General features: G+C 36.8%; 111 protein-coding genes, 1 CRISPR repeat array, 1 riboswitch and 3 other annotated features (2 of these 116 running past the window's edge). Of the genes, 86 read left to right on the top strand and 25 right to left on the bottom strand.

The window, feature by feature from the left end:
• The 8 genes from BN1225_RS05485 to BN1225_RS05450 form a co-directional block, all read left to right on the top strand.
• Window positions 1-216 carry the 3' end of a WG repeat-containing protein gene (locus BN1225_RS05485; RefSeq protein ID WP_041138789.1) on the top strand. 2,022 nt of this gene lie to the left of the window's left edge, so 216 of the gene's 2,238 nt are visible here — the last part of the coding sequence; its start codon lies beyond the left edge, outside the window; it ends in the stop codon at window positions 214-216.
• The gene (locus tag BN1225_RS14050; protein WP_052466369.1) at window positions 213-2,048 is read left to right on the top strand and encodes a serine hydrolase domain-containing protein; all 1,836 of its coding nucleotides are present in this window, start codon (window positions 213-215) and stop codon (window positions 2,046-2,048) included. Before BN1225_RS05485 ends, BN1225_RS14050 begins: the two co-directional genes overlap by 4 nt.
• On the top strand, window positions 2,041-2,496 hold the full coding sequence (locus tag BN1225_RS05475) for a VanZ family protein (protein ID WP_147585186.1): 456 nt from the start codon (window positions 2,041-2,043) through the stop codon (window positions 2,494-2,496). The genes BN1225_RS14050 and BN1225_RS05475 overlap by 8 nt, the downstream gene beginning before the upstream one ends.
• 72 nt (window positions 2,497-2,568) lie before the next feature.
• Window positions 2,569-3,048 carry a hypothetical protein gene (locus BN1225_RS05470; protein WP_187117535.1) on the top strand — a complete coding sequence of 160 codons (480 nt, stop codon included), beginning with the start codon at window positions 2,569-2,571 and terminating at the stop codon, window positions 3,046-3,048.
• A 71-nt stretch (window positions 3,049-3,119) separates the two neighbouring features.
• Window positions 3,120-3,311: a binding site (T-box leader), on the top strand.
• A 35-nt stretch (window positions 3,312-3,346) separates the two neighbouring features.
• A complete protein-coding gene (locus BN1225_RS05465) occupies window positions 3,347-3,883 on the top strand; it encodes a GNAT family N-acetyltransferase (RefSeq protein ID WP_041138787.1) in 537 nt (178 codons plus the stop codon).
• Entirely contained in the window at window positions 3,876-5,783 is a 1,908-nt protein-coding gene (gene thrS / locus BN1225_RS05460; RefSeq protein WP_147585184.1) for a threonine--tRNA ligase, read from the top strand. The genes BN1225_RS05465 and thrS overlap by 8 nt, the downstream gene beginning before the upstream one ends.
• Window positions 5,784-5,941: 158 nt before the next feature.
• On the top strand, window positions 5,942-7,300 hold the full coding sequence (locus tag BN1225_RS05455) for a PTS sugar transporter subunit IIC (protein ID WP_041138786.1): 1,359 nt from the start codon (window positions 5,942-5,944) through the stop codon (window positions 7,298-7,300).
• Between the two features lie 149 nt (window positions 7,301-7,449).
• Window positions 7,450-8,679 (top strand): aminopeptidase, encoded by a 1,230-nt coding sequence (locus BN1225_RS05450; protein ID WP_041138785.1) that lies wholly within the window; start codon window positions 7,450-7,452, stop codon window positions 8,677-8,679.
• A 275-nt stretch (window positions 8,680-8,954) separates the two neighbouring features.
• On the opposite strand, the gene BN1225_RS05445 is transcribed toward BN1225_RS05450, so the two are convergent.
• Entirely contained in the window at window positions 8,955-9,137 is a 183-nt protein-coding gene (locus BN1225_RS05445) for a hypothetical protein (RefSeq protein ID WP_041138784.1), read from the bottom strand.
• A gap of 220 nt (window positions 9,138-9,357) precedes the next feature.
• Here BN1225_RS05445 and BN1225_RS05440 point away from each other — a divergent pair, with 220 nt between their 5' ends.
• The 7 genes from BN1225_RS05440 (at window position 9,358) to BN1225_RS14740 (ending at window position 13,012) form a co-directional block, all read left to right on the top strand.
• A complete protein-coding gene (locus BN1225_RS05440; RefSeq protein WP_041138783.1) occupies window positions 9,358-10,131 on the top strand; it encodes an HAD-IIB family hydrolase in 774 nt (257 codons plus the stop codon).
• Window positions 10,132-10,141: 10 nt separating this feature from the next.
• Window positions 10,142-10,843, top strand: a complete 702-nt coding sequence (locus tag BN1225_RS05435; protein ID WP_041138782.1) for a DUF554 domain-containing protein — start codon at window positions 10,142-10,144, stop codon at window positions 10,841-10,843.
• Between the two features lie 87 nt (window positions 10,844-10,930).
• Window positions 10,931-11,248: a PadR family transcriptional regulator gene (locus tag BN1225_RS05430; protein ID WP_041138781.1), complete on the top strand. Its 318-nt coding sequence runs from the start codon at window positions 10,931-10,933 to the stop codon at window positions 11,246-11,248.
• Entirely contained in the window at window positions 11,241-11,846 is a 606-nt protein-coding gene (locus BN1225_RS05425; RefSeq protein WP_052466364.1) for a DUF1700 domain-containing protein, read from the top strand. The genes BN1225_RS05430 and BN1225_RS05425 overlap by 8 nt, the downstream gene beginning before the upstream one ends.
• On the top strand, window positions 11,819-11,974 hold the full coding sequence (locus BN1225_RS14745) for a hypothetical protein (protein ID WP_156133049.1): 156 nt from the start codon (window positions 11,819-11,821) through the stop codon (window positions 11,972-11,974). Before BN1225_RS05425 ends, BN1225_RS14745 begins: the two co-directional genes overlap by 28 nt.
• Window positions 11,975-12,281: 307 nt before the next feature.
• Window positions 12,282-12,773: a helix-turn-helix domain-containing protein gene (locus BN1225_RS05420; protein ID WP_041138780.1), complete on the top strand. Its 492-nt coding sequence runs from the start codon at window positions 12,282-12,284 to the stop codon at window positions 12,771-12,773.
• Window positions 12,773-13,012, top strand: coding sequence for a hypothetical protein (locus tag BN1225_RS14740; RefSeq protein WP_147585182.1), 240 nt, complete (start codon window positions 12,773-12,775; stop codon window positions 13,010-13,012). Before BN1225_RS05420 ends, BN1225_RS14740 begins: the two co-directional genes overlap by 1 nt.
• Before the next feature lie 236 nt (window positions 13,013-13,248).
• Here the strand turns inward: BN1225_RS14740 and BN1225_RS05415 are convergent, their stop codons facing one another.
• The gene (locus BN1225_RS05415; RefSeq protein WP_041138779.1) at window positions 13,249-14,565 is read right to left on the bottom strand and encodes a M18 family aminopeptidase; all 1,317 of its coding nucleotides are present in this window, start codon (window positions 14,563-14,565) and stop codon (window positions 13,249-13,251) included.
• Between the two features lie 134 nt (window positions 14,566-14,699).
• Between BN1225_RS05415 and dapF the strand changes: the two genes are divergently transcribed.
• The 4 genes from dapF (at window position 14,700) to BN1225_RS05395 (ending at window position 18,279) form a co-directional block, all read left to right on the top strand.
• Window positions 14,700-15,527 carry a diaminopimelate epimerase gene (gene dapF, locus BN1225_RS05410; protein ID WP_041138778.1) on the top strand — a complete coding sequence of 276 codons (828 nt, stop codon included), beginning with the start codon at window positions 14,700-14,702 and terminating at the stop codon, window positions 15,525-15,527.
• Between the two features lie 10 nt (window positions 15,528-15,537).
• On the top strand, window positions 15,538-16,245 hold the full coding sequence (gene dapD, locus BN1225_RS05405; RefSeq protein WP_041138777.1) for a 2,3,4,5-tetrahydropyridine-2,6-dicarboxylate N-acetyltransferase: 708 nt from the start codon (window positions 15,538-15,540) through the stop codon (window positions 16,243-16,245).
• A gap of 15 nt (window positions 16,246-16,260) precedes the next feature.
• On the top strand, window positions 16,261-17,382 hold the full coding sequence (locus BN1225_RS05400; RefSeq protein WP_041138776.1) for a M20 metallopeptidase family protein: 1,122 nt from the start codon (window positions 16,261-16,263) through the stop codon (window positions 17,380-17,382).
• Window positions 17,383-17,466: 84 nt separating this feature from the next.
• Window positions 17,467-18,279: a Cof-type HAD-IIB family hydrolase gene (locus BN1225_RS05395; RefSeq protein WP_041138775.1), complete on the top strand. Its 813-nt coding sequence runs from the start codon at window positions 17,467-17,469 to the stop codon at window positions 18,277-18,279.
• A gap of 2 nt (window positions 18,280-18,281) precedes the next feature.
• Here BN1225_RS05395 and bcp read toward each other — a convergent pair whose 3' ends face one another.
• Window positions 18,282-18,743: a thioredoxin-dependent thiol peroxidase gene (gene bcp, locus BN1225_RS05390; protein WP_041138774.1), complete on the bottom strand. Its 462-nt coding sequence runs from the start codon at window positions 18,741-18,743 to the stop codon at window positions 18,282-18,284.
• A 99-nt stretch (window positions 18,744-18,842) separates the two neighbouring features.
• On the opposite strand from bcp, the gene BN1225_RS05385 reads away from it, so the two are divergent.
• The 6 genes from BN1225_RS05385 to BN1225_RS05360 all read left to right on the top strand — a co-directional run bounded on the left by BN1225_RS05385 (window position 18,843) and on the right by BN1225_RS05360 (window position 25,748).
• Window positions 18,843-20,246, top strand: a complete 1,404-nt coding sequence (locus tag BN1225_RS05385; RefSeq protein WP_052466362.1) for a polysaccharide deacetylase family protein — start codon at window positions 18,843-18,845, stop codon at window positions 20,244-20,246.
• Window positions 20,247-20,367: 121 nt separating this feature from the next.
• Window positions 20,368-21,132, top strand: coding sequence for an HAD family hydrolase (locus BN1225_RS05380; RefSeq protein ID WP_041138773.1), 765 nt, complete (start codon window positions 20,368-20,370; stop codon window positions 21,130-21,132).
• Between the two features lie 12 nt (window positions 21,133-21,144).
• Entirely contained in the window at window positions 21,145-22,035 is an 891-nt protein-coding gene (gene metF / locus BN1225_RS05375) for a methylenetetrahydrofolate reductase [NAD(P)H] (RefSeq protein ID WP_041138772.1), read from the top strand.
• Window positions 22,032-22,664: a vitamin B12 dependent-methionine synthase activation domain-containing protein gene (locus tag BN1225_RS05370; protein ID WP_041138771.1), complete on the top strand. Its 633-nt coding sequence runs from the start codon at window positions 22,032-22,034 to the stop codon at window positions 22,662-22,664. The genes metF and BN1225_RS05370 overlap by 4 nt, the downstream gene beginning before the upstream one ends.
• Window positions 22,646-25,003: a homocysteine S-methyltransferase family protein gene (locus BN1225_RS05365; RefSeq protein WP_041138770.1), complete on the top strand. Its 2,358-nt coding sequence runs from the start codon at window positions 22,646-22,648 to the stop codon at window positions 25,001-25,003. Before BN1225_RS05370 ends, BN1225_RS05365 begins: the two co-directional genes overlap by 19 nt.
• A 1-nt stretch (window position 25,004) precedes the next feature.
• Window positions 25,005-25,748 (top strand): hypothetical protein, encoded by a 744-nt coding sequence (locus BN1225_RS05360; RefSeq protein ID WP_041138769.1) that lies wholly within the window; start codon window positions 25,005-25,007, stop codon window positions 25,746-25,748.
• An 18-nt stretch (window positions 25,749-25,766) separates the two neighbouring features.
• Here BN1225_RS05360 and BN1225_RS05355 read toward each other — a convergent pair whose 3' ends face one another.
• Together BN1225_RS05355 and BN1225_RS05350 are read right to left on the bottom strand one after the other, a co-directional pair.
• The gene (locus BN1225_RS05355; RefSeq protein WP_041138768.1) at window positions 25,767-27,212 is read right to left on the bottom strand and encodes a metallophosphoesterase family protein; all 1,446 of its coding nucleotides are present in this window, start codon (window positions 27,210-27,212) and stop codon (window positions 25,767-25,769) included.
• Between the two features lie 228 nt (window positions 27,213-27,440).
• On the bottom strand, window positions 27,441-29,303 hold the full coding sequence (locus tag BN1225_RS05350) for an InlB B-repeat-containing protein (RefSeq protein WP_147585181.1): 1,863 nt from the start codon (window positions 29,301-29,303) through the stop codon (window positions 27,441-27,443).
• A 263-nt stretch (window positions 29,304-29,566) separates the two neighbouring features.
• Between BN1225_RS05350 and BN1225_RS05345 the strand changes: the two genes are divergently transcribed.
• On the top strand, window positions 29,567-31,450 hold the full coding sequence (locus tag BN1225_RS05345) for a sensor histidine kinase (RefSeq protein ID WP_147585180.1): 1,884 nt from the start codon (window positions 29,567-29,569) through the stop codon (window positions 31,448-31,450).
• Between the two features lie 56 nt (window positions 31,451-31,506).
• On the opposite strand, the gene BN1225_RS05340 is transcribed toward BN1225_RS05345, so the two are convergent.
• Both BN1225_RS05340 and BN1225_RS05335 read right to left on the bottom strand, forming a co-directional pair.
• Window positions 31,507-32,226, bottom strand: coding sequence for a LytR/AlgR family response regulator transcription factor (locus BN1225_RS05340; RefSeq protein WP_041138765.1), 720 nt, complete (start codon window positions 32,224-32,226; stop codon window positions 31,507-31,509).
• A 248-nt stretch (window positions 32,227-32,474) separates the two neighbouring features.
• Window positions 32,475-32,798: a hypothetical protein gene (locus tag BN1225_RS05335; RefSeq protein WP_041138764.1), complete on the bottom strand. Its 324-nt coding sequence runs from the start codon at window positions 32,796-32,798 to the stop codon at window positions 32,475-32,477.
• A gap of 128 nt (window positions 32,799-32,926) precedes the next feature.
• Here BN1225_RS05335 and BN1225_RS05330 point away from each other — a divergent pair, with 128 nt between their 5' ends.
• The gene (locus BN1225_RS05330; RefSeq protein WP_041138763.1) at window positions 32,927-34,609 is read left to right on the top strand and encodes a M14 family metallopeptidase; all 1,683 of its coding nucleotides are present in this window, start codon (window positions 32,927-32,929) and stop codon (window positions 34,607-34,609) included.
• Here the strand turns inward: BN1225_RS05330 and BN1225_RS05325 are convergent.
• The 4 genes from BN1225_RS05325 to BN1225_RS05310 form a co-directional block, all read right to left on the bottom strand.
• A complete protein-coding gene (locus BN1225_RS05325; RefSeq protein WP_041138762.1) occupies window positions 34,606-36,660 on the bottom strand; it encodes a transglutaminase-like domain-containing protein in 2,055 nt (684 codons plus the stop codon). The genes BN1225_RS05330 and BN1225_RS05325 overlap by 4 nt on opposite strands.
• Window positions 36,644-37,663, bottom strand: coding sequence for a DUF58 domain-containing protein (locus BN1225_RS05320; RefSeq protein ID WP_041138761.1), 1,020 nt, complete (start codon window positions 37,661-37,663; stop codon window positions 36,644-36,646). The genes BN1225_RS05325 and BN1225_RS05320 overlap by 17 nt, the downstream gene beginning before the upstream one ends.
• A complete protein-coding gene (locus tag BN1225_RS05315; RefSeq protein WP_041138760.1) occupies window positions 37,660-38,592 on the bottom strand; it encodes an AAA family ATPase in 933 nt (310 codons plus the stop codon). Before BN1225_RS05315 ends, BN1225_RS05320 begins: the two co-directional genes overlap by 4 nt.
• A gap of 220 nt (window positions 38,593-38,812) precedes the next feature.
• Entirely contained in the window at window positions 38,813-40,147 is a 1,335-nt protein-coding gene (locus tag BN1225_RS05310) for an RsmB/NOP family class I SAM-dependent RNA methyltransferase (RefSeq protein ID WP_041138759.1), read from the bottom strand.
• 237 nt (window positions 40,148-40,384) lie between these two features.
• On the opposite strand from BN1225_RS05310, the gene infC reads away from it, so the two are divergent.
• Genes infC through rplT form a run of 3 tightly spaced genes read left to right on the top strand, consistent with a single transcriptional unit; the run spans window position 40,385 to window position 41,518 of the window.
• Window positions 40,385-40,936: a translation initiation factor IF-3 gene (gene infC, locus BN1225_RS05305; protein ID WP_041138758.1), complete on the top strand. Its 552-nt coding sequence runs from the start codon at window positions 40,385-40,387 to the stop codon at window positions 40,934-40,936.
• An 18-nt stretch (window positions 40,937-40,954) separates the two neighbouring features.
• Window positions 40,955-41,149 (top strand): 50S ribosomal protein L35, encoded by a 195-nt coding sequence (gene rpmI, locus BN1225_RS05300; RefSeq protein ID WP_041138757.1) that lies wholly within the window; start codon window positions 40,955-40,957, stop codon window positions 41,147-41,149.
• Between the two features lie 15 nt (window positions 41,150-41,164).
• Window positions 41,165-41,518, top strand: a complete 354-nt coding sequence (rplT, locus tag BN1225_RS05295) for a 50S ribosomal protein L20 (protein WP_041138756.1) — start codon at window positions 41,165-41,167, stop codon at window positions 41,516-41,518.
• A 128-nt stretch (window positions 41,519-41,646) separates the two neighbouring features.
• Here rplT and BN1225_RS05290 read toward each other — a convergent pair whose 3' ends face one another.
• From BN1225_RS05290 to tenA, 4 genes are all read right to left on the bottom strand, one after another.
• Window positions 41,647-42,468, bottom strand: a complete 822-nt coding sequence (locus BN1225_RS05290) for a formamidopyrimidine-DNA glycosylase (protein WP_041138755.1) — start codon at window positions 42,466-42,468, stop codon at window positions 41,647-41,649.
• Between the two features lie 105 nt (window positions 42,469-42,573).
• On the bottom strand, window positions 42,574-43,998 hold the full coding sequence (gene thiD, locus BN1225_RS15185; protein WP_041138754.1) for a bifunctional hydroxymethylpyrimidine kinase/phosphomethylpyrimidine kinase: 1,425 nt from the start codon (window positions 43,996-43,998) through the stop codon (window positions 42,574-42,576).
• The gene (thiM, locus tag BN1225_RS05280) at window positions 43,985-44,809 is read right to left on the bottom strand and encodes a hydroxyethylthiazole kinase (protein WP_041138753.1); all 825 of its coding nucleotides are present in this window, start codon (window positions 44,807-44,809) and stop codon (window positions 43,985-43,987) included. Before thiM ends, thiD begins: the two co-directional genes overlap by 14 nt.
• Window positions 44,802-45,473 (bottom strand): thiaminase II, encoded by a 672-nt coding sequence (gene tenA / locus BN1225_RS05275; RefSeq protein ID WP_041138752.1) that lies wholly within the window; start codon window positions 45,471-45,473, stop codon window positions 44,802-44,804. The genes thiM and tenA overlap by 8 nt, the downstream gene beginning before the upstream one ends.
• A 44-nt stretch (window positions 45,474-45,517) precedes the next feature.
• Window positions 45,518-45,626, bottom strand: a riboswitch (TPP riboswitch).
• A gap of 102 nt (window positions 45,627-45,728) precedes the next feature.
• On the opposite strand from tenA, the gene BN1225_RS05270 reads away from it, so the two are divergent.
• On the top strand, window positions 45,729-46,439 hold the full coding sequence (locus tag BN1225_RS05270; RefSeq protein WP_041138751.1) for a DNA alkylation repair protein: 711 nt from the start codon (window positions 45,729-45,731) through the stop codon (window positions 46,437-46,439).
• A gap of 160 nt (window positions 46,440-46,599) precedes the next feature.
• On the opposite strand, the gene BN1225_RS05265 is transcribed toward BN1225_RS05270, so the two are convergent.
• The 3 genes from BN1225_RS05265 to BN1225_RS05255 all read right to left on the bottom strand — a co-directional run bounded on the left by BN1225_RS05265 (window position 46,600) and on the right by BN1225_RS05255 (window position 49,474).
• The gene (locus BN1225_RS05265) at window positions 46,600-48,078 is read right to left on the bottom strand and encodes a glycoside hydrolase family 1 protein (protein WP_147585179.1); all 1,479 of its coding nucleotides are present in this window, start codon (window positions 48,076-48,078) and stop codon (window positions 46,600-46,602) included.
• Window positions 48,079-48,136: 58 nt separating this feature from the next.
• Window positions 48,137-48,886 carry a MurR/RpiR family transcriptional regulator gene (locus tag BN1225_RS05260; RefSeq protein ID WP_041138749.1) on the bottom strand — a complete coding sequence of 250 codons (750 nt, stop codon included), beginning with the start codon at window positions 48,884-48,886 and terminating at the stop codon, window positions 48,137-48,139.
• A 153-nt stretch (window positions 48,887-49,039) separates the two neighbouring features.
• On the bottom strand, window positions 49,040-49,474 hold the full coding sequence (locus BN1225_RS05255; protein WP_041138748.1) for a DUF3887 domain-containing protein: 435 nt from the start codon (window positions 49,472-49,474) through the stop codon (window positions 49,040-49,042).
• 183 nt (window positions 49,475-49,657) lie between these two features.
• On the opposite strand from BN1225_RS05255, the gene BN1225_RS05250 reads away from it, so the two are divergent.
• From BN1225_RS05250 to BN1225_RS05235, 4 genes are all read left to right on the top strand, one after another.
• On the top strand, window positions 49,658-50,731 hold the full coding sequence (locus BN1225_RS05250; protein WP_052466360.1) for a M42 family metallopeptidase: 1,074 nt from the start codon (window positions 49,658-49,660) through the stop codon (window positions 50,729-50,731).
• Between the two features lie 180 nt (window positions 50,732-50,911).
• The gene (locus BN1225_RS05245) at window positions 50,912-52,033 is read left to right on the top strand and encodes a S1C family serine protease (protein ID WP_041138746.1); all 1,122 of its coding nucleotides are present in this window, start codon (window positions 50,912-50,914) and stop codon (window positions 52,031-52,033) included.
• Between the two features lie 53 nt (window positions 52,034-52,086).
• Entirely contained in the window at window positions 52,087-52,899 is an 813-nt protein-coding gene (locus BN1225_RS05240) for a hypothetical protein (protein ID WP_041138745.1), read from the top strand.
• The gene (locus tag BN1225_RS05235; protein ID WP_041138744.1) at window positions 52,896-53,276 is read left to right on the top strand and encodes a hypothetical protein; all 381 of its coding nucleotides are present in this window, start codon (window positions 52,896-52,898) and stop codon (window positions 53,274-53,276) included. Before BN1225_RS05240 ends, BN1225_RS05235 begins: the two co-directional genes overlap by 4 nt.
• A gap of 14 nt (window positions 53,277-53,290) precedes the next feature.
• Here the strand turns inward: BN1225_RS05235 and sspI are convergent, their stop codons facing one another.
• A complete protein-coding gene (gene sspI, locus BN1225_RS05230; protein ID WP_041138743.1) occupies window positions 53,291-53,491 on the bottom strand; it encodes a small acid-soluble spore protein SspI in 201 nt (66 codons plus the stop codon).
• Between the two features lie 54 nt (window positions 53,492-53,545).
• Here sspI and BN1225_RS05225 point away from each other — a divergent pair, with 54 nt between their 5' ends.
• The 7 genes from BN1225_RS05225 to BN1225_RS05195 all read left to right on the top strand — a co-directional run bounded on the left by BN1225_RS05225 (window position 53,546) and on the right by BN1225_RS05195 (window position 61,807).
• A complete protein-coding gene (locus BN1225_RS05225; protein ID WP_041138742.1) occupies window positions 53,546-54,226 on the top strand; it encodes a M48 family metallopeptidase in 681 nt (226 codons plus the stop codon).
• Complete coding sequence (locus BN1225_RS05220) at window positions 54,204-54,932, top strand: TrmH family RNA methyltransferase (RefSeq protein ID WP_041138741.1); 729 nt, start codon at window positions 54,204-54,206, stop codon at window positions 54,930-54,932. The genes BN1225_RS05225 and BN1225_RS05220 overlap by 23 nt, the downstream gene beginning before the upstream one ends.
• 88 nt (window positions 54,933-55,020) lie before the next feature.
• Window positions 55,021-55,225 (top strand) — a binding site (T-box leader).
• Between the two features lie 36 nt (window positions 55,226-55,261).
• Window positions 55,262-56,299: a phenylalanine--tRNA ligase subunit alpha gene (gene pheS / locus BN1225_RS05215; protein WP_041138740.1), complete on the top strand. Its 1,038-nt coding sequence runs from the start codon at window positions 55,262-55,264 to the stop codon at window positions 56,297-56,299.
• Between the two features lies 1 nt (window position 56,300).
• The gene (gene pheT, locus BN1225_RS05210; protein ID WP_041138739.1) at window positions 56,301-58,691 is read left to right on the top strand and encodes a phenylalanine--tRNA ligase subunit beta; all 2,391 of its coding nucleotides are present in this window, start codon (window positions 56,301-56,303) and stop codon (window positions 58,689-58,691) included.
• A 73-nt stretch (window positions 58,692-58,764) separates the two neighbouring features.
• A complete protein-coding gene (locus BN1225_RS05205; RefSeq protein ID WP_041138738.1) occupies window positions 58,765-59,691 on the top strand; it encodes an alpha/beta hydrolase in 927 nt (308 codons plus the stop codon).
• A 178-nt stretch (window positions 59,692-59,869) separates the two neighbouring features.
• Window positions 59,870-61,066 (top strand): ATP-grasp domain-containing protein, encoded by a 1,197-nt coding sequence (locus BN1225_RS05200; protein ID WP_041138737.1) that lies wholly within the window; start codon window positions 59,870-59,872, stop codon window positions 61,064-61,066.
• Complete coding sequence (locus tag BN1225_RS05195; RefSeq protein ID WP_041138736.1) at window positions 61,067-61,807, top strand: esterase family protein; 741 nt, start codon at window positions 61,067-61,069, stop codon at window positions 61,805-61,807.
• A gap of 58 nt (window positions 61,808-61,865) precedes the next feature.
• On the opposite strand, the gene BN1225_RS05190 is transcribed toward BN1225_RS05195, so the two are convergent.
• From BN1225_RS05190 to BN1225_RS05180, 3 genes are all read right to left on the bottom strand, one after another.
• On the bottom strand, window positions 61,866-62,585 hold the full coding sequence (locus tag BN1225_RS05190) for a type 1 glutamine amidotransferase (protein WP_041138735.1): 720 nt from the start codon (window positions 62,583-62,585) through the stop codon (window positions 61,866-61,868).
• Between the two features lie 2 nt (window positions 62,586-62,587).
• Entirely contained in the window at window positions 62,588-63,934 is a 1,347-nt protein-coding gene (locus BN1225_RS05185; protein WP_041138734.1) for a MurT ligase domain-containing protein, read from the bottom strand.
• Between the two features lie 69 nt (window positions 63,935-64,003).
• Entirely contained in the window at window positions 64,004-65,140 is a 1,137-nt protein-coding gene (locus BN1225_RS05180) for a nucleotidyltransferase (protein WP_041138733.1), read from the bottom strand.
• Window positions 65,141-65,579: 439 nt separating this feature from the next.
• Between BN1225_RS05180 and BN1225_RS05175 the strand changes: the two genes are divergently transcribed.
• From BN1225_RS05175 to BN1225_RS05150, 6 genes are all read left to right on the top strand, one after another.
• Window positions 65,580-67,394 (top strand): peptide ABC transporter substrate-binding protein, encoded by a 1,815-nt coding sequence (locus BN1225_RS05175; RefSeq protein ID WP_041138732.1) that lies wholly within the window; start codon window positions 65,580-65,582, stop codon window positions 67,392-67,394.
• A gap of 18 nt (window positions 67,395-67,412) precedes the next feature.
• Window positions 67,413-68,360 (top strand): ABC transporter permease, encoded by a 948-nt coding sequence (locus BN1225_RS05170; RefSeq protein ID WP_041138731.1) that lies wholly within the window; start codon window positions 67,413-67,415, stop codon window positions 68,358-68,360.
• Window positions 68,360-69,286 (top strand): ABC transporter permease, encoded by a 927-nt coding sequence (locus BN1225_RS05165; RefSeq protein ID WP_041138730.1) that lies wholly within the window; start codon window positions 68,360-68,362, stop codon window positions 69,284-69,286. The genes BN1225_RS05170 and BN1225_RS05165 overlap by 1 nt, the downstream gene beginning before the upstream one ends.
• Window positions 69,287-69,297: 11 nt before the next feature.
• Window positions 69,298-70,347, top strand: a complete 1,050-nt coding sequence (locus BN1225_RS05160) for an ABC transporter ATP-binding protein (protein WP_041138729.1) — start codon at window positions 69,298-69,300, stop codon at window positions 70,345-70,347.
• On the top strand, window positions 70,347-71,282 hold the full coding sequence (locus tag BN1225_RS05155) for an ATP-binding cassette domain-containing protein (RefSeq protein ID WP_041138728.1): 936 nt from the start codon (window positions 70,347-70,349) through the stop codon (window positions 71,280-71,282). The genes BN1225_RS05160 and BN1225_RS05155 overlap by 1 nt, the downstream gene beginning before the upstream one ends.
• Before the next feature lie 196 nt (window positions 71,283-71,478).
• Window positions 71,479-73,266, top strand: coding sequence for a peptide ABC transporter substrate-binding protein (locus BN1225_RS05150; protein ID WP_041138727.1), 1,788 nt, complete (start codon window positions 71,479-71,481; stop codon window positions 73,264-73,266).
• Between the two features lie 91 nt (window positions 73,267-73,357).
• On the opposite strand, the gene BN1225_RS05145 is transcribed toward BN1225_RS05150, so the two are convergent.
• Window positions 73,358-73,741: a hypothetical protein gene (locus BN1225_RS05145; RefSeq protein ID WP_041138726.1), complete on the bottom strand. Its 384-nt coding sequence runs from the start codon at window positions 73,739-73,741 to the stop codon at window positions 73,358-73,360.
• Between the two features lie 226 nt (window positions 73,742-73,967).
• Here BN1225_RS05145 and BN1225_RS05140 point away from each other — a divergent pair, with 226 nt between their 5' ends.
• The 19 genes from BN1225_RS05140 (at window position 73,968) to proC (ending at window position 94,625) form a co-directional block, all read left to right on the top strand.
• On the top strand, window positions 73,968-74,489 hold the full coding sequence (locus tag BN1225_RS05140) for a YceD family protein (RefSeq protein WP_082029302.1): 522 nt from the start codon (window positions 73,968-73,970) through the stop codon (window positions 74,487-74,489).
• A gap of 14 nt (window positions 74,490-74,503) precedes the next feature.
• Window positions 74,504-74,671 (top strand): 50S ribosomal protein L32, encoded by a 168-nt coding sequence (gene rpmF / locus BN1225_RS05135; protein ID WP_041138724.1) that lies wholly within the window; start codon window positions 74,504-74,506, stop codon window positions 74,669-74,671.
• A 144-nt stretch (window positions 74,672-74,815) separates the two neighbouring features.
• Window positions 74,816-75,811 carry a dipeptidase gene (locus BN1225_RS05130; RefSeq protein ID WP_041138723.1) on the top strand — a complete coding sequence of 332 codons (996 nt, stop codon included), beginning with the start codon at window positions 74,816-74,818 and terminating at the stop codon, window positions 75,809-75,811.
• Between the two features lie 130 nt (window positions 75,812-75,941).
• Window positions 75,942-76,367 carry a division/cell wall cluster transcriptional repressor MraZ gene (mraZ, locus tag BN1225_RS05125; protein WP_242857695.1) on the top strand — a complete coding sequence of 142 codons (426 nt, stop codon included), beginning with the start codon at window positions 75,942-75,944 and terminating at the stop codon, window positions 76,365-76,367.
• Window positions 76,368-76,378: 11 nt separating this feature from the next.
• Entirely contained in the window at window positions 76,379-77,323 is a 945-nt protein-coding gene (gene rsmH / locus BN1225_RS05120; protein WP_041138721.1) for a 16S rRNA (cytosine(1402)-N(4))-methyltransferase RsmH, read from the top strand.
• The gene (locus BN1225_RS05115; RefSeq protein WP_147585178.1) at window positions 77,307-77,597 is read left to right on the top strand and encodes a hypothetical protein; all 291 of its coding nucleotides are present in this window, start codon (window positions 77,307-77,309) and stop codon (window positions 77,595-77,597) included. The genes rsmH and BN1225_RS05115 overlap by 17 nt, the downstream gene beginning before the upstream one ends.
• A gap of 5 nt (window positions 77,598-77,602) precedes the next feature.
• Entirely contained in the window at window positions 77,603-79,720 is a 2,118-nt protein-coding gene (locus BN1225_RS05110; protein WP_041138719.1) for a penicillin-binding protein, read from the top strand.
• A 361-nt stretch (window positions 79,721-80,081) separates the two neighbouring features.
• Complete coding sequence (locus BN1225_RS05105) at window positions 80,082-81,995, top strand: penicillin-binding transpeptidase domain-containing protein (RefSeq protein WP_041138718.1); 1,914 nt, start codon at window positions 80,082-80,084, stop codon at window positions 81,993-81,995.
• Window positions 81,996-82,234: 239 nt separating this feature from the next.
• Window positions 82,235-83,209 (top strand): phospho-N-acetylmuramoyl-pentapeptide-transferase, encoded by a 975-nt coding sequence (gene mraY, locus BN1225_RS05100; RefSeq protein WP_041138717.1) that lies wholly within the window; start codon window positions 82,235-82,237, stop codon window positions 83,207-83,209.
• A 1-nt stretch (window position 83,210) separates the two neighbouring features.
• The gene (gene murD / locus BN1225_RS05095) at window positions 83,211-84,557 is read left to right on the top strand and encodes a UDP-N-acetylmuramoyl-L-alanine--D-glutamate ligase (RefSeq protein ID WP_041138716.1); all 1,347 of its coding nucleotides are present in this window, start codon (window positions 83,211-83,213) and stop codon (window positions 84,555-84,557) included.
• A 550-nt stretch (window positions 84,558-85,107) separates the two neighbouring features.
• Entirely contained in the window at window positions 85,108-86,301 is a 1,194-nt protein-coding gene (locus tag BN1225_RS05090; protein ID WP_317621628.1) for an ATP-binding protein, read from the top strand.
• Window positions 86,302-86,519: 218 nt separating this feature from the next.
• Window positions 86,520-87,596 (top strand): stage V sporulation protein E, encoded by a 1,077-nt coding sequence (gene spoVE / locus BN1225_RS05085; protein ID WP_041138714.1) that lies wholly within the window; start codon window positions 86,520-86,522, stop codon window positions 87,594-87,596.
• A gap of 33 nt (window positions 87,597-87,629) precedes the next feature.
• The gene (murG, locus tag BN1225_RS05080) at window positions 87,630-88,718 is read left to right on the top strand and encodes an undecaprenyldiphospho-muramoylpentapeptide beta-N-acetylglucosaminyltransferase (protein ID WP_041138713.1); all 1,089 of its coding nucleotides are present in this window, start codon (window positions 87,630-87,632) and stop codon (window positions 88,716-88,718) included.
• 10 nt (window positions 88,719-88,728) lie between these two features.
• On the top strand, window positions 88,729-89,640 hold the full coding sequence (murB, locus tag BN1225_RS05075) for a UDP-N-acetylmuramate dehydrogenase (RefSeq protein WP_041138712.1): 912 nt from the start codon (window positions 88,729-88,731) through the stop codon (window positions 89,638-89,640).
• Window positions 89,641-89,643: 3 nt separating this feature from the next.
• On the top strand, window positions 89,644-90,405 hold the full coding sequence (locus BN1225_RS05070; protein ID WP_041138711.1) for a cell division protein FtsQ/DivIB: 762 nt from the start codon (window positions 89,644-89,646) through the stop codon (window positions 90,403-90,405).
• 33 nt (window positions 90,406-90,438) lie between these two features.
• Window positions 90,439-91,275: a GNAT family N-acetyltransferase gene (locus BN1225_RS05065; protein WP_041138710.1), complete on the top strand. Its 837-nt coding sequence runs from the start codon at window positions 90,439-90,441 to the stop codon at window positions 91,273-91,275.
• 124 nt (window positions 91,276-91,399) lie between these two features.
• Window positions 91,400-92,662: a cell division protein FtsA gene (gene ftsA / locus BN1225_RS05060; RefSeq protein WP_041138709.1), complete on the top strand. Its 1,263-nt coding sequence runs from the start codon at window positions 91,400-91,402 to the stop codon at window positions 92,660-92,662.
• A gap of 14 nt (window positions 92,663-92,676) precedes the next feature.
• Window positions 92,677-93,798, top strand: coding sequence for a cell division protein FtsZ (gene ftsZ, locus BN1225_RS05055; RefSeq protein WP_041138708.1), 1,122 nt, complete (start codon window positions 92,677-92,679; stop codon window positions 93,796-93,798).
• Window positions 93,799-93,848: 50 nt separating this feature from the next.
• On the top strand, window positions 93,849-94,625 hold the full coding sequence (gene proC / locus BN1225_RS05050; RefSeq protein WP_197066538.1) for a pyrroline-5-carboxylate reductase: 777 nt from the start codon (window positions 93,849-93,851) through the stop codon (window positions 94,623-94,625).
• A gap of 63 nt (window positions 94,626-94,688) precedes the next feature.
• Here the strand turns inward: proC and BN1225_RS05045 are convergent, their stop codons facing one another.
• Window positions 94,689-95,054 (bottom strand): MazG nucleotide pyrophosphohydrolase domain-containing protein, encoded by a 366-nt coding sequence (locus tag BN1225_RS05045; RefSeq protein WP_041138706.1) that lies wholly within the window; start codon window positions 95,052-95,054, stop codon window positions 94,689-94,691.
• Between the two features lie 94 nt (window positions 95,055-95,148).
• On the opposite strand from BN1225_RS05045, the gene BN1225_RS05040 reads away from it, so the two are divergent.
• The 11 genes from BN1225_RS05040 (at window position 95,149) to BN1225_RS04990 (ending at window position 104,517) form a co-directional block, all read left to right on the top strand.
• The gene (locus BN1225_RS05040; protein WP_041138705.1) at window positions 95,149-95,889 is read left to right on the top strand and encodes a sigma-E processing peptidase SpoIIGA; all 741 of its coding nucleotides are present in this window, start codon (window positions 95,149-95,151) and stop codon (window positions 95,887-95,889) included.
• Between the two features lie 4 nt (window positions 95,890-95,893).
• Window positions 95,894-96,589, top strand: a complete 696-nt coding sequence (gene sigE / locus BN1225_RS05035) for an RNA polymerase sporulation sigma factor SigE (protein WP_147585177.1) — start codon at window positions 95,894-95,896, stop codon at window positions 96,587-96,589.
• 85 nt (window positions 96,590-96,674) lie between these two features.
• A complete protein-coding gene (locus BN1225_RS05030; RefSeq protein WP_041138703.1) occupies window positions 96,675-97,454 on the top strand; it encodes a sigma-70 family RNA polymerase sigma factor in 780 nt (259 codons plus the stop codon).
• 23 nt (window positions 97,455-97,477) lie between these two features.
• On the top strand, window positions 97,478-97,717 hold the full coding sequence (locus tag BN1225_RS05025; protein WP_041138702.1) for a YlmC/YmxH family sporulation protein: 240 nt from the start codon (window positions 97,478-97,480) through the stop codon (window positions 97,715-97,717).
• Window positions 97,718-97,778: 61 nt separating this feature from the next.
• Window positions 97,779-98,210, top strand: coding sequence for a cell division protein SepF (locus tag BN1225_RS05020; protein ID WP_041138701.1), 432 nt, complete (start codon window positions 97,779-97,781; stop codon window positions 98,208-98,210).
• A 34-nt stretch (window positions 98,211-98,244) separates the two neighbouring features.
• Window positions 98,245-99,009, top strand: coding sequence for a YlmH family RNA-binding protein (locus BN1225_RS05015; protein WP_197066537.1), 765 nt, complete (start codon window positions 98,245-98,247; stop codon window positions 99,007-99,009).
• Between the two features lie 13 nt (window positions 99,010-99,022).
• Window positions 99,023-99,460 carry a DivIVA domain-containing protein gene (locus tag BN1225_RS05010; RefSeq protein WP_041139039.1) on the top strand — a complete coding sequence of 146 codons (438 nt, stop codon included), beginning with the start codon at window positions 99,023-99,025 and terminating at the stop codon, window positions 99,458-99,460.
• Window positions 99,458-99,662 (top strand) — a binding site (T-box leader). (Overlaps the previous gene by 3 nt.)
• Before the next feature lie 33 nt (window positions 99,663-99,695).
• Window positions 99,696-102,449: an isoleucine--tRNA ligase gene (gene ileS / locus BN1225_RS05005; protein WP_041138700.1), complete on the top strand. Its 2,754-nt coding sequence runs from the start codon at window positions 99,696-99,698 to the stop codon at window positions 102,447-102,449.
• Window positions 102,450-102,582: 133 nt separating this feature from the next.
• Window positions 102,583-103,086, top strand: coding sequence for a signal peptidase II (gene lspA, locus BN1225_RS05000; protein WP_041138699.1), 504 nt, complete (start codon window positions 102,583-102,585; stop codon window positions 103,084-103,086).
• A complete protein-coding gene (locus BN1225_RS04995) occupies window positions 103,062-103,982 on the top strand; it encodes an RluA family pseudouridine synthase (protein ID WP_041138698.1) in 921 nt (306 codons plus the stop codon). Before lspA ends, BN1225_RS04995 begins: the two co-directional genes overlap by 25 nt.
• Before the next feature lie 67 nt (window positions 103,983-104,049).
• Window positions 104,050-104,517 carry a deoxycytidylate deaminase gene (locus BN1225_RS04990; RefSeq protein ID WP_041138697.1) on the top strand — a complete coding sequence of 156 codons (468 nt, stop codon included), beginning with the start codon at window positions 104,050-104,052 and terminating at the stop codon, window positions 104,515-104,517.
• A gap of 7 nt (window positions 104,518-104,524) precedes the next feature.
• Here the strand turns inward: BN1225_RS04990 and rnhC are convergent, their stop codons facing one another.
• The gene (rnhC, locus tag BN1225_RS04985; RefSeq protein ID WP_041138696.1) at window positions 104,525-105,424 is read right to left on the bottom strand and encodes a ribonuclease HIII; all 900 of its coding nucleotides are present in this window, start codon (window positions 105,422-105,424) and stop codon (window positions 104,525-104,527) included.
• A gap of 91 nt (window positions 105,425-105,515) precedes the next feature.
• On the opposite strand from rnhC, the gene BN1225_RS04980 reads away from it, so the two are divergent.
• The 8 genes from BN1225_RS04980 to BN1225_RS04945 form a co-directional block, all read left to right on the top strand.
• Window positions 105,516-106,349 carry a CvpA family protein gene (locus BN1225_RS04980; RefSeq protein WP_041138695.1) on the top strand — a complete coding sequence of 278 codons (834 nt, stop codon included), beginning with the start codon at window positions 105,516-105,518 and terminating at the stop codon, window positions 106,347-106,349.
• Window positions 106,350-106,356: 7 nt separating this feature from the next.
• Window positions 106,357-108,675, top strand: coding sequence for an endonuclease MutS2 (locus BN1225_RS04975; RefSeq protein ID WP_041138694.1), 2,319 nt, complete (start codon window positions 106,357-106,359; stop codon window positions 108,673-108,675).
• Between the two features lie 8 nt (window positions 108,676-108,683).
• Window positions 108,684-110,447 (top strand): excinuclease ABC subunit UvrC, encoded by a 1,764-nt coding sequence (uvrC, locus tag BN1225_RS04970; protein ID WP_041138693.1) that lies wholly within the window; start codon window positions 108,684-108,686, stop codon window positions 110,445-110,447.
• A gap of 44 nt (window positions 110,448-110,491) precedes the next feature.
• A complete protein-coding gene (locus BN1225_RS04965; protein WP_041138692.1) occupies window positions 110,492-110,698 on the top strand; it encodes a helix-turn-helix domain-containing protein in 207 nt (68 codons plus the stop codon).
• An 85-nt stretch (window positions 110,699-110,783) separates the two neighbouring features.
• A complete protein-coding gene (locus tag BN1225_RS14935; RefSeq protein WP_052466358.1) occupies window positions 110,784-111,947 on the top strand; it encodes a M15 family metallopeptidase in 1,164 nt (387 codons plus the stop codon).
• A gap of 9 nt (window positions 111,948-111,956) precedes the next feature.
• Window positions 111,957-112,739: a glutamate racemase gene (gene murI / locus BN1225_RS04955; RefSeq protein ID WP_041138691.1), complete on the top strand. Its 783-nt coding sequence runs from the start codon at window positions 111,957-111,959 to the stop codon at window positions 112,737-112,739.
• Window positions 112,740-112,805: 66 nt separating this feature from the next.
• On the top strand, window positions 112,806-113,774 hold the full coding sequence (locus BN1225_RS04950; protein WP_041138690.1) for a GerMN domain-containing protein: 969 nt from the start codon (window positions 112,806-112,808) through the stop codon (window positions 113,772-113,774).
• Window positions 113,775-114,141: 367 nt separating this feature from the next.
• A CRISPR array of direct repeats spans window positions 114,142-114,758; the repeat unit is 30 nt; unit sequence GTTTAATAACAACATAAGATGTATTTAAAT.
• A 183-nt stretch (window positions 114,759-114,941) separates the two neighbouring features.
• On the top strand, window positions 114,942-115,343 hold the 5' end (the start) of the coding sequence (locus BN1225_RS04945; RefSeq protein ID WP_041138689.1) for an alpha-L-fucosidase. The gene runs 885 nt beyond the window's last position; 402 of the gene's 1,287 nt are visible here — the first part of the coding sequence; its start codon is at window positions 114,942-114,944; the stop codon falls past the right edge of the window.

The raw sequence follows: 115,343 nt of genomic DNA, 5'->3' as shown, positions 1-115,343 counted from the left end.
GAGCTTGTTATTCCGATTATCTATGATACATTAACGATCTGTAAGGGACAGCATATTATCGCCGGAGTTGGCTATCGCTATGGCTATATGAACGCAAAAGGGGAACTGTTGACACCTTTCATGTTTCAAACAGCAACGCTGCCTGTGGAACATCTTTTATGTGTATCGTTTCAAAATCAGTTTTATTTAGTAGATGACAGGGGGAAGAAGGAATGAAAGCTTTCATAGAAAAATATTGTCAGGAAAAAGAAATTCAAGCGGTCAGTGTCTGCGTTCATGATCACGATCAGCCGATCTTTTCTTACAGCTATGGGAAAAGGCAAAGTGATCTGCCAGATCAAGTAGATGCCCATACACGTTTTACAATCGGGTCTATTTCTAAATTATTTGTCACTGCTGCATTGTTGCAGCTGGTCGATCAAAATAAGATAGAATTAGATCGTCCGGTATGCGAGTATCTTACTGATTTTATTATGGAAGATTGTCGCTATCGTCAAATCACGGTGCGCATGCTGTTAAATCACAGCAGTGGTTTGTCTTCTACTTCTTTCCGTGGTAAATATACAAATCATTATTATCCGCAGTATATTTCGGATATGTTGGCAATGTACCGTCAGCTTCCCTTAAAAAGTGTTCCGGGAAAGTACAGTGTTTACTGTAATGATGGTTTTGTGTTAGCACAATATCTGGTTGAAACGATAAGTCAGATGTCATTTCGAGACTATTGTCAAACTTACATAGTTACTCCCGCAAAAATGAAAGATACGGAATTTCCGGGAGCTGTTTTAGATGAAACAACCTATGCTCATGCTCCTAATGATTATGATCATGATTTTAATCAAGAGTATGTCAATGGCATTGGGTCCGGTGGGGTATACAGTACAGCCGAGGATCTTTGTTTGTTCATGGATGCTTTAAACAATGGGCAGCTGATCAGCCAAGAAAGCTGGCAAGAAATGTGTCGCGAGCAGTATGTCAATCCTATTAAAACGATATTACTTAATGCCAATGGTTATGGTTTAGGCTTCGACCATGTGGCACTCCCTTATTTTGAAGCCATGGGCTTTCAGGCAGCCGCCAAGGGTGGGGCAACATTCGGTTATATGAGTTATGCTTATCTTTTGCCTAAAAGAAAACTCAGTGTTGCGGTGCTAAGCACTTCTAAGGAATCGGGAGTTACCGCTTTGGCAAAGGAATTGGGGAAGATGTATCTGGAAAAAAATCAGAAAAAGATCATCTTACCGATTCCAAATCAAGCAAAACAGATTGAAGGCATCTATGGTGCCGATAATCGTGTATATCAGATTCAACTTATCAATGGGCAGTTAACTATCGCGTATTATCAACTTGGCAGACTGACTTCACCAATCTGTCTGGATCAAAGAGAAACAGAATATATTTATCAAGGACAACTTTTTGGTTTTGACCACCCTCGTTTTGGGTTTATAGATGAAAATGATGAAACCTATATGTATGTGACTTACTTAGACGGAAATACCGAAGTAAGAAGTGTCATCGGACAAAAAATAAAACCGGAATCAGGAAAGAAAATGTCAATTCCCGGGAAATATTATCTGAAAATGAATGAATACATAGATCAGCGAACATTCTATACACAAGATTTGCAGGTCATTGCCCCAACGATGTTGGAAACATTGGGAGTAGTGCTGTTTCCATTTCCGCTTCGGGTTATAGATGAACAACATGCTGCTTCGTTTATCGAATTGCCGGGTAATTATTCTCGGGAAATGTGTACGCTTGTTGCTTTAGATAAAGACCGCTTCCAATTAGGGCCTTATCGTTATATCAACAGCGATCAGCTTAAAGCGATGCCTAAGTCGTTTGCTTTAATGGATAGTGATACTTGCTGGTTCCGTTATGATCATCGAAATCAGATAAAAAAGCCAAAACATGTTCGCGTGATTGGCATAAAGATCATGGAAAAGGAAGCAAAAGTAAGCTATGACAGTCTGTATTGTGATCACCTCTGCGATATTGACTTTATAGGCTTTATGGGAAAGGCGGGCGATCTCATTGTCTGTGAATAAGAAAAAAATATATTTTCGTTTTGGACTGGTCATGCTATGGATGGTTGTCATATTTATGTTTTCCATGCAGAATGGTGACCAGTCAAGCGGTACCAGTGGTCAGCTGCTGGAAAGAATCGGCGAATGGATTGGGATCGATCTGATTCATTTGCCTATCATGGATACGCTTCAATTTATAGTCCGTAAAAGTGCGCATATGTTTTCTTATTTTGTTTTAGGCATTCTCTCTTATCGAGCGGTCATCTTACTTCAGCCGTTAAAACCATATCGCTATGCTGCATTGATTACCGTTTTATATGCATGCAGTGATGAACTACATCAGTTGTTTGTTCCCGGACGCAGCGGACAGATTCAAGATGTACTGATTGATTCAATGGGAATGCTGATTGGCTTTGCGATCATTTATCTGATCAATAGTATAAAAAATAAACGAACGAACCATAATTAAACTATGAAAATAGTGAAAATCATGGTTCTTTTTTTATTGGAAATCTTAATCTTATGTGATATCACAAATGATATGAACAAATTATGGATCACACTTTTTTTGATGATACTTGCTTTTACTCATAAAAATAAAAAGCAGTCTTTTATATTGATCCTGACTTTTGTCGGTGACTATTTTTTAGCCTACCAGCAAGACCCGATTTTAGGAATTTATTTCTTTATTTTAATGCAAGGCGTCTACTTAGGCGTCGAAAGCTATTATATTGTCGGTATTGGACTATTATTGCCACTGCCGATCGTCATTAAACTATCAGCGATTTACATTTTTCTGCTGTTTGGGAATATGAAAAAACATCCATCTTTGAAAATTGGCTTTTTTATTCTTTTAATCAGTGATCTTTGTGTGGGGTTATTCAATATCTACGGTAATGTGCTTTATGTTTATCTGACTTGGATTCTGTATGTGCCATCACTTTTACTTTTACATCAGAATTTATGGTGGGATTCAACGACTTATTATAAAAGACAAGGATATCTTAGCGAAGGGAAGTGAATAATAAAGAGTGAAAAAGATTTGTGAAACATAATTCTTGACAATTACATAAATTAGATTAGAATAAAAGTATAAAAACAAGGATTTAGGATATGTCTATATATAAATTTCTTTAGAGAGAAGACGGTTGGTGAAAGTCTTTGAATATATGTATAGGTACTCCCTAATAGTTGCCCTCGAAAGAGATGGCCGTTGATCACGTTACGATATTGAGGCATAGCAATATGCAAATAAAGGTGGTACCACGAGATTTCGTCCTTTGACGAAGTCTCTTTTTTATTAAAAAGGAGGGGTTTAAATGTCGGAAGCAGTATTAGAATTTCCAAGTATGAAGCATGAAAACATGATAAAGGCATATCAGGATGAAACCTATGCCGCAGGAGAATTCTATATTAATGGAGATGGCGGATGTCATCAAAATGAAGATTATCAGGACTGGCTGCAAAAAGCGAAGAACTATCATTTAGGCGTTGAGCTGCCAGACGGGTTTGTTCCCGCCACCACCTACTTTTTAGTAGGTGAAAATAAAATATTAGGAACGATCAATATTCGTCATCGTTTAAATGAAGGCTTATTAAAAAGCGGAGGACACATTGGTTATAGTGTGGCTCCGAGTGAAAGAAAAAAAGGCTATGCCACGACCATGCTTAAAATGGGATTGATGATCTGCCATGATTTAGGGATCGATCGTGTCTTAGTGACATGCAATAAAAACAACATTGCTTCTCGTAAAACCATCGAGAAATGTGGCGGCCGATTAGAAAATGAATACTATGATGAAAAAGAAAAGCAAACTTATTTACGCTTTTGGATAGGAGAAGATAAAAATGATTAAAATAACTTTTTTAGACGGAAACGTCAAAGAATTTGAAAAAGGGATTAGTGCCGGAGAAATTGCTCAAAGCATTTCTTCAGGATTACGTAAAAAAAGTGTTGCCGCGAAAGTTAATGGAGAGATGTATGATTTAAGCAGACCGATCGAAGAAGATGCGAAGCTGGAATTAATCACAAATGATATGATTGAGGCCTTTGATATCTTAAATCATTCTACAGCACATTTAATGGCACAGGCTATTAAAAGTTTATGGCCTAACGCAAAATTTGGAGTTGGTCCCAATATTGAAAATGGATTTTACTATGATGTTGATGTAGAGCCGGCCCTTGTTGAAAGTGATCTGGCAAAGATTGAAAAGGAAATGAAACGTTTAGCTTCTAAAGCAGAAGTTATTACTCGTCAAGTTGTCAGTAAGGAAGAAGCTTTGGAAATGTTTAAAGATGATCCTTATAAAGTAGAACTGATTCAGGATTTAGAAGGAACAATCACAGTTTATTCACAAGGAGATTTTACAGATTTATGCAGAGGAGTCCATTTGCCTAAGACAAGTGATATCAAGCATTTTAAACTGATGTCTTTAGCAGGAGCTTACTGGCGCGGAGATTCAAAGAATAAACAACTGCAGCGTGTATATGGAACAAGTCATTTTACTAAAGAAGGACTGGATAATTATTTAAAATTCTTGGAAGAAGCTGAAAAACGAGATCATCGTAAGTTAGGAAAAGAATTAGAATTATTCTTCTTATCTGAATTTGGTCCCGGATTCCCATTCTTCTTGCCAAAAGGAATGGCGGTTAGAAATGAATTGGAAAACCTATGGCACGAAGAACACGCAAAAGCCGGTTATCAGGAAATCAAAACACCGATTATGTTGAATAAGGAACTGTGGGAAATTTCCGGACATTGGTTCAACTATCGTGAAAATATGTATACATCAGAAATTGATGACGTCGAATATGCGATAAAACCAATGAATTGTCCGGGCTCTATTTTAGTGTACAAAAATGACCTGCATTCTTATCGTGATTTCCCAATTCGTATGGGGGAATTAGGAATTGTTCATCGCCATGAATTTTCAGGTGCTTTGCATGGGTTATTTAGAGTACGTAACTTCACACAAGATGATGCGCATATCTTCTTAACTCCTGATCAGATTGAAAGCGAGATCATTGGTGTAATTGAACTGATTGACAAATTCTACAGTGGTATCTTTGGCTTTGAATATCATATTGAACTTTCAACTCGTCCTGAAAAAGCAATCGGTTCGGTTGAAATCTGGGATATGGCAGAAAAAGCATTGGCAAATGCTTTGGAACATAAAGGAATTGAATATAAATTAAATCCGGGAGACGGGGCTTTCTACGGACCTAAACTGGATTTTAAGATTAAAGATGCGATTGGCAGAACTTGGCAATGTGGTACTATTCAGTTAGATTTTAACTTACCTGAACGCTTTGATTTAACTTACATTGGTGAAGACGGTCAAAAACATCGTCCGGTTATGATTCATCGTGTTGTTTACGGTTCAATGGAACGTTTCATGGGAATTTTAATTGAACATTATGCCGGAGCTTTTCCAACTTGGCTATCCCCGGTTCAAGTAAAAGTAATCGCGGTCAGCAACGAACATCATGGTGATTATGCAAAAGAAGTAACAAATGTATTAAAAGATGCACATATCCGTGTTGAAAACGATCTCCGTGATGAAAAATTAGGATATAAGATCCGTGATGCACAAGTGCATAAAATTCCTTATCAGTTAGTATTAGGGGATAATGAAGCAAAAGAAAAAACAGTAACTTATCGTGCTTATGGGAAACAGGAACAGATAACAGTCAGCTTAGATGATTTTGTCAGTATGATTCAAGAAGAAATCAAATCAAAAAAGCATAAAGACTAATTATAAATAATCTCACTTTATCATTGTAAGTGAGATTATTTTCTATTTCTGAAAAGGAATCCCAAAAATGAAACGGTTTTCACAATTCGGAATATTCAAGTGTAATCCCTTTCAAGTGGCTATAATAGAGCCATAACAATAAGGGAGGAAATTGAAGAATGAAGTTTTTAGAAGAAAAGTTCGTCCCCCTTGCAGCTAGAATCGGGTCTCAAAGACACCTAGTTGCAATCAGGGATGCCTTCGTTGTTATCATGCCAGTTACAATCGTTGGTGCGATTGCGGTATTGATCAACAACATCCAAGGAATCTTCTCAAAGAATGGTTTAAATGTTGTAGCCATTCAAGAGGGATATACAAACTTTATCACGTCTACAGGTATCAAAGATGTTATGACTGCCGTAAACAAAGGATCTATCAACATGATGGCGATCTTGTTAGTTGTGACATTAGGATACCAAATGGCAAAAGGACTAGATGGAGATGGTATTGCCACTTCAGTTGTCGGATTAACTTGTTATTTAGGGTTAGCACCAGCAGTGCAGACTTTAGCTAACAATTACACTTTGCCAACAGATAAAACGATCACTAGCATCGAAGTTTTAACAGGTGATGTTGCCAGTGGTGGGTTAGCATCGAACAAACTGGATTCAAACGGGATGTTCGTAGGGATGATTTTAACGATTATCGTTGCAGAAATCTTCGTAAGATTATCAAGAAACGATAAATTAAAAATCACGTTGCCAGATGGAGTACCACCAGCAGTAGCCGGATCATTTACAGTATTAATTCCAGCTATCATTACAGTTATTTTAGTTGTAGCTGTAGGAATTTATATCGAAAAATTCTCAGGAATGAACTTATGGGTAATTATTCAAAAATTCGTATCAGCACCATTAAACAGTGTAGCGGATACTTTAGGTACAGCGGTATTAGTAGAATTCTTAATTGCGTTCTTGTGGGTATTCGGGTTACATGGGGCAAACATCGTTGGATCAGTAACAACACCAATCTTTACTCCAATGTTATTAGAAAACACAGCTGCATTTGAAGCAGGAAAAACTGGAAAAGATATTCCTAATATCATTTCAGGTATGAACTGTTTCACTCGTGTAGGTGGATCAGGAGCAACTTTCGGATTAATCATTGCCGTATTGATCTTCGGTAAAGTACAAGCAGAACGTACAGTTATCGGAATCTCAGTTGCACCAGGTTTATTCGAAATTAATGAACCTATCACATTTGGTGTACCTATCGTAATGAACCCAGTTTATATGTTGCCGTTCATTATTGGACCAACTATTTTAGGAGCAGCTTCATACATATTAATGGATTTAGGTGTTATTGAAAGAGTTGTATTGTCAGCACCATGGGTAACACCACCAATCTTGTTCCCATTCTTGGCAACAGGTGGAGGTATCAAAGCCGCTATTTGGGCAGCTATTGAAATCGTACTATTAACATTATTATGGACTCCGTTCGTAATGATCTCAAATAAACAAAACGCTAGAGAAGCTTAGTCATTGTCAGCGTCCCGTAAAATTTTGCTCAGAGTCTGTTATATCAAACTCAGATGAAAAGCCAGAGTTTTTCTTAAAGAAAGACACTGGCTTTTTAATATGCTATTCATAGGAAATTAGTGTATAATGAAAAAATAAGGAGGGGAATTATGAAAGAACTATTAGAAAAATATGCTCGTTTAGCTGTGAAAGTGGGAGTCAATTTACAGCCCGGTCAGTATTTAGTGATTACTTCCACTTTAGAATATCCGGAATTTACACGGATGGTTGCTAAAGCGGCTTATGAAGCTGGTGCGAGTAAAGTGGAAATTGAATGGAATGATGCAGAAAGTCATCGCTTAGATTATCTTTATAACAGTGATGAAGAATTGGCAAATGTTCCGGAGTGGAAAATCAAACAAAAAGAAGAGCAGATCAATCGCAAGTGTGCGATGATAAATATCGGTTCACAAAAGCCATCATTATTAAGTGACATTGATAGTAAAAAAATTAAAATTGAGCAAATGGCCTTTTCAAAAGCTTTTCAGCCATTCCGCTATTATAAATCAACCAGTCAGGGACAATGGTTGGGGTTATGTGTACCTAATGCCGATTGGGCAGCCTTGGTATTCCCAAACTTGGATGTGGACACAGCAGTTTGCAAACTGTGGAAAGCAATATTTCAATGCTGTCGTATTAACAAAAACGATGATCCGATTGCATTGTGGCAAAAACATGTGGAGACGATTTTAAGTCATCGTCAGCTATTAACTGATTATGCTTTTGAATCTTTGCATTTTAAAAACGGTTTAGGAACGGATTTGACCGTCGGATTAGTCGATGATCATCAATGGTCGGGCGGACAGGAAATGACACCGGCTAATATTGGTTTTACTCCAAACATGCCTACAGAAGAGGTGTTCTGCATGCCGCATCGTCTTAAAGTCAATGGAAAAGTAGTAGCCACAAAACCTTTAAATATACAAGGAAAATTATGTGAAGATTTCTATTTTATCTTTAAAGATGGAAAGGTCGTCGAAGCAGGCGCAAAAAAGAATCAAGAAGCATTGGAAAATTTACTGGATATGGATGAAGGGGCACGTTATCTTGGTGAAGTAGCACTAATCAGTGATCATTCACCGATTTCAGATACGGGCTTAATCTTCTATAATACATTGTTTGATGAAAATGCTTCATGTCATTTAGCTTTAGGAAATTGCTATGGCAGCAATATGAAAAATGCCGCTAATATGACAAAAGAAGAAATGGAAGCGGCAGGAGCTAACTTCTCTATGATTCATTGTGACTTTATGTTTGGCAGTCCGGATATGGAAGTGGTCGGAACATGTGCAGACGGAAAACAAATTCAATTATTTAAAGAAGGTAATTTCATTATTTAAAATTAGCATAAATCCCTAGATAGGAATCGAATCTAGGGATTTATTGTTTGCTTTTTTTCTTAGATTCATTGTAGATAGTCACAATAAGTTGAGTGGGAAGCAGTAAAAAAGAGATAATGTTGAATGGTGGGGCGTATTTTGAAACTAATGCTGACATGATTATATATCCCAGAATCGGTGTGAATGGCAGTATTTTGTTTAAATATTTATTGTCTATTTTAGTATCAATAAATACCAATAAAATGGCAGTGCTCTGTATGCATATTATTATCATTTCAAGCGATGTTAAGTTCATTTGTGATAAAGGTTCCCTGTTTATCATAACTGCCAACGGCTTTAACTGCTGCCGCCATAGATTTACCGTTTAAGGGGGACCCTGCTTGTTTCATGCATACCGAAAGTTTCACGGATAACAATACATTCGATGTAAGCGTGAGTAAATTTACATTCTGTTCCATATTATTTCCTCCTTGTTTTCATTATCGCTCAATAAATTGTCTTCATCTGTAAAAGACTCTCATCTAAATATATAATAGCATAGTTTCATCGCTTTTTATTATCTTATCAAGCACTATCTGTCAAAGGTTTTATCAAATAATGATTCTTTTTTTATTATCTGAAAAAGAAATATCAAATATGTGTACAACGTCTATACTTATAAAAAAGGAGTGTTGGGGTATGAAATATATATTTTTTGATATTGACGGAACATTGGTTTCAGTAAAGGAAGGAAAAGAGTATATTCCTGAATCCACATTGAAAACTATTCAGGCACTACAGGATAAGGGGCATGTGACAGCGATTGCTTCCGGACGTTCATTACTGACGGTTAAGCCGGTGGCAGAACGATTAGGCATTCATTATATTGTCAGTGACGGGGGACATGGGTTAATGATTCGTGATCAGTTAATTCATGTTGAACCCTTAGATAAACAATTAGTGACACGTTTGTGTGATGAATTATTAGAAAAGAAAGTACCTTTTGCTTTTATGATCGATCACTCAGGGAAACTGCATGCCAATTCCACAATGCTTTGCGGACAAACACAGATAGGATTTGAGACCTTCCCAATCGAAATTAATGAAGCCTTTGATCATCGTCAAAACGACGCCTATAAAGTTTTTTTAGGATTGCATCGTGGAGAAGAAGATAAAATTAAGACGATTGATGCTCATAAGATTATGCGTTATGTAGATGAATGCATTGCTTTTGAACCGGACAATAAGTATAAGGGAGTTAAAGAGTTAGTCGAAATGGAAAACGGTAATATTGAAGATATCATCTTTTTTGGTGATGGTCAAAATGATATTGCGATGTTTAAAGAAGTACCGTTTTCAATTGCGATGGGGAACGCTATTGACGAATTGAAAAGTTTAGCCTATTATGTAACTAAAAGTGTTGATGAAGATGGCATTGAGTATGCCTGTAAACATTTTAATTTGATTGATTAGGGGGAAAACTATGCCATTTGGGGTGATTGTCAATACGTTAGCCGTATTATTTGGGTCGATGATTGGCGGATTATTACGTCATTATGTCCCTGAACATTTGAAGGAGACTTTACCTAAAGTCTTTGGCGTATGCGCCATGTCGATCGGGATTACTTCTTTAGTCAATGTTCAGACACTGCCGATTGTGATTATGTCATTGATCATTGGAACCGTTATTGGGGAAATGCTTCATATTGATCGTTATGTATCTCGTTTTTTTGAAAGGATCTTAAAACGCTGTTCTTTTAAAATAGAGGGAGATCCCACTGCTTATATGGAGATGTATCTGTTGGTTGTTGTGATGTTTTGCATGAGTGGAACGGGTATTTTTGGTGCTTTAGTTGAGGGGATGTCCGGAGATTCTACAGTCTTGATGTCTAAGTCTATCTTAGATTTCTTTACGGCAATTCTTTTTGGAACAACCTTAGGTTATGCACAAGCATTAATTCCGATTCCGCAGTTTGTTATTTTATTTGCCTGCTTTTTAATCGCAAAGGGCATTCTTCCTTATGTCAATGATGTGATGATCATGGACTTTAAGGCATGTGGTGGACTAATGACGATTATTTTAGGAATGAGTGTTGCGAAAATCTTACATATTAAAGCGATTAATCTTATCCCATCTTTAATTATAGTGATGCCATTAGTAGGGGTATATCAGATTCTTTTATAGCATTCGAATTATTTTCGAATGTTTTTTATTTACTGCTTGACACATAATACTATGTAATATATAGTATTATGTGATAGGAGGGATAAAATGGATATTCAGCTTAAAAAAGGATTACTTGATATATGCGTTTTAACTGTATTGAAACATAGTGATTCCTATGGTTATCAGATTGTCAAAGATGTAAGTGATTATGTTGAAACAAGCGAATCCACTTTATATCCGATATTAAAGCGTTTAGAAGCAAACGGCAGTTTAACAACATACTCGGTTGAACATCAGGGACGTTTACGTAAATATTATCAGATTACCGATAATGGGAAAGCAAAAATAGATGAATTTCTAGTGGAATGGAGACAGGTAGAAAAAATCTATCAATTTATAAAGGAGGAGAATGAACATGAATAAACAAATGTTCTTAAATGAACTGGATAAAGCTTTGTTTAAACTTAGTTATTCAGAAAAGAAAAATATATTAAATTATTATGAAGAATTGATTGAAGATTATAAAGAAAATGGCTGTAGTGAAGAAGAAGCAGTTGCTCGATTAGAAGATCCAAAAGAAATTGCCGATAGAGCAATCGGTGAATTACAGCCCCCTACAGATGATCATGCCTCTTCTTCGATTTTAGTAAAGCTATTGATTATTTTGGGTTCTCCTTTATGGGCAAGCATCTTGTTGGCAGGAGCCATGTTTGTACTTTCCATACTCATTATTATTTGGTGTTTGCCTATTGTAACAGTATCTTTTGCTTTTGCGAGTGTTGCCGGTGCTCTTATTGGTGTTTTTGGAGCTGTGCCGGTGATGGTCACCACATTTCTTTATGGAATCTTCCAGCTTGGCGTAGGTATTTTTTGTGTCGGGTTAAGTTACTGGACGATCCGTTTAGCTCAATTATCGATTGATTATTCAAAGAATCTGAGCTGGCGTGTTTTAGATAGTGTCATTAGTATATTTAGAAATGGAGGGTGTTTTTCATGGATCAAAATAAATGGATCAAGATAAGTAAAGGATGTATGCTGGCAGGAATAGTCATTTGTTTGCTTGCTTTTATGTTAGGTGGTTTTAATTATAAAAAAGTACTGGATAATAAAGGACACAAAGACTGGTATCGCATCATGGTCATTGATTAAAATAGATGCTGCGAATACCGATATTTCACATATTCTCTTGTGATAGATGAAGATATGAGGAGAAGCCTTGTATCTTTTTTAGCGTTTAAATGAAGACAGTATTACCGACAATAACAACGTTAAAAGGTGAGTAGATGGTTTAGTATAAAGCTCAACTGCTCATACTAATAAAACAAAGTGAGGACATTCAACTGTCAGTTTCAAGATTTACAACTAAGAGTAGGGGAATCCAACTGATGGTATCTTCTTTTCTAATGAATAACCCTCTATAATTTAGGTGTAAGTTATTACAGAAAGAGGTAAATGTATGAGAAAAACAATGGGCGAAAAAATTAATGATTTAAGAAAACAAAGAAAGATGACACAAGATGAATTAGCAGAAAAGATGGGAGTGTCTTCTCAAGCTGTCAGCAAATGGGAAAAAGATTTAAGTATTCCCGATCTTCCTGTTTTAGTCGAGTTATCTGACTATTTCGGTGTTTCCCTTGATGATTTAGTAAAAGAGCGTGATGAAACGGTTCGCTATGTTCCGATGGAAGCACGAAAAAATATTAATGAAATGTTTCTGCGTGTCAATATTTTATCGGTAGAGGGGGATAAAGTAAAAGTAAATCTGCCTTTAATTTTTGTGAAAATGGCGGCCGATATGAAGATTGAACTCCCTGAGTTTAATGGCAGTGAGATACTAAAAGGATTGGATTTACACATGATTATCTCTTTAATTGAGAATGGTGCGATTGGCAAGATTGTAGAGATTGAAAGCAGTGCAGGGGATATTGTTGAAGTGATGGTCGAATAATGAAGATTCGTATAAAGTCCAAAGGATTCCGGCTTTGGCTGTATCTTCCTTACTCCTTGTTTTTAAATCGTTATAGCTTCTCTCTTTTGTTTTATGCTTTAAAAAGGTATGTCTATATATCGCCAATGGGACAAAGAGATTTTTTAAAACAAATAAAGAAGTATCGAAAACAATTCAAAGGTCTCACATTAGTAGAAGTACATTCCAGCGATGGAGATGACATCATCATTCGTTTATGAATGATAACAAAAACCGATAACAGTGAAAAATGACACTTATGTATCGGTTTTTTTATATACTCTGTTATTGGTTAATCTTAATTAGTCAGAGTAATTCAGGATAACAGGAAGCTTTGACTTTATTTTCAAATAGAGGGGGCAGTGTTTTATATGTAACGGAGATAATTAGATTGAACATGTCCTTAGGAAAAATTAAAACAGCATCACCTAACTAAAGATGATACTGTTGGATCGTTCTATTTTGCGATAATAACACCGGCATCTGATGCTTCTAAGTGGGTAGAAAAGAATACTTTCATCGCTTCAATCATATAAGCTGTATCTTTTGCTCCGGCAAGTTCAAAGCTTGAATGCATAGCTAGTTGGGCTAATCCAATATCAATGGAAGTAATGCTGACTTGATAAGAACTGATTGCACCTAAAGTTCCGCCACCCATTAAGTCAGATCGATTTGTATAATGCTGATAAGGAACATTCGCTTTTTTACAGCATTCAATAAATAAAGCTGCGGATAATGCATCTGTTGTATAAGATTGTCTTGCACTGTATTTAATGACAACCCCATCGTTCATATAGACACGGTTATGTGGATCTGAAAGATCTTGATGATTTGGATGGACTGCATGAGCATTATCGGCTGATACGATCATAGAAGACGCTAAAGCACGATGAAGGCGTTCATCATTTCCCCCGATATTTTGATTAATACGTGATAGTGTATCGATTAAAAATGTTGAAGCAGCACCCTGTTTAGTAGAGCTGCCTACTTCTTCATTATCTGCCATAAAGAATACATTGATCGATTGATCTGCTTTCCCTTCTAAAAATCCTTTTAGTGTGGCAAATACACATTGTAAGTCATCTAAACGAGGAGATCCTATAAATTCTTCATCTAATCCGATCATTGTGCCTGAACTGCGTGGGTAAAGATAAAGGTCAGATGAGTAAATCGTGTCGGGGTCTACATTTAAACTTTCCGCAATCAATGTCTCGAATGCTTTCTCGTCTAAAGCAGTGCTTCCAACTAAAGGCAGCATATCAATCTGGGTATTATATTTTTTGCCATTGTTGGCTTCGCGGTCTAAATGAATAGCGAGATTAGGAATAATCAGCAGATCTTTATCAATATTAACTAACTTAGTTTCAAAACGATCGTTGTTTTTAATGATTGCTCTTCCGGCAACCGATAACGGACGGTCGAACCACGGTGCACAAAGTGCTCCGCCATACATTTCAACATTTAGTTTATGATAGCGATTATCACTGACGATACGTGACACCGGTTTGATTTTAAAGGTTGGCGTATCGCAATGTGCGGCACTTATATTAAAACTATATTGATCTAACTGAGTACCAATGGCAAAGGCAATGAGTGCACTCGTATTTTTAGAAACATAATATTTTCCACCTGGTTTTAATTCCCATGAATGGTTTTCTACCAGTTCCGTAAATCCGGCTTGATTAAGTATTTTTTTCACGGTTTCATTAGCGTGAAATGAAGTGGGTGAATCATTAATAAAAGAGATTAATTCTTTCGATATTTCTTTATACATTCTTTGTCCTCCTTATATGCCACCTATTATAGCATAAACCGTAAAAAAATAATTCTTTATATTTGATTTTTGCAACAAATATAATATAATAACACAAAGAAAAAGACAATTTGTGATAATCGGAGGAAAAGACAGTGAAGTTTACGAAAATGCATGGAATCGGCAATGATTATATCTATGTCAATGGGATGAGTGAGGATGTCTGTTATGATGAAGAATATATCCAAAAAATCAGCGATCGGCATACCGGGATTGGTTCTGACGGAATGATTGTGATCTTAGATTCGGAGCATTGTGATTTTAAGATGCGAATGTTTAATAAAGATGGCAGTGAAGGCAAGATGTGTGGTAACGGCATTCGCTGTTTTGCGAAATTTGTGTATGATCACGGTCTGACAAATAAAGATCAAATCACGGTGGAAACCTTAGGGGGCAATAAGATCGTCTATCTTCATATTGTCAATGGCGAAGTAATTTCCGCTAAAGTAGACATGGGTCAGCCCATCTTTGAATGCGCTAAGATACCTGTTGCTGTAGAACATATGCAGATGATAGATGCCCCGCTGACGATTCATGATCATACTTATCAAGTAACTTGTCTTTCAATGGGGAATCCTCATTGCGTTATTTTCGTAAACGATGTCATGAGTATGGATTTAGATAAAATTGGACCATACTTTGAACATAGTCACTATTTCCCAGAATCGGTGAACACTGAATTTGTTGAAATGATAGATGAAGATACAATAAGAATGAGAGTCTGGGAAAGAGGCTCAAAAGAAACACAAGCCTGTGGAACCGGTGCCTGTGCTTCTGCTGTTGCGGCAATGCTTTTATCTCATTGTAAAAGAAAACTAACAGTGCAGCTGTTAGGGGGAGACTTGGAGATTGAATGGGCAGAAGATAATCATGTGTATATGAGTGGTCCGGCAGTAAGTGTTTATCATGGAGAAATTGATTAGGAGGAAAACAATGGAATACAATAATGCAGAACAAATTATTCAGTATATTAAGGAAGCAAAGAAGAAAACACCGATTAAAGTATATATTAACGGAACCCGTTTACCTAAGGATCCGCATTTGAAGATATTTGGTAATGAAGAAAGCTGCGTGCTGATTGGAGATCAAGAAGATGCCAGTGCTTATTTACAGGCGAATAAAGAAAATATAACAGACATTTATATGGAAAGTGATCGTCGTAACAGTGCTATTGATTTATTGGATATATCGTCTATAAATGCTCGCATTGAACCCGGAGCGATTATTCGTAATCATGTAAGCATTGGTGAACAAGCGGTTATTATGATGGGAGCGATTATCAATATTGGCTGTAAGATCGGTGATAATACAATGATTGATATGGGAGCGGTGTTAGGCGGACGTGTCGAAGTGGGAAAACGCTGTCATATCGGTGCCGGAACCGTGTTGGCAGGTGTCATTGAACCTCCTAGTGCATCCCCTGTCATCGTGGAAGATGATGTGATGATTGGCGCCAATGCCGTTGTTGTTGAGGGGGTACATATCGGTAAAGGAGCGATTGTCGGAGCGGGGGCAATCGTCTTGAATGATGTTCCCAGCGGAGCAGTCGTCGCAGGAAATCCGGCAAAGATCATCAAAGCTCATAAAGATGAAAAGACATTGAGTAAAACCCAGTTGTTAGATGATTTAAGACAATTATAGAAAGAGGATAAATATATGGAGGAACGGATCAAACATTGGCGCCAGCAGCTGCATCGCATTCCGGAAATCGGATTAAAAGAGTATAAGACGGCAGAATATCTGCGAGAGCAGTTAACGATGATGGGGTATTCATACGAAACAGTTCTTACTACCGGAACTTTAGTTTATGTGGATGTGCATCAGCCCCAAACGATGGCTTTTCGCAGTGACATTGATGCATTAAACATTGTTGAAAAGAATGCAGTTTCGTTTAAATCACAACACCCGGATAGTATGCATGCATGTGGTCACGATGGACATATGGCAACATTGCTGGGGTTTGCAGACTGGCTAAAAGATCACAAGAGTGAATTACGCTATAATGTCCTGCTGATTTTTCAGCCGGCAGAAGAGTCTCCTGGTGGAGCAGGACTTTTGGTTAAAGAGGGGATCTTAGAAAAATATCATGTCAAAGGGATCTTCGGTTTGCATTTAATGCCGGATATTCCTGCCGGAAAACTGGCTTGCCGTCCGGGACCATTGATGGCAGAATGTGGTGAATTACATGTGACGATTCGCGGACAGAGTTCCCATGCAGGCTTATATCATCAAGGGATTGATACGATCATGATTGCCAGTCAGCTGATTGCGATGTATAAAAGCATTAAAGTAACCTCAGTGTCCCCTTTAGAACAAGGCTTACTTCACATCGGTATGATTGAGGGGGGCAGTGCTAATAATATTGTTGCCAATAAAACGACAATGCATGGGACAGTGCGTACTTACAGTGATGATGTCTTTAAAGAAATCAGTTCCCAGATTAAAAAGATCAATACCTCTATGGAATGTATCTATGGTTGTCAGATTGAATGTGTCTGTGACCCGATGTATCCGCCGGTACTTAATGACCATACTCTTTATCAGCAATTTAAAGCGATTACTTTTAAAGAGGGGGATATCGAATTAAAAGATCCGCTGATGCTGGCAGAAGACTTCTCATTCTATCAGACTAAAGTACCCGGGATATTTTTCTATGTCGGGGTAGGTACCCCAATGCACCATAGCGGACTTCATACCGAGACGTTTAATTTTGATGAACACTATTTATTACGTGGATTGGAAACATATATTGCACTTATCCGAAATATTGAATTATAGGTTCATTTTCAGAACCTTTTTTCATTTATGGAAATAACGCATAAATTATAAAAAAGTCTGTTACGATTAGACCGAGGTGGAAATATGAAAGATGTTAAAATGATATTGTGCGATATTGATGGAACTTTACTGGATGATCATAAAAAGATTACTCCGGCAACTTTAGATGCCATCAGCAAATTAAAAGACCATGGTATATTATTTGGGATTGCCACAGGGCGTTCTCCCATTGCCGTTAAACAGTTGCTTGGGGACTGGGGAGTAGAGGAATATACAGATATTCTAATGGGCTTCAACGGTTCTCAGTATTTTGACTATGCACTGGATAAAGAAGAACGTTCTAATTTAGTAGAGGGATCTATTTTAAAAGATGTAATCGAAGCTTATCAGCACTTTGATATTAGTTTTGGTATTTTTGATGATTATGAATATCATGTGACTCGTGATGATGAAGTTTCAAATGGCATTGCCGAAAATAATAAGTTAAAATTATATGTTGATGATTTATCGGCATATACCAGTACAAATGCAACAAAGATGCTGGCAATGGGACAGCCGGAAGTGATTGACGAGGTAGAAAAGTATTGTATTGCTCATCCGGACTCACGCTATCGTGGGGTGCGTAGTACCAAAACTCTCTTTGAATTTTTAGAACCTCATGTTTCTAAAAGTTTTGGGATTGAACGTATTGCAAAGAATCATGGTTTTACACTTGAAAATGTATGTGTTTTTGGTGATGAATTAAATGATTTGGAAATGATCCGTGATTGCGGTGTTGGTGTTTGCATGGAAAATGGGAATCCCATCGTAAAAGAAATTGCAGATTACGTTACAGCGAGCAATAATGAAGATGGTATTGCGGTATTTATTAATGAGCACATATTAAAAGAGGGATAAGATTATCCCTCTTTTAATGTTTCGTATAAGTCTTGTCCGTGTGTTGCCACTTTGACTTTGTTGAAAAGATGAGTAATCGTACCGGATTCATCTATAACAAAGGTTGTACGTACCACACCCATATACGTTTTGCCATACAACTTTTTTTCCTGCCATACACCGAATGCTTGACAAATGGAAGTATCTTCATCACAAATAAAATCAAGCATTAAATGATTCTTTTCTTTAAACTTTGCCTTAGATTTGGCGTTTTGCGGACTGATTCCTAAAATAGTATAACCAAGATCTTTTAAAAGCTGATAATGATCATTAATTGAGCAGGCTTCTTTTGTACAGCCCGGTGTAGAATCCTTTGGATAAAAGAATAAAATACATTTCTTTCCCAATAAATCATGTAAATTTCCGGCGTTTCCATTATCCAACTGATAATCTAAAGCTGGAATTTTATCTCCAATTTGCAACATGTTGTAACCTCCTGTATAGAAATAATTATATAGAGAATAAGAAAAAAAGACAATGAATGTGCAACACGTTATACGCATAGAATGATAATAGGTGGTAAAATGGCTAAAAGAAAAATAAGAAAAATGCGTTTGGCAATGTTGATCGGGAGTATCACCGTTATTTTATTAGCGGCAATAGCCGGCGCATCCGTATTTTTATTAAAAAAGAATAAACTTCTCACAACATCAAAAGCAGAACTGTGCATACATGACACTTTTGATCCTAAAGGTTATTTAAGAAAACAATATCAAGGTAAAGAGGTCAATATAGCAGGAGATGTCCATACGGATCAACTAGGCGAATATGAACTTACATATACGTTTGAAGAGAAACAGGATGTACTGCGGGTTTTTGTTGTGGATCACTTAGTACCGGAAGTAACGCTGAAAGAAGCAACTTTTATTCAGGGAGAATCTGTTTTGCCGGAAGATCTTATTGAAAGCATTCATGACGATTCAGCAACAACCGTTACTTTTGATCAGGATTATGATTTTAGTGAATTAGGAGATTATACAGTAAAAGTCATCGTTACAGATGAATGGGACAATCAAATCACCCAAGAAACTGTAATTCATATTGAAAAGAAAGACAAAACACCACCGGTCATGCAGGGGTTAAGTAAAATGACGGCTCCGGCGAGCAGTCCTATCAATTATTATGACGGGGTAAAAGCAATTGATAACCAAGACCCAGATCCCGAGTTTACGGCGGATTTCAGTAAGGTCAGAGAAAGTGTGCCGGGGAATTATGAAATATATTATACGGCTAAAGACAGACAGGGCAATGAAGCGGTATATACGCGTGAAATTGAAATTACCAAAGTTAAGAATGCTGAGAAAGTCGTATACTTAACGATAGATGATGGACCTAGTTTTAATACTCCGGAAATTCTATCGATTTTAAAACGTTATAACGCCAAAGCAACTTTTTTTGTTACCGGGATGTGTCCGGAATATTACAGCTATATTAAAGAGGCGCATGATCAGGGGCATGCCATTGGGATGCATACGTACTGTCATGACTATGATAAAATTTATTCAAGTGATGAAGCTTATATCGAAGATTTGAATAAAATTACCGATGTAGTGGAAGGGCAGATCGGCTATCGTCCTAACATCTTTCGTTTTCCCGGCGGAAGCAGCAATACCGTCAGCAGTCATTATAATAAAGGCATTATTTCTCGATTAAGTGATTATTCAAATCGCAATGGGATGATTTATTATGACTGGAATGCCGATATAGGCGATGGCAATGCCGGGCTGACCGCACAAGATATGATTACCCGTGCGGTTGAAAGCGGAGATGGAATCACCCGTATTGTTATGCTGATGCATGATGGCAGAGGAAGTACGGAAAGTGTTAAAGCCCTGCCAAGCATTATTCAATATTATCAGGATCGCGGCTATGTCTTTAAAGCGTTGGAAGAAGATTCACCAACAGCCCATCATCGTATTTATAACTAACACCTTCAAAGGTGTTTTTTTTGCTTGATATAGTAAAAAACTATGACAAATAACACATTTTTGGTATAATTATAAATATTGTGAAGATTAAAAAAATATGGTTCAATAATAAGGAGAAATTATGAAAAAGAAATATATGTTTTTTGATATTGATGGAACATTAACCAATGATAATCCGGGGGGAATTATTCTGCCTTCAACCCGACGTGCTTTAAAAAAACTTCAGGAAAATGGACATTTTGTTGCGATTGCAACCGGGCGTGCCCATTGGATGGCAATGGATGCCGCAGAGGAAACAGGAATTCTTAATCTTGTTCATGATGGTGGGAATGGCATCACTATTGATGGAAAAGTGCAGTGGATTCATCCGTTAGACCGCAAAAAGGCTTTGCTGATCATTGATGAAGCAATGGCGAATGGCTTCCATGTCGAAGTGGTAATCGATGATACTCCTGCCCATTATACTAAAACGGCGCCTAAAGAAGATGCCGGATGGTGTGACATTATCGTGAAGCCGGATATGGATTTTCATCAGTTAAAAGAGATTTATAAAGTTTATATCACGATGACGCAAGAGGAAGAATCACAGTTAAGGCATTTAAAAACATTGGGGTACATGCGTTATCGTCCAGATGGTATTATTGTAGAACCGGATGATAAATATCATGGTATTGTCGATCTTGTTCAATTAATTGGCGGTAATGAAGAAGATATCGTTGTATTTGGTGACGGACATAATGACTACACCATGTTTAAGCAAGCACCAATGTCGATTGCTATGGGGAATGCCATCGATGAGTTAAAAGAAATTGCAACATTTATTACGAAGTCCAATAAAGAAAATGGGATTGAGTATGCCTGTCAGCATTTTGGCTGGATTGATTAGAAAGGAATTTGTATGAAAATAGATGAACTGTTAAAAAAGAAAGCAACGATCTCGTTTGAGATTTTTCCACCTAAAAATAAAGATGGCAATATTGATTCCATCTATCGTACCATTGATGAATTAGCCCATTTGAATCCGGATTTTATTTCAGTAACATACGGAGCCGGAGGAAGTTCTAAAGGGAAAACGGTTGAGATTGCTTCTAAAATAAAAAATGAATATCAAATCGAGGCAGTGGCTCATTTAAGCTGTATTACATCGACGAAGGAAGAAATAAAGACGATCTGCAAGGAATTAAAAGAGAATCATATAGAAAATATACTTTCTTTAAGAGGGGATTATCCCGCAGATCCGGACTTTAAACGAGCAGAACAACCGGATTTTATGTATGCCAGTGATCTGAATCAATTTATTTATGAAGAATTTGGTGATACGTTTTGTTTAAGTGGTGCATGTTATCCGGAAGTGCATCAGGAAGCAGACAGCTTTGAATGTGATTTGGAAAATTTAGTCAGAAAAGTAGAGGCAGGTGCTAAATATTTGATTACCCAAATCTTTTTTGACAATCACTATTATTATCGTTTAGTAAAGGAAATTCGTAAAAGAGGTATTGATGTTCCGATTTTAGCTGGGATTATGCCGGTAACGAACGCTAAAGGATTGCTTCATACAGCGAAGCTATGCGGTTGTAATATTCCTTATGATCTTTCGACGATGATCGAACGTTATCGTGATAATCAAAAAGCAATGCGCGAAATCGGAGTACAGTATGCGACGATGCAGATCTTAGACTTAATTACCAATGGGGTTGATGGGATTCATATTTATACGATGAATAAACCAAGAATTGCCAAGAGTATTTTTGAAGCCATCCCAGAGGTGCTAAAAGGGATGAATCCATGAATGAACAAGCGTTAAAGTATTTAGGCTATATGACGCAGACCATTACTCCGGAAATGGAAGCGATGATGGAGGAATGCACGAAGGAAGTAGAGAAGTACGCTGAATTTAAAGCGGTTTATGAAACATTTACATTAGCACATCAGCCTTTGTCCATTCCTGCCATTGATCTAAATTTAGATTATCCGGCATTGAATCGTTTATTAGAAAATTGTTCTCATTGTATCCTCATAGCCTGTACTTTAGGGTCCGGCTTAGAACGTCGAATCCGCTATTACGGAAAATTTGATCAGGCAAGAATGATCGTAATGGATGCCATCGGCAGTGCCTATGTGGAATCACAATGTGATGCCTTTGAACAAACATTGAATTTAAGTCAGAGAACGTACCGCTTTTGTCCCGGTTATGAGCAGACACCTTTATCGATTAATCGAAAGATCGCTAAAGTATTGGAAATTCATAAAAGGATCGGAATAGAATTGAGTGATGGAGATTTGATGATTCCACAAAAATCAATGATCGGCATTATCGGTATTGGGGATTCCGGTCATAAAAAAACATGCAGAGACTGCGTGCTGAAAGAAAACTGTGATTTCCAAAGGAGGAATACAAGATGCTACAAGATCGATTAGGAAAAGACTTGCTGATCTTTGATGGGGCAATGGGAACCCAACTGCAGGAAAAAGGGTTAAAAGCCGGAGAAATCCCGGAAATGCTGAATATAACACATCCAAAATGGCTCCAAGATATTCATGAAGCCTATTTGCGGGCAGGAGCAGATTTCATCACAACGAATACATTTGGCGCAAACCGATTAAAGATGAAAGAAGCACCGGCATCATTAAAAGAAATCATAGAATCCGCTGTACATAATGCGAAAGAGGCAAGAAAGAAAGTAGGAAAAGAAGCCTATATTGCTTTAGATATCGGACCCATCGGAAGTCTTATGGAACCTATGGGAACACTTACTTTTGACGAAGCTTACGATATTGTTAAGGAACAGGTCTTGTTGGCAAAAGATGAGGTGGATCTCATCTTGTTTGAAACCATGAGTGATCTTTATGAAGTCAAGGCGGGAATCTTGGCGGCGAAGGAAAATTGTGATCTGCCGATTTTTGTAACAATGACATTTGAGGCGAATGGACGTACACTTTCGGGAAGCACACCTACAACAATGGTTAATGTCTGCAGTGGATTAGGGGTCGATGCCATAGGGGTTAACTGTTCACTGGGGCCGGATGAATTAAAACCGATTATCGAAGAAATTCTGTCTGTTTCTCATTTACCGGTCATGATTCAGCCTAATGCGGGGTTGCCTTGCTTAGTAGATGGGCATACGCATTTTGATATTACGCGTGAGCATTACTGTGCTTCTGTTTTGGCTTACGCTAAAAAGGGGGTCAGCATTATCGGCGGCTGTTGTGGAACTACCCCGGCATTTATTGAATTGCTTAAACAAACATTGCCAAGACAGACTGCTCTGCGCAAGATATCTAATAAAACCTTGGTTTCCAGTGGAACGGATACAATAGAATTAGGAAAAACGATTACGGTATGCGGGGAACGTTTGAACCCCACCGGAAAGAAAAAATTGAAACAAGCATTATTGGATCAACAGTATGATCGTGTTGTTTTAGAAGCGATCAATCAGGAACGTGCCGGCGCTCATGTCTTAGATGTCAATGTCGGAGTTCCGGGAATTGATGAACCTTTGGCAATGAAAAATGTAATTAAGATGGTACAGGAAGTGGTGACCTTACCTTTACAGATTGATAGTTCGAATATTGAAGCATTGGAAACTGGCTGTCGTTATTATAACGGGCGCCCTTTAGTCAATTCGGTTAATGGTAAAATGGAATCAATGGAAAGCATTTTCCCGATCGTTAAAAAATATGGCGGCATCATCATCGGCTTAACATTAGATGATCGGGGAATTCCTGACCGTGCGGAAGATCGTTTTGAAATTGCGAAAAAGATCATCGCCAAAGCTAAAGATTATGGCATTTATGAAGACAGCATTGTAATCGACTGTCTGGTATTGACGGCTTCTGCCAAACAATCGGAGGTCATGGAGACGATCAAAGCTGTTCAAATGGTCAAAACACTTGGCGTGCACACAGTTCTAGGGGTCAGCAATGTATCGTTTGGACTTCCCGATCGTCCGTTGCTTAATCGTACTTATCTGACCATGGCGATGACAGCTGGGTTGGATCTTCCTATCATGAATCCAATGGATCAGGAAATGATGGCAGTCATCGATGCGTTCAATGTCTTGCATCATAACGATGTTGATGCGGCTTGTTATATTGAACGACATGTAGAACAGACTAAAAAGCCGCCGGTATCTTCAAACACTGTCTTTACTTTAAAAGAAATTGTGATGCGAGGAATCAAGGACGAAGTGGTCTTAGCAACACGTAAACAGTTGGAAGAAAAAAACGCGATGGAGATTATCAACACGATCCTCATCCCCGCACTCGAAGAAGTAGGGAATGGCTTTGAAAAAGGAACCGTCTTTTTACCACAGCTTATTCAATCGGCTGAAACAACCAAAATGGCTTTTGAGATTTTAAAAGAGACCTTTAAAAAGGATACAGAGACACTGAAAGGTCCTATTGTCTTAGCTACGGTTGAAGGAGATATCCATGATATTGGAAAGAATATTGTGAAAGTTGTTTTAGAAAGTTATGGTTTTTTAGTGATTGATTTAGGACGTGATGTAAAGGTGGAAAAAGTAGTGGAAGCCTATCATCAATATCAGCCTAAGCTTATTGGATTAAGCGCCCTTATGACAACAACGGTGGTATCGATGGAAAAGACGATTGCGTTATTAAAACAGATTGAACATGTCTGTCCGATCATGGTAGGAGGAGCGGTGCTGACACCGGAATATGCACAACAGATTCATGCTGATTATTACGCAAAAGATGCCTTGCAAAGTGTGGAGATCGCACAAAAGGTGATTGGCTGATATGAAAAGAAAATTTTTACTTCTTCTACTTGCGGGATTATTTTTATGCGGTTGTCAGATCAATTACGATGAAAATTATATAGAGAAATATAAAACATATCTCGACTTTGCATTTAAGGACTACGCAGTCATTAAAAATGAACGTGTAAAATATAATAGTTCTCCCGTTCCATTGCATGGAGAGTACGATCAATATGAGATATCTTATCTGGCTGATGATGGTCAAACCTATCTGCTGGCTTTTGATAATCGCGAAGATTTTCGCTGGACCATCTTAAATCATGCTAAAAGCCGTTCCGAAGAAATCGTTTTAACTTATTTTGAAGATGTCTTTCCGGGATTTAAAGAAAGTGAAAATTTAGATATTTTCTATGATTTTAAAGTTCCCAGGGATAAAGAGGGTAATAATCAATATAATAAAAAAATGCTTTCAGGAAAAGAGTTCTTCTTTTTTAAAGGAAAAGGATTGCCATTCACCCATTTTGATATTTCACTTTTAAAAGAGTATCAGATCTATTTCTCATTTATTATTAATTATAATATGCAAAGCGGACAGGGGTATGGTGATGAAGAAGCATTTAAACAGGCACTTGTACCGATCTTTTCACAACTCTCTTCTTTAGCTCAAAACAATCAATGGACTGCTCGTGTGAATATTAATGATATAGAAGGCAACAGGATAGAATATACAGTGGAGTATAATCCAAATATACAGACAATTGAATATAAAAAAATAACACCATAGCCAACCACTATGGTGTTATTATTTAAAAAGATGAACTTCAATACGGCGTCCTTCGTTTCCATTTGCCGCTTCATAACAAATCAGACAAACTTTCATTTGATGGGTCTGATTATCATATTTTAATATATTATAGCTTAAATATTTCATTCGGCTTTCTTTTAAGTAGCCACATGAAGAACCACAGGATACCACATAGAACTGATGATATTTTCTAAAATACGGAATATGTTTATGTCCGTGCAAGATATATTGAACATTTCGTTTTTCCAGCCAATCAATCAAAATATCGGAGTCGACCAATTCTTTTGATGTTTCAATAATCTTACTTAATACTTTTTTCTCGTTCCATTTTTTCTTTAGGAAATCTGCTTTATCAATCGGGAATACATGATGATGAATCATGACCATTAATTGATAACTGGCTAAATCTGTGATAGCCGATAATTCTTCGTCAATTTCTTCAAGTTGTTGTGCTCCTACTTTACCACGGGCAAGATTTCCTTCATAAGCGGAATTGATCTTAATTAAGATAATTTTTTCTTTTTCCAAGACTTTGATATTTTCGCCAAGCAAGTAAGCGACTACCTTTGCTTTTTGCACACGTAGTAAATTCAGCCCGTGAACAATCACATCATGATTTCCTAGAATAAAGGAAATATCGGCTTTATAACGTTTTTTTAGATCATTCATTAATCCGGAAGCTAAGTACATATTTTTACGATTGGGACTATTCATTAAATCCCCAGTAATCAGAATTTTCGTTTGATTCTCTTTTGGTAAAGAGGGATAGAGATTATCTAAGGAACGTATCAACGCCGCCGCACCGGAATTATGTTTTTTTGATCCCAGATGTAAATCGCTTAAATGAATAAAGAAAGTTTCATCTTGTTTTAACTGCGTAGCCACTCCATTGAGAATGATTGCTTCGAGTTCATCTTTAGAATGAACCGGGATAAAACAGATTTCATCTTCATGAATTTTTAAAATGCCCGGCCATTGATCTGCATTAAATAGAGCCTGCATTAGAATATGAGCAGGGTTAGAAAACATATAACGATCTTCATCGAAAGCCTCCAACGGGTAAAAAATCATGCCGCTATATAAATCCTGTAATTTTTTCATATAATCTTTATCAATAAAACATTGATTAATTGGATTTTGCTGATCTTTTCCTGGGAAAAGCAGGTAATGCGTCTCTAAGCGATTCTTTGCGATAAATGCATCTAATTCTCCTTGAATATCCATTCTTAGTAATGCTTCGATCTGAATGACTTCTTTACGTCCGGTTAGAAGCGGCAGATCATCTTCTTTGATTCTTTTTAACCATTGAAAGTCAATGTTTTGCTCAACCATCCACTTTTTCATTTCATAGTGGTTTTGGGCTGATGAAAATAAAGTCGTGATAAAGACATCCGGATTTTCATAAAGCAAATGGATGATTGCATTAATAAAATCAAATGTCATACTTATCACCTCCATGCCTTTTATTATACACAATTTTAAGACAAAATAATACTACTTGATTTGGTTTTGTGTAGTCTGGAAATAAGATCAGTTTTATCTTTGAAACAATAAAAGACCATGTCCATTGTTTTAGGCATGATCTCTTAGAGAATTAAAAGAAACTTTTTGTTTTAAAGAGAATGAATATATTATTATTTTGTATTTTGATATGCATTTTTTATCTAATTTTTAGTAACTGTTTTTCTTTTTTAATACAGCAGTTATGACTAAGCTAGATAAAATCAAGTAGGACATCAGTAATGTAATACTTATTGTATCTCCGGTGTTGGGTGCTGCATTTTCAGTATCCGTTTTATCTGAAGTGTCTGTTTTTATCATACCATGGATTGTGAATGTTGTATCGGCTTTGCCATCTGTATATATAACCGCTAAATGATATGTACCAGCCTCTAAAGTGTTTAGATAATCCGGATTCAATGTTACTACAGTACTTCCGGATTGAGCGATGTAATTAGACGGAGCGATTAATTTTTCATTTATCGATACACCGATAAATTTATTGAAATCTCCATTTACTATTACTTTTAAACCACTATTAGAATTTTCACTCCATTGACTATTTGCGCCTTCAATATATAAATATTCCGGTGTTGTTTCCAGTGTTGGAATTTCAACACTCTCTAAAATTTGTCCGCAGACAGTACATTCTTTATGTTTGTTCCCTTTTTTTGTTGAAGTTGCTTCTTTATCAATAATCCAATTACTTTCTATATGGGGGGCTAAATTCAGTTTTTCACCGTCATTAGCAATACATTCATGCCAATGATTGAGTTCGTCTTTAGACCACATCTCTAAGGGAGTATGTATATGGGGAGGAATATCCTCATATGTAGCAGTGACTTCCACAGTTTCATCTGACATTAAGAATGTAGTGGTTGCATTTTTAGTATTGGCAAGTGTAATATCGCCAGAAACAACTGTCCATTCTTTAAACTGTTTTCCAGTGACAGGAGTATCTGCCTGAATAGTGATGGTTGCATCTTTTTGAGCATAATGTGTAATATTCTCTCCAATTGCAACCACTTTAGTACCCGTTAATGTGGCATTTGTTGCAGTTAGCCTGTAAACTTCCGTTGCATTATCTAATGTTCCCCATGTACTTACGGGATTAGTGATATAGAAAAAGCCATCTGAAAACACAGGTATAGTGGTATACCAGCCAATTTTACTATTATCAATAATTGCGATATCTTTCGCAGACATTTTAACAATGTATGGAGCGGCATTGCCATTACTATTGCTGTTGCTTCCAAACACATAAGCATTTTGAACGAATAGTACTCTTTGCACATCTGGGTTTTCTGTGAAACGTATTGGCAAGCCTACGGTTGTATTTCCTGCATTCTCACCGATACTGCCTGCTTGTACTTCTGCCTTGCTATTTATGGTAACATTGCCACTTGCGATAATGGCATCACCACTGTCACAATTCGATTCAAAGCTGGCACCGCCTTGAATATTGCCGCCATTGATTGTAACATTTGCAGCACGGATTGCTGCTCCTGCTTTACCACTATCACCGCTGTTTCTTTCTATAATGGATGCTCCGGCAACAACACAGCTAAATAAATCTGCGTCAGTCATGATACTGACGTCACCTGTGACATCAATGGTTGCAGGGGGATTATATACCGTTGTTGTTCCATACGCTGTACTTGGCTGCAAAACTGATTTTGAAATAATTACATTCCCCGTACCGCTTATCATAGATTGATTGAGATTAGTGCTTTCAATAGCGATATTTTCTAGCTTTAATATGGCATTATTTTGAATGTTAAAATACAGGTTTTTAATATAAACCAGATAAAACGATTGGTCAGTTGGTTCACACTTAATTGTAATATTTTTTGTAATTGAAAGGGTAACATTTGCTGTTGTCAAACGTAATGCGCTTATATCAATAACGTCATTTTCAGCTGCGTTATCGATAAGGTCCTGTACTTGTGACCAGTCAGTCGCGGTATTTTCGGCGGCACATACACTTGTCGGCATGATTGTAAATGCCATCATCATGACCATTATCAGGGACAACAGTAGTTTGCTTAATCTTTTCTTCACATTTTTTCCTCCTTTTTATAATGAGCTTATGTTTGATCGGTATAAAAGTATGCAGTGTTCATTTCACTTCAATCAATTCATATGCTTATATAGGTAAATCATAACAAAGAAGTATTTATAGAAAAAAGCAGGTATTCCTACTTGGCAGGATTTTCTTCCTAAGTGGCAAGGATTGTCCTTGCTTTCCTCCTTATGTTATTGGTATCCTTGTATAAAAGGAGGTGTCTTTATTGAATATGAAAAAGTCAAATTGGAAATTAGGAGGGTTTGCTTTATATGCAGTGATCCTATTATTAATATTAGGTTTCCTTTATCCCTATATGGTTACAGATGCAGAAAAGTTATTTTTAACCCCTATGTTTGAGGAGGCGAATGGATGGGAAATCTACACCTTAGAAAATAATGTCAGAGAGGATAAGACAACCCAAGAATTGTTTGATAGTGCCGGTGAAACATTTTATTTGTCACGTACATTGGATGAACAAATGGAACGTGATGGCTTTACTATATTGGAACTTGATGGAGTGACTTGGCAGCAGAGTATCTTTCTGGATGAGGAGCTTCTCTATACTGTTGATCCTAGTCTTGATAACCGCATCGGTTTTGTCGATTTCCCTAAGGAATATAGAGGTTTACAAGGGATGGGAGAATATGTGCGGCTGTCACTGCCACCGAATTATGGCTCAAAGACACTGACCATCGCGCTTGCATTTAACACAGAGACAGAATATAAGAGTATGCCGATGGTGCGAATGTCAAGTGAAGATATACAAACCCAGCAGACAGTAAGTACAGCGAATAGAATTGCTATGCCTGCCATTGCGTATATGATGATTGCCATAATGCTTTTAGGACTGTTCTTTTATAACGGGTATCATGGTCAGAAATCCTATTCTATCTTGCTGCTTACAACCGCGGCGTTTTTCCAGTCGCTGCGTGTTCTGCTGAATTTCGAGTTTTATTTTAACAGTCATTTTTCATTAAATTTTATACCTGTGGAACTTTTAATTCCTCTGTCATTGGGAATGCCGCTTTTGTATATGTTTACGCAAATGAAGCGCTGGAGAAAGTGGTATGCCCCTTTCATATTTATTCCATTGGGATTATCTATCCTATTCCATCTGATTGCCAGATTTCCAATGTTTACCTTCCTTTCCTATTATCCCTATGATGCCTTGCTGTATGTTTCTTTGTTAGCACTTGGGGTGTTTGCTGTTTTGGAATGGAAAGACGGAAATAAGACCTATCATTTATTCACACCGCTTTTCTTTACAGGGATTGCCTGCATTTTGTTGACAGCCATGGGGTTTGTATTAACCGGAAAAGGAGAGGCTGAATTTGTCATGGTACTGCGTGCCCCTATCTTAATGATGTATGAAGCCTTACAGCGTTATGGAAGCTTGTTGTTGATTCTAGGCGGTATTGTCAGTTTTGCTTTGACTGTAAAAAATGCTGCCGACATAAAGAGTGAATTATCTATCTTATCTATAAAAAATGAACTGATTAGTGAAAATATCGTGAACATACAAGAAAGCAGTACAGAAATAGCAACTCTTCGTCACGATATGCTCCGTCATCTTTATACGTTGTTAGATTTAAGCCGTAAGGGGGAGGGAGAACGGATTGAAAACTATTTAGAAAAATTGACAAAGGAAACAGAACGTATCTTGCCAGTGAAAATATGCAGTCATTCCGTCGTGAATGCCCTTATATCGCGTTCACTTGCCAAGGCGAATAAAGTGGGTATCCAAATGGATTTGCACGTAGAAGTTCCTGATGATATCACAGTAGCAGACAATGATCTGTGCACATTGCTGATGAATATGTTGGACAATGCCATCGAAGCAGTATCCTCTCTTGCCAAAGAAGAGAATCCTAGAATTGAATTGACGATGCACGTACGTGGACGCTATTTGTTTATAGAAACGATTAATTCCTGCGATCGCATTATTTTGTCAGATGAAAAAACTGGACTGCCTGCAAGTGGAAAAGGGGAAGGGCATGGCTATGGTATGAAAGCTATGTCGGAGGTTGCAAAGAAATATAATAGTAAACTGCAAGTTAAACAGGAGAACGGGAAGGTTATTGTGCGAACTGCTTTATTGATGAAAGAAAAATAGAAGAAAAAAACGCTGTCCTTTTCCATTGGTAGAAAAACAGCGTTTTTGTATTGGAATTATATTTTTAAAAAAGCAAAATATTTGTCAAGGATTTGATCATGATAGCGACGACTGATGGGGAATAACCTGTCATCATCCATGAGAACATCTGTATGTAATATTTCTCTGACATGGCTTAAATTTATGATATAGCTGTTATGTGACTGACAGAAGTTTAAAGCGGGTAACTGTGGCTTTAAAGCAGATAATGCCCCATTCCAATTATATTCTCCTTTACTGAGCCATATCTTTGTGCGATGTTGAGTCGATTCTAATGCGTAAATATCATGAAAAGGAATCGCTATATGTTTGCCCTTAATCTTAATGATAAGGCGTGTATTGGCATAATTTCGTTGATAATCGGATAGAAGAATTTCTTCGAATTTCTCAAGATTAATCGGTTTAAGCATATACCAGAGAGGTTGGGCATCAAAGCAGTCATAGATATAATCGCGATATGATGTGATAAAGATGATACTGCAAGTGATATGCTGTTTGCGTAATGCTTTGGCAATGTTCATTCCATTTTCATTGGGTAATTCAATATCCAAAAGTAGGAGCTGATAATAATTCGTATCTTGCTGGAGTATTTGCTGTATCCCAAGAGTGTTGCTGAATTGATCACTATCGTAATCAATTCCCTTTACAAGACCATGTTTCTTCATGATTTCTATTATGTTCTGATTTAGCTGGTGTGAAAATATTGGGTCATCATCACAGATTGCAATACGGTACATTCATCTTTCACCTCTTCTCCTATGACATCTGTTTATAGATGAAAGTATATCATTTCTCAATCTTTTAAACAATTTATTTTGATTGATACCCTAACGATGAGAAATGTAAAAGTGTAACCATCTTAGTTTCAGACTTGTCTCAATCAGTCTCTATCCATACTCCATATAGATAATTAGATTTCTAAAAACAATAAAAGACCATGCCCATTAATTCAGGCATGATCTCTTAGGGAATTAAAAGAAGGGTTCTATTTCCAAGCATTTGTTTTCAGCCAACTATGCAGCTGCTTGATCGTGACATCCTGATCTGTTAAAGATAATTTATCTAAGAGCTGTTTTTTAAGCGTTTCAACCGGAGAATCAAAATGAACTCTAAATTGATGATCATTCAGCAATCGTACCGAATAGATTCCTTGAATGGCTTCGATTTGAGGAAGACTCATTTTAATCGTTGGTGAGAACTCCAACAAATATTCCTTTTGATAATTTGGCACCACTCTTAAATAACGTAAAGCAAAGACAGCGGTTAAAAGGATGCCGCCAACAATTAAAAACATGATCAGTCGATTCATAAACATCCCTCCTTTTGAAAATAGAACCTATCTGCTACTTATATTATATCATATTCTAATATTTTTTACTAAAAGATTGTGAATATCATAAATAACCGCTATAATTATATGAAAAAGGGGGAGAATAAATGAAAACAACGTTTAATTATGATCATTATTTCTTGTATCAGGAATTATCTGACCATTTAATGGAACTGGAAAAGAAATATCCTGATATTATGCATGTAGAAGTGATCGGTACGACACCTAAAGATCGTCATGTCTATGCAGTGACAATTTCTAATGGTGACAGTGATAAAAAGCCAGCCTACTATATTGATGGGAATACCCATGCCGGAGAAGTCACAGGATCTATGGCAGCGATGCATACGATTGATTATTTAGTGACGAACTATAAAGAGGATAAGAAAGTGACAGCGTTGATCGATCGCTTTACCTTCTATGTAATTCCACGTATTTCACCGGATGGAGCAGAGGCCTATCTGACAAGTGAAACAAAATTGCGTTCAGTAGATCGTCCTTATTTGACAAAAACTCAGGAAAATGGGTTATATGATGATGACATTGATCATGATGGTGTCTTACGTATGATGCGCATCAAAACACCTTATGGTGCATGGAAAGTTCATCCGGATAATCCCAATGTGATGCTGAAACGTCAGCCCGATGAATACGATGGGACTTTCTACAACGTTTATCCGGAAGGTCAAGTAAAAGGCTATGATGGAGATCATTTTAAAAATGCCAATCCATTATGGGGACTGGATTTTAACCGTAATTATCCTTTTGGTTGGTTTAGTGAAGTAAGACAGCCCGGTGCCGGACCTTATCCATTAAGCAACATGGAAAATAAAGCGGTAGTGGATTTTGTTTTAGCTCATAAAAATATTGGCGGAGTCGCTACACACCATACATTTGGCGGAATGATTTTATGTCCGCCGGGAACCCGTCCTGAAAAGACATCTTCTAAACTAGACCAAAAAATACTAAAAGAAATTGGCAAAATGGGAACAGAGGAAATGGGATATCCGGTAGTGGCAATCTTTGATTCATTCACCGAAGATCAAGCCAGTTATTCTTCTGGGGCATTTGATGATTGGTGCTATCAGCAAAACGGAATTCCTGCTTATACGACAGAACTTTGGAATATGGTCAGTCGTGCAGGCATTAAACAGACATGGCCAAGTTTACCGAAAACAGATAAAGAAATGGCAGAAGAATATCAAAAACTGATTGACTGGTGTCAGGAAAATGCCCCTGAAGCGTTTAAGCCTTGGCAAACTTGTTCGCACCCTCAATTTGGCGAGGTCGAAGTCGGGGGATTGGATATGAAGTTTAGCTTGCAGAATCCACCGGTAGCTTTCTTAACACAGGAAGTGGAAAAAACAACGCGTTTCTGTTTAAGAATGGCGGCTACTTTGCCACAGTTAACTTTTGATCATATAAGTGCGACAAAAGTGGGAGAAGATATTTATAAAATTGAAGCACATATCGCTAATAAAGGATATCTGCCAACCTATTTAACAGATGAAACAAAGAAAATGAAGATCGTTTCACCGGTTATTGTAGAATTGATTCAAGGGGACACGAAAGCGATGAGTCCTGCAGAAATCGATTTGGGTAATTTGGAAGGGTTCTCAGGCGTGGCTACAGATTATTTCTTTGATCATTCAATCAATACATTTGATTATGAACCGATCATGAAAAAAGCCACATTCTTCGTTAAAGGAAAAAGTGGCGATACGCTTCAACTAAAAGCGTCTTGTCATAAAGGCGGAACAATTGAAACCACCGTTGTTTTAAACGATTAATAAAGAAGAGTGATCCATCCCTTTTTGATGAGGGAGGATTCTTTTTTTATTTCAGAAACTTTACTAGCATAATACGTTTCCATCTTTTGCAACTCTTGTGTAGTGATGGGATGCTGAGAAAAGCGTACTTTTAATACTAATTGATATATATCATCATCGATCTTTGGTGTTAATCGAAGCAGCCGTTTGTAATAGCGCAGAATATTTTGTTTGGTGTCTGCACTGTGACAATATTGGTAAAGCCACCAGCGATAGATGCCAAAGCTAAACAAGATGAGTGGAATAATCAACAGTAAGTATAAGGGGGATGAAGAAGATGAATCCGCAGTTTCATTATTTGTATCTGTGGTATTGGTTTGGTTTTGGTTATTTTGATTTTGTTGGGAAGAAGGAGTGTTTTCTTCTAAAGGTCCTGTGACCTCTTCTTCCTCATTTTCAATCGGAGCATAAGTAGCTGTCGGTGTGACATCAAACGGAATCCAACCGAAGTTCTGAAAATAGACTTCTACCCAAGCATGTGCCTGATTATCACGAACGAGAGCTGTTCCATCTGTAAAATCCTGACTGTTTAAAGAATATCCTTCTACATAACGAGCAGGGATATTAAGAGCTCTCAGCATCATAGTAGCGGTAGTGGCAAAATGCACACAATACCCACGTTTATTGACATTTAAAAAGTAATCGATAAAATCTTGATCTTCCGGGGTTAATCCGGGAGACAGTGTATAGTCAGCACTGTTTTTGACGATATTTACCACTTTATCAACAATATTAATAGTAGAATCATAAACATAAATCTGATCTCCTAAATACTCAAGCAAAACAGAACGTGTTTGATCGGGAATCTGTAAATAATGACTGCGAATATAATGGTTTTCCTGATCAAAAAGAGGAATGTCATCATTTAAAATATCATAAGGGATTTCCATATATTGAATTAAATAAGTGGAAGCAGCAGGGGTAAAGTAGAAGCCCTGTGCCTGTGGCGCTAAATTATTAAGCCCGCTTTGTTTGGAAATAAAATAAGGCAGGTACATAAAATTATCCAAAGGAGAAGTGTTTTCAATGACCATTGCATGATGGGTGTAATCAAATACGGGATAAGTTTCTGTCAATAGGGTTTCCATCGTTGCAACGGCGGTCTTTTCATGTTCGCGATAATCAACGTTCACATCGGGATTACTCCATTCATTGTTTTGATATTTCATAAATGAAATTCCCTTTAATAGTGTAGTGACAGGTTCATCGGATTGCACCGTTAAATCTACTTTACCGGTGTAATAGCGATTTCCCGCAGAAAGCAGGTTAGAGCGATTGGCATCACGCTTACTGAAAAGATCCAAAATAAGATTGATGCCTTCTTTGCTTAGATTCTTACGAATGTTTTCGGCCCATTCATTTCGCTGATAGTTTTTTTCCGGATAATAAGTCTGAATGCCCAATAATAAACAAATCACTAAGGCAAAGACAATAAGCGGAAATGGTTTGGCACCGATCTGATTCTGTTTGCGAACCTTCATACTCATCCATAGAGAAATCAGGCTGGCAAGATAGAAAAATAAGAGATGCCGCGGGGCTTCGATATTAAAAAGTAAAGGAATTCCGATATAAATAAGAGAAATCAAAAACGGCAAAATAAAGTGCTTTGCTTTTTGTGTGGTTTCAACACTTAAAAAGATAAAGGGAATAAAGGATACAATCAGAAAATAATTACAGGCGAAAGCAGGTTGATTCCCAAAGGGAATGGACAGACTTGAAAAGCCAAACTGAGAATGGGCATTATAAGCCTTAATGATAGTATTAATCGTTACACTAAACCCCGCTTTTAATACGGAAAAACTTATAATCATGAGTAAGATGTACAGAATCAAAACAATTTTAAGTGTTTTCTTTTGCTTATAGTAAAGAAGAAAATAAAAGAGGATAGCAAGGATACCGCTGATGATGAATGTCATCGACAGATCAAACGTAAACTTGAGCGGAGAAAGCATATTTAATAAAGTAGAGATGACAAAAGAGAGGATTAACAATAAATCAAGAGCGATGCTCATTGGGTTCACCTCCAATCAAAATATCATTTTCACTGATTCCCCATTCATTGACATGATAGTGTTCGCTGTAATGGGGCAGTTCAGGAAAATCTTGGAATATGTATTCTTTTTCTAGTGGGAAAGTCAGCATTTCCTGAAAATAAGTTTCGTATTGTTCGTTCTGACTGAAGGATTCGATGATTACCTCATGGTGCCGCATTACTTTATACATGATGTCAAAAGGGATTTCCTGAAGACATAAGTAGGTTGCCAGTGAATGAAACAAAGAAAGAATGCGGTCATTTTTATCCGCATGATGTGTTAGACAAAAAGAAAGCAGGATTTGGTCGTCTAAAGGCAAACTCCCTTCCTTGACCATTAAATGCTGACTTTTCATAGAGAGTTTCCAATGAATTCTGTTTAAGGCATCTCCTTCTTGATAAGCACGAATATCAAATAACTCACTGTAATCGTCTCCGGGATGATGCGGGTCATAGTAAACATTTTGATGGGTTTGGCAATTTAGCTGTTCGATTGTGGTCTCAATATTTAAAAGTGGGGGAAGGACCATCAAAGACAGGGTCTGCTTTCCTCTTTTTTTAAGAGAGATCAGGTTAAAATAGTCACTGAAATAAACATGATAAATCTGAATTTCAATGTTGCCACAATGCTGACCGGTTAAGATGATATGCACTTCTTCGTCTTCAAATGCGTAGTCTTGGCTTTGGTGAATCATGCTCAAGGACTGATCATATAGGAATGAAAAAGAAATTTTTCCAACGGGAAATAACTTCGTTTGACTGCGTTTGATAGTGACTTTAGCTTCTTCATTTAAAGAAATGACAGAATGATCGATCGATACTTCTAAGTTTGTCTGAAAATAGCCGATCATACTTAATAAGAAGCTGATGAGCGGAACGGTTAGAATAAAGATCAAGATTAAAAATGAAAGATAGCCATTATAAAACAAATAAAACAGTCCGGCTCCTAGAATAAATAAGAAATAGGCAAAACGACCCTTCATCGGATAATCCTAGGGCGTGGAGTGTCTTTTAAAATCTGGGTTAATATCTTTTTTGGATCAGATTTATCCAGCCGTGCTTCGTTATTTAAAAGAATACGATGACTTAAAATATCTAGGAACATGGCATCAACATCTTCGGGAATAACGTAATCACGTTCATGGGTATAGGCAATAGCTTTGGCAGATTGCATCAAAGCTAAGGTGCTGCGTGGACTTCCGCCTTGAAGAATCATTGGGTGCAAGCGAGTCGCATTAATCAACTCTACAATATAATGATAAATACTTTCGTCTAAATAAATATGGTTGATTTCTTTTTGCATCGCTAAGATGTCACTAGGTGAACTGACTGTTTCGATATCATCCAGCGGATTGTGTCTCTCTTTTCGCTTTAGTATTTCGACTTCTGCTTCTTTGCTTGGATAACCGATCGAAAGACATGCCATGAAACGGTCCATCTGTGACTGCGGAAGCAACTGTGTTCCGGCTGAACCAAATGGATTTTGCGTGGCGATGACCATAAATGGCTGGGGAGTGGAATGCGTAATTCCATCCACGCTCATTCTTCCTTCTTCCATGACTTCTAATAAAGCAGACTGAGTTTTGCTGGAAGTACGGTTAATTTCATCAGCTAATAAAAGATTGCACATTGCGGCTCCTTCTTTATATTCTAAGGTTCCTGTCTGCTGATTATAAAAAGAATAACCGATGACATCACTTGGCATGACATCTGGGGTAAATTGTATACGTTTGGTATCTAATCCCATTGCTTTAGAAAAAGCTAGGGCTAAATTGGTTTTTCCGACACCGGGAATATCTTCTAATAAAACATGACCATTCGCCAACATGACAATCAGAATCTTACGAATGATCTCATCTTTTCCGATGACGGCTTTTTTAACTTCGTTAAATATTTTTGCTGCATTTTGCATAATTTTCCCTCCCTATCCCTATTATACAGGAAAACCGTCCCTTTTTAATAGGAAAAACGAGCGCTGATGAGACGCTCGTTGAGATTTTAGATACAGTTGTTTGATGTGTATTTGTTTTGTGTGCTTGGTATTTATAAGGAAAGGAGACTGTATCTGTAAAGCATTATATCGAACATGTCTTAAGAATAGCGGGGTAAAATTCTAAAAAAATTCTAAAGAATTAATACTGTTTTCTTAAGCCTTTAGGAAATTGGTTTTTGACGATGCCATTATTTTCCTTATAAAAGGCTAGCGGATAGCTGTCAACATAAAGAACTCCATATCCTTTTTGACCTGTTCCTTCTAAAGTTTCTCCTTTTAAATATTGCTGTATTTCTTTGCTTTGCGCATCGAATTGATAATAACGTTTAACCATGCTTTGTTCTAAACAATGAGACAAGGCATAACCGGGTTCAAAGCGTCCCTTCTTGCATTCTCCTAAATAAAGTCCCTGACGCAGAATTTTTACTTTTGTCAGTTGCGGAAAATAAGGCTTAATCGCATAAAGATGCTGCTGTGAGTCAAAAATACAGTTAGGCACATCAATTTTTAAATGCTCTTGGTAAAATTGCTTCAGTAAGACCAACTGATCTTTCTTTATTGTCGATTCCACACAAGCAGCACGATGACGTTTCTTGTTGTTGTCTTCTTTTTGAAATAAAGCAATGAAGTGGCCTTCGCCAAAATGTTTATGCGGATAAAGCCGACAGCATTCTTTGTGATCGATTCCCGGCATCATACCATGTTGTAAAGGAATCGGCAATAAGTGAATATCTTCATGCAAAGCAAGTAAATGATCTACGACCTCTTCATTTTCTTCTTTAGCATAAGTACAAGTGGAATAAACTAAGATACCCCCCGGTTTTAAAGCAACATATGCCTGTTCGATCAATTCTTTTTGAATCTGTGCGCATTCTTTTACTTTATCCAATGACCATGTTTCCATCGCCTGATCTAACTTTCTGAACATGCCTTCTCCTGAACAAGGGGCATCTAAGATTACTTTATCAAAATACTCCGGTAACTGTTTTGTCAGTTGTCCGGGAGCCGTGTTAGTCACGATTGTATTGTTTAATCCAAAACGTTCTACATTAGAAGAAAGGATACTTGCTCTAGTGGCATTGATATCGTTGGCAATCACCAGACCAGTTTGCCTAAGCTGACTGGCCACATAGCAAGTCTTTCCGCCCGGAGCCGCACACATGTCTAAGATATAGTCGTCTTTTTGGACATCTAATAAAGACGCAACAATCATGGCACTGGGTTCTTGAATATAATACAACCCACAGTCATGATAAGGGTGTTTTCCTAATGGAAAGCGCTCATGATCAAAATAATACCCATTTTTCACAAAATGGTGCTTTTTTAATTGGAATTTTTCAATCAGCGGTTCTAAATTCTGCTTGTTAGGATTAAAATATAGAGCCTTGACTTGTTTTTGACTTAACGCATTGGCAAAATCCTCATATTCATTTTTAAGTAATTTCTTCATACGTTCTATAAATAATGGATTCATTCTATCACCTTTTAAAACTATATCACATCTATAATCAAAATAAAACAAGAAATGTATTGACAATATCATGGCAATTTGATATTATGTCTAAGTAAAAAGTAGTGGAAAGAAGAAGTGCCTGCTTCTCGCCCGATTGCCGAAGGCTTTGGGCTAATGTCACAAGATAACAATTTATCTTATTTGATATGACTGTGGGTGCGCGTACGTAAACTCACTTTTTATTTTATAACAAGCACAATGGAGGTGGCTTTTATTAGCAATAATAAGTATATCAACACTGGTTCTGATGAGTTAGTGAATGAAAAAATTCGTTTTAGAGAAGTTCTTGTAATTGATCAAAATGGTGAACAGTTAGGTGTTAAATCTCGTAATGAAGCTTTACGTATCGCAGGAGATGTATCTTTAGATTTAGTCTGTGTTGCCCCTAAAGCACAAACGCCGGTTTGCCGTATCATGGATTATGGTAAATATCGTTTTGAACAACAGAAGAAACAAAAAGAAATGAAGAAAAATCAAAAGATCGTTACATTAAAAGAAGCACAGCTTTCACCAACGATTGATGTTCACGATTTTAATACAAAATTAAAACATTCAATCAAATGGCTATCTGATGGAGATAAAGTGAAAGTAAGTGTCCGCTTCAGAGGTCGTCAGTTAGCTCATATAGATATTGGTGAAAAGATACTTAATGATTTTGTTGCTCAATGTCAGGAATATAGTGTCATTGAGAAGCCTGCTAAATTAGAAGGCAGAACATTAACGGCTATATTAGCACCAAAGAAGAAATAAAATTAGGAGGATTTAACTATGCCAAAAATGAAATCACACAGTGGATTAAAAAAACGTCTTAAAAGAACAGCAAGTGGAAAATTGAAACGTAGCCATGCTTACGTATCACATTTATCTCATAACAAAACGCATAAACAAAAGAAACATTTGGCTAAAGCTACTTTAGTTTCTAAGAGCGATTACAAGAGAATTAAATCTAGATTACAAGGTTAATAGGAGGTCGAAAACATGGCAAGAGTAAAAGGTGGATATACTACTAGACGTAGAAGAAAGAAAATTTTAAAATTAGCTAAAGGTTACTACGGATCAAAACATACTTTATATAAAACAGCTAATGAACAAGTAATGAACTCATTAGAGTACGCATATAGAGATAGAAAAGCATTAAAACGTGAAATGAGAAAATTATGGATTGCACGTATTAATGCAGCAGCTAGAATGAATGATATTTCATATTCTAAATTAATGCATGGATTAAAAGTTGCAGGTATCGAAATCAACAGAAAAATGTTATCAGAAATCGCAATCTGTGATCCTGAAGCATTCACTGCAATCGTAGAAAAAGCAAAAGCAGCTAACTAATTAGAACCTTCGGGTTCTTTTTTGTTTTATAAACGACTGACTTGTAAAGGCGATAAGATTGAGTATGGATAAGGAAAAAATAAAAGGAACGATCGGGCAAGTGAGTTCCTAATGATGATTTAGACAAATTATTTTTGACAATGCGGACAGTAGTAGATACTTCCGCCTAAGTATTGTTCCTTGCATAATGGGTGATGACAAACAGGGCAAGGCGACTTGTAAGTATTTTTACTAAGAAGCGTCCGATAACCTCCGGACCTGTTGAAAATATCTTTTTCTGTATCTCTGCCATGTGCGGCAATCATGGCTTTTAAGGTGGTTATTAAGCTTTCATAAAGACATTTTAATTCGTTTTCATTAACGGTTATCATTTTTCTTTTAGGGTGAAGACGTGCATGAAATAAAATATCCTGTACTGATCCGTTTCCAACACCTAAGATACGCTGATCCGTTGCCAAAAAGGCTTTGGCACTGAGTTTTAGTGTCTGTTCATTCAATAAGTTTTTAAAATGTGCATAAGTAAAATCAGGGTGTAGAGGTCCGATTGTATGAAGTTCAGTTTGATAATAGGGATGATCACAACCCGCTGCTGTTTTAAATGAGCCGATGGCGGCATACATTGAAGTAGTCATATTGAGATAACTTCCATCATCAAAAACAAGCAGCAGCTTGCTTTTTTTAGGCAGCGGCTGATTTTGGCAGTAACGCAGATTTGCACCGTCACGAAACCATAATGTATAATCTTCAATCTGTATTTCCACATAGAAATATCGTTCCACAATATTAGTGACCATTTTATTCGTGAGAAGTTGGTTATATTGATTGGGGTCTCCCATATAAAAAGTAAATTTATGGTCAGTAAAATGGCCGCCAACGTGAATAATTTTTTTATTGAGAATCGTTTTTCTTAAATCAGCAGCAATGCTGAATGCTTCTGGTAATTCAATCATCGTAATGCCTCCTTTCCTTTATTATAACAAAATCTCAGTAGGATCTATTGCTTTTTATTGCGGTGTTTTGAGGGATAAAAAAACGACTTTATGAATGAAGTCGTTTTATTTTGAATTCCATAAATGATGGAGCGGTCCACGCCCGTTTCCTAAATTCATTCCATAAGCAATAGCTTGATAGACATATTCTTTTCCGTGAATAATGGCCTCCATTGGACTTTCTCCTTTTGCTAAAAAACAGGCAATAGCACTAGAAAGGGTACATCCGGTTCCATGCGTATTCGGATTATTTAATTTTGGTGCAGAAAGCCAAGTGCATGTTCCCTGATAATAAACAAGATCATCGGCATTACCTTCAAAATGTCCTCCTTTAATTAAGATATATCCGCTGTAGTGCTGGCTGATTTTCTTCGCCGCTAAGATCATCTCATCTTTGGTCTGGATTTTCATTTGTGAAATGACCTCGGCTTCACTTAGATTAGGAGTAATAATATCTGCCAAAGGAATTAAACGTTCTAATAATTTGGCAGTTGCTTCATTTTGCATTAACTGTGAACCGCTGGTTGATACCATTACCGGATCTAATACAATATTCTTTGCTTTATATCGAATCAATTGATCGGCAATGCAGTCAACTAGACTAGGCTGACTTACCATGCCGATCTTGATGGCATCCGGGTAGATGTCAGTAAAGATACAGTCTAACTGATTCTTAAGAAAATCCGGAGTGGTATCCATAATGCCATAGACACCGGTAGTATTCTGAGCAGTTAAAGCGGTGATGGCACTCATGCCATAAGTATGTAAAGCACACATTGTTTTTAAATCGGCTTGAATACCGGCACCTCCACTGGAATCAGAACCGGCAATAGTCAGCACTTTTTTTATTTGACTGCGCAGAAAGGTGTTAACGCCTAAGCGGAGATCATAAGCGGCTTGGTAAATGTTTTCCTGTGCTAAGATAGCGGAAATCACGGCAATCCCATCGATTGAAGTCCCTTTGAACTTAGAGAGATTGTCTATACTGATGCCGCCGATCGCAACTGCGGGCAGCTGTGTCGCTTCCATAATTGCATTCATGGTTTCCATTGAGACCAAAGTGGCATCTTCTTTTGAAGTTGTGGTAAACATGGCACCAATGCCTAAGTAATCTGCTCCATTGGCTTTTGCAATTAAACCTTCTTCAATATTATGAGCAGAGACCCCTAAAATTTTATCAGGACCAATCAGTTCTCTTACTTTTGAGGCTTCCATATCGCTTTGTCCGACATGCACCCCATCTGCATCCACAGCTAAAGCGACTTGAATATTATCGTTAATGATAAAAGGAACGCGATACTCTTGACATAATGCTTTGATTTCTTTGGCTATTTCTATAAACTGATCATCATTCAGTTCTTTTTCACGAAGCTGTACCATAGTTACCCCACCAAGGATTGCCTGACGGACATCCTCTGCTAAAGAACGTCCATGAAGCCAACGCTGATCAGTGACTAAGTATAATCCTAAGTCATTTCTATTGAATTTCAATGTTCATTCCCCCAGTTAAAGTATCCATGTCCATCGTGCTCATGGCATCAATTAAATATGTACGGAAACTAGCTGTACCGCTTTGTTGAATTTGCATTTTATCGTTGGCGAGTTCACCGGCAATTCCCATCATCGTAATGGCACAAGCAGTGGCTTCTAACGGCTTTTCTTGATTGGCGGCAACATAAACGGCGATCACTCCGGCAAGCATACATCCGGTTCCGGTGATTCTTGACATGATCGGATGTCCGTTTTTTATCAAATACGTATGTTCTTTATCACAGACGATATCGATCGGACCTGTAATCGCAATGACGGCTTTTGTTTGTTGACTCAGCAATTTGGCAAAAGCAATGACTTCTTCGAGATTATCTTCATTTACCAGATCTTCATCATTGGCATCCACCCCGGAAGTTGTATTTGTTTTTTGAGCGATACATTTAATTTCAGATATATTCCCTTTAATGACACTAAATTGAACTTCTTTTAAAAGACGCTCGGTCACTTCGTTACGATAAGTTGAAGCACCGGCACCAACCGGATCTAAAATGACAGGATGATGAAGCGCATTGGCTTTTTTACCTGCGGCAATCATGGATTCGACCTTGGTTTGATTTAATGTTCCGATATTAATGACTAAAGCGTTGGTGATGGAAGTGATGTCGGCAGCTTCCTTGATTTCATCTGCCATAATGGGAGAACCATCGACGGCTAAAATCATGTTGGCGACATCGTTGACTGTGACATAATTAGTAATGCAGTGAACTAAGGGGTGTTCTTTTTTTACATTTTCTTTTATTTCGTTAAACATATTCTTTTCCTTTCTGATATGCCATATCCCAAAATTTTAATTCATGGAGAGAGCACTCTTTAAATATTTTTCTTAGTTTGTTTTTGTGATCTTTGCTGATTGTTTCACTGAGCTGATGAAATACGTCTGCCCAACGTGAAATGTAGTAGGCGTAAGAGGCATTGCTGTAGTCATTAAACCATTGCCCATAAAAGTGATGATCAAGGACATGCTTTGATTTTTTCACATAGTAATCGGCAATGAAATAGTAGCTGACCATGCAAGGCAAAGAGGCGGCTAAAACATCGGCCACATCTCCGCTTTTGGCAATCTCTAACATATAGGCCGTATATTCAGCGTTAATCGGGTGAGGGCGTCTGTTTTCAATTTCATCAATATCTTCTCCTAATTCTTGAAGATGCTGAATCCGACTGTAAGCTTCGTTTTTTTGGACGATCGATAACATTTCATAAAAATAACGCATTTGCTGTAGGGTATCTGCCTTATATAAAGCATAGGCATACACTCTGCCAAATTCTTTTAGATAGAGTGTATCTTCAATTAAATAATGATGGTATATACTTAGCTTTAAACTGCCATCCGCCATTTTCTTAATAAAGGGGTGTTCCAGATACTGCTGCCATATTTGCCTGTTTTCTTCGATTAATGTCTCTAAAAATGTCATAATTCCTCCTTAACAAAAAAGACGAACCCAAATAGGCTCGTCCTAAAAATACATCTAAGGATTCCCTACGTTGGCATTATCCAAATCAGGTTATCGGTCGGAATGTTAAGTCATTCCCTCTCAGCCTGCCTACAGGCTCCCGCTCACATCTTTATTATAACTTTATATTTGATTTATTCAATAAGTTTTTCTTTTCCTCGTTAGTTAATGACTTATAAAATAAATAATGATAGGATAGATTCAGGAGGTATGAAGATGGATAGTCAGGAAATAATAAAAGAACTGCAAATGATGGCAACAGAAAAATATAAAGCGAATGTCATTAAAATGGGGATACCGGAAGAAAACAGTATTGGTGTTTCTACCGGTGAGATTCGCAAACTTGCAAAAACATTGCCAAAGTCGGATGAACTGGCAAAAGAATTATGGAATACCGGGTATCATGAAGCTAAATTATTAGCTGTGCTTCTCTTTAATAAGAAAACAGTGACATTAGATCAGATGGAGGATTTGATGGAGGACGTCCGTTCATGGGATTTATGTGACCATCTCTGTAAGAATCTGATTATTAAGATCAAAGGTTACGAAGTGTTGATTGACCGTTGGGCAGAAACAAAGGAAACATATAAAAAACGAGCGGCTTTTACGTTGATCGCTTCCACTGCCATTCACCAAAAAGAAATAGATGAAGACGTGTTATCTCATTATTTGGAAGCCATTAAAGAAAATTCGGAGGATGAACGTGAACATGTGAAAAAGGCAGTATCATGGGCATTAAGAGAAATTGGCAAACGTGATTTTAATTATAATGAAAAAGCACTGCTGTTAGCTCATGAATTGATCGATCATGGCAATAAGACACAGGTTTGGATCGGTAAAGACGCTTTAAAAGAATTGGAAAACTTAGTAAAAGTAGAGGGCAGACAGCGTCTGATTTCTACACATACGCAAATGGGCAAGAAATAGTGTTTCGTTGTGGGACACTATTTTTATAATGGTATTTAAAATATATGAAAGTTTAAGGCTAAGAAAAAAGGCGTTTTTTGACTGGATAAAACGCCTTAATCCAATACAGCTATAAAAGTGCCATATCGATCAGTTCATATACGTAGGTCACTAAAAAATATTACTCTAAAATGTTTCCATTACTTTTAATGACGGATGTATACCAATAAAAAGAGTCCTTTTTATATCTTTTGAATGATCCTTTTCCATAATCATCGACATCGACATAAATCATGCCATATCTTTTCTTCATTTCCCCGGTTGAAGCGGCAACTAAGTCAATGCATCCCCAAGCCGTATAACCGATTAAATCTACACCATCTTGTATTGCTTCGGACATTGCTTTAATATGTTGACGCATATAATCGATGCGATAATCATCATGAATGGTATGATCTGCTTCCAATACATCCACTTGTCCTAATCCGTTTTCAACCACCATGATAGGTAACTGATAGCGATCGTAAATTTCATTTAAAAAATATCTCAATCCATTTGGATCAATCTGCCAACCCCATTGGCTGGTTTTTAAATGGGGATTGGAAATACCGAAGGCTAAATTGCCTAATGCCAAATTCTCATTTTTTTCAGTTGTCACACATCCTGTAGAATAATACGACATGGAAAAGAAATCGACGGTGCCTTCTTTTAAAATTTCTTCGTCACCTTCTAAAATTTGGATTGAAATGTTGTTTTCTTTAAAGAAGCGCTTTGAATAACTTGGATATTTCCCTTTTACTTGAATATCTGCACAATAATAAAGAGAATTTCTTCTTTCTTTTTGAATTAACAGCATATCTTCTGGGCGACATGTATATGGATATTGACAAATGCCCCCAATCATACATCCTACTTGATAATTCTGATCTATTGTATGGGCAAGCTTGACTGCTTTTGCACTTGCGATGAACTGATGATGTAATGCCTGATATTGTTTGACTAAGTCATCGTGCTGAATTCTGGCATTACGTTCACTTATATTTTCAATAACCCCACTACCTAAATCTTTATTTGATACTGAGTAAATCCCCGCAGAAAAATAACCGGTGCCTTTTTGGGTTAGACAATTAATCTCATTGAAGGTAAGCCAGTATTTCACTAAGCCCTTATATTCTGAGAAAATCGTCTGACAAAAATTCAGATAAAATTGGATAGTTTTTCTGTTTAGCCACCCATCATATGTTTTAGCCAAATGAAACGGCATTTCATTATGAGAAATTGTCACTAACGGCTCGATATTATATTTCTTTAATTCTATAAATACATTTCGATAGAATTCTATCCCACATGGATTAGGCACTTTATCATCTCCATGCGGATAAATACGAGACCAGTTAATCGACATTCTAAATAATTTGAATCCCATTTCTGCCATAAGAGCAATGTCTTCTTTATAATGATGGTAGAAATCACTTGCCGAATGTGAAGGATAAGAGTATTTTGCTTTGTCAATCTTTTCGGTAAATAATCTTGGAGCTTTTCTAGATCCTAGAATATAGTGGTCAGCCGTTGAATCTAGTTTTCCTCCTTCATTATAGCCTCCTTCAAATTGATTAGCGGCGGTAGCTCCGCCCCATAGAAAATCTTTTGGAAAATTCATTTTCATTCCCCTTTCTTTACATAACTTATTATACATAGTTGTCGTTGAAAAAACTGGACTACTTCAGTCCAGTTTTATAGATATGATATTGATTAATAAGAAGGTTGAAAAAGCGTAATAACGCATATTCACTCGAATCATCGTGATGGAGATCACCGCATAAAATTGTTTGATCAAAACAATCTGTACATAAGTTTGGGTTAAAGGTGATGAGAATCTTTTTGGAAGCACTCTTCTTTAGACATTGATAAAAACCACCGTTATGGGTTACGGCTATTCCTTTTATAGAGATATAGATAATTAAGTCTTCAGAAGTAGAATTTTCAATATCATAAAATTGTTGATAATAATTCATGGTACATTTACATATCTTGCCTAATTCAAATAATTGTTTTTGGAATTCTAAAGCGATCATCTGATGTTTTTCAAAACCGATAATATAAATATGATGTGCGGCATTGATCATTTGACTAATGGCGATATATTCCGCCTGTGTAATTTGGTCAATGATTTTAAAGTGCTGTAGAAGAATAGAATGAAAAGAAGTGGAGTCCTGCTCATAATGATAAGTTTGTTTTTCTGATTGAAGAGTGAACTTTCTTAATGTGGAGAAGTTATGATAACCAATCTTTTGACAGAAACGATTCACGGTTCTGCTCGATACATTTAATTGTACAGCGAGATCTTCTAAAGACATTGTTTTAATGATATTTATATTTTCCAATAGATTCTTGGCAATATGATAATTGATGTCTTGTGTGATTGAATTATTTAGATAAGCAAGCAGGGTATAGATTAACTGCTGCATATGTTCACCTCCGTTAAAATAGGGATCATGTTTTTAAAATAAAATTATTATATCATAAAAGCTAATTTTGCAAAAGCATACAGATTAAGGAGAATTTTGCGGTAATCCTCATAAAAAAAGCTCTCAAATGAGAGCCATCAATAAGGTGCGACGTTATTCTTCTTCTAGGCTGGTAGCATAAGGCATAAAAGAAATATTATAAATACGGTCTTCACTATCAAAGGTAATAGCGATATTCAAATCTCCCATCTCAAAATGGGTAGGTATTTGAACAACCGTGTAATTTGCTGAGTCACTTGAAAAAGAAGCTTCAAATCCGGAAATAGTTCCTAACGTATTAAACGTCGGTTCTAAGATGGACTTTACACGTCCGCTTTTAGCTAAATCTTCTAAGTTGGTACTAAATGTATATTTTTCATAGAAATCGGTGTAATCATCATTCTTAAAATCATTTGCCATAGAAAGTGCAACTTCTTCTTTCGTTCCCTTTACTAATTTACTTGTGTCTTTCCCCTTTGAACATCCTGCTAATCCGACTAAGGCAAGTGTGCATACACAGCATGCTAATAATAATTTGAGTTTTTTCATCTAAAACCCCTCCTCTTACTTATTATTATACTATCTAAATAATTTTATGCAACTATATTATTTATATTATTTTAAAATATTTTATTATTATATGAATCGAGCTGTATCGCTTTTATTTATAAATTTTTCGTGATATAGTATAAAATATAAATAAATTTATTGATATAAGAAATGGAGGCTTTTATGGCAGACTTGAAATTTTTAGAAGAAATCACTATGGCTAAAGGGATTTCCGGCTTTGAAAAAGAAGCAACACGTGTAATGAAAAAATATTTAGAAGATTGTACAGATGAAATTGTTTATGACAATATCGGAAGTATTATCGGCATCAAAAAGGGAACAACGGATTTAAAAGTAGCAATGACCGGTCATATCGATGAAATCGGTTTTGTGGTTAAAGAAATTACCGATGCCGGATATATCAAAGTTCATCCAATCGGTGGCTGGATGGGACAAAATATCCCTGCCCATACTTGCAATATCACCACTCGTGACGGTAAAGAAATCGTGGGTGTTTTCGGATCTATCCCACCTCATGGGAAAGGACCTGAGGCTCGTGACAAAGTAACGGCTCCGGGAGATTCATTCTTGGATATTGGGGTAGCCAATAAAGAAGAAGTAACGGCATTGGGAATTCGTATCGGAGATCCAATTACACCTCGTTCAGAATTTTTGCCGTTAGCGAATCCAAAATATTTAATGGCAAAAGCTTGGGACGACCGTGTAGGAGCCGCTATTGCGACAGATGTTTTAAGAGCTTTAAAAGGAGTAGAAACATCTGCGAATATTTATGCTTGCGGAACCGTACAGGAAGAAGTAGGGCTAAGAGGAGCTAAAACAGTAGGACAAATGATTCAGCCGGATGTTGCTTTTGCGATTGACGTATGTTTTTCTAAAGATCTTCCTGATGGGGAAAAGAGTGACGTTAAATTAGGATGCGGTGTCACATTAGGAGTATTAGACGGAAGCGTCATTGCACATACCGGATTATTAAAAGAAATGGAAAAAATTTGTGAAGAATTAAATGTTAGCTACGCATTGGATGTACTTCCATTTGGGGGAACAGATTCAGGTGAACTGCATAAAGTAGGGGCTGGGGTAGTGAACATGACATTATCTATTCCTTCACGTTACATGCATTCACATCGTACCATCATTCATGAAGATGATTATGATGCGACTGTAAAAGTATTAGCGGAGTTCTGTAAACGTTTGACACCGGAATTATTAGAAGAAATCAAAGCAGATAAAAGATAGATCCGAAAGGGTCTTCTTTTTTGTTTCTTAAGATATTTTTAAAGTTTTCGACAATTTCACACAGTTTAAAAATAATTTCCTGTTAATTTCTTTATACGATATGAGTGAAAAAAATAAGAAAGTTTGCTACTATTATATATATTCGCTATAATAGGGGTACACTTAAATAGGAGGTAAATTATGACAAACAAAAATATCTTTAAATACCTATTAGCAATGATCGTTATTGCTTTGATTGCTTCTAATATCTATTTATTTACGACAGTTAAGAGTCTGCAAAATAATAAAAACAACAACAATACGCAAAATACCAATACGACTGTCCAAAATGTAGTGAGTGATATTAAAACAAATGCAGTGGATGCCGTAGAAGCGGTAAAAGACAGCGTAGTGGGAATTCAGGTGTATTCTAATTCTCAGTTAGCGGGAAGCGGAAGCGGTGTGATTTATGAAGTGAACGGAAATGAGGCATATATCATTACCAATCATCATGTGATCAGTGGAGCCAGCCAGATTGAAGTCGTTTTCAGTAACGGAGAATCTGCTGAAGCAACTTTGGTAGGAAGTGACCAATACAGTGATATTGCTTTATTAAAATTAACCAGTGATGTTGAAATGAAGGCGATTAAAGTTGGCGATTCTTCTTTACTTGATCCGGGAGAAACAGTGTTGGCAGTAGGGTCTCCATTGGGAATCCAATATTCCGGAACAGTTACTCAAGGGGTTGTCTCAACAAACAGCCGCAGTGTTTCCGTAGATTTAAACGGTGATGGGGTTGAGGACTGGGAAATGTCCGTTATTCAAACCGATGCAGCGATTAATCCGGGAAACAGTGGTGGTGCTTTAGTGAATCTTGCCGGAGAATTAGTGGGAATCACTTCTATGAAATTATCGGATACTTCTGTTGAGGGGATGGGATTTGCCTTACCGATTAACCAAGTAATCCAAGATATCGAACAAATCAAAGCTACCGGAAAGATTGCCAGACCGGTATTAGGAATCTCAGGATTATCCATCAGTGATCTTACTAGCTATGAACTAAGAATGTATAAGATCAATACAACAGCGAGTGATGGGGTTTATGTAGCCAGTGTATCCGATGGTTCAGCTGCCAGCAAAGGCGGAATCCAAACCGGAGATGTCATTACATCATTCGATGGTCAGGAAATCACAACTTATAAGAGTTTCGTGAAAGCCTTATATGCAAAACAGCCGGGCGATACGGTTGAAGTCATCGTTAACCGCGGTGGTAAGAGCGTTACATTAAGTGTCACATTAGGTGAACAAAGTGAAAGGTCGTAGAAATTACGACTTTTTATTTTGCGGAAATATAGTATAATGGAGACGGTGATAAAATGAAAAAAATAAATAAGACGCATTTATCGGTGGCAGTTCTATTATTAGCCGTGCTGTTATTTCCACTGATTACACAATATAAAAACTTTGTATTCCATACATATGAGACAAAGGTCTATCAAAAGTCAGTCTATTATGGACGCGATGATAGTGCCTCTGTCGATTATTACAGTTTAGTCGAAAATGAAAAGGGCTACCAGTTGGGCAAAGCGAAAGTCGTTATCAAAGATGAAACCTTTATACATGAGGGTGATGAAATCGAAATGACGTCGTTGGTGGATGATCATTCTTTTGATCATGTCTTAGAAAAAGAAGATTTGTATCATTACGATTTGGATTTAATCACAGGTAAGTTTTTGGCGTCCGTCAGGCAATTGACCTTGGAAATTAAAAATAAAACGACCGGACAAACGCTATCCATTCCGTTAAATCCATCAGAATTAAATGTTTATACAGGTCAAAATAAAGATTTTACGGTAAAAGAATTGTATGTCTATAAAAACAGGATTCAATTAGGCAGCATCAATTGTGCCAATATCGAGCAATGGAAAAAAGAATACGAGAATGTCCGTATTGAGTATCGTTATAAAAAACCGGAATCAACGAATAATGATCAATATGTGGTGTTCTATAAACAAGTGGGAACTTTAGATGAGATGTTTAATCATTATTCAACGGACCGTATCGATGTGAAGATGCCGGAAGATATCCTGCTTCAAAATTTAGATTTAAGTATCGTGATTGTATTAGAGGGAGAAAACGATCTTGCCTTCAGTATTAATTTAAGTAAAGTAAATGAGGTGAAATCATGAAAGATCTCCAATATATCTTAAAAAATATCGGCATTGGTTTAGCGGTCGTATCCTTGGCCTTTATTATTGATTTAGCCGGATATTATCGTGTTGACTTTATGAACAGTGCTCGTCGTTTATTTACCGGGGATATCTATTCTTTGACTTATTATGGAGTGCTGGTTTTATTTGTTATTGTCTTATGGGAGCTTTGGAATACGCTAAATGATGCAATGGAAGAAAAACAGCGTTTTATTGCTTTTTGGATTTGTTTTATATTAGTGATAATAGGTTATTTCCTGCCGGTTTTTGGATTGTTTAAACTGATAGGAATCTTCTTTTTAGTTGCAGTGATGCTGCATATTGCTTATCAGCAGTATTTATTAAAGAAAAAATAAGCACTGACATGTGCTTATTTTAATAATGAAGAAAGTACATTACAAAGGTTTGCCTGCCCTGAAGCATCTAATGTGTTATAATAATCTTCGAATAAAACACCTAAACCGGGAAGAACAGCTTCATCCGGAGAATGGATGCTATCATTGATGACACTTTTCAGTTCATTGGCAGAAGCGTTTTTTAAACGATGATGGACTGCTTCACGAATATCCATGATACGTCACTCCTTTCTTACGTAGTATGAACATATAAATAAGGAAATAATCATATGGAAATAAAAAAAACATTATGGATAGAGAACGAAGAAATCGAATACTTCATCCATTATAAAAAGATTAAAAATGTGTATTTAAGAATTGATAACGGGAAGATAAAAATCAGTGCTCCTTTTTATTGTCCTTTGCCCATTATCGAACAGTTTTTGAGGGACCGGTTTAAATTGATCAAAAATAAGATCCAAAACTATCGGCCCGATGTTGTTTATCAGGATGGCGGCTATGTTTATTTTTTAGGTAAACGCTATTTGCTTATTTTACGAGATATGAATGTGCCAAAAGTCGTCATCAAAGGGGATCGCTTCATTGTGTATTCGAAAAATATCAAAACAGTACTGGACTCCTATTTACAGGACTATTTATATCATTATATTAAAACGATGATCGATTATTATTGTCAAAAAGAACCGCGTTTCCCTGTACCGACCATCGAATTAAAGAAAACCAAACGACGCTATGGCGCGTGTTTTTATCAGCGAAATAAAGTATCTTTTAATCCTATTTTAGTGCATAAGGATAAACGCTTTATTGATTATGTCATTGTCCATGAACTTTGTCATTTTATTCATCCCAATCATTCTCCGGCTTTTTATGCGGAAATTGAAAAGTGGATTCCGGATTATAAAATTATTATGAAAGAAGGCGAACAATATGAAAATAACCTCAGTCAATAACCCCAAAATTAAAGAAATCATGAAATTAAAAAAGAAAAAGTATCGTGATCAGCAGCAGCGCTATCTTGTAGAGGGGGAACATCTGGTAGAAGAAGCCTTGAAAGCTGGTGTTGCAGAAACCATTTTAGCCTTGTCTCCGGTAGAACATGCATCTGTAGATGTCATAGAAGTAAGTGATGACATTATCAGTCGTCTTTCCTCGGTCGAAACACCGCAGCCGATTATTGCAGTATGTAAAATGCAAGGGGACAATAGCTTAATGAAAGAAGGAAAGCGCTATTTATTATTAGATGATCTTCAAGACCCGGGAAATATTGGCACATTGGTGAGAACAGCGGTAGCCTTTGGTTATGATCAGGTAATCTTAGGATTAAACAGCGTGGATTTGTATAATGATAAGTTTATTCGTGCTTCGCAGGGCGGCATTTTTTATATCCACTGTATCAAGCAAGATTTAAAAACTGTAATCTCACAATTACAAAACGATGGGGTTAGCGTGTATGGCACCAGCTTGTTAAATGGCAAGGCGATTCAGGAAGTCAACTTTCAGGAACGTCTGGCTATCTTATTAGGCAATGAAGGCAATGGTGTCAGTGAAGACTTGTTGTCACTGACCGATCAGAATATTTATATCCCGATTGTAAATGCCGAATCATTGAATGTTGCGATAGCCGGTGGGATTTTGATGTATCATTATTCAAAGTAAGGTTTAAAACGGTCATCAGCGGTCAAACTTTAATGGATTATAAAAAAAGATTCTTGTTTTTATCGGGAATTTTGCTATAATGGGAAATATAAAAACGAAGATAAGGATTAGTAAATATAGGAATTGTCTAAGAGAGGGAAACATTGCTGAGAGTTTCCTACAAGGAATATATTGAATTCACCTTGGAGTGCGACCAATCCTCGCCGTTACACGACGTTACCGTGAATTAAGGGCATGATCATTTTTTTGATTATGAATTAGGATGGTACCGCGATCATAGAGTCGTTCCTATTTAGGAATGACTTTTTTATTTGTAAAGGAGAATGCATATGAATGAATTATTAAAAATCAAAGAAGATGCTTTAAGTCAAATTGAAGCATGTCCTGACTTAAAAGTGCTGAATGATTTAAGAGTCCATTTTCTTGGGAAAAAAGGGCCGATCCAAGAGGCGATGAAATCAATGAAAACAATGGCGCCGGAAGAACGTGCGGCATTTGGACAGGTATCTAATGAAGTGAAGCAAGCCATCACCGCTGCAATCGATGAAGCAAAAGTAAAATTAGAAGCTGCGGCAATCAATCAAAAATTAGCAGAAGAAGTGATTGATATTACGCTGCCATCTTTCCATGTTCATGAAGGAACGAAACATCCTTTAACGATGATTGAGGAAGAAATGGAAGAGTTGTTTTTAGGAATGGGATATCAGATTGCCGAAGGACCCGAAGTAGAATTGGACCATTTCAACTTCGAGTTGCTAAACTTGCCTAAAGATCATCCCGCACGTGATATGCAGGATACATTCTATATTGATGAAAATACGGTCATGAGAACTCATACTTCACCGGTACAAGCGCGTACCTTGCTATCAGCAAAAGGGAAAGGACCGATCAAAATCATTTGTCCGGGCAAAACATATCGTAAAGACGATGATGATGCCACCCATTCTCATCAGTTTACTCAATGTGAAGGATTGGTGATTGATGAAAATATTACTATGGCAGACCTTAAAGGAACACTGCAGGTTTTTGCAGATAAAATCTTTGGCGAAGGAAGAGAAATCCGTTTCCGTCCTTCATTCTTCCCATTTACGGAACCTTCAGTAGAAGTAGATATTTCTTGTTTCAGCTGCGGAGGAAAAGGATGTTCAATATGTAAACAGACCGGTTGGATCGAAATATTAGGAGCCGGGATGGTCAATCCTAAAGTATTAGATATGTGTGGTTTTGATTCAAAAAAATACCAAGGCTTCGCCTTTGGGATTGGACTTGAGCGTGTCGCAATGCTGAAATATGGGATTGATGATATTCGCCATTTCTATAGTTCTGATTTACGTTTCTTAAATCAATTTAATAGAAAGGACTCTTAATATGAAAGTAAGTTTAAATGTATTAAATCAATATGTACAAGTAAAAGACATTGAACCTTCCAAATTAGCAGATTTAGTTACCGCTGCCGGATTTGAAGTAGAAGGCATTGAAAAATTAGCCTATGGGACAGATCTTGTGATCGGTTATGTCAAGGAATGCATTATGCATCCGGATTCTGATCATTTACATGTTTGTCAGGTAGAGGTGGCTCCCGGAGTTGTCAATCAAATTGTGTGTGGGGCACCTAATGTAGCGGCTGGACAAAAAGTAATGGTCGCTTTGCCGGGATGTGAATTAGCCGGGGGATTAAAGATCAAAGAATCTACGATTCGCGGTCAAGCGTCTAACGGAATGATCTGTTCATTAAGTGAGATTGGAATTGATGCTCGTTTCCAAAGTGAAGAACAAAAAGCTGGAATTGAAATTTTAGATGAAAATGCGCCAATCGGAGAAGAGGCACTGTCTTATCTGGGATTGGATGATGATATTTTAGATATTTCTTTAACACCAAATCGTGCAGACTGTATGTCATTGATTGCTTTTGCCTATGAGGTGGGAGCCGTTTTAAAACGTGAAGTGACATTGCCTAAAGCTAAAGTCAAAACTGTTGGTAAAGGGGATATCCAAGTTGCAACAGAAACAGAAAAATGCCCATATTTCGGAGCAAAATTAGTAAAAGGGGTTAAAACACATGAGTCGCCACAATGGCTGAAAACAGCATTGATGGCAAGCGGCATCAAGCCGATTAATAATGTTGTGGATATTTCCAACTATGTGATGTTGGAAACCGGTCAGCCGATCCACATGTATGATTATGATAAGATGAAAGAAAAGAAATTTATCGTAAAAACGGGATTAGATCATCAAGCTACTTTACTGGATGGGCAAAAATACCAGTTAGAAAAAGAAGACGTGATCGTTTGTGTCGATGGAGATGTGGGTTGTATTGCCGGAATCATGGGATCAGATTCAACAAAGATCGAAGATGACAGTACAAATATTGTCATTGAAGTGGCAACGTTCAATGGAGCCAGCTTAAGAAAGACAGCACGTCGTTTAAATTTATTAACAGATGCGTCACAGCGTTTTATTAAAAATGCGATTGATACCGCAAGCAGTCTTCATACTTTAGATCGCGTTGCCGAATTGTTAGTGGAACTTTCAGAAGCAAGTGAAGTTTATGACAGTGTAGAAACAGGAGTGAAACCTGAACCTATCCAAGTCAGCTTACGTGAAAATCGTGCGAACGAGTTGTTAGGAACAGCGATTACCACTAAAGAAATTGCGGATATTTTTGATAGTTTAAAATTTGATTATACACGAACTGATGGAAAATTTATTGTGAATGTACCGACTCATCGTCATGATATTACCTTAGAAGCGGATTTAGTAGAGGAAGTGGCACGTTTATATGGTTATGATCATATTCCGTCAACACTGCCGGTAATGGCATCTACGACCGGAGTGCGTACACCGGTTCAGCAAAGAAAAATGCTGATCAAAAACTTATTATCTGATCTTGGATTGCAGGAAGTAGTTACGTACACCTTGGTTTCACCGGCTATTGTCGAAGACTTCAATTATTTCCATAAAGATGAAAATGTCTGCTTGATGTCACCTTTAGGAGAGGAAAGAAGCGTGACCCGTAAATCTGTTATGCCAAGTTTGCTTCAGGCTGTAAACTATAATCAGTCACGTTCAAATAAAGATGTCAATATTTTTGAAATCAGCAATACGTATTCAAAAGACTGTGAAGTATGTACGTTAGGCATTGCTTGCAGCGGTACTTATTTAGTCAATAAATGGCAAAAGATAAGCAAAGAAGCGGATTTCTATTTGGTGAAAGGGTTTGTGGAAGCGATTTTCAAGAAATTGGGGATTGAAGAATCCCGTTATATCTTACAACGTGTTGAAAGCGATCATCCATACTTACACCCAGGACGCAGCGGATATTTATATATCAATAAGCAGCTAGTCGGATATATCGGACAGGTACATCCAACAATGGCGAAAAAATATGATATTGCCGATACGTTTGTGGCAGAATTAAACTTGAATGTGATTGCGGAATTAAAAACGAAGAAATTAAAATATGAAGCAGTGCCGCAATACCCAAGTGTGTCTCGTGATATTGCTTTAGTCGTAGACGTTAAAGAAGAAGCCTATGCGATGATTCGTACTATAAAACGTGCAAGCAAGCGTTTAGTAAAAGAAGCGGTCATTTTTGATGTTTACCAAGGGGAACATATCGAAGAAGGTAAAAAATCGATTGCAATCAATCTCGTTTTCCAAGATCCTGCAAAAACATTGGGAGAAGCAGAGATCAATGATTGTTTAACAAATATTTTAACGGCTTTGCAGAAAGAACATCAGGCGATTTTAAGAGGTTAAAATAAGAAGACATACTTTATTGTGTGTCTTTTTGTGTTATACTAAGAAAAAGAGAGATAAAAAGGAGTCACATATGAATAAGAAAAAAACACTATTTGCACTAGGGGCATTTGCCGGTGTCAGCATCACTTATTTTTCATTATGTCAGCGCTTGTATAATAATGTATTAAAAGGACACAACAAGCCGGCAAAAACAAAAGATGAAACAGATTACAGTGTCCTTGATTCGAGACGTCAGGCAGGAGAAGAGTGGGCGAAAACGACCGAGCATGCTTTTGTTTATATTTCCAGTTTTGATCATTTAAAACTAGCCGGATATCAGTTTTTAAATCCCGGCAGTGATAAATGGGTAATCATCGTTCACGGATATCAAAGCGAAGCAAAGTATGTCTATCAAAACGGGAAAGAATTTTATGACAGAGGGTTTAACGTATTAATTGTGGACTGTCGCGGTCATGGGCGCAGTGAAGGGGACTATATCGGAATGGGCTGGCATGATCGTCTGGATATCGTGAAATGGATCGAACATATTTTATTGCGCTATCCATCAGCTCAAATCGTATTATATGGAATCAGCATGGGAGCCGCAACTGTCATGATGACAACCGGTGAGGATTTACCTAGCAATGTGGTATGTGCGATTGAAGACTGCGGCTATTCAAATCTCTATGATGTTTTTGCGGATCAGATTAAAAAACTTTATCATTTGCCGCCGATTAGTGTTTTAGCGGGAATTGATTGTGTGATGCGCAGCAAAGCAGGCTATTCGATCGGTGAAGTAGATACGATCAAACAATTACGCAAGTCCAAAACACCAACGTTGTTTATCCATGGACAGGAAGATGATTTTGTTCCTTTTACTATGGTGTTTGAAAACTACAATGCCTGTGTTGCCCCTAAAGAAATCATTACGGCATCCGGAGCAGGTCATGCTTTAAGTCAAATGAAACCTTATTATTATTTAAAAGTATTTGAATTTATTGATCATTACATAAAATAAAGATCTGTTAACGCGGATTATCCTTTCTAATCGTATAGGGATGATGTACTGCGTACAGATCTTTTTCTTTAAATTCTTAAAAAGACAAATTATAAGAAATGTAAAGGCTTAAAAAAGAAAGATTAGATAGTTACTTATTTAAAGTTCATGGTATAATAAAACAAAGGAGGGGTGTAAGATGAATTTTGTGTTTATTTCACCTCAATTTCCAAAAAACTATTGGCACTTTTGTGATCGGTTAAAACGACGTGGTGTCAATGTGTTGGCGATCGGGGATACGCCTTATGATGCATTAGGGGATCAACTGATTCAATCTGTCACAGAATATTATCGTGTGGATGATATGGAAGATGAAAAGCAAATGATTAAGGCAATGGGGTATTTTATTCATCAATACGGAAAGATTGACTGGCTGGAATCAAATAATGAATACTGGTTGGAAATGGATGCTCGATTACGTACTGCATTTAATATTACGACCGGAATGCAGATACAGCATATCAACGAGTTTAAACTAAAATCAGAGATGAAGCACTACTATGAAAAAGCAGGGGTAAAAAGTGCACGTTATCATTTAGTTGCCACATTAGAAGAAGGAAAGACATTTATTAAAGAAGTTGGATATCCGGTGATTGTAAAACCTAATAATGGGGTAGGGGCAGCAAAAACCTACCGACTTGATGACGATCGGGCATTAGCGGATTTCTATGCTCATTTGCCGGATGTTCCGTATATTATGGAAGAATTTGTTGATGGGACGATTATTTCTTATGATGGAATTGCCAATTCAAAAAGAGAAGTGCTATTTGAAACGAGCCATGTGTTTCCTCAGCCAATCATGAATATCGTCAATGAACAACAAGATTTAGCGTACTATTCATTGCGCGATATTCCTGAGGACGTTAAAAGTGCAGGACGTAAAGTGGTGGCTGCCTTCGATAGTCAAAGACGTTTCTTTCATTGTGAATTTTTCCGATTAAACGAAGATAAAATAGGATTAGGAAAAAAAGGTGAAATTATTGGCTTGGAAGTAAATATGCGTCCGCCTGGGGGCTATACAACAGATATGATGAATTATGCCAATAATATTGATGTTTATTCGATCTATGCAGATATGGTATTAAATGATGAAAGTCATTTTGACCGCTCATCACGTCCTTATTACTGTGTTTATGCCAGTCAGCGAGATACGAAAGAGTATCAGCATTATTATCAAGAAATCATGGATCGATATTATCGTCATATGGTGATGTGTGAAAGAATGCCGGATATTCTTTCCGGAGCAATGGGAAATCAAATGTTTACCGCTCGTTTTGAAACTTTGGCGGAGGTTGAAGAATTTATTCACTTTATTCACGAGCAGAAAGGAGCTTAAATGGATACACACTATTATAAAGAATACAGTCCCTGTCTGCAAAGGCAGATGGAGTTTAAAGTCTACGGTTATGCCGGACAGCCGTTATTGGTTTTTCCGGCTCAGGATGGTCATTTCTTTGATTTTGAAAACTTTGGTATGATCGCGACTATACAGGATAAAATCGATCGTGGTATCGTTCAGGTTTTCTGCTGTGACAGCATTGATAAAGAAACATGGAGCAATCAAAGCGGTGATCCGGCTCATCGGATCTATATGCATGAACAATGGTATTATTATATCTGTCATGAATTAGTACCAAGGATTCGTCAAATCAACCGTTCAAGCAAACGGATTATTACGGTTGGCTGTTCGATGGGAGCGAGTCATGCGGTTAATTTCATGCTGCGTCGTCCTGATTTATTCTTAGGAACCATCGCAATGAGCGGTTATTATGATTCCGATATTTTCTTTCAGGACTTCTGCGATGAACACGTTTATGATAATACACCGGTTTATTATTTAATGGGAATGCCGATCGATCATCCTTATGTTGAACAGTATCGTCATTGCAAGATTATCATCAGTTGCGGTCAAGGTGCTTGGGAAGATGAAATGCTTAGAAGTACCTATCAGCTAAGAGACTTGCTGTATGCGAAAAAAATTCCGGCTTGGATCGATATCTGGGGAAAAGATGTCAATCATGATTGGCCTTGGTGGCAGAAACAATTCCCATACTTTTTAGAAGAAATATTAAAATAAAGACAAAGCAAATTTGCTTTGTCTTTTTGTAAAGAAAAAGTCCCGTTGTCGGGACTAATTATGATTTTAAATAACGATCAAGAATGGCTTGCTTAGCTTTCATTTCAAAAGTATCGTCCAAAGGTGAAAACTCAACCTCACCATATTTTAAATTTAAAGCACTCAATAGAATTTCGTCGCATAGTTCCGGATTTTTAGAAAACAGGGGGCCATGCAAATAAGTCCCAATTGTGTTTTTGTATCGGCACCCTTCTTGCTGATCATCTCCGTTATTGCCAAAACCGTATTTAACTGTTCCCAAAGGGGTTAAGCCGTTGATATGGGTTTTACCGGAATGGTTTTCAAATCCCACATAATAATGATCTTGATCTTGGATGATCAAGTTGTTGATGGCACGGTGATCGCCTTTTTCGGTATAAATATCTAAAACATCGAGACCTTCTAGTTTTTCGTCGTTGGCAGACATATAATATTTTCCAAGCAGCTGATAGCCGCCGCAAATCGCGATCAAAACTTTACCATCTTCAACATATTGTTTGATGGCATCACGTTTATTTTCTTTTAGATCGGCAGAGACAATGCTTTGTTCAAAATCCTGTCCGCCGCCAAAAAAGACGATGTCATAAAGATCGGGTTCGAACGGATCATTTATAGTGATGTTGTGGACGATGACTTCGATTCCTCTTTTTTTAGCACGATGCTTCATGATTAATATATTTCCGATATCGCCATAGGAATTGAGCAGATCGGGATAAAGATGACAAATATGTAGTTCCATAATTACCTCCAATAATCCTTGATGTAGCCGGCATTTTCTAAATATTTACGATATTCCAGCATTGCCGTATAGGTAAGTGTGGCGTAAACGTGGGGTGTAGGAGCAGCCAGCACAGCTTTAGTAATGGCTTCATAATCCTCGTAAACGTTAAGATGATCACTTTTACCCGTCGCTATCTTTAAACGTACCGCCATGTCATAGGCACGAATGCCGCCGATGATATATTCTTTGATAGGCAGTTTGGCTAAGTTTTCTAAATGAACATCGTAGATCCATGAAACATCGGTTCCATCCGCGTAACGGTCATTTAGCATAAATAAGCAGGTAAATGGTTCCTGATCTAAAGCAATCGTATCGATTGTCTGATTGAAGCCGGCAGGATTTTTCACAAGGAAAATAGTCATTTTTTTATCTTCCAATTGAATGACTTCCTGACGTCCAAAACGAGATTCCTGATTTTCTAAGACATCTTTAATAATCGTGTGATCGATGGCTAAAGCTTCACCAATACTGTAGGCACATAAAGCATTATAAATATTATACAGTCCTGCTTGGGAAATGGTATATTCTTCTTTGTTGATGATCACTTTTGAACCATAGGGCTTCATCTCTAAAATAGCCTCAACGGCATCATCTAAAGCTGGACGTTCGTAGCCACAGTTAGGGCAGTGATATTTCCCTAGATGATTGTAAGTGACAAAATCATAATCATAAGGATGCTTGCACACAATACAGTGTTTGGCATCCGTGTTCATTTCAATTTGCTGATCTTGATCATAGGATACATTAAATCCATAGTAACGTTTAGGGTTAGGGCAGTCTAAATGTCCTAATAGCGGTTCATCCCCATTTAAAATTAAAAGGGTATCTTGATGATAGGCAACGCCTTTCATAATTTTTTCTAAAGTTGTGTATACTTCTCCGTAACGATCCAGCTGATCACGAAAAAGATTGGTGATGCAAATAATATCCGGTTTGACATAACGACAGATCAAAGGAACATTGGCCTCATCAATTTCGATGATAGCTGTTTTTTCTTCTTTTTTAAAGAAACGGTAGTGATCAATGAATGAAGTAATGATCCCCCATTCCATATTGGCACCACTGATATTACTAAAAGCAGGGACTTTTGTCTTGTCTGCCATATGATACACCATGCTGGTGGTCGTAGTTTTTCCATTGGTTCCGGTAATCAACACGATTTTTACACGTTTAGAAACATGACGCATGATATCCGGGCAGATTTTACTGGCAATCTTTCCCGGTAAACTGGTTCCCTTTTTAAATCCTTTTTTCAAAATGAACGAAGCACTTTTACTAGCGAGGATGGCTAGGGTCGATTGAATCATATATTGCTCACTCCTTTTAATGGTTCCATTATAGTATTTTGAAACGGATTTGAAAAGATAAATGTCATATTAAATCCGAATTGGTTTTCCTTTGTATTCTTTTTCGATGAAAGCTAAGCGTTTTTTTAATGGTAAAGCACAAGCATATAGTTTCGTTGCTTTTAATTCCAAATCGAGCAAAGGACTTTGACAGGATGAAAAATTACTGATGATCGGAATCGGCGTTTTCTTTTTTATTTGATTCAGATAGCCCTGCCCTGCCGCCGTCATTCCTAAGACACGAATATAATCGATGGGATAAAGTCCTTTGGGCTGATTGATTAATATAGATAGAATCGTTCTTTGAATCCGAGCTTGCGTATAACGTTTGGAAGTCAGAGATGAAATAAAATCTTCCATCGATGTGGCAGTCATTATTTTTTTAGTCATCAGCTTATCAATGCCTTCATCTACTAAATGATATTGATCTAAATGGGGATTAGAAATCAGCTCATAATATAAAAGATCATAAAAATCTTCAAGCAGGATAGGATTTTTTTCTAGTTCTTTTGCCATTGGGGTTGTTTGACTAATATCAGTATGGTCTTTTAAGGCTTGACGAATACTGGTTGCCGAACTGATTTTTCCATTGAGTGAAACAGAATGAAAATCATTGGTACGAGCAATCGAGACAGGTTGGATCGGATAATGTTGTTGAATGATTTCCTTGATATAGCTAAACGCTAATAAATCATTCGGCAAACGGATTTCCTTATTTAATAAAACAGAGAGTGCCTGATTGCAGGCAGTGGGATAGCGTTCCCCCTGATTCATGGCTTCTTTCACTAATTGATCATACGAATCTTGCTGATGGGTGATGGTCTGAGCAATCTGACAGAGTTCATCGGCATTATTGGATTCACTCCCATAAACAAGCGTATCAATACCCAAAGCATTTAATAATGTTAAAGCACCGCTGGCGAAGTAGTCCGCGCTTTGAGTCGCATAATTAAAAGGCAATTCAATTACGAGATCAACGCCATATTCTAAAGCGAAACGGGTACGAGTCCATTTATCGATCACGCTGGGTTCCCCTCTTTGTGTAAAGTGTCCTGACATAACGGCGATCAAAACATCACAGTTTGTTTTTGAACGGGCTTGTTGTAAATGATAGATGTGACCGTTATGGAATGGATTGTACTCTACAATGACTCCTGTAACTGACATAGAAAACCTCCTTAGAAATAGATATATGTTTACTTTATCATACAATTTATCTAAAATCACCCTAAAAAATGTGTGGATTTTATAAACAATCAAACATTTTTAAAGAAATTAAAGAAAAATAGGGCGTTTAGGCAAAATTAAAAAATGAAACTCTGTTGTTCCGAGTGAATTAAGAAAAATAACACAAAAAAAGCTTAAAATCCCATAATTGAATGTGAAAATCATAAATTTTATTCTTCCTAACAAAAATAATTGTTTCGATATATACTAATTTTAACAAAAAATATCGCTACTTTATATAAAAAATCTAAATTTAGACCATCAAAAAAGAAAAGTGTCATAAAAAAGTTGTTGACAATTGTATACATTCCGATTAAACTAGAAGCATGAACCAGGTGCTGCCGGTTCAAGTTTAAAAAATTTATAAGGGGGATTTATAATGAAGAAATTACTCTCATCATTATTAGTCGCAGCAATGGCGCTAACTTTAGCTGGCTGTGGCGGTAAAGGCGATTCTTCAGGTTTGACAACTTATCATGATTATGAGTTGACAAGACAAGAAATTGAAAACTTCAACTTGTTAACATCAGCTCAATCAAAAGACTTAAATGTCTTGACAAACTGTGTCGATGGGTTAGTTGAACATGACAAAGATGGTAACATTATTGCGTCATTGGCGGAAAAATGGGAACCAAATGATGACAAAACTGTATGGACATTCCATTTAAGAGATGGTCTTCAATGGATTAACAACAGTGGTGAAAAAGTAGCTGATTTAACAGCAGAAGATTTCGTTACTGCATTAAAATACATTTTAACAGCAGATAACCAATCTAACAACACTTCAATGCCAATGGAAATGGTAAAAGGAGCGGCTGAATACTATGAAGCATCTTTAGCCGGTACAGCTACTGATGAATTATGGGAACAAGTAGGAGTCAAAGCATTGGATGACAAAACTGTTGAATATACAATGGTTGCGCCAAAACCTTACTTTGATACAGCAACAACTTATGCTGCATTCTATCCTGCACCAACTGAATTCTTAAAAGAAAAAGGGACTTCTTACGGTACTGGAATTGATACAATTCTTTACTGTGGTGGTTATTATTTAACTAGCTTTGAAAGCGGAGCAAATAAAACTTACAAAAAGAACCCAACTTACTGGGATACAAAAAATATTCCTTTCGATGAAGTTACTGTAGTAATGTTAGAATCTCAAGACAGAGCATTTGATATGTTCGAAGCCGGAGAATTAGATCGTGCATTATTAACTCAGGAACAAATCGTGACTCAAAACAAAGCAAACGATGAACGTTTAGTAGAAACAAGAGTAGGACAGCACGTTTACTCATTGTATTTCAACTATACATTAGATGCTTCTCAAGATGGTTCAGCAGATTGGAATAAAGCTGTAACTAACGAAAACTTCAGAAAAGCTTGGTACTATGGTATGGACTTTACTGAAATCGTTAAGTTCACAAATCCATATAGCTACGAATCAATGATGTCAAATGTATACTCACCTGAAACTTTATCTAAAAACTCTAAAGGGGTTGACTATACAGATATCGGTGATTTAGCTGCCTATAACCCAGATAAATCACAAGCTCGTTTAGACGAAGCTAAATTTAAACAAGCAAAAGAAACTGCAATGACTGAATTATCTTCTCAAGGTGTAACATTCCCGGTTAAAGTATACTTAGCTTACCAATCAGGAAGTAAAACAGAAGAAGATAAATTCCAAATCTCTAAAAAAGCTTATGAAGATAGTTTAGGAACTGACTTTGTACAAGTTATCGGTCAACCTTACATCAAATCTTCAGTAAGTGAAGTTTACAACAAAAACTTACAATCTATCATGGTAGGTGGATGGGGAGCTGACTACGGTGATCCATACAACTTCGTATATCAGTTATCATCTGAACCAGGAAACTACATGAATGTTAAATATTCTCATTTCACAGATGAAACTTATAACAAAATGGTAGATGAAGCAAACGAGATTACAGAATTAGATGCTCGTTACGAAGCTTTCGCTAAATGTGAAGCTTACGCTTTAGAACATGCCTTAATCGTTCCAGGATTTGTAAACGGTGTTGAATGGCAAGTTACTAAAGTTAATGATTACTCAAAACCATACGCTAAATATGGTATTGCCAATAGAAAAATGAAATATTGGGAAACAAAAGCAGAAGCCTATACTGCAGATGAATATAAAACATTAGCTGAGAAAGCTGCTAAAGCTAACTAAGGATAAAGACGTTTATCAATGGTTAAATATTCGATTAAAAGATTGTTACAATCACTTGTAACAGTCTTTATCATTATTACTGTTGTCTTCTTATTATTACGTTTGATGCCGCCTACTGGGTATTTCGCAGATGACGAATTATTAAAGATGACACCAGAGCAAATTAACACTCAGCTAAAAATGATGGGATTATTAGATAATCCATTCGTTCAATTATTCAGATTTTATGGGCAAATTTTAACATTTAATTTTGGGCTTTCAATGAAGCTTTCAAAAAATAAACCAGTGACGTCAATTATTGGATCAAAATTTCCAGTATCTTTAGCATTCGGCGTTGTTTCACTGATTATCAGTATTATTCTTGGAGTATTATTAGGAGTTCAGCAGGCACGTAAAAAAGGGAAATTCTCTGATGCGGCCGGAACAGTGTACACAATCTTTGTAAACTCTGTACCGCCACTTGTGACTTATGCCTTGATTTTGGCATTCGGAACACGTGTACTGGGACTACCGTCTCTTTATAAAAAAGGAAATTTAATTTCCGCAATCTTACCGGTTATCTCAATGTCTTTAGGTTCAATCGCAGGATATGCGTTGTGGACAAGACGTTACATGGTAGATGAATTAAACAAAGACTATATTAAATTAGCAAGAGCAAAAGGTCTTCCATACTCAACCATCATGACAAAACATGTATTGAGAAATGCGTTTGTACCTTTAGCACAGTATTTACCGGCTTCATTCTTATTGACAATCGGTGGATCACTGTTAGTTGAAAGATATTATTCAATTCCTGGGATGGGATCATTATTAGTTGATGCAATTCAAAAGCAAGATAACACAGTTGTACAGACTTGTGTGCTTCTATACTCTATTTTAGGGATCGTAGGGGTATTCTTAGGAGATATCTTGATGATGATCATTGACCCGAGAATTTCATTAGATTCAAAAGGAGGTACACGTTAATGGAAGAAACGAATTTAACTGAAAAAGAGTTATTTACATTAGTAGAGTATTCTCCTGAAGACGCAGAAAAAACTGGATATTCTGATTATTCTTATTGGAAATCAGTATTTGCAACATTCTTAAAAAATAAAGTGGCTGTAACTTTATTGGTTCTGTTTATTGCTGTTGTTATTTTTTCTTTCGTCGCTTTAAGTATTGCCAAATTTGATTACAATATGGCACCAAATACACCGGATATGTTATTAACACCAAACTCTACATATTGGTTTGGGACTGATTCTATCGGGCGCGATATGTGGTCTCGTGTATGGTATTCTTCACAGGTATCATTGAAATTGGCTGGTATCGTTGCTTTAGGTGAATGTTTGATTGGGGTTATTATCGGATGTTTATGGGGATATATTAGAAAATTAGATCGTTTCTTTACTGAACTTTACAACATCATTGCGAACGTTCCTCAAATCATTTATTTAACATTGATTGCTTTTATCGTTGGTCAAGGGTTCTGGTCATTAGCTATGGCGTTGATCTTTACCGGTTGGCTGGCCATGGCACGTAATGTCAGAAACTTGGTTTTGATGTATCGTGACCGCGAATATAACTTAGCATCAAGATGTTTAGGAACACCTTTAAGACGTATTTTAACGAAGAACTTAGTTCCTTATTTAGTAAGTGTGGTTATTTTGAGATTAGCATTATCTATTCCAAATACAATCTCACTTGAATCCACTTTATCTTACTTGGGATTAGGATTACCGCTTGATATACCATCACTGGGTATTTTACTGCGTGATGCACGTACGGTATTCTTAAATTTCCCTCACTTATTAATCTTTCCAGCATTGATCGTATCGTTGATTACCATTACTTTCTATTTGATTGGTAATGCGTTCTCAGATGCATCAGATCCAAGAAATCACGTATAGGAGGTAAAATCATGGAAGAAAGAAAACCAATCTTATCTGCCCAAGATATTGAGATCGAGTTCACATTACGTGGCAGAAAACTAAAACCTATTCGTAAATGTTCGTTGGATCTTTATGAAGGGGAAACCCTAGCAATCGTTGGTGAATCAGGTTCAGGTAAATCTGTATTCACAAAATCATTCATCGGAATGTTAGATAACAACGGGGGAATTAAAAGCGGGTCAATCATGTTTGAAGGGGTTGACATCGCTAAATATACAAAAGAAGCAGATTGGCTGAAGATTCGTGGTAAGAAAATCGCAATGGTTTTCCAAGATCCGATGACATCATTGAACCCACTTAAAGTAATTGGGGAACAAATTCGTGAAGTTATTGAACTGCACCAAGGAATTAAAGGCGAAGAATCAAAAGAACTAGCGATTCAAATGCTTGAAAAAGTAGGGATCACCGATCCTAGAAATCGTTATAATCAATACCCACATCAATTCTCAGGTGGGATGAGACAACGTGTTGTTATTGCAATCGCAGCAGCATGTTATCCACAAATTCTGATTTGTGACGAACCGACAACGGCTTTAGACGTAACGATCCAAGCACAAATTTTGGACTTGATCAGAAACTTACAAAAAGAAATGGGCATGACTGTTATTTATATTACCCATGACTTAGGGGTAGTAGCAAACGTTGCTGACCGTGTAGCTGTTATGTATGCCGGAGAAATCGTTGAAGTTGGAAAAGTAGAAGAAATTTTCTATGATGCACAACATCCATATACTTGGGCGTTATTATCATCATTACCACAATTAGGGGTAAAAGGTGAGCCTTTAGCAACCATCGATGGGACACCGCCAAACCTTTACAATGAAATTAAGGGAGATGCTTTTGCACCACGTAACCGTCATGCTTTAAAAATCGACTTTATTGAAAATCCACCTTATTTTAATGTCACAGAGACACATAAAGCAAAAACTTGGTTATTGGACCCAAGAGCGCCGAAAGTGGAACATCCACATGCAATTCAGAAGTTAAGAGCTAGACTTAAAAGGGAGGGTAATCAGTAATGGCAGAAAAAGAAAAATTAATTGAAGTCAAAGACCTACAGATTACTTTCAGAGTTGGTAAAAAAGACTTCGTTGCTGTTGATGATGTAAATTTTGATATTTATCGTGGAGAAACATTCTCATTGGTAGGAGAATCAGGATCAGGGAAAACGACGATCGGTCGTGCCATTGTTCGTATTAATCCAACCAGCAAAGGAGAAATCCTATTTAACGGTAAACAAATTAACGGAAAAATTTCAAAAGAATTAGACCGTGAAGTCATTCAAAAATGTCAGATGATCTTCCAAGATCCAATGGCATCATTAAATGAAAGAGCGAAAGTGGATTATATCATTTCAGAAGGGCTGATCAACTTCCACTTATACAAAGATGAAAAAGATCGTGCTGCAAAAGTGCAGAACGCTTTAAAAGAAGTAGGACTTTTACCAGAGTTCGCTTCTCGTTTCCCACATGAATTCTCTGGTGGACAGAGACAACGTATTGGGATTGCCAGAGCGTTGATTATGGAACCGGAATTTGTCGTAGCCGATGAACCGATTTCAGCGTTGGATGTTTCTATCCGTGCACAGGTCTTAAACTTATTGAATAACTTAAAACAGAAACGTGGCTTGACTTATTTGTTCATTGCCCATGACTTATCTGTTGTTCGTTTCATTTCAGATCGTATTGCGGTTATCCATAAAGGACGTATTGTGGAATTGGCAGAGACGGAAGAATTATTCCATCATCCGCTGCATCCATATACAAAAGCGTTGCTTTCTGCGGTGCCGACACCAGATCCGGAAATTGAAAAACAAAAGAAATTAATTGTATATGATCCATCTATTCATGATTATTCAGTGGATAAACCTAAATGGGTGGAAATCTTGCCAGGACATTTCGTTTATGCAAATGATAAAGAAGTGGCAGAATACAAAGAACAAATCAAAGACTAAGGTTCGCTTAGTCTTTTTTTGTGCCAAAAATATCGAAATGCCAGAAAGGAAAGCGAATACGTTTTTATTCTGTCGAAAAATATATACATGTATGAATGTTTTTGTGTACGAAAACCTAAACAGTTATTGATAAATTGATAGAAAATGATAAAGTAATAATTGGGCAAAAACTAGCCTTAGGATAAGGAGGAGAATTATGAAAAAACTTTTAGGCGCATTGCTTGTTTGCGCTATGGTTTTAACCGGTTGTGGATCACAATCTGGTGGAGGAGATCAACTATCAGTTTATCATGATTACGAAACAGCCAACAGAGAAGTAACATCATTCAACTATTTGGGTGACTACCAAGCAATCAACTTGCAAGTAGTAACAAACTTTGTAGACGGTTTAGTAGAACATGATGAAAACGGGAAATTGATTAATGCATTAGCGGATTCTTATGAAAAGAACGAGGATGCAACAGTTTGGACATTTAAACTTAAAGATGGGATTAAATGGCTGAAACGTGACGGAAGCGAATATGCTGACGTAAAAGCAGAAGACTTTGTTACTGCCGTTAAATACACTTTAACAGCAGCAAACAAATCTTCAAATATACCAATGGTAACTTCATTTATCAAAGGTGCTGAAGAATACTACAAAGCATCAGATGAAGGAACAGCAACAGATGAATTATTTGAAAACGTTGGAGTAAAAGCGTTAGATGATAAAACAATTGAATTTACAATGGTAGCATCTAAACCATATTTCGATACAGCTTTAACTTATGGATGCTTCTATCCTGTAAGTGCGGATTTCTTAAAAGAAGTTGGGGAAACTGCTTTTGGGTCAGATCCAGATAAAATTCTTTATAACGGATGTTATTTAATGAAAGAATTCACTAAAGACTCATATAAAGAATATGTAAAAAATGAAAAATATTGGGATGCTAAAAACGTGCCATTTGAATCAGTGCAAGTAACGATCATTGAATCTTTATCAAGAGCATATGATATGTTTGCAACTGGTGAATTAGATCGTGCAGTTTTAACACCTGAAAATATTATGGTATTAAATAAAGAAGGCAGCGAATACTATGAAAACTTAGTAGAAACTCCTGCCGGACCTTATTCATATGTTATTTGGTTCAACCATGATCAAGCTGGAAATCCAGATTGGAATGCGGCTACAAACAATATTAACTTCAGAAAAGCTTGGTACTATGGTATCAACCCAACTGAATATCAAAAACGTACAAACCCAATCAATCCATCTGCATTAAACAACAATACGTATACTGCAAGCGGATTAGTAAGTACAAGTGATGGAACAGATTACACAAAATTAGATGAATTAAAAGCTTTCAATGGAGATGGTATTACTCAATATCAACCAGAAAAAGCTGCTGAATATAAAGCAAAAGCAATGGAAGAGTTATCAGCACAGGGAGTTACTTTCCCGATCAAAGTAAGTTATCCATATCAAAATGGTAACCAAACTTCTGAAGAAACATTCCAAGTAGTTAAAGGAAGCTTTGAAGAAAGTTTAGGAAGTGATTTCATCGTTGTAGAAGGATTACCTTATATTAAATCAGCTACATCTGAATTATATTCTAAAAACTTACAATCTATCCAAATCAGTGGATGGGGAGCTGACTACGGAGATCCTCAGAACTATTTAGTTCAGTTAACTGAAGAAGGAACAATGAATCAAAACTATATTCATTTTACAGATAACGAATTGGATAAGATGGTAGCAGAAGCAGATAAGATCTTAGACTTAGATACTCGTTATCATGAATTCGCTAAGATTGAAGCTTATGTATTGGAAAATGCATATGTTGTCCCAATTATGGTTGATGGTCATCAAGTTGAGTTAACTAAAGTAAATGACTACTCTAAACCTAACGCTAAATATGGTATGGCAAGCAAAAAGATCAAGTATTGGGAAACTAAGAACGAACCATATACAAAAGCAGAATACGAAGAAGCTGCTAAGAAATAATAGGCAATTTCGCGCAGACTTATAAATTAAATTTAAACTTGAACACAGCACAAAAAAAGGAACTCCGACGGGAGTTCCTTTTCATATAGAATTATAAAAGCGCCATAATGGCTGAAGGAATAACAAATCCAACCCCGCAAATGATATTAGAAATCAATTTAGCTTTTTGCATTTGAATAGGTTTTATTTCCGGATCTTCTTGAATCTCCGTATCCACATAATCCAGCATCTGTCTGCTTTTTGCTTTTGTCTTGGGTAAAGGCTTTTGTTTGGTATGCCCGGGAATGATACTCACTCCATCTAGTTTTAGGTAATTAAACCACGCCAGCATCAAATAGAAAGCGCCTAAGAAGATCATTGGGAACTCAGCCATCGTCATCGCCGTGGATACACGAAGATATTGAGCCCATAAAAAGGAAAGGATCAAACCAATCACTATTTTAATGATACATTTCTGTAGAATCAACGATTTCATAAAGTACCTCCTGAATAATATGCATTATACCATAACTGTCTGTAAAACTATAGAAAAAAGTTAAAAAAAGTAATATTTAGATTGAAAAGTTCACTTATTGTGGTATAATAAACCAGTGCAATCGTGATGCATTCAGTATATGAAAGATAGAAAAATATTATGTTTTTCTCATAATAATTTGACATTACGCACTATCTTTTATATAATTGATTTTGCGCTAGTTGAGGTGATTCTTTTGAAGTGGAACTTACAATGGCTTTTAAAACAAAATAATGGAGAATTCTCGTTTTCTGATGAACTTGTTTTTCCTAAAGAAGCATTTCTTAAATTCAATAATTTGTTGGATTTAAAAAATGTTTACGTGCAAGGAAATGGCCGTTTGGTAATCAAGGATCAGCGTTTATATATCGATATGAAAATTACCGGGACGATGGTGTTACCTTGTGCGCTGACTTTAGAAGAAGTCGATTATCCATTTGAGATCGAATCCACTGAAGTGTTTTCTTTCGATAAACCTTCTCCTGATGAAGATGTTCATGAGGTGAAGAAGAATATCGTAGATATAACACCTATTATTTTCCAAAACATTATGGCGGAGGTTCCTTTACGTGTTGTCAAAGAAGGCGCGAAAGTAAAGACCGAAGGCGAGGGCTGGAGAATTATTAGTACCAAAGAAGAAGTAACTGATCAAGAGATCATAGATCCTAGATTAGCGAAATTAAAAAACTATTTTAAGGATAAGAATTAGGAGGGTGTACGATCATGGCAGTACCATTTAGAAGAACTTCAAAAACTGTAAAAAGAAAAAGAAGAACTCATGACAAATTAACCGCACCTACATTAGTGACATGCCCTAACTGTGGTGAATATACATTACCACATAAAGTATGTAAACATTGTGGTCATTACAACGGTAAAAAAGTTCTGTAAAAGATTCATCATAGATTAGATATATCTTTACTATGATCTTAGAGGCAAGATGATTGATTAATTTCAATGATCTTGCTTTTTTTGCTTTTAAAAATAAAAGTCTATGTTATGATATAGACAATATAATAATTGAGGAGGGATATTATGAAAGTAGTCGATATGCATTGTGACACAATTATGGCAATCTATGAGGGAGCAAAAAAGAATGAAACAATCGAGCTTCGTCAAAGTGATCTGAATATTAGTGTTGAAAAATTGGAAAAAGGGGATTATTTGACACAATGTTTTGCGATGTTTGTGCCATTGGCAAATGTAGAAAATGCTTTTGAAACTGTTAATGAAATGATTGATGTTTTTTATTTGGAATTAGATAAAAACAAAGATAAACTGGCACTTGCCTTAAATTATGAGGATATTGTGCAAAATCAAAAAGAGGGAAAGATGTCTGCTGTCTTAACGATTGAAGAAGGGGGAACAACAAAAGGAAATCTTCATTTCTTAAGAAACCTCTATCGCTTAGGGGTACGTATGATCACGTTGACATGGAATTATGAAAACGGCATAGGTTTCCCTAATTTAATGAAAAGTACAGACGGGACAACCGATTCCACGATTCCCAATACGAAAGACGGCTTAACACCAGAAGGAATTGCTTTAGTACAAGAAATGGAAAGATTAGGCATGATCATTGATGTATCCCATTTATCTGATGCCGGATTCTATGATGTGTTAAAATATACCACAAAACCATTTGTTGCCAGTCATTCCAATGCCCGTCAGCAATGTAATCATGTCCGCAATATGACGGATGATATGATTTTGAAATTAGCGGAGCGTGGAGGGGTGATGGGGATTAACTATGCAGCCAGCTTCTTAGAAGTCCCATCTGAAGATGATCCTCATTTTATGTCGACCATCGATAATATGGTAAAACATATTCAATATATTAAAAACCTGGCAGGAATTGACTGCATTGGGTTAGGCAGCGATTTTGACGGGATACCACAAAATTTAGAGATGAAAGATGCTTCTCAATTACCTTTATTAGAAAAAGCAATGATCGAAGCAGGATTTAGTCAAGAGGAAATTGAAAAGGTATTTTATAAGAATGTATTGCGTGTTTTTAAAGAAGTCCTTTAAATAGAATGTGAGCAACTTCTAAGAAGTTGCTTTTTTTTATTAAAATAAGTGTACAAATCAAGGTAATTTGCTTATAATAGTGGTAAGAAGTGTATAAAAGTGGAACAAAGTGGGTGATATGGGCATGTTCATGGGTGAATTTAGACATAATATTGATACAAAAGGCCGTTTAACATTGCCTTCTAAGTTTCGTGACGCTTTTGATGCTTCAGTCGTTGTGACCCGTGGATTTGACGGGTGCTTGAATGTTTATTCGCTAGATCAATGGCAAAAAGTATTTGAAAAACTGCAAAAGATGCCGACAAATAAAAAAGAGGCACGTACTTTTGTGCGTTTATTTACAGCTAAAGCATCAGAAATTGAATTTGATAAGCTGGGGCGAATTAATTTGCCTAAACCTTTGGTTGATGAAGGACATTTAGAAAAAGAGTGTGTCATTGTGGGAGTAGGAGACCATGTGGAAATATGGAATGCTGCGGCTTGGGATGATTACTACAACGACGAAAAAGACAATTTTGAAAATATATCTGAATCTTTAGAAGATTTTGAATTTTAGGAGAGAACAATATGTTTGAACATATCAGTGTCATGCTTAATGAAGCAGTAACAGGATTAAATATTAAAGAAGATGGAATCTATGTGGACTGTACGTTAGGCGGCGGCGGTCATAGTTCAAAGATTTTGTCACAGCTGACGTCGGGACATCTATATGCTTTTGATCAAGATGAAACGGCAATCAAAGCAGCTCAAGCTAAATTATCAGAAATATCCGATCATTTCACAATTATCCATTCTAATTTTGTGCATCTAAAGGAAAAGCTGAACGAATTAGGGGTGGAAAAGGTAGATGGTATTCTATTTGATTTAGGTGTATCCAGTCCGCAGTTTGATGAAGGCGGACGAGGATTCAGCTACAACTATGATTCTCGCTTGGATATGCGAATGGATCAGCGTCAGAGCTTAGATGCTTTTCAGATTGTCAATGAGTATCCTTATGAAAAAATAGTAAAGCTATTATATATGTATAGTGATGAAAAGTTTGCAAAGCAAATTGCCAGAAAGATTGAAAGCAGAAGAAAAGAAAAGCCGATTGAAACAACTTTTGAACTTGTGGAAATCGTGAAAGAGGCAATTCCGGCACCTGCTCGACGAAAAGGCGGGCATCCGGCAAAAAGAACGTTTCAGGCATTGCGAATCGCTGTGAATGATGAATTAAATGTATTTGAATCAGCCTTAAATCAAGGGCTGAGCATGTTGAATGTGGGGGGCAGAATATCGGTGATTACATTCCATTCGTTGGAAGACCGAATCTGCAAAACAATTTTTAAAGAAAAGACAGAAGTAAAAAATGTACCCGGACTGCCAGTGCTGCCGGATTATCTTCTACCGAAGTTTAAACTAATAAATAGGAAAGCGTACACTGCCAGTGCAGACGAATTGGAAATGAACCATCGTGCACACTCGGCAAAACTGCGTGTTATAGAGAGGGTGGCTAATGATGAAGAAAAATAAAAAGAAAAGCTTTGAAACGAAAGCCAGATATTGTTTAATCGCAGCATTCAGTATTTATATCGTGGGTGGATTAGCTATCAAATCCATTGAATCTTCAATGAATGTGGAGCAGCAGATTATAGAGGGAAAAATCCAAACATTAAAAAGCGATATCGATGGATTAGATATCGAAAGACAAAATATGACATCTTTTGCACATTTAAATGACGTGGCCACTGGTCAGGGTTTTTCATACAGCCATAATGATGTAACAGCGTACGTAACAAGTGAGTAGTTGATATGAAGAAGATCAGTCATATTAGCCTGCTGCAGCTTGCCTTCGGCGCTGTTTTTTTGGCGTTAGCTTTGAATGTCATTTATTTATCCATCAGCGGCGTTCATTTTATCAGCGGGAAAAATATTCGCGATTTTGCGACTGGAAATGGGATTACCACTCGGACACTTTATGCCTCTCGAGGAAGTATCTATTCAGCCGATAATGAATTATTGGCAGGGGATATCGTTTCTTATAAATTAGTCGCTTATTTAAGTGAAACAAGAAAAGACATCGGGGATGTTCCAGCTTATGTTACCGATCCGGTTGCTTATGCTAAGGCTTTATCGCCTATTTTAAATATGCCCGAAGAAGATATGTTGGAAATTCTGCAATCAGAAGGACAGTACTTAGTAGAGTTTGGTACTTATGGGAATGATCTGACACCGGCCACCAAAAGTAAAATCGAAGCTTTGGGGTTATCCGGATTAGAATTGACGGCACAAACAAAGCGTAATTATCGTTATGGTGATTTTGCTTCTTATATTTTGGGGTTTGCTTCTAATAATGAAGAAGAACATGAAATTATAGAAGGAAAAATGGGACTGGAAGCTGTCATGGAAGATTATTTGAAAGGAAAGAACGGAACCATTCAATATTTAACAGATTCCTTGGGATATAATCTGCCAAACGGAATGACCAATAAAATAGAGGCAAAAAATGGAAATGATGTTTATTTGACGATTGATACCAACGTTCAGCGTGATTTGGAACTGCAGGTTAAAAATCTAGCACAGGTCGACACTGTTGAAGCTGTTTGGGCGGCGGTGATGGAAGCGAAAACCGGAAAAATCTTAGCTATTGCTACTTCACCATCCTTTGATCCAAATGTTAAAGATATTGAAACATATAATGACCCTTTTATTAATACACCGCATGAAGTCGGATCGGTCATGAAGCCATTTGTTTATCTGACTGCCTATGATCAAGGAGTGGATCTAAATCAAACCTTTATGTCAGGAAGTTTCGATGTTGGTGATGGTGGGCAGTATATTTCCGATTGGAATTTAAGCGGTTGGGGAACCATGAGTTTAAATGATGGATTGATTCGTTCAAGTAATACGGCAATCGCGACGATTTTAACGAACTACGTATCTAAAGAAACACTGCGTGATAAATACTATAAATTAGGGTTCTTTCAAGATAGTACGGTATCGGGACTGCAAAGCCAGGCAGGACTCGATAACATGGACGGGTCTTTGCGAGACTTTATTTCTGCCGGGTTCGGTCAGTCATCAAGCTGGACAGCCTTGGAAATGCTGAAAGCCTATTCTGTATTTGCCAATGATGGAAGTACGGTAGAGCCGTATGTAGTAGATTATGTATTAGACAGTGAAACAAAATCTGTCGTTCAAAAAACAGAAACAAAGAAAAGTGATAAGATTTTCTCGAGCGAAGCAATTGAGCATGTGAAGTCATTGATGTCGGAGGTTATTAATAATCCGGAAAAAGGATCAGGGACCGCTTTTAAAATGGATGATGTTCATTTATTCGGTAAAACCGGTACCGGAGAGTTAATCGAAAACGGTGCCTATGCCAGTGGCAAATATACGTATTCATTGGCCGGACTTGCTCCTTACGATGATCCCGAAATCATCGTCTTTACAGGGATGCGAAGCCGTGATGTTACCGAAGCACGTTTTGTGGCTCAGCCGGAATTAGTGAAAACCATGGTACGCAGTGCTTTATCTAGTTTAAATCAGAAAAAGACCGGTACAACAAGTCAAAGTACTCTGGAGTTTACGTTAAATAACTTTACAAATCAAAGTGTTGATTATGCCCGCAGTATGGTCGAATACAACAAGGCAAGTGCCGAGGTCATCGGCGATGGTCAAACGATTATCGATCAATTGCCTAAAGGGGGGCAAAAGATTGCCGTCAACAGTAAAGTATTCCTTTTGACAGATGGCTTCAACGTGACGATGCCAAACATGAGTGGCTGGTCACGAAAAGATGTCTCTTCATTTTGTTCACTGACCAATATGAATATTCAATTTAATGGAAGTGGTTCAGTCAATAGTCAAAGCATACCGGAAGGGACACCCATCTCCGGGGATATGGAAATCAGCGTCGATGCGACTTAACGCTGTTTCTTGATAAATAGATAGTCTGTGACAGAATTGCTTGGTTAAAAAGTAAAACATTTATAAGAAATAATATGCCGGATAAGATCGAAACTTGAAATATCAGTTGATCGTATCCGGCTTTTTTATTCTATCATGCGAAAAAAAGATTTTATGTGGTAAGATAAGACATTCTAATTATAAAAATAAATGTGTTTTTATTTGATGCTTCTTTTGACTTTGTGAGAGATGCCAATCATCATTTGTTTGTCTGCTTATGGTTATCATGTTGATGTGGTCAAGCGGGCATTTATCCTATTTGGCGAATTAAACTGGTCTATAAGACCGGTTTTTTTCATATTATTTAGGGGTGGTGATCATAATGTTGTACGAGATATCCAAAAAGAAAATGAAATACATAAAATACGGAGCCATCTTTATTTGTTTATGTATCATTTTAAAACTGTTTTATATTCAAATCGTGAGTTACTACACGCTGAGTGAGAAGGCTACGACACTATGGCAGCGAAGTTTTCCGATTGAAGCAACCCGCGGCGAAATTTTAGATCGTAATGGGGACTCAATTGTTACCAATCTGACGACATCTTCTTTAGTCGTCATTCCGTCACAGATCAAGGATCCAATCAGCGCTGCCAGTGCCTTAGCACCTATTTTGCAATGCGATGAAGCAACGTTGCTTGCAAAACTATCTAAGAAAGTATCAATCCAGCGTATTTCACCGGAAGGACGTCAGTTGAGTGAAGATCAATCTCTTGCGATTGACAACCTTAAAATTCCCGGGGTATATCTGATCAAAGATACGAAACGTTATTATCCAAATGGGAATTATTTAGCGCAGACGTTGGGTTTTGTTGGTATTGATAATCAGGGTCTGGCTGGACTAGAACTTAAATATAATGATTATTTGAGTGGAAAGAATGGCAGCATTGAATACTATATGGATGCAAAAGGGAATAACCTGCCGATTTATTCTTCTGATTATGTTTATCCGACAAATGGCATGGATATTGAACTGACTATTGATAAACGTTTGCAGGATATTGTGGAAAGGGAATTAAACAATGCTTATGATACGTATAATCCCGATGGTATTTGGGCATTGATGATGAATCCCAAGACGGGTGAAATCTTATCGATCTGTTCAAAACCGGATTTTGATCCTAATCATTATCAGGACTATGATTCTTCAACGTATAATCAAAATATTCCGGTATGGAAGACGTATGAACCGGGATCAACCTTTAAAATTATTACATTTGCCAGTGCTTTAAATGAAAAGCTGTTTGATATGGATAAAGATACGTATTACGATAAAGGATATGAGATTGTTGGTGGGGCTAGAATCAAATCGTGGAAAGCTGGCGGACATGGCCTGCAGACGTTCCGAGAAGTCTTACAGAACTCTTCCAACCCGGGATTCGTGGAAATTGGGAGACGTTTGGGAAAAGATAAGCTGTATCAATATGTACAGGACTTCGGACTCACTAAAAAGACCGGTGTAGATCTCGTCGGAGAAAGCAGCGGAATCATGTTCAACTATGATAAATTCGGTCCGTTGGAGCAAGCGACCGTTTCATTTGGTCAAGGGATTTCGATTACACCGATTCAGTTAGTGACCGCTGTCAGTGCCTGTGTCAATGGCGGGCATTTGAATCAGCCTTATATTTTAAATAAAGTCATTAATCCTTATACCAAAGAAGCTATTTATGAAGCCACAACGACGCATGTTCGTGATGTCATCAGTGAGGAAACTTCTGCTTTAGTACGGGATGCTTTAGAAGGCGTAGTCGCAAACGGCGGAGGTAAAAATGCTTATATTGAAGGTTATCGCATCGGTGGAAAAACCGGAACGGCTCAAAAGGCAGTGGATGGAAGCTATGTCGGTGGTGGCTATATTCTTTCCTTTTTAGGCGTGGCACCGGTTGACGATCCGGAAGTTGTCCTTTATATTGCGATGGATAACGCTAAAAACTGTGTTCAGTATGGAGGGACAACGGTTGCTCCGATTGCAAGAAAAATCTTAGTGGATGTATTAAATGTCTTAGGGGTTGAAAAGGTAACAGAGCAAAAAGAAAAAACGTATACATGGATGGATATTCCAAAATATACAGTCGATCAATATATTGGTTTAAGTAAGAGCGAAGTCAAGAGTGACCATTTCAAGTTTAAATTTGTCGGTGAAGGAGATACTGTGATTGACCAATTACCGCGTGTTAATGATAAACAAGAGGATGGCTCGACTATCATCATTATGTTAGGGGACTCTGATTCGTAGAGTCCTCTTTTTTTAGACTTGTATATTGCAAGAAAGTATTGTACAGTGAAACTAACAGGCACACATGGACTTGTTTGAAATTAGGAACACATTCGTAAATGCGCTTTTAAAAGTCAGAAACAGATAAAAAGGTGTGACTATCAGCGACAAATTGCCTAGAGATTAATTTTTGCCTTTGATTGAAAAGCAGACGTGTTTATGTTAATATGGTTAAGGAAATTAAATAAAGGGGAAATACGATGGAATTCATGAAAATATTTTTCAGTTTTATATTAGGATTCATAATTACATTTATTGCTATGCCGCGTTTCATCCCGTTTCTAACTAAATTGAAATTCGGTCAGGTAGAAAGAGAAGAAGGACCAGAGAGTCATAAAATTAAAGGTGGAACACCAACGATGGGTGGGATTGTTTTCATTGCTGCTTCAGTGATTGCAGTTTATTTGACATTTCCATCATACATATTGGACCCAACTGTAGGCTTAATCACATTGATGTTTGTGGGTTATGGTCTGATTGGATTTATAGATGATTATTTAATCGTCGTTAAAAAAACAAACTTAGGGTTATCGGCAGCCAAAAAATATTTGATGCAGTCTGTTTTAGCGGTCTTATTTTATGTGTTGGCACTGAACTTCGTGCCGGGATTTTCAACCGTTATTACGATACCGGTGATTCGTACATCTGTAGATATAGGATTCTTATATCCGGTTTTAGTTTACTTTATGTTTACGGCTACCTCTAATGGAGTTAACTTGTCCGATGGATTAGATGGTCTCGCAACCGGATTATCAATGGTGGCAATCGCTCCATTTGTGATTTTTGGTTTAATGAGCAAGACGTATGCAATCAGTATTTACGGAATGGCAGTAATCGGTGCACTGCTAGGGTTTATGATGTATAACTATCATCCGGCTAAGATCTTCATGGGAGACAGCGGATCGCTTTCTTTAGGAGGGTTATTGGCGGTATTGGCTATTTTTGCGAAACAAGAACTTTTACTGCTGCTGGTTGGCGGAGTATTTGTTGTGGAAACATTATCGGTCATTATCCAAGTCACTAGTTTTAAACTAACCGGGAAACGTGTCTTTAAAATGGCACCGCTCCATCATCATTTTGAATTATTAGGATGGGCAGAACAGCAAGTGGTGATCTCATTTTGGTTAGGCGGCTTCATCTGTGGAATGGTTGGAATCGTCTTAGGGGTACTATAGTATGTTGGAAAATAAAAAAGTACTGGTCTTAGGTCTGGCAAAAAGCGGACTGGCTGCTACACGTCTTTTAATTAAACTCGGAGCTTTAGTGACGGTAAATGAAGGGAAAGCAGCTTCTGAATTAGAGGCCTATGATGAGCTTTGTGAAATGGGTGTAGAAGTCATTGCCGGCAGTCATCCGGACGAACTTTTTGAAAGAGATTTTGATTTTGTCGTGAAAAATCCCGGGATCAAGTATACAATGCCGTTTGTTTTACGATTACAAGAAAGAAATATTCCCATTTACACAGAGATAGAACTAGCTTTTCAGGTTGCTATGCCTCAGCATTATGTAGCGATTACCGGTACGAATGGAAAAACGACAACGACGACCTTAGTCTATGATATTGTTCGTTCTGTTCATTCAAATACCTTTGTGGCAGGGAATATTGGGACGCCGTTATGTGAAGTAGTCCTAAATGAGAACTTATTAGAGAGTGCCGGAAATTATATTATTATTGAGATGTCGAATTTCCAGTTGCTGAATATAGAAAAATTTAAACCGGAAATCGCAACGATTATCAATCTGACGCCGGATCATTTAGACTATATGCGTAATGTGGATGAATATTATACATCCAAAATGAGGATCTACGAAAATCAAAATGAAGAGGATTACTTCATTTTAAATAAAGATGATGCAACGATTGCCGAGTATACGCACCGCTATCCGATTCATGCTTCGATTATTCCGTTCTCTATGGAAAATGAAGAGATGGTGTGTATCAAAGACAATACGATCTATTATGACAGTGAACCGATTATAGCGGTAGAGGACATACGCTTAGCGGGTAAGCATAATGTACAAAATGTGATGATTGCTTTGACAATTGCGGAATTACTGGATATTCCATTGGTCGATATTCAAAAAGTGATTCGAGAATTTAAAGGTGTGGAGCATCGTGTTGAATTTGTACGTGAACTTCATCAAGTTCGTTACTATAATGATTCAAAAGCAACGAATACGGATGCCACCATTATTGGGATTAAATCATTTAAAGAACCGTTGATTTTGTTGTTGGGTGGATTTGACAAAGGATTAGACTTAACGGAGTTAAAGACCTATACGGATCATGTAAAGAAAGTTATTTGTTTTGGTGCAGCTGGGAAGCGTTTTGCGAAAACGCTGGGAAATGATTGTCTGCTGGTTCATAATCTAAAGGAAGCGACCCTAAAGGCGGCAGAAATCGCAGAAGCCGGAGATGTCGTACTGTTATCACCTTCTACCAGCAGTTATGATGAGTTTACCGGCTATGAACAAAGAGGGCGCTGTTTTAAAGAAATTGTAAATTCGCTAGAGTGTGAATAAGTCACACTCTTTTTTTCTTCAAGAGATACAGAATCCGCTGATGATAGAACACTAAGAGTGTCAAACTATAATCGTTGTGCTATTATGAGGATAAGGAAAAATGAAATATTGAGTATAGACAAGATATCCATTCGAGTAAGAATTATATGAGTACAGTTGTTTATTTACAACAAGAGAATGGGTTTTTTAATGAAGTGATAACTTAAAAATTCATCAAGTATATTAAAGATTTAAAAAATAAAAAAGATGTATTAAATCCTAGTTGCTAGGTTAAAAATAGCATATTGCCCATACAATACGTTATTTTGAAGCAAAGATGAGAATAAAAGTATTTGAAAGTGTATGTTCCAATAAAGTTTTTAGATAACATTCCAATAACTTTTTCTTTAAACAATTTTATCTAATATAATCTCTAAAGTCTTATTTGTAATAAAAATGTCGATTATAATCGATAGAAATATAAAAAATAAATTGAATATCGATTATAAAAATATTATACTATGAATATAAGATAAGGATGTGATGTTCAATGATTAAACGAGAAATGTATATGCATAAGATTAGGCCATTTATTAATAATGATTTAATTAAAGTTTTGACAGGGATAAGAAGATCGGGAAAATCAGTAATGTTGGAGTTGATTCAAGAAGAATTGATTTGTCAAGGGATAAAGAAAAGTCAATTTATTTCAATCAATTTTGAAGATATGAGATATAGTCATCTTTTAAATGCAAAAGCATTGAATGACGAAATATTGAAGCGAATAGAAACGATTGAAGGTAAAGTATATTTATTTTTTGATGAAATACAAGAAGTTGAAGAATGGGAAAAATGTATTAATTCACTAAGAGTATCATTAGATTGTGATATTTATATTACAGGGTCTAACGCAAAATTATTATCAAGTGAATTAACGACTTATTTAGCTGGTCGCTATGTTGAATTTGTCATTTATCCTTTTTCTTTTAAAGAATTTATTGATTTGTATCAATCTATTGATTCAAACATCTCTATCCAATCTTGTTTTCAAAAGTATATACTTACAGGAGGAATGCCTTATTTAGTAAATCTTCAATATAAACAAGAACCATCAAAACAATATTTATCTGATTTATTCAATTCGGTTCAACTTAAGGATATTGTTAAACGTAATAAAATTCGTGATATAGACTTATTAGAAAGAATTATTGCATATATAATGGCTAATGTTGGAACAACATTCTCAGCCACATCGGTTGTTAAATACTTTAAAAATGAACATCGAACTGTTTCTGTAGATACTGTACTCAATTATATTCAATATTGTTGTGATGCTTATTTGTTCTATAAGGTTAAACGTGAGGATATACAAGGCAAACAAATATTAGCTACTAATGAAAAGTATTATATTGCAGATCATGGTGTAAGAGAAGCAGTATTTGGTGGGAATATGAAAGATATCAATTTAGTATTAGAAAATATTATTTATATGGAACTGATTCGTAGAGGGTATCATGTAACCATTGGAAAAGTAGCGAGTAAAGAAATTGACTTTGTATGTAAAAAACAAGATGAAAAGCTCTATGTTCAAGTCACTTATCTTTTAGCTGATGAAAATACAATTCAAAGAGAATTTGGTGTCTATGATTTAGTAAGTGACAATTATCCAAAATATGTTGTTTCATTAGATGAATTTGATATGAGTCGTAATGGTATTAAACATCGAAACATTCGTGATTTTTTATTGGCAGATGATTGGAATTAAATATAAGGAACAAATAAAGAATGTTATCAATATACCCTTTAAGTGGACACAGTAAAAAAATTATGCTATATCAGGCTTCACAAAACGATAATAATCACATGAGAGATTTTTTATATATTCATTTCATATTACAAGCATAAAATATGCCAACTGTAAATTTACTAGAGTGTGAATAAGTCACACTCTTTTTTTCATATATTATAAATGGGTGAAAATATATGAAAAAAAAGCGTTTGTTAATAGCCACTTTAATTTTAGTTGCCATCGGGTTAATCATGGTATACAGTTCCAGCCATATCTGGGCGGAAGCCAAGTTTAATGACAGCTTCTATTATATTAAAAGACAGGCTTTATTTGCTGTAGTGGGTTTAGTGGGGATGTTTTGTACGATACATATTGACTATCATTTCTATCAAAAACATGCCCTTAAGATTTTAATTGTTTGTTTCATTCTCTTGATTTTGGTTTTGATTCCCGGATTGGGAATGGTACGTGGAGGATCACGATCATGGTTTGCGATTGGCTCTATTTCTTTGCAGCCGTCCGAACTCTTTAAGATTGGGATGATTATTTTTGCTGCCAAATATATCAGCATTTATTATCATTATTTAAAAAAAGCACGCTATGCTTTGACTTTACTGGCAGTTGCTTTTCTAGGGTTTGCCTTGATTATGCTGCAGCCAGACTTTGGGACCGGGGTTGTCATGTTGGCAAGCATTGTCATCATGATCATTGCGTCACCATTTAAGTTTATCTATTTTGTTTGGTTAGGAATCGGTGGAGTTGCCGGACTAATAGGACTGATTGCCTCTGCACCTTATCGATTGGCACGTATTGTTGCTTATTTAGATCCGTTTCAGGATCCTTTAGGAAGCGGATTTCAAATGATTCAGTCTTTATATGCGATAGGTCCCGGTGGATTATTAGGGGTTGGCTTTGACAACAGTGTTCAGAAACATTTCTACTTGCCAGAACCACAGACCGATTTCATCTTTGCGATCATCTGCGAAGAATTCGGCTTGATCGGAGCGGGATTAGTGGTGTGTCTGTATCTTTATTTGATTATCAGAGGAATTCGTATTGCCCTTGATTCTAAGGATTTATTCGGAACTTTTTTAGCATTGGGGATTACTGCGATGTTGGGTATCCAGATCATGATCAACCTAGGGGTAGTAGTAGGATTGTTCCCGGTAACCGGAGTCACATTGCCGTTTATGTCATATGGTGGAACCAGTTTAACCATCGTCATGACCTGTGTGGGAATATTAATAAATATTGAACAATTTAACGGATAATATGATATACTATGAAGTTGAGGAGTGATGAATATGAAAATCATCTTTGCGACAGGAGGAACTGGCGGACACTTATATCCGGCGATTGCTCTGGCAAAATATATAGAATCGCATTATGACTCAACAGAATTTTTATTTGTTGGGACAACGAATCGTTTAGAATCGAAAGTCATCCCGGAAATGGGATATGCATATAGAGGGGTTCATGTTTTAGGACTTGCAGGTAGCCCACTGCAAAAAGCAAAGGCATTAGGTGTTTTTGCGGCATCATTGAGAGTGACAAGAAAAATCGTGAAAGAATTCAAACCGGATCTTGTGATTGGCTTTGGCGGTTATGTCAGTGCCTCAATCGTCATGTCTGCGAGTTCATTAGGAATCAAAACGATGATCCATGAACAAAACTCATTGATTGGGTTAGCCAATAAAATTTTGATTAAAAGGGTGGATAAGATCATTTGCTGTTACGATAAAGCTTATGAAAATTTTCCTAAAGAAAAGACATTGCTGCTGGGAAATCCCCGTGCAACAGAAGTGGTTGAAAGTAAGAAGGATTTGGATATCAAAAAGAAATATCATTTAGATCCAAACAAAAAAACAGTGCTGATCGTTATGGGAAGTTTAGGGTCTGCAACGGTCAATGATATTTTAAAAGACACTGTTGAAAAATTTAAAGATAAAACGTATCAGATCATTTTAGTGACAGGGAAAAACGGCTATGATAAAATGATCCAAGAAGTACAACAGGTACCGCATAATGTATCGATTGTGCCTTATATTAACGATATGCCAAGTTTGTTAAGTGCTTGTGACCTTGTTGTCAGCCGTGCCGGTGCTTCGACGATTGCGGAGTTAACGGCTTTAGGATCTGCCATGATTTTGATTCCTAGTCCTTATGTTGCAAGTAATCATCAGGAATACAATGCGATGGAATTAGTGAATAAGCAAGCGGCGAGAATGATTAAAGAAAATGAATTGACCAGTGAACGTTTGATTGAAGAAATCGATCAACTGTTTAATGATTCATTTACATTAATAACAATGAAAGAAAATGCAAAGAAATTAGGAAAAGTCAATGCCTGTGCAGATATTAGTAAAGTCATGATGGAGTTGATTGGAAAGTAGAGGAATGCTTATGGATTTTGAAGCGATTATTACACAACTAAATGAAGCAGAAGTGGGGGATATTTTAGAATTTGAACCCATGTATAAACATACGACCTATAAAGTCGGCGGACCGGCAAGAGCTTTTATTGAAGTCAAAGACATTCCCGCTTTACAAACCATCATGAAAATGATTAAAAAACATCATGTCCCTTACTATGTTATTGGCAGGGGATCGAATGTTTTATTTTCCGATAAAGAATTTGATGGACTTATTTTATCTTTGAACCAGTATTTTAATAAGATTGACATTTTGGATCATACCATTATGGCACAAGCCGGGGCATCAGTGATTAAAATGGCGTTATCTGCCGCTAATCATGGGTTAAGCGGTTTGGAATTTATTTCCGGTATTCCGGCAAGTGTCGGAGGGGTTGTCTATATGAATGCAGGGGCATATTTAAGCGATGTAGCGGCTGTGCTGTCAGAAGTCACTCTATTAAATAGTGCCGGAGAAATCGTTACGTATAAAAAAGAAGAGATGCAGTTTTCTTATCGTTATTCAATCTTACAAGATCATCCGGATTGGGTGGTGCTGGAAGCTAAATTTGAATTGACACATGGAGATAAGGAAGAAATTAAAGAAGTTATGAAAAACCGTAAGGCAAAACGAATGGCAACACAGCCTTGGGATCGTCCTTGTGCTGGGAGTGTTTTCCGTAATCCAGATCAGCAGCCGGCATGGAAATATATTGATGAATGCGGATTACGCGGATACAGCATCGGACATGCGCGAGTATCTACCAAGCATTCTAATTTCATTGTCAACAGCGGTTATGCTTCTGCTCAGGATATAAAAAATTTGATCGAACATATTCAATCTCTTGTCATGGAACGCTTTCAGGTAGAACTACATACTGAAGTGCGCTTTATGAATTGGTAAGTCATGAGTAAGAAAAAGAAACAAAGAATTAATGAATATGATCAAAATCCGGCAGAAACGATTAAGAAAACCTATAAAAAGAAAAGACGTGTCAGACGTCTGCGTGTATTTTTTATCTTGTTGGTGATTATCGCTTTGGGGGCTTATTTCTACAGTCCCTATTCCAGACTGCAGACAATCACCATTTCCGGAAATCATTTTGTCAGCAATGAAGAAATCCAGCAGGCAATGAACTGTGATGAAGACAGCATCCGCTTATTTTGTTGGTCATCATCCATCAAAGACCGCATCAGTAAGATTTCCGGTATCAAAAGTGTTGCGGTTGAAAAAAGTATTTTTAACGGATTAACCGTCTCTATTACTGAAAGTGCACCGATTGCTTATCAGATGCAGGACGGGAATGCGAAAGTGATCTTTGATAATGGAACGATAAAAGATATCAGCGATATGGAGCTTATTCGAAAGGTGCAGTCTTTGCCGCAATTGAATCAGTTTAATGATGAAGAGATATTAAAGCAGTTTGCACAAAACTTTGCGCAAGTCGATGAGAGTGTTCGCACTCAGTTATCCGACATCATGTTTGAACCGTTGGAAAGTGATCCCCTGAGAGTGAAGCTTTTAAGCGATGACAATAAAGAAAGCTATGTACGTATCGATGATATGGTCTATCAGTTACAATATTATAATACGGTGGTCAGCCAAAACTCCGAGAATTGTTATTTTGACTTTCTTGGTGGACATGTCTATCAGCGTGCCTGTGATTAGGGAAACCTAATCTTTTTTAGAAAGGAGATATTTATGAAAATAAAACGTTATACACCAAAGGAATTTTATGAACGTTATCAAAAAGAATTGTTAAGCAAAGAAGCGGTTTATCAGCTCATCATTACAAACTGTCAAAAAGCGATTGAAAATCCACAGGCAGATTGTCTGATCGGAACCGTTGAAGATGATCAAAAGACGTATCTGTTTTTTCAATATACTCGTCCTTATCGTATGTTGATTCATGCGTTGGACGATGTCGATGCAAAGATGATTGAGACATTGATCGATTATTTGAAAGCAGAGAATATTGAAATCTCAGGGATCAATACCTCAAAAGAAATTGCAGATTTATATTTAAAAATTGCGGATATCAAAGAGTATCAAATACGAACTAAAATGGATGTTATGGAATTAAAAAAGGGAGATTTAATCGAACAAATTTCGACAGGTTCGTTAATTTATGCGACCCTTGACGATCTCGATTTTGCTTTGGATAACTATCGCGGATTTTATAAGGATTGCTTCCATGAAGACACCGATATTAATGAGTATCGACCAGTAATGTGTCGTCATATTGAAAATGAAGAACTGTTCTTTTATAAAGTAGGGGATCAACTCGTGGCGATGTGTGCGATTACCCGCAAATTGGTTCGCGGCGTATCGGTTGGACTGGTTTATACCTTGCCAAAATATCGCGGAAAAGGTTATGCCAAACAGATGATGAGTGAACTTTCTAAAGTGATTTTTGCACAGGAATTTGAGTTCGCCTGTCTCTATGTCGATCAGAACAATCCTGCTTCCAATAAAGCTTATAAAAGTATTGGTTATAAAATAATTGAAGATAAACAAGATATTGTTTTCGCAATTTAACGAAGATGATAAAAATTAGTCATATTTTTTGGTAATTTCCTTGTCAACATCTTGGAAAAGTATTTAAAATCGAGGACAAATATGATATTATGAGGAAGTAGTATATTATAAGGATGGTGATATTGTGAAGAAAGTCTATGCTAGTTTGGATATTGGATCTTCAACAATCAAATTGGTGGTTGGAGAAATGCTCAATACTAACGTACAGGTATTATTTGCAAGTCATCTCCCATCACATGGAATTAAAAAAGGGCTCATTATTGATGAGGAAGCTGTTAAGCAGGATATCGCTAAACTGATTCAGGAAGCTGAGGCTTCATTGGATGCGAAAATTACGAGTGTATTGCTTAATATCCCGGCAAATCAATGCCGTCTGTATTCAGTAAGCGGCAGTGCTCAGATCTTATCGACAGATCATAAGATTCGTTCAACGGATATCGAAAAGGCACTGGGAAAAGCTTCTAAGTTTGAAAGAAGAAAAAATGAAGCGCTTGTTTCAATGATACCGGTGATGTATTATTTTGGGGAGCAGTCAAGCTATGAGGCCCCCTTGAATAAGACTGCTTATTCAATTAAGGTAGATGTTCTGGCGATTACAACGACCAAGAAAATTCTTTACCCTTACATTCGTGTGGTGGAAGGATCCGGCTTGGATATTCTGTATGTCAGTATCAATGCTTACTCTGCGGCAAAAGAAGTGTTTGATGAAGCTTATTTGCATGATGGAGCAGTGTTGGTAGATGTTGGACATCATTCATCTACGATTTCATATTTTGAAGATGGCTTCTTAAAATATGTCACGTTAACAGCGGAAGGCGGATATGATTTATCCAAAAAAGTCGCAATGAACTGGCAGATTCCAATTGCTAAAGCAGAAACCTATAAAATCAAGTACGGAAGCTGTAATGTGGAAATGAAAGAACAAGATATCATTCATTCTACAAAAGATGGCAGTGATGTACACAACTATACGAAATATGATCTTTCTATGCTGCTGTATGGCGGAGTAGAAGAGTTAATGCTTAAAGTGAAAGAAAAATTGGCGATCCTTGGTGAAGACAAAAAATATGAAATTGTCATTATCGGTGGCGGCGCTGAGATTGAAGGGTTCGATAAGGTCGCAAGAAATGTACTGGGCAGACCGGTCAGATGTTATCGTCCGCAGGCAATTGGTGTTAGAAAAATGAATTACGTTTCAGCATTAGGGATGATTTATTACCTAGTGGATCGAAACAAGATATATGGAGATGTCATATCATCGGTCGTATTGCCGGATATTTCCAATACGATGTCTCTTCGATTTAAGGGACTAACCAAAACAAATACGAATCCTACTGAAGGAAAAATAAAAAAACTAATTGATCGCTTTGTCACAGAAGAGGAATAATGGAGGAGAATAGAATGGATTCAAACGGAATGGCAACTGTCGCAAAAATTAAAGTAATCGGTGTCGGGGGCGGAGGCTGCAATGCAGTAAACCGCATGGTGGACGATGGAGTTCAAGGAGTTGAATTTTATGTTGCGAATACCGATGCTCAGATATTAAAAGGAATTAACGTCAAAAACCAATTAGTATTGGGAAAAGAATTAACAAAAGGATTAGGGGCTGGTGGTAATCCGGAAATCGGACGTAAAGCAGCTCAAGAATCAGAAGAAGAAATCAGAGCTGCCTTAGCAGGTGCCAACATGATCTTTGTGGCTGCCGGAATGGGTGGCGGAACTGGAACAGGGGCTGCTCCAGTAATCGCTAAAATCGCAAAAGATTTAGGTGCATTAACAGTCGGTGTCGTTACCAAACCATTCACGTTTGAAGGACCAAAACGCAGCAGTCAGGCATTGCAGGGAATTGAAGAATTTTCAGAAAACGTTGATTCAATCATTATTGTTTCAAACGACCGTTTATTGGAAATCATCGGAAATAAACCGTTAAAAGAATCATTTAGAGAAGCCGATAATGTGCTTCGTCAAGGGGTTCAGACCATCACAGATTTAATTGCTATTCCGGCATTTATCAACTTAGATTTCGCAGATATCAAATCGGTTATGGCAGATCGTGGTAAAGCCTTGATCGGAATCGGAATGGCTAACGGTGAAAACAAAGCGGTAGAAGCGGCTCAACGTGCCATTTCTTCCCCATTATTGGAAGTATCGATTGAAGGGGCTAAAGATGCAATCATCAATGTTACCGGTGGAGAATCGTTGTCTCTTTATGATGCTAATACTGCAGTGGAAGTGATTCGCGATGCGGTTGGCAGCGACTTAAATACAATTTTCGGGGTAGCAATTAATGAAAGCTTAGACGATAATGTTATCGTGACAGTTATTGCTACCGGATTTGAAGAAAACGTTGAACAGACGATGCCTACATTCAATGCAAAACCAGGAGTAAGAACATCATCACCGCGATTTGAATCAACGGTTCCTGTTGGCGGAAGAAGAAATGCTTCACCCATTGAGGAAGATGATTATGATGATGACGATGATGAAGAATACTCAGTATTCTTGCAAAGCAGAAGAAACTAATATTGAAAAGACACGTCAGGTGTCTTTTTTTATCAGAGAGGAGAATGAAGATGTTAGGATTTATCGGAATTGGAAATATGGGATCAGCAATCTTAATGGGAGCCCTGAAACATCATTATTTAAAACCGGAAGAAGTGTGTATCTATGATATTGACCAAGACAAAGTAAACACTTTTGCGATGGATTCAAAGACTATTCCTTGTACAACCATCGAGGAATTAATTGATCGATGTGAAATGGTGATGGTTGCCATTAAGCCTAATGGGATTGATGACATGATCTTGGCACAAAGAGAACGTTTAAAGCATAAAGCTTTATTGTCTATTGCTTTAGGCTATGATTTTGAACGTTACAATACCTTATTAGATGAAACAACACGTCATTTATTTATTATGCCCAATACACCTTGTTTGGTTGGTGAAGGGATGTCGCTTTTAGAAGCAAGCCATTCTCTGAGTGAAGATGAATTCAAATTTGCTAAAGGGTTGTTTGAAAGTATCGGGGAAGTAGAAACATTACCGAGTCATCTAATGGGAGCAGGCGGAGCCATGAGCGGATGCAGTCCGGCTTATATATATATGCTTATTGAAGCCATGGCGGATGGCGGAGTCAAACACGGACTGCCACGTGACCTCGCTTATAAGTTAGCCAGTCAGAGTGTTGTCGGAGCCGGGAAAATGCAGTTAAAAACAAAACTTCATCCGGGGATCTTAAAAGATCAAGTCTGCTCACCGGGAGGATCAACGATCTTAGGTGTTAATGCGTTAGAAGATGGAAATTTCCGTTCAACCGTTATTCATGCTATCAGTGAATCATTAAAAAAATAAAAGAAAGCCATGGCTTTCATTCGTTCACAGACAAATGGGGACTTTAAAACCCCGTTTGTCTTTTTATTTGTTTTCTTTTTTTAAATAAGCGGCATGCTCCTGTTTAAAATGGCGTTCAAGATTGTGCCGATGTTTTTTCATATAAGCATTTGAAATTTCTTCACTGCTGACTTGATAACAGCGTAAAACATCTTGATAATACATCAAAACATCTGCCATTTCCTCTACAAAAGCTTCCCTTACGGTAGGATTATTCATGATGTCATCTTCTGATTTCTTTTTGATGATCGAGATCACTTCTCCTACTTCTTCAATCATCCATAACAGCTTACTTTTTCCTACTGATGGAATAATCGGAGACCAATCTTCTTTATTTGCTTGATAGAGTTCTTCTTGCATTGCCATCATTTCCGATATTTTTAAATCCATGGTTTCATCTCCCTTTTGAATAATTATAGTACAGTCTTGACTAATCGACAAGTTTTGCGTGGATAAAAGACTATGATGTAAGGGAGGTGGATCGATGGAAGTCTATATCGAAAGTATTATTCTACAACAAATCTTACTGCATGGAATATGTTTCTTGTCAGCTTTGATTTTTGTCAATAAATTACTGATAAAAAAAGAAATCATCGTTTATTTGATTCTAATTTCTTTAATTTCCTTTAATCTTTATATTAAATTGCCTAGTTTGATGATGTATTTCATAATCTTTTTGATCCATCTCTTATTCTATAAAAAAGAAAGCTTCCTTTTTTATTGTTCTTATATGATTTCATATCATTTTTTTGTTTTTGTATTATTAAAGATCAATACATATTCTACGTTTTTGCATGGAATATTTGTGATCTATCGTTTTGAGAACCTATTGATCACGATGGCTTTCTTATTATTAGTCGTAGTGTGTTATTTGGCACATGCCTTCTTTTTAAAAAGAAATCTTGCCTTAAAGCAGCTTTATTATCCGGTACAGTTTACTTATCGTGGAGAAGATTACCAGTTAAAAGGCTATCTGGATACTGGAAATAAAGCGACTTATCAGGGCATACCGATCATCTTTATCAAAGAAGGGCTCTTAAAAGAAGACCGTTATGAAACGATTGATATCCAAACTGTTAATGGGCATAGTGATATCCATATCGTTTATCTGCGTAATATACAAATTGGAAAAGAACGGTATGTCGAAAGTTATTTGGGCATTGTCAATGAGATGAGTATTGATGGTGACTGTTTACTGAATGTGGCTTTACTATATAAGGGGTGAGGATATGCAGTTTTTACATTTTTTATTAAGTTTGTTTGATGCCAATAGTGTCTTTTATATTGGACGTAATGATATCTTGCCTTCTCCGCTGAATGCGGAAGAAGAGATGCAGGCATTAATTGAATTATCGCAAGGCTCATTATCTGCACGCGATCAGTTGATTGAACATAATCTGCGCTTAGTCGTGTATGTCGCCAAAAAATATGATAATGCCAATAATGGTGGAATCGAAGATTTGATCAGCATCGGCACAATTGGACTGATTAAAGCGGTAAATACCTTTAAGATGGATAAGAATATAAAATTAGCGACCTATGCAACACGATGTATTGAAAACGAAATTCTGATGTTCCTGCGCAAAAATAATCGCATTCGCTTAGAGATTTCCTTGGACGAGCCATTAAATGTAGACTATGATGGGAATGAGTTACTATTATCGGATATCGTTGGAACCGATGTAGATATCGTCAATAAAGAAATCGAAGGCAATGAACAGCGTGAACAGCTATATGAGGCAATCGATGAATTAAATGACCGTGAACGCAAGATATTGCTGATGCGTTATGGACTGACCGGACAAAATGAATTAACGCAAAAAGATGTTGCCGATTTACTTGGAATTTCTCAGTCCTATATTTCACGCTTAGAAAAGAAAGTAATAAAAAAATTAAGAAATAAATTGAATAAAACTCAAGTTTAAGTAGATATTTATCTACTTTTTTTCTTTAGGTATAAAGACAAGAAAACCGTTAAAACTATCCATATAGACAAAAGGAGGCAAAAGAATGTCGAAATATAAAGTAGACATTTCAGGCATTGATACAAGCCATTTAACGGTATTAAAGAATGCAGAGATGAAAGATTTATTAAGACGATATCGTGATACAAACGATCTTCATTTACGTGATGAGATGATTTTAGGGAACTTAAAATTAGTTCTTTCAATGGTATCGCGTTACTCACGAAGAACCGATAACATGGATGATTTGTTTCAAATTGGGGTAGTAGGTTTGATTAAAGCTATTGATAACTTTAACTTGGAATTAGATGTTCAGTTTTCAACCTATGCAGTCCCTTTAATTATAGGCGAAATTAAACGTTATTTACGTGATTTTTCACCAATTAAGATTTCTCGTACGATTCGTGATCATGCCTATTTGATCATGAATAAAAAAGAGGAGTACATAAATGCCTATGCAAAAGAGCCAAACAATGAAGAACTGATGGCTTTAACTGGGCTTAGTGAAAAAGAAATTAATGAAGCGATGTCTTCTTTGCAGTGTGTGCAGTCCATTTTTGAACAGCCAAAAGGAATGGAAAACGATAATCTGAATTTAATCGATCAGCTGTTCGATAAAACCAAAGATATGGGAGATGTCCTCAATAAAATGGCATTAAAAGACGCCATAAAAAAATTAGATGATAAAGAACGCTGGATCATTAATGAACGTTATTTCTTAGATAAAACTCAAAATGAGATCGCTGAAAGTCTGAAAGTTTCTCAGGCTCAAGTATCAAGATTAGAAAAAAATGTGATTTTTAGATTAAAAGAGCTCATGTCCTAATATATTAATAGTGGGGGGATAGCATGAGACTGTTAGAATTACAATGCAAAGATGTCATTAATGTAGAAAACGGATGCCGCATCGGTTATGTCTGCGATGTGGATATTGATCCTCAGTTAGCGAAGATTTGTGCGATCATTGTCGAACAAAGATCGATCATCAATTACCTTAAGTTTCTAAGAGAGCCTAACGTCATTGTGATACCGATTGAAAACATTGTTTCGATCGGAAAAGATGTGATATTAGTCAATATTTTTTGCTGACTTTCTTGGTATTTATTTTAAAATATGCTATACTATAAATGATTTTATAGGAGGAAGTATTATGGGCAAATTAAAAGACTGGATTTTTGCGCCAGAAGAAGATGACGAATACGAAGAACCCTACGTTGAAGAAGTAGATGTTGACCCAAAAACAAGTATGTTTGAAAAGCCTCACTCAGCACGCACTACGGATGCAGTGAAAAAATTTGGCGTGAGTAAAGATAGTCAATTAGTACTTTTTGAACCTAGAGCATATAGTGAAACACAGGACATAGCAACTTTTTTAAAACAAAAGAAAGCAGCGGTCGTAAATTTACATCGTTTACAAAAAGAACAATCAAAGCGTGTTGTTGATTTCTTGAGTGGCGTTATTTTTGCGATTGATGGGGATATACAACAGATCGGGCCTAAGATTTTCTTGTGTACACCTCGTAATATTGCCGTAGACGGAAGCATCACGATGGATGACAGTGATGACGTCATGGAAGGATAATATAAGAAGCGTTTAGCTTCTTTTTATTGTAGTTATGGACAATATTATCATTCATTTTAAAGGGGAAGAAGAATTTGTTAAAAGAATGCTGTCGATCATGGATCATGTCAGTGTTCAGCAAACCTTTTATCTTTCAGGGTTTCTTAGCCCCTATCATCAATCTATTATCAAAGCTCTGATTGGCAGATATCAAGATTTAAAAGCAGAATTTTACGGTGGAATTGAAAATGCGGAAATGCAGCGCTGTCTGATTGCTCCTAGTTACTTTTCTTTGAACCCGGAGGATTTTGAAATCACGGTGTTTGAAGTGCTTTATCCAAGCAAGTTTGAAACATTAAAACACAGTGATATTTTAGGCGCACTGATGGCATTAGGGGTAAAAAGGGAATTGTTTGGCGATATTGTGATACATGAGGGCATCTATTTTGCTTGTGACAAACAGGTATCACAGTTATTGGAGATGGACTTTAAAAGTGCCGGGCGAGCAAAGGTGCGTTTAAAGGAAACCGACCAAACGATTACCAGTCAGGTTGACTATCAAATCAAAACATTCTTTGTCCGTTCGTTTCGTTTAGATGTATTGTTAGCGACCTTTTATCGTTTATCAAGAAATGAAGTAAATCGGTATATTCAGGCTGGTTTTGTAAAAGTTAATCATAAAGAGGTTGTCGAAAACAATTTTTTGTGTAATAATAATGATGTCATATCTTTTAAGCGCCATGGACGTGTTAAATTAGTCGATTCGATGCGTTTAACAAAGCAGGGAAATCATGTCGTTGAAGGATATTTTTATAAGTAAGGGGATGAGTGATATGGAGTTTAAGAAACAGTTTCGAGGCTATAATAAGCATATGGTCGATGAATATGTAAAAAAGAATGATGAGATCATACAGCTTAAAGACAGTGAAATCGAAACACTTAAACAAGCAAAAGAAACACTTGTAAAACAAAACGAGCTGCTTTCTCATCGTGTCAATATCACAGAAAAAACCAATGAAGAAATTGCTCGTCTGGCTTTGAAAGAAGCAAGCGATTTGATCGAAAAGGCAAAACGAAATGCCAATATGATTTTGAAAGAGTCATTGGATTATGTTCGTACCCTGAACAGTGAAGTAGAAGGCTACAAGGATCAAGCGATTGCTTTTCGTGCGAATGTCGAAAAGATGTCAAAAGATCTATTGGATACGATCGATCAGTCAGAGATTTTCTACTTGATCAAAGAATCGGAAAACCAAAGCAGTGAAGAATAAACAACAAAGAAAGAGACAGTGCAGAAGTAAAACCATTTAAGAGAGTCAGTGGTGGGTGGAAACTGATAATGGCGCTTTGCAGGATCACTCTGGAGTTGCTGCCTGAATCATAAGTAAGGTTAGCCGTTCATCGCGTTAAGATGTTAAGGGCATGCGTAAGCATGAACGAAGGTGGTACCGCGTTATAGATGACGTCCTTTGATAGGATGTCTTTTTTTATTAGGAGGGAAAAAAGATGAATTATAAAGACACATTACTGATGCCGAAAACAGATTTTGAAATGCGTGGGAACTTAAATAAGAAAGAACCTAAATTTGTTGAAAGATGGAAAGAAATGGGATTGTATCACTTAGTGGACGAAGCGACCAAAGAAAACAAGCCTTTTGCTTTTCATGACGGACCTCCCTATGCAAACGGAAACATGCATATGGGACATATGCTTAATAAAGTCATCAAAGATGTTATCGTCAGAACCAAACAGATGGAAGGATATTATGTTCCTTATATTCCGGGATGGGATACTCATGGATTACCAATCGAGAGTGCAATCCAAAAATTAGGAGTGAACCGTAAGACGATGAGTGTCAGCGAATTCCGCAAGAAATGCGAAGAATACGCTTTAGAACAAGTCAACAAACAAAAAGAACAGTTAGTACGTATGGGAACAATGGCAGATTATGACCACCCTTATTTAACACTGCACAAAAGTTATGAAGCCAATCAAATCGAAGTATTTGCTAAGATGGCGATGGATGGATTGATCTACAAAGGAAAGAAGCCGGTATATTGGTCATATTCTTCTGAATCTGCTTTAGCTGAAGCAGAAATCGAATATTATGATGTTAAATCACCTACAATCTTTGTGACTTTTGATGTATTAGACGGAAAAGGCGTTTTAGATGGTGATGAAAAGTTCGTCATCTGGACAACGACCCCTTGGACAATCCCTGCCAATACAGGAATCTGCTTGAATGCTGATTTAGTCTATGCTGTAGTGGATACCGAAAAAGGAAAGTTAATCATGCTGGAAAGCAAAGCAGAAGAACTTTGTGCTAAGTTTGGTCTGGAAAAACATGAAATTTTAAAAACATTCAAAGGACAGGAACTTGAAAACATTACCTGTGCGCATCCATTTAAAGATATCGATCCTTATTATGAAAGAGAAACTTTAGTAATTTTAGGGGACCATGTTACAGATGAAGCGGGGACAGGGTGTGTTCATACCGCTCCAGGACATGGGGTAGATGACTTTAATGTCGGAAATCTCTATCATTTGCCAGTATTATGTCCGGTAGATGACAAAGGAAAAATGATGGAAGAAGCCGGGGAATTTTTAGCCGGTCAGCATGTCGATGCGGCAAATAAAACAGTCGGAAAGAAACTGGAAGAATTAGGACATTTATTACATTTGGAATTCATTACCCACTCTTATCCTCATGACTGGCGTACTAAAAAACCGGTAATCTTCAGAGCAACAGCACAATGGTTCTGTTCAATCGATAAGATCAGAGATAAATTGCTGGAAGAAATCGATCATACAAAATGGTTAAATCCATGGGGACATGTTCGTATCTATAATATGATTAAAGATCGTGGAGACTGGTGTATTTCACGTCAGCGTTCTTGGGGTGTCCCAATCCCAATCTTCTATTGTGAAGATGGAACGCCGGTCATGGATGAAGCTGTCTTCAAACATATTTCAAATTTATTTAGAGAGTATGGATCAAATATCTGGTTTGAAAAAGAGGAATCGTTCTTATTGCCTGAAGGATATACGAATGAACATTCACCAAATGGAATCTTTAAAAAGGAAACAGACATTATGGATGTTTGGTTTGATTCTGGATCAAGTCATACCGGATGTATGAAAGAAAGATTAGGCTACTATCCGATGGAACTTTATTTTGAAGGAAGCGATCAATATCGTGGTTGGTTTAACTCTTCACTGATTATCGGAACTGCGGTTTATGGAAAAGCTCCTTATAAATCTGTCCTATCTCATGGATTCGTATTGGATGGAAAAGGCAATAAAATGTCTAAATCATTAGGGAATGTAGTCGATCCAATCAAATTAGTGAACCAATATGGAGCAGATGTTGTTCGTTTGTGGGCAACCTCAGTGGCATATCAGGCCGATGTGCGTATCAGTGATGACATCATGAAGCAGATTGCCGAAGGATATCGTAAGATCAGAAATACACTGCGTTTCTTATTAGGAAACTTAAATGGTTTTAAAGTCAAAGACTTAGTCAGCTTGGATGAACTTGAATTAGTCGATGAATATGTATTGGGACAATTAAATGGAGTCATCACCCAAGCTATCGATGCTTATGACCGCTATGATTTTTCAGAAGTGAATCAGTTGATGTCAAACTACATGATCAATGTGTTAAGTGCTTTCTATGGCGATTTCACAAAAGATATCTTATACATTGAAAAAGAAGAGAATAAGCGTCGTCGTCAGGTACAGACTGTTCTTTACTACAATCTAAAAGCATTGACTCGCTTATATGCACCGATCTTAGTATTCACTACTGAAGAATTACATGACTATTTTGATTTCGGTGAAGAAAAGGCAGTGTCCATCTGTATGGAAAAAATGCCGGAAGTTCTTGCTTTACCGCATTTGGAAGAAGCCAATCATTTGATGAGTCAATTCATGGAAGTAAGAAAAGATGTGTTGAAAGCATTGGAAGTAAAACGTAATGAGAAAGTGATCGGAAAATCACTGGAAGCAAAAGTAACCCTTTCATTAAAGAAAGAGTTTGCCGATGTGGAAAAGTTAAAAGAGACGTTAAAACTGATGTTTATCGTATCAAAATGTGAATTGACAGAGGAAACAGAAGGATTAGAAGAATTTGATACAAGTTATATCAAAGTAGAAAAATTCAATGGGCATACTTGTGCACGTTGTTGGGCAGTATTTGATGAAGATGAAATGCATGATGAAGAATTATGCGAACGCTGCTTTGAAGTTGTCAATGGATAAAAACGGAGAGGATATGAATTCATATCCTCTTTTTGCTTGAGAAATGATAGCCTATAAAATGAAAGAATCACAGCTTTTTCTTTAAGTATTTGCATTATCGCTCAAAACTTGTATAATGTTATAAGGTGATAAAATGAATAAATTCAAAAAAACAGAACTAGTGATATACCCGATTTTTATTGTGGTCATGATTGTTTTAGATCAGATCACGAAGATCATTGCCCAATCCGTACTGCCTTTTGGGGGAACCGGAGTAAAAGTAATCGATCGTTTTTTCTATTTTACATACATGACAAACTATGGAGGAGCATGGTCTTTATTTGAAGGACATACGTGGATCTTTGTGATTGCGGCTGTCGTTGCAGTAGGGGCTTTAGGATACTTTTTCTTTAAAACGAAACCGGAAGATAAATTCGCCCGTTTTGGTTTTGCATTAGTCATTGCCGGAGCTATTGGAAATTGTATGGATCGTATTATGTTGGGATTCGTTCGTGACTTTGTCGATCTGATTATCTTTGGCTATGATTTCCCTATTTTCAATATTGCGGATATTTGTATCGTATTAGGGGTATTTTTAATTATATTAGATACTTTTGAAGAGGAGTTAAAACAATGGAGACAATCGAGAAAATCGTAGAAGCTGCAGATGTCGGAAGCCGTTTAGATAAATACTTAGCCATGATGCTGCCGGAATTGACCCGTACTCGTATTCAGCAGTTTATTAATGAGGGGTTAGTGCTGGTAAATGGGAAAACGGAAAAAAACAGTTATAAAGTACAACAAGAAGATTTAATTGAAATCGAATTGCCGGAAGATAAAGAGATGGAAATTCTGCCAGAAGATATTCCTTTGGAAGTGGTTTATGAAGATACAGATGTCATTGTTATTAATAAACCCAATGGGATGATCGTGCATCCTTCAGTAGGCGTGACCAGCGGAACATTAGTGAATGCTTTGCTTTATCATTGTCAGGATTTATCTGGAATTAACGGTGTCATTCGTCCGGGAATCGTACATCGTATCGATAAGGAAACCAGCGGATTATTGATGGTCGCTAAAAATGATAAGGCACATCATCATTTGAGCGATCAGCTGCGTGAGCATAGTGTGGAAAGAAGCTATATCGCTTTAGTGCATGGGAATATCGCTCATGAATTCGGGACGATTGATGCTCCAATCGGTCGTGATACGAAAGATCGTCAGAAAATGACTGTCACAGATCATAATTCTAAACAGGCACGCACAAATTTCAGAGTGCTTGAACGCTTTGAAAAAGAGGATTTAACTTTGATTGAATGTCGCTTGGAAACCGGGCGCACACATCAGATCAGGGTGCATATGGCATTTATCGATCATCCGGTCTATGGGGATCCTAAATATGGGTATCGCCGTGATGACCATTCCTTTGGACAATATCTGCACGCAAAAACATTGGGATTTGTTCATCCAACGACCAATGAAGTGATGACATTCGAGGCAGAACTGCCAAAAGAATTTGAAGAAAAATTAAAAGAACTAAGAAAGCATGATTAATCATTTCTTAGTTTTTTTCTTGCATAATCATTAAGTTGTGATATAACTAGAATAAGAGGTGAGGAAGATGAGCAAAGTAATTAGCTGGGATGAATATTTTATGGGTGTCGCTAAGCTTTCGGCGTTTCGTTCAAAAGATCCGAATACACAAGTCGGTGCTTGTATTGTCAACACAGATAAGAAAATTGTCGGTGTTGGCTATAATGGACTGCCTTGGGGATGTGAAGATGACGAATTTCCTTGGGAAGCACGTGACGGTGATTTAGAAAAGACAAAATATCCTTATGTGGTTCATGCGGAATTAAATGCGATCTTAAACAGTACACAAGATTTAAAAAATTGTAAAATCTATGTTTCTTTATTCCCTTGTCATGAATGTACGAAAGCCATCATTCAAAGCGGAATCAAAGAAATTATTTATGAAGATGAAAAATATGCGGGGACAAGCAGTGACCTTGCGGCAAAGCGGATGTTGGATGCTGCCGGTGTCAAATACACAAAGATGCCGCCTTTTGATATAATTATAAAGGAATAGCCATTGGCTATTCCTTGTTTACTAGCTCTTTCATTCTTTTCGTGTTGGTAAGATGTAATTTACCTACTTTAACGAGCATTCTTTCCCCATAATTTTTAATAATCTGCGCACCAACAACGTCTACATTGGCACCGGTACCACGTGGAAGTTTGATTTTTAAGCTCTTGCACATATTTGTATAGTATTGCAGATATGCATACTTGGCTAAAATGTACGAGCAGCCTACTGCTAAATATTTAAGCTGAGCATTTTCCTCAAAGATAAGATCTTTAACGACTACGACTTCATTTTTTAAATAATTGAAATAGGTCTTGCTTGAAACAAACTGCTCGATGACTTTTGTTTCAACCGGTTGTTGAAGTTTTTGCATCACATTTGTAATCGCTTGATTATGAAGCTGCGCCTTTAATGTTGCTTGATTCGTTCCGTGACTGATCGCATTATTGTAATGAGCATTATCCAAAAGTAAAAGACTGTAAATCATACGGTCTTTAATTGCTTTTGCTTTTGCTACAATTTCCTGATCGGTTAAGGACTGCGGATGGTGTATATCGATAGATTTTAACCAATCGATATCTCTTTCATCGACGTAACAGGCTACAATACACATTGGGCCGAAATAATCTCCGGAACCAACTTCCGCCGCACCGATATGACTTTGCAAGAATAATCCTTCCTGATCTGTCTCTTTGTTAGGATGATCGATCTTTTCCCAACGGCTCGCTTCGATCAAAGCATTGTTCCCTGCAAATTCAACCTGAAGGTTTTCATAACAGACGATATGACATCCAACTGTTTGTGCAGAAAAAATAATGTTTGACTCATTACTATCTATCATTTGGCTATCATAGAATTTCTTCATTTTTTCTAAAGCAGTCTCATTTGTGACAATGACAATAGGATCCATTTCATTCGCCTCCTAGCCTAATTATAACACTTTTTCAACCTTTTTGACAGCATAAATTTAATTTGTTACAATACTTTAAGAGGTGATTTATATGGGTAACTTAAATCCATCATTTATTTTGGATATTATTGTCATAGGTTTTTTATTCATTAGTATGGTAGTAGGATATTTTCGGGGGTTTACTACACGTTTCTTTTCATTCATATTAAGTATTCTGGCATTTTTTCTCGCCTTTATACTATCTAAGCCAATCTCTTTATTATTCACTTTTCAAATTCGTATATCAAACGGAGCAATCAGTGAGGTATTAAAAGGATTCTATCCCCTTATTTATCAGGTGATTGCTTTTATTATTTTATTCATTATTTTTATGATATTAAAAGTGGTGATCTTGTTTGTATTCCGCAATACGATCAAACGTTTGATTGATACATTGGCATTCAGCCGTTTTATCGATGGTATTTTAGGAAGTGCTTTAAGCTTGATCGAAGGCTTGATTTTTGCTTTTATTGCCTTATGTGTCATGATGATGCCGTTTGTTAAAGACGGAAGCAGCATCATTGGGAATTCCACGATTGCCAGTCATATTTTAAACTTAGTGCCGGAAGCAAGCAAACAATTAAATGCATTAAGTGATACTTACAATCTAACAAAGAATTTAGACTTTTCATCTTTTTCATTAGATAAACTGGATAAAAATTCATTGTCTACTTTAAAAACAATGATCAATAGTGCCCAGAGTATGGGATTAGTGACTCCACAGGATGTGACGGATCTAGTCGAAAGCTATCGCAGTGACATTGAGCAGGCACAGGATGTAAAAGTCGATCAGGAAACAAAAAAACAAATCGACGAATTATTGGATATTCCAGGTATCCCGCAAGATATTAAGGATATTGTCAATAATAAGATTATCGTAGAATAGGAACATTATGAAAAATATATTAGAAACTTTAGAGTTTGATAAAATTAAACAACAGTTACTTGGCTTTACCGCTTGTTCATTAGGAAAAGAATTAGTGAATGAGCTTGCTATGTATGAAGATAAGAATGAACTGCTTTATCAGTTGCGTTTAACGGATGAGGCGATTCGTTTGATTTTCAGTTATGGGCGTTTGCCATTAGGCGGACTGCATGATCTTTCTTTAATGTGTCAAAAAGCCAACATGGATGGTATTTTATATCCACAGCAATTAATGGATATCAATGCAACGTTAGATGCTGTACACAGCATTTTACTGTATCATGAGGAACACGAGCTGGCAACGCCGTTATTTGATGAATTAGTTAAGACATTGGTAGAAATTAAACCGTTACAGCAGGAGATCCAGCGTTGTATCGGCAACGATGGGGAAGTCAATGACCATGCATCCAGTGCTCTGTATTCAATTCGTAAGAAAATTCGCAATATTGAATCTTCAATTCACGCCAAGATGAATCAACTGGCAAGCAGTCAAAAGGAATACTTAAGTGAAGCCATCGTAACGATGCGTAATGATCGCTTTGTGCTACCTGTAAAAACACTTAGTAAGGGCAATGTCAAGGGGATCGTTCACGGAGAATCTTCTACCAGTCATACCTCTTATATTGAACCTGAGAGTGTTGTGTTGATGAACAATCAGCTGACGGAAGAAAAAAATAAGGAACAACGAGAAATAGAACGCATCTTATTTGAATTGTCACAAAAGGTCAAAGAGAACAGTGCGATTTTACTCGCAAATCAGGAAACGCTGAAAGTGTTGGACTTTATGTTCGCTAAAGGAAGCTATGCGGCTTCAATAGATGGAGTAATTGCACATATCAGTGAAGATTATGATCACTTGTCTTTAAAACAGGCACGTCATCCTTTAATCGATCCGGCAAAGGTCATCGCCAACGATATTGAAATGAGTGCTCCTCATGAGATGCTTTTAATTACCGGAAGCAATACCGGAGGGAAAACGGTTACTTTAAAGACAGTTGGTTTATTATCGTTAATGAGTTTAGCCGGGTTGGCAATTCCCGCCATTGAAGCAACAGTCCCTTTTTATGATCAGATTTTCTGTGATCTTGGGGATGACCAATCCATCGAACAGTCACTGTCAACATTTTCATCACATATGAAAAAGATTGTTGAGATCACGAATGAAGTCACTCACCATTCTTTGATTTTGATCGATGAAATCGGGAGCGGAACAGACCCGCGTGAAGGAGAAAGCCTTGCTCAAGCGGTATTGGATTATCTGCATGGATATCATTGTCATGTAGTAGCATCAACCCATTATTCCGGGTTGAAAAAATATGCACAGGAAAAGCCTTTTGTATTATTTGCCAGTGTGGAATTTGATTTAGATACCATGAGTCCGACCTATCATTTATTAACAGGTTTGATTGGTCAGTCCTATGCCTTTGAGATTTCAACACGTTTAGGTTTAAACGATCATATCGTGGCTTCTGCCCGTGCTATAAAAGAAGAAAGCATGTCTAAACAGGATCATTTATTAGAGAGTTTGGAAATGGAATTAGAAAATAATCGTCAGCTCCAGGAACATCTTAATGAATCGATTGCTTATCATAAACAGCTGGAAAAGCAACTTCAGCAGCAGCTTGCAAAGATTGAACAAGAGAAAGAAAAATTGCTGAAGGAAGCAAAAGAAGAAGCAAATCAGCTGATCGAAGAAGCCAAAGAGAATGTTCAGCTTATTTTAGATGATTTAAAGGAACAGGCAAAAGATGTGAAAATGCATGTTGTGATCGATGCTCGTCATCAATTAGATGAAATGAAACATATCGATCCGCAAGTGAAATTAGTCAGTGATGAAAAACATGATTTTGTTGTTGGAGATCGAGTAAAGATTCTTTCAGTTAACCGTGAAGGAGAAGTAACCGCAGTCGCTAAAAACGGTCAGCTAACCATTTCTCTTGGAGGATTAAAAATGCAGCTTCAGCAAAATGAAGTGCAATATTTAGGCAAAGCCGTTAAACCAAAAATGAAAGCAAATCGAAAATCATTGAAAAAGGTTGGCAGCGGTCAATATGAATTAAATATTATCGGTATGCGTTACGAAGAAGCTATGCGATTAGTTGATAAGTTCCTGGATGATGCACTCGTAAGCAATTATCCGCATGTCCGCATCATTCATGGAATGGGCACCGGTGTATTAAGAAACGGAGTTCGTAAGATGTTAGATCGTAATAAGAATGTTGTGTCTTACCGAGACGGCGGACCTAACGAAGGCGGTCTGGGTGCCACATTAGTATATTTTGAATAGGAGAAGCCATGAGTACGACGTTGATTAAACAAAAATTAGCCTTGCTCCCATTAGAACCCGGCTGCTATCTGATGAAAGACAGTGAAGGAACAATCATTTATGTGGGAAAGGCAAAAAAACTAAAAAATCGTGTTTCTTCTTATTTTATGGGGGTACATAATTATAAGACAACGAAACTTGTAAGTGAAATTGTTGATTTTGATTATATTGTGACCCATTCTGAAAAAGAAGCCTTGCTTTTGGAAATCAACCTGATCAAGGACTATACGCCAAAGTATAATATTATGTTCATGGATAATAGTTATTATCCGTATATCCAGATGACTAAAGAGCGCCATCCGCGATTGAAGATCGTTCGTGATGTAAAGGATAAAAAGAATAAATACTTCGGACCTTTCCCGGATGCCACAGCAGCTCGAGAGATTTACAAGCTGCTGAACCGCTTATACCCGTTAAGAAAATGCAATCATATTCCCAATAAACCGTGTTTATATTATTCTTTAAATCAATGTTTAGGTCCATGTATCAATGAAGTAGATGAAGAAACTTATAATGAGATGACCACTCAAATTACCAAGTTTATCAATGGTGATGTAAAAGAGATTATCAGTGATCTTCATGAAAAGATGCAGACCGCAAGTGAAACATTGCAGTTTGAACAGGCGAAGGAATATCGTGATCTGATTCGTTATATCCAACATGTCACCAGTAAACAACATGTTCAGTTTAATGATCAAGTGGACCGTGATATTATCGGGTATCATGTGGATAAAGGGTATTTAAGTGTACAGATTTTCTTTATGCGTAATGGAAAATTGTTAGCGCGTGATATTAATTTAGTTCCCATTTATGGGGATATTGAAGAAGAACTATCAAGTTTTATTGTTCATTTTTATGCGAAAAACACTTTGCCAAAAGAAATCTTGATGCCAAAATCGGATGACCTTAAATTATTAGAAGAAGTATTAGGGTGTAAAGTATTGCAGCCAACCCGAGGAAATAAAGCAGATCTTGTGAAGATGGCTTGCGACAACGCTAAAGAAATGCTGGAAAAGAAATTTATTTTGATGGAAACTGCCGAGAATAAAAATGTCACCGCAATCGATGAGTTGGGAATGGCTTTAAATATTAAGCGTCCAGCCGTTATTGAATTGTTTGACAACTCGAACATTCAGGGAAGTTATTCCGTTGCCGGAATGGTCTGCTTTGTAGAGGGGAAACCTTCTAAAAACGATTACCGCAAATTCAAAATTAAAACGGTTGAGGGACCGGATGACTATGCCAGTATGAAAGAAGTCGTTTATCGTCGTTATTTTCGTGTATTGATGGACGGTTTAAGAAAACCGGATCTGATTATCGTCGATGGGGGTAAAGGGCAAATTAAAGCGGCAAAAGAAGTCATAGACAGCTTAAATTTGGATATTTATGTCAGTGGGTTAAGCAAAGATGATAAGCATTCCACCGCTTTATTGCTAGACCAAAACGGAGACCCTGTGGATATCGACCGGAAAAGCCAGTTGTTTTATTTATTGACGCGAATGCAGGATGAGGTCCATCGCTATGCGATCAGTTTCCATAAAAATGTGCGTTCAAAATCTTTATTTGCTTCAATCTTAGATGAGGTTGAAGGAATCGGCGAAGTCCGTAAGAAGAAATTACTGCGTAAATTCGGGAGTGTGAAGAAGATGAAAGAAGCTTCTTTAGAGGAATTTGAAGAGATCTTACCTAAAGAAGTCGCAAAAAATTTAAAAGCAGAGTTAGATAAGCGATAACCATTTTTGATTTTACTCATATGATGTACTAAGGGGGTAAAGTCATGCCAGGAATACTTACTAAACGTGAGAAGGAAATTTTTGAGTTGTTAATCAATCATTACACGACCAGAGATATTGCCAAGAAACTCGAAATCAGTGAAAAAACTGTCCGTAATCATATTTCTAACGTCATTCAGAAATTAGGAGTGACTTCCAGAATACAGGCAGTGCTGGAATTGATTAAATTGAATGAACTTAAGATAGAGTAAAGAACCTTGCTTACAGGGTTCTTTTCATATAATAGTGGTAAATAAGAGCCAATTATTATATAATAGGAAACAACGAGGTGATACCGTGAAACTAAAACATTATCATATTTTTTTATTTGCCGGAGTATGCTTTTTAGTTGCTTTCATAGGAATAAACAATAAATATGATCGTTTTTATCGTGTTGCCGGAATGAACAACGAAAGCCGTATATTAATTGAGACCTATATGGATGAAGCACAGCAGAATTATATGGTAGAAAATAATGTAGGGGTCTTTGAATTTATTCGTTATATTACTTATCCCGGTTTTCAGATTCAAAACTATGAATATTACAACAGTGTTGAAAGAAGTGGTACATATCCAACATTACAGGAGGTCGTTACACAGACGAATACGATCGTCAATCGTTTAAAGGCAGATACGCCTTGGTCGGTCGGAGAAAACTTAACGGCACTGATTAATGCGAAACTTCTAAATGATTATATCAATAATACTAACTTTAATCTTAAACATATCACGATTTATGAGAAATTGAAGCCTTTTTATATGATTGATGACTACAGCTATTTAGCTTTAGTGGAGGATAATTTAGAATCCTTAAATAAATTAGGGTATCAGTCTTTGGATGCCTGTACAAAGATTCTGGTAGATTTGTTTGAATTTTACACGCCTCATCAGGTAGAACGCCTGATTTCTGCTTCTACTGCCGCAAAAGAAGTTCTCTTTTTAGAAGAACCGACGGCTTTGGACGCTGTTTTAAAAGGTAAAACAACGGTGGATAGCTATGTTCCGGATGATCTGTCTTTAATCGAAGACTTACCACGTTATACGTATTTCTTATATTTAAGAGAAGAAGCATATCAGGCACTCAAGGAAATGTGTCATGCTTATGAAAGCAGTTCGGATTTTGTGCCTTATTATATACGCAGTGCTTATAAGAGCTATGAATCTGCCTTAGTTGAAAACGAACAGCAAGCAGGACATCTTGAAGAACAGTTGGGAATGACAGTCTCGTTCCAAGTGACCAATTTAGCAGTGGAAGATTTTGAAAATGCCCCATTCTTTACTTGGCTTGAGAAGAATGCCTATCAGTATGGTTTTATCTTGCGTTATCCAAAAGATAAAAGTGAAGAAACGGGAAGAGAATATAATGCATATACGTATCGTTATGTCGGAAAAGAGATTGCTAAAGAGATGCATGATCTAAATTATAAGACATTAGAAGAATATGTCAGCAAAAAGAAGTAGGAGATAAACATGAAGAACACGATTGGAATATTTGATTCTGGAGTAGGAGGATTAACCGTCTTACAGACTATGATGAAAGATCTTCCTCATACCGATTTAATGTATATTGGAGATAATAAAAACTGTCCTTATGGGGATAAAAGCAAAGCAGCTTTATATGAATGTGCTTCAAAAGTAGTAGAATATTTTATTGCTCATCAAATCAAAATTATCGTTTTAGCTTGCAATACGACTTCTGCCAATGTGCTGGAAGAATTAAGAGCGGCTTATCCAAATACACGCATCATTGGGGTTATTGACTCCACAGTACAAAATTTTTTAAGGAAAGAAAAGGAAAAGGTTTTGGTCATTGCGACAAAAGCAACCATTGATTCTCATAAATATCAAGATACGATTGCCTTATATAATAAGCAGGTGCAAGTGAACGAACTCGCGACACCAAAGCTGGTCCCTTTGATTGAATCCGGTAAATATAAAAAAGGCATTCAAGAGACCATCAAGGAATATGTAACTGCCTATCAAGGAAAGATTGATTCTATTATCTTAGGCTGTACGCATTATCCGATTATTGCCAATCAGTTTAAGGAGGTCTTAAAAGACATCTGCTATATTTCTTCAAGTGAATCTGTTTCTAAGGAAGTTGCCTATTATTTAAGCGAGCACCATTTGATCGATACGCAGCATACAAGACAGATAGAGATTAATACGACGGGGGATGTTGAAGATTTTAAATTTGCTGCCGGAAGCTTCTTTGACTTTGAAGAAATTAAGGTGCATCATATTGAAGTTTAACTGAACATATGTTCAGTTTTTTGCATATTTTATAGTCTCATAAATATAATTGGATGAGGTGAGAATATGAGAAAAAAGAAGATCATCAATACGCTTTTGGTTTGTGCTTTTGTTTTAGCGGTGGGTTTTGTTTACATGAAAAATAAAGATACAAAAGAACAACCGGTATCAAACGTTGTGTATGATCAGCCAAGCGGGAGTTACAAAGAAGTAGTTTACCAAGATAATAGCGGACTTTTAATACCCGTCAATATCGAATTAACAGAGAGCGGACAGTTAGAAAAAGATGTAATGGATATTCTTTATAAAATGAAAGAAAGTCCGGCATCATTGCCAGATCTGTCGCCTGTTTTAAGCAGTGATCTGCAGGTCAACAGTACATCATTAAATGAAAAACTGCTGACGATTGATTTCAACAGTGCATTATTAAATCTCAGCAAAGAAGAAAGCTTAAAGTTTATTGAGGCTTTAACTTGGACATTATGTGATTATAAAGGCATTGAAAAACTTCATTTTACATCGGATGGAAATGAGATAACGAATCTGCCAGACAGTTATATTTCATTGAGTGCTAACTATGGGCATAATCTAGGATTAAATAACTTTGAAACCGTGAACGCTTATTTACATAAGACCAGCGCTTTAGTTGTCTATGGAAATAAGCAGATTGATGGACAGGATTTCTATGTCCCCGTTACAAAACGCATTGATACAAGTGATCTTTCTGTACAAGACAAAGTATCCATCTTGCTTTCACAAAACTCGATTTCATCTTTGATCAGTGAAAACAAAGCTTTTGAAAATCTAAAGGTATTGGATGGAACACGCATTGAGGACGGACGACTGATCGTAAATTTAAGCGATGGGGCATTGCTGGATGAAATGTCATTAAATCCACAAGTAACCGATATGCTGCTGCTTTCTTTAAGACAAATCGACGGAGTGGAAACCATTAGCTTTGAAGTCAACGGAGAAGCCATTGGTAAAGATGAAATCGTATCAAAGAATGTTGTCTATAATGTAGTTAAAATGTAAATACAATCATCGCATGATGATTGTTTCTTTTTTTTGTTATCTCAAGCGTTGCATTCATTAAACAAAAAGCTTAAGTGGTCAATTTTATTGTATTTATTACACTTTTTTTAATCAACAAAATGAGGTACTATTGATTAATTGCTTTTTTATTCTTTGTAGACTACGTTTTTATTAGAGCCACTTATTCTAAATAATTTACCAGCCTCATTTTTTAAAAATGTCTATTTGTGCCTGTAAACACTGGCTATTCTCTTATTTTGAATTCTATTTGTAAAAACAAAGGTGTCGCTGGTAAAATAAGAAGAATCCCTTGAATTTACAGGGGATTTATGAAATAATGGAGTTACAGAAAGCGGTATTTACGAGGGTTTAATAACAACATAAGATGTATTTAAATATATACAGCAAAAAGAATTGTTCGTATATGGAAAGTTTAATAACAACATAAGATGTATTTAAATTTTTTGTCTTTATATTTATAATCAAAAAATCCAAAGTTTAATAACAACATAAGATGTATTTAAATAAAGGCAGAAGAGGCTTGCGATGGAATTAAAACAGAGTTTAATAACAACATAAGATGTATTTAAATATCTTATCCAACAACATTTCTACTACTCTTTGCTTACCGTTTAATAACAACATAAGATGTATTTAAATGTGTGAAAGTTTACATACTCTTTAGCCGAGGTAATGTTTAATAACAACATAAGATGTATTTAAATTCGGTTAAATCTCTAGCTTTATGTCCCATGATTCGTTTAATAACAACATAGGATGTATTTAAATATTCCTACTAGATAACCATTTTCACGTTCAACTCGTTTAATAACAACATAAGATGTATTTAAATTTTTCTTTAGTTGTGTAAGCTACATAATCCGTATAAGTTTAATAACAACATAGGATGTATTTAAATAATGCTTTTCGTGGTATATGATAGCTATAATGCCCGTTTAATAACAACATAAAATGTATTTATTTTCTGAGGATGAGTCTGCCTCAAGAGCAGAATTAAGGATATGAAAAATTTACAATTAGGAACATATTTAGATTCGTCATTGAATATTTTAATTAAATTAGAGGAAACTTGTAAACTTGAAACAATTATCGTATGATGATTGTTTCTTTCTTTTTTTATGTTATACTGTTACAGAGGTGAAAAGAATGTTTGATAGAGCAGTATATAACAAAAGAGTAGAGTGGTATAAAGATGCAAGATTTGGGATGTTCATCCACTTTGGAGCTTACGCTGTTCCGGCTAGAGGAGAATGGATCAGAAGCTACGAAGAGATCAGTAATGAGGATTATCAAAAGTATATTGATGCCTTTGATCCAGACGACTGCGATATGAAAGAATGGGCAAAAATGGCAAAAAAAGCAGGAATGAAATATGCCGTTTTAACTGCCAAACACCATGACGGCTATTGTTTATTTGACAGTAAGCTGACTGACTATAAAACGAAACGTGACTTTGTCAGAGAATTTTTAGAAGCATTTCGTGCAGAGGGAATCAGAGCGGGACTGTATTTCTCTTTAATCGATTGGTATCATCCGGATTTTCCTCAT

This window comes from Beduini massiliensis (assembly GCF_000829905.1).
GTDB lineage: Bacteria > Bacillota_I > Bacilli_A > Erysipelotrichales > Coprobacillaceae > Beduini > Beduini massiliensis.
This window is presented reverse-complemented; position numbering and strand designations above follow the sequence as displayed.

What these genes read in the sequence shown, in the direction of transcription:
- BN1225_RS05435 (WP_041138782.1), top strand. Translation starts at nt 10,142, where the DNA reads ATGCCATTTGGGGTGATTGTCAATACGTTAGCCGTATTATTTGGGTCG.
- BN1225_RS05200 (WP_041138737.1), top strand. Translation starts at nt 59,870, where the DNA reads ATGAATTTTGTGTTTATTTCACCTCAATTTCCAAAAAACTATTGGCAC.
- BN1225_RS05395 (WP_041138775.1), top strand. Translation starts at nt 17,467, where the DNA reads ATGAAAGATGTTAAAATGATATTGTGCGATATTGATGGAACTTTACTG.
- BN1225_RS14740 (WP_147585182.1), top strand. Translation starts at nt 12,773, where the DNA reads ATGAAGATTCGTATAAAGTCCAAAGGATTCCGGCTTTGGCTGTATCTT.
- rnhC (WP_041138696.1), bottom strand. Translation starts at nt 105,424, where the DNA reads ATGGATCCTATTGTCATTGTCACAAATGAGACTGCTTTAGAAAAAATG.
- BN1225_RS05355 (WP_041138768.1), bottom strand. Translation starts at nt 27,212, where the DNA reads ATGACATTTGATTTTATTAATGCAATCATCCATTTGCTTTATGAAAAT.
- BN1225_RS14745 (WP_156133049.1), top strand. Translation starts at nt 11,819, where the DNA reads ATGGATCAAAATAAATGGATCAAGATAAGTAAAGGATGTATGCTGGCA.
- BN1225_RS05340 (WP_041138765.1), bottom strand. Translation starts at nt 32,226, where the DNA reads ATGTACCGTATTGCAATCTGTGATGATGACCCAATATTTTCACACCAG.
- pheS (WP_041138740.1), top strand. Translation starts at nt 55,262, where the DNA reads ATGAATGAATTATTAAAAATCAAAGAAGATGCTTTAAGTCAAATTGAA.
- metF (WP_041138772.1), top strand. Translation starts at nt 21,145, where the DNA reads ATGAAAATAGATGAACTGTTAAAAAAGAAAGCAACGATCTCGTTTGAG.
- BN1225_RS05320 (WP_041138761.1), bottom strand. Translation starts at nt 37,663, where the DNA reads ATGAAGGGTCGTTTTGCCTATTTCTTATTTATTCTAGGAGCCGGACTG.
- BN1225_RS05185 (WP_041138734.1), bottom strand. Translation starts at nt 63,934, where the DNA reads ATGATTCAATCGACCCTAGCCATCCTCGCTAGTAAAAGTGCTTCGTTC.
- BN1225_RS05245 (WP_041138746.1), top strand. Translation starts at nt 50,912, where the DNA reads ATGACAAACAAAAATATCTTTAAATACCTATTAGCAATGATCGTTATT.
- BN1225_RS05165 (WP_041138730.1), top strand. Translation starts at nt 68,360, where the DNA reads ATGGAAGAAACGAATTTAACTGAAAAAGAGTTATTTACATTAGTAGAG.
- murG (WP_041138713.1), top strand. Translation starts at nt 87,630, where the DNA reads ATGAAAATCATCTTTGCGACAGGAGGAACTGGCGGACACTTATATCCG.
- uvrC (WP_041138693.1), top strand. Translation starts at nt 108,684, where the DNA reads ATGAGTACGACGTTGATTAAACAAAAATTAGCCTTGCTCCCATTAGAA.
- BN1225_RS05315 (WP_041138760.1), bottom strand. Translation starts at nt 38,592, where the DNA reads ATGCAAAATGCAGCAAAAATATTTAACGAAGTTAAAAAAGCCGTCATC.
- BN1225_RS05330 (WP_041138763.1), top strand. Translation starts at nt 32,927, where the DNA reads ATGAAAACAACGTTTAATTATGATCATTATTTCTTGTATCAGGAATTA.
- BN1225_RS05415 (WP_041138779.1), bottom strand. Translation starts at nt 14,565, where the DNA reads ATGTATAAAGAAATATCGAAAGAATTAATCTCTTTTATTAATGATTCA.
- BN1225_RS05450 (WP_041138785.1), top strand. Translation starts at nt 7,450, where the DNA reads ATGAAAGAACTATTAGAAAAATATGCTCGTTTAGCTGTGAAAGTGGGA.
- BN1225_RS05205 (WP_041138738.1), top strand. Translation starts at nt 58,765, where the DNA reads ATGAATAAGAAAAAAACACTATTTGCACTAGGGGCATTTGCCGGTGTC.
- BN1225_RS05465 (WP_041138787.1), top strand. Translation starts at nt 3,347, where the DNA reads ATGTCGGAAGCAGTATTAGAATTTCCAAGTATGAAGCATGAAAACATG.
- dapD (WP_041138777.1), top strand. Translation starts at nt 15,538, where the DNA reads ATGGAATACAATAATGCAGAACAAATTATTCAGTATATTAAGGAAGCA.
- BN1225_RS05150 (WP_041138727.1), top strand. Translation starts at nt 71,479, where the DNA reads ATGAAAAAACTTTTAGGCGCATTGCTTGTTTGCGCTATGGTTTTAACC.
- proC (WP_197066538.1), top strand. Translation starts at nt 93,849, where the DNA reads ATGTTAGGATTTATCGGAATTGGAAATATGGGATCAGCAATCTTAATG.
- spoVE (WP_041138714.1), top strand. Translation starts at nt 86,520, where the DNA reads ATGAAAAAAAAGCGTTTGTTAATAGCCACTTTAATTTTAGTTGCCATC.
- BN1225_RS05070 (WP_041138711.1), top strand. Translation starts at nt 89,644, where the DNA reads ATGAGTAAGAAAAAGAAACAAAGAATTAATGAATATGATCAAAATCCG.
- BN1225_RS05160 (WP_041138729.1), top strand. Translation starts at nt 69,298, where the DNA reads ATGGAAGAAAGAAAACCAATCTTATCTGCCCAAGATATTGAGATCGAG.
- BN1225_RS05425 (WP_052466364.1), top strand. Translation starts at nt 11,241, where the DNA reads ATGAATAAACAAATGTTCTTAAATGAACTGGATAAAGCTTTGTTTAAA.
- BN1225_RS05145 (WP_041138726.1), bottom strand. Translation starts at nt 73,741, where the DNA reads ATGAAATCGTTGATTCTACAGAAATGTATCATTAAAATAGTGATTGGT.
- rpmF (WP_041138724.1), top strand. Translation starts at nt 74,504, where the DNA reads ATGGCAGTACCATTTAGAAGAACTTCAAAAACTGTAAAAAGAAAAAGA.
- thrS (WP_147585184.1), top strand. Translation starts at nt 3,876, where the DNA reads ATGATTAAAATAACTTTTTTAGACGGAAACGTCAAAGAATTTGAAAAA.
- BN1225_RS04965 (WP_041138692.1), top strand. Translation starts at nt 110,492, where the DNA reads ATGCCAGGAATACTTACTAAACGTGAGAAGGAAATTTTTGAGTTGTTA.
- BN1225_RS05110 (WP_041138719.1), top strand. Translation starts at nt 77,603, where the DNA reads ATGAAGAAGATCAGTCATATTAGCCTGCTGCAGCTTGCCTTCGGCGCT.
- BN1225_RS05420 (WP_041138780.1), top strand. Translation starts at nt 12,282, where the DNA reads ATGAGAAAAACAATGGGCGAAAAAATTAATGATTTAAGAAAACAAAGA.
- murD (WP_041138716.1), top strand. Translation starts at nt 83,211, where the DNA reads ATGTTGGAAAATAAAAAAGTACTGGTCTTAGGTCTGGCAAAAAGCGGA.
- lspA (WP_041138699.1), top strand. Translation starts at nt 102,583, where the DNA reads ATGAATAAATTCAAAAAAACAGAACTAGTGATATACCCGATTTTTATT.
- rplT (WP_041138756.1), top strand. Translation starts at nt 41,165, where the DNA reads ATGGCAAGAGTAAAAGGTGGATATACTACTAGACGTAGAAGAAAGAAA.
- BN1225_RS04975 (WP_041138694.1), top strand. Translation starts at nt 106,357, where the DNA reads ATGAAAAATATATTAGAAACTTTAGAGTTTGATAAAATTAAACAACAG.
- BN1225_RS05025 (WP_041138702.1), top strand. Translation starts at nt 97,478, where the DNA reads ATGAGACTGTTAGAATTACAATGCAAAGATGTCATTAATGTAGAAAAC.
- BN1225_RS04995 (WP_041138698.1), top strand. Translation starts at nt 103,062, where the DNA reads ATGGAGACAATCGAGAAAATCGTAGAAGCTGCAGATGTCGGAAGCCGT.
- BN1225_RS05400 (WP_041138776.1), top strand. Translation starts at nt 16,261, where the DNA reads ATGGAGGAACGGATCAAACATTGGCGCCAGCAGCTGCATCGCATTCCG.
- BN1225_RS05365 (WP_041138770.1), top strand. Translation starts at nt 22,646, where the DNA reads ATGCTACAAGATCGATTAGGAAAAGACTTGCTGATCTTTGATGGGGCA.
- tenA (WP_041138752.1), bottom strand. Translation starts at nt 45,473, where the DNA reads ATGACATTTTTAGAGACATTAATCGAAGAAAACAGGCAAATATGGCAG.
- sigE (WP_147585177.1), top strand. Translation starts at nt 95,894, where the DNA reads ATGCAGTTTTTACATTTTTTATTAAGTTTGTTTGATGCCAATAGTGTC.
- BN1225_RS05130 (WP_041138723.1), top strand. Translation starts at nt 74,816, where the DNA reads ATGAAAGTAGTCGATATGCATTGTGACACAATTATGGCAATCTATGAG.
- thiM (WP_041138753.1), bottom strand. Translation starts at nt 44,809, where the DNA reads ATGTTTAACGAAATAAAAGAAAATGTAAAAAAAGAACACCCCTTAGTT.
- BN1225_RS05430 (WP_041138781.1), top strand. Translation starts at nt 10,931, where the DNA reads ATGGATATTCAGCTTAAAAAAGGATTACTTGATATATGCGTTTTAACT.
- BN1225_RS05335 (WP_041138764.1), bottom strand. Translation starts at nt 32,798, where the DNA reads ATGAATCGACTGATCATGTTTTTAATTGTTGGCGGCATCCTTTTAACC.
- BN1225_RS05370 (WP_041138771.1), top strand. Translation starts at nt 22,032, where the DNA reads ATGAATGAACAAGCGTTAAAGTATTTAGGCTATATGACGCAGACCATT.
- mraZ (WP_242857695.1), top strand. Translation starts at nt 75,942, where the DNA reads ATGGGTGAATTTAGACATAATATTGATACAAAAGGCCGTTTAACATTG.
- BN1225_RS04950 (WP_041138690.1), top strand. Translation starts at nt 112,806, where the DNA reads ATGAGAAAAAAGAAGATCATCAATACGCTTTTGGTTTGTGCTTTTGTT.
- BN1225_RS05115 (WP_147585178.1), top strand. Translation starts at nt 77,307, where the DNA reads ATGATGAAGAAAAATAAAAAGAAAAGCTTTGAAACGAAAGCCAGATAT.
- BN1225_RS05265 (WP_147585179.1), bottom strand. Translation starts at nt 48,078, where the DNA reads ATGAATTTTCCAAAAGATTTTCTATGGGGCGGAGCTACCGCCGCTAAT.
- BN1225_RS04990 (WP_041138697.1), top strand. Translation starts at nt 104,050, where the DNA reads ATGAGCAAAGTAATTAGCTGGGATGAATATTTTATGGGTGTCGCTAAG.
- BN1225_RS05260 (WP_041138749.1), bottom strand. Translation starts at nt 48,886, where the DNA reads ATGCAGCAGTTAATCTATACCCTGCTTGCTTATCTAAATAATTCAATC.
- BN1225_RS05020 (WP_041138701.1), top strand. Translation starts at nt 97,779, where the DNA reads ATGGGCAAATTAAAAGACTGGATTTTTGCGCCAGAAGAAGATGACGAA.
- rsmH (WP_041138721.1), top strand. Translation starts at nt 76,379, where the DNA reads ATGTTTGAACATATCAGTGTCATGCTTAATGAAGCAGTAACAGGATTA.
- BN1225_RS05195 (WP_041138736.1), top strand. Translation starts at nt 61,067, where the DNA reads ATGGATACACACTATTATAAAGAATACAGTCCCTGTCTGCAAAGGCAG.
- bcp (WP_041138774.1), bottom strand. Translation starts at nt 18,743, where the DNA reads ATGTTGCAAATTGGAGATAAAATTCCAGCTTTAGATTATCAGTTGGAT.
- ileS (WP_041138700.1), top strand. Translation starts at nt 99,696, where the DNA reads ATGAATTATAAAGACACATTACTGATGCCGAAAACAGATTTTGAAATG.
- BN1225_RS05290 (WP_041138755.1), bottom strand. Translation starts at nt 42,468, where the DNA reads ATGATTGAATTACCAGAAGCATTCAGCATTGCTGCTGATTTAAGAAAA.
- sspI (WP_041138743.1), bottom strand. Translation starts at nt 53,491, where the DNA reads ATGGATATTCGTGAAGCAGTCCATCATCGTTTAAAAAACGCTTCTGCC.
- murI (WP_041138691.1), top strand. Translation starts at nt 111,957, where the DNA reads ATGAAGAACACGATTGGAATATTTGATTCTGGAGTAGGAGGATTAACC.
- murB (WP_041138712.1), top strand. Translation starts at nt 88,729, where the DNA reads ATGGATTTTGAAGCGATTATTACACAACTAAATGAAGCAGAAGTGGGG.
- BN1225_RS05250 (WP_052466360.1), top strand. Translation starts at nt 49,658, where the DNA reads ATGGCAGACTTGAAATTTTTAGAAGAAATCACTATGGCTAAAGGGATT.
- BN1225_RS05445 (WP_041138784.1), bottom strand. Translation starts at nt 9,137, where the DNA reads ATGGAACAGAATGTAAATTTACTCACGCTTACATCGAATGTATTGTTA.
- BN1225_RS05270 (WP_041138751.1), top strand. Translation starts at nt 45,729, where the DNA reads ATGGATAGTCAGGAAATAATAAAAGAACTGCAAATGATGGCAACAGAA.
- BN1225_RS05225 (WP_041138742.1), top strand. Translation starts at nt 53,546, where the DNA reads ATGGAAATAAAAAAAACATTATGGATAGAGAACGAAGAAATCGAATAC.
- BN1225_RS05310 (WP_041138759.1), bottom strand. Translation starts at nt 40,147, where the DNA reads ATGAATCCATTATTTATAGAACGTATGAAGAAATTACTTAAAAATGAA.
- pheT (WP_041138739.1), top strand. Translation starts at nt 56,301, where the DNA reads ATGAAAGTAAGTTTAAATGTATTAAATCAATATGTACAAGTAAAAGAC.
- BN1225_RS14050 (WP_052466369.1), top strand. Translation starts at nt 213, where the DNA reads ATGAAAGCTTTCATAGAAAAATATTGTCAGGAAAAAGAAATTCAAGCG.
- infC (WP_041138758.1), top strand. Translation starts at nt 40,385, where the DNA reads ATGGAGGTGGCTTTTATTAGCAATAATAAGTATATCAACACTGGTTCT.
- BN1225_RS05255 (WP_041138748.1), bottom strand. Translation starts at nt 49,474, where the DNA reads ATGAAAAAACTCAAATTATTATTAGCATGCTGTGTATGCACACTTGCC.
- BN1225_RS05090 (WP_317621628.1), top strand. Translation starts at nt 85,108, where the DNA reads ATGCATAAGATTAGGCCATTTATTAATAATGATTTAATTAAAGTTTTG.
- BN1225_RS05345 (WP_147585180.1), top strand. Translation starts at nt 29,567, where the DNA reads ATGAAAAAGTCAAATTGGAAATTAGGAGGGTTTGCTTTATATGCAGTG.
- mraY (WP_041138717.1), top strand. Translation starts at nt 82,235, where the DNA reads ATGGAATTCATGAAAATATTTTTCAGTTTTATATTAGGATTCATAATT.
- BN1225_RS05015 (WP_197066537.1), top strand. Translation starts at nt 98,245, where the DNA reads ATGGACAATATTATCATTCATTTTAAAGGGGAAGAAGAATTTGTTAAA.
- BN1225_RS05470 (WP_187117535.1), top strand. Translation starts at nt 2,569, where the DNA reads ATGAACAAATTATGGATCACACTTTTTTTGATGATACTTGCTTTTACT.
- BN1225_RS05170 (WP_041138731.1), top strand. Translation starts at nt 67,413, where the DNA reads ATGGTTAAATATTCGATTAAAAGATTGTTACAATCACTTGTAACAGTC.
- BN1225_RS05040 (WP_041138705.1), top strand. Translation starts at nt 95,149, where the DNA reads ATGGAAGTCTATATCGAAAGTATTATTCTACAACAAATCTTACTGCAT.
- BN1225_RS05065 (WP_041138710.1), top strand. Translation starts at nt 90,439, where the DNA reads ATGAAAATAAAACGTTATACACCAAAGGAATTTTATGAACGTTATCAA.
- BN1225_RS05045 (WP_041138706.1), bottom strand. Translation starts at nt 95,054, where the DNA reads ATGGATTTAAAAATATCGGAAATGATGGCAATGCAAGAAGAACTCTAT.
- BN1225_RS05180 (WP_041138733.1), bottom strand. Translation starts at nt 65,140, where the DNA reads ATGTCAGTTACAGGAGTCATTGTAGAGTACAATCCATTCCATAACGGT.
- BN1225_RS05325 (WP_041138762.1), bottom strand. Translation starts at nt 36,660, where the DNA reads ATGAGCATCGCTCTTGATTTATTGTTAATCCTCTCTTTTGTCATCTCT.
- BN1225_RS05240 (WP_041138745.1), top strand. Translation starts at nt 52,087, where the DNA reads ATGAAAAAAATAAATAAGACGCATTTATCGGTGGCAGTTCTATTATTA.
- BN1225_RS05235 (WP_041138744.1), top strand. Translation starts at nt 52,896, where the DNA reads ATGAAAGATCTCCAATATATCTTAAAAAATATCGGCATTGGTTTAGCG.
- BN1225_RS05220 (WP_041138741.1), top strand. Translation starts at nt 54,204, where the DNA reads ATGAAAATAACCTCAGTCAATAACCCCAAAATTAAAGAAATCATGAAA.
- rpmI (WP_041138757.1), top strand. Translation starts at nt 40,955, where the DNA reads ATGCCAAAAATGAAATCACACAGTGGATTAAAAAAACGTCTTAAAAGA.
- BN1225_RS05440 (WP_041138783.1), top strand. Translation starts at nt 9,358, where the DNA reads ATGAAATATATATTTTTTGATATTGACGGAACATTGGTTTCAGTAAAG.
- BN1225_RS05380 (WP_041138773.1), top strand. Translation starts at nt 20,368, where the DNA reads ATGAAAAAGAAATATATGTTTTTTGATATTGATGGAACATTAACCAAT.
- BN1225_RS05455 (WP_041138786.1), top strand. Translation starts at nt 5,942, where the DNA reads ATGAAGTTTTTAGAAGAAAAGTTCGTCCCCCTTGCAGCTAGAATCGGG.
- BN1225_RS05190 (WP_041138735.1), bottom strand. Translation starts at nt 62,585, where the DNA reads ATGGAACTACATATTTGTCATCTTTATCCCGATCTGCTCAATTCCTAT.
- ftsZ (WP_041138708.1), top strand. Translation starts at nt 92,677, where the DNA reads ATGGATTCAAACGGAATGGCAACTGTCGCAAAAATTAAAGTAATCGGT.
- BN1225_RS05105 (WP_041138718.1), top strand. Translation starts at nt 80,082, where the DNA reads ATGTTGTACGAGATATCCAAAAAGAAAATGAAATACATAAAATACGGA.
- BN1225_RS05030 (WP_041138703.1), top strand. Translation starts at nt 96,675, where the DNA reads ATGTCGAAATATAAAGTAGACATTTCAGGCATTGATACAAGCCATTTA.
- BN1225_RS05010 (WP_041139039.1), top strand. Translation starts at nt 99,023, where the DNA reads ATGGAGTTTAAGAAACAGTTTCGAGGCTATAATAAGCATATGGTCGAT.
- BN1225_RS05385 (WP_052466362.1), top strand. Translation starts at nt 18,843, where the DNA reads ATGGCTAAAAGAAAAATAAGAAAAATGCGTTTGGCAATGTTGATCGGG.
- BN1225_RS05175 (WP_041138732.1), top strand. Translation starts at nt 65,580, where the DNA reads ATGAAGAAATTACTCTCATCATTATTAGTCGCAGCAATGGCGCTAACT.
- BN1225_RS05360 (WP_041138769.1), top strand. Translation starts at nt 25,005, where the DNA reads ATGAAAAGAAAATTTTTACTTCTTCTACTTGCGGGATTATTTTTATGC.
- BN1225_RS05155 (WP_041138728.1), top strand. Translation starts at nt 70,347, where the DNA reads ATGGCAGAAAAAGAAAAATTAATTGAAGTCAAAGACCTACAGATTACT.
- BN1225_RS04980 (WP_041138695.1), top strand. Translation starts at nt 105,516, where the DNA reads ATGGGTAACTTAAATCCATCATTTATTTTGGATATTATTGTCATAGGT.